The sequence below is a fragment of the Bacillus cereus genome, from assembly GCF_002577405.1.
Classification (GTDB): Bacteria; Bacillota; Bacilli; order Bacillales; family Bacillaceae_G; genus Bacillus_A; species Bacillus_A cereus_AU.
The window spans coordinates 1-108,827 of sequence record NZ_NULR01000018.1; the positions used below are offsets into that span (position 1 = coordinate 1).

Below are 108,827 nucleotides of genomic sequence, written 5' to 3' on the forward strand. Positions count from 1 at the left end.
CCCGGTCGGGACCGCCATTTATGTTGGCTCGGTAGCTCAGTCGGTAGAGCAGAGGACTGAAAATCCTCGTGTCGGCGGTTCGATTCCGTCCCGAGCCACCATTTTTTTTATGCCGGCTTAGCTCAATTGGTAGAGCAACTGACTTGTAATCAGTAGGTTGGGGGTTCAAGTCCTCTAGCCGGCATCCTTTAGGGGCATAGTTTAAAGGTAGAACTGAGGTCTCCAAAACCTCCAGTGTGGGTTCGATTCCTACTGCCCCTGTAAAAGTATATGGGCCTATAGCTCAGCTGGTTAGAGCGCACGCCTGATAAGCGTGAGGTCGATGGTTCGAGTCCATTTAGGCCCACCATATATATTCCGCAGTAGCTCAGTGGTAGAGCTATCGGCTGTTAACCGATCGGTCGTAGGTTCGAGTCCTACCTGCGGAGCCATGGCCCGTTGGTCAAGTGGTTAAGACACCGCCCTTTCACGGCGGTAACACGGGTTCGAATCCCGTACGGGTCATAAAAAAAGAGTCAGCAATATGCTGACTCTTTTTTATTGTGTGTAATCCTCTTTTATCACCTTATTTTTCTGAAATAAATAAAGGGATTTAGGAAAAGCTATGGTATGTATTAAAAGGAGGAGATAAAAAATGACACGAGTTCGAGAACTTATGAGTACTCATATTGTACATTGTACACCATTAGACAATGTATATGAGGCTGCTGTAAAAATGAAGGAAGAATCGATTGGATTGATTCCTGTTGTTGAAAATGAACAAGTTGTTGGGCTTGTTACTGATCGAGATTTAGTTGTTCGAGGGATTGCTGAAAAACATCCTGGATCGAATAAAATTACAAATGTAATGACAACAAACATTGTTTCAGTTTCTCCAGATGATTCTATTGAAAAAGCTACAGAATTAATGGCACAGTATCAAATTAGACGATTGCCAGTAGTTGAGAGTGGTCACCTAGTTGGGATGCTAGCACTAGGTGATTTAGCTATAAGAGAATCAGCAGATGATCAAGCTGGATTTGCTTTAAGCGAAATCTCGGAGCATACGGAATAAATTGAAACTTTAATTAGTGGGAATTTTAATGGCTACTAATAGAGATATAAATTATGTATAAAGTTCAGATACATTACTCTAGTATATATGGATTAAATTGATATGTTAGCGTGATGTATCTAGGGCATTATATAATAAGTATACAGTTAATATTTTCGACAGTTTTTTAACATTTGTCATTCCTAATTTTTATTAAGAGAAAAAATGATATACTGATAGATATAAGTATTATGAAAGTTTTTGAATATAACAATATTTATTATTAATGATGTAATAATGAATTAATATTTCCTATGTAGATAAAGTGAAACTTTAATTAGTGGGAGTTTTGTCGATCCCCAATGATTATTAGTTGAACCAATCGGGCTTTTACGGGCAGTTTTATCTCCGACCTAACTTCCTCGCATTCGCTGAATTTTGAGGTGGGAGTCTTACTGCCCGCAAATAGCGGGATAAAAAGGGAAGGGGAATTATATGAGGGCTGTACAGGGCGATCCAAATTGGAATTTGGTTACAGATACATATATAGAACCAAATAATTTCGCTGCATTATTTTCTTTGCTTGTACCTTGTCACCCGAAAGGTGAAGGGAAAGAGCGAACTATATTAGTGTGGAAAGAAAAAGAATTTTATAAAGAAGAAAATGTAGCGGCATTTATCGTATATGGTATGAATAAAGTAAAGAATTTACCGCAGTTTCATAAAGATGAAATTCCAACTTTAGTACGTATCCTTCGTTTATGCCAAGAGATTGGTTGGTACGAAGAGGCAAATACTTTTATGATAACGCAAGGGCTAGATGAATTTGTCCAAACTTCATTGGAATATGAAAAATGGGATCTTTTGACGCAAGCGGTTGCTTTAAACTACTTAATTATTAAATATCGTATTGGTGAATTAACAGATAAGGATGTAGAAATTTGGGATAGAGTTAAATTTAATGAAAAATGTATAAAAGATTGTAAACATTTATTATCCCATAAAGAAGTATTGGAATTTACATTCTTTTATATGTGTAAGAGAGCAAAGCTACTATCAAAAGAGCAATTAAATAGTGATATGATGAGTCTAGCGATGTATTGTAATACTTTTGTGTATGATTTATATACACATGACTTATTAAGAAAGTATCGTAAGTGTACAGACTTTCTATCATATTATGGACCGAGTCAAGTAGTTTTAGCTTGTCAAAGAGCTGTACTTTCTCAAATTTCAGATCGATTAGACCCATTAAAGACAACGCATGTAGATGATTATTTATATGTAATGAAAGAAATGATGGAACATATGACGATAGGGGTAATGGATCGTTATGGTCATTTTATCGGAAAGTTACTTTCTTATGTACCATTTTTCGAAATGATCCAAGTTCCACAGCATGCATATTATTGTGAAGAATTACTGTATATTTGTAAGGGCATTGAATACAAGGAAGAAATACTACGCAATTATATATTTATACAATTACATGATTGTTTACCATCATTCTTTAAACTATTTCTTAAAAATAAGCGTTATGCAACGATTCATGATATTCTTTTCTATTGGTGCGACGATGAACAAAGAATGAGCTTAGAGAAAAAATATAATCTTAGTTTTATTTATGAAAAATATGCTTGTGGATAAACAGTAATTTTTTATATGAAAAATTAATATAAATTAAAAAGGATCTCAAGTTTATGTGAGATCCTTTTTTGTTAGTAAAACAAGGAGAAAGTAACTAAGATAAGAAATAACATTCCATAAAGGAGAAATTGTGCAGTATAACTTCCTTGTATACCAAAAAAAGTATTCATTTTTTTATATAAATTCAATATATATTTCATTGGATGATCTTTGAAAGATTGGTACACTGTGTCTCCTCTTTCTAAGCTTCTTGTTCATGTTTTTTGTTATTAGGGACATTAATGTATCTAGCTATGAATAATAAAATAGCCATAAAGAATACAGGAAGTACAGTAGATAAATAAAAGCCATTACTAATGACATTTGTTATAAGGGCACTTAATAGAAAAATAGCATTATAAATATGGGCAATTTTTTGTTTTAGTTGCACTTGAAATGATTCCATCATAATTTCTAAAGCAACAAAAGCAATGATAATAGATAAAAATACTGTGTTCGTATTATAAATGATTAAACAACAGATTAAACCTAAAAAGGCTAAGTATTCAATTAAGAGAGGTATATTGCGTGGCATACAATTTACCTAACTAAATATGGCAGTGGATTTACTGCATTGGTTTTTTCAAAATTCCATTCACCATTATGTAATTCGAAATGGAGATGTTGTCCGTATGAATGACCTGTGTTTCCCATATGACCTACTAATTGCCCAGTTTGTACTTGATCCCCAGCTTGTACAGTACGATCTTTCATATGAGCATAAACGGTTGTATATAATTTCCCGTTTATTTGATGGGCGATGAAGACGACATTACCATAACTAGCTGAATAATAAGATTTCACAACTTTACCTGCAGCAGCAGCTTGAATAGAGACGTTACCTTGTGCTGCAATATCTATACCATAATGCATTTGTTCCCAACGCATATCAAAGGTTGAGCTAACTCTTCCTTGAGCAGGGAATTTGAAAACTGCTGGAATTGCTGAAGATTGAGTTGTTTTAGCTTGTGATTGCGGTTGATTTTGATTTTGTACTACATAGTGTTTTGCCACATATCCGTATCCTGTACCAAAACGAATTTTATACCAAGTTCCTACAGTTTCTACTACTTGCACTTGTGTACCATTTTGTAATGAACCAAGTAGAGTACTACTTGTACTAGCATCACTACGTACATTAAGTTTTGGTGTTGCAACTGTGTACTTCGTATTATTTTGAACTGTAATTCCTTTTACTAAAGGCTGTGAGCCATTAGATATGAATGCTTTTTGCACATAACCTGTTTGACCATTATGTAAAATCTTATACCAGTCGCCTTGCTCTCCTTGAATGGTAACAAACTTACCATTTGGTAATACATCTAAAATTGAAGATTCTAAATTAGGTTCAGAGCGAAGGTTTAATGCATTTGCATTGACGATGTATTGATTATTAGATTGAAGTTTGTTTTTTAGTAGAATAGCATCTTTTTGTACGTAACCGACTTTATTATTAACAGATACTTTATACCAATCATTCGTTGTTTCAAGTATATTCACTTTCGTATTAAAGCGGATTGTATCAATAGATGTGCTATTTGTATTGTCTTCTTTATGTAAAGCTGCTTGATCGACTTTGACATATCCAGTTTTAACATTAGATAATTGTTCAGCATTTGCTTTTTGTATAGTTGTTTCTCCCATAGAAGGTAGTAAAGAAGCAATTGCGACAGTAGTTGCTGTTAGAGTAGTAGCTTTCATATTCATATAATAGAGACCTCCTCTAGTTGTATAGTTGTAATTTTATTATAGTATAAATATATAATATAGTGGGTGTATTCACATAAATGTAATATGAAATCAATATAAAAATAAATTTTTTGAGTATAATGATTCCTTTTTATCCAATTAATTAGGATGTTATTTTCTAAAATAGAATATAATTATTGTATAGTTTGGAGATTTTGTTGACAATTGGGAAAATTAAAACAGTTGATGATGTCTTATTACGGTGTTATACTGACAGTGATAATTTTATAGTTTGCTAGGAGAGCTGGTGTTGCCAGCTGAGAGTAGGCCGTAAGCCTTTGATCCTTTTTATTACCTGATCTAGATTATGCTAGCGTAGGGAAGCAATTCGGACACTAACAATGAGTCCCCGTTTCTTTACGTATAGAAACGGGGCTTTTTTATTTAAAAATTTCATATTGAAACCACTAGGGGTGCTTGATGTGCTGAGAGAGGAATAATCCTTAACCCTTACAGACCTGATCTAGGTAATACTAGCGAAGGGAAGTGGAACAACGAATAAATGTATAATTTTATTTGCTGTAACCACTTCTTATATAGAGAAGTGGTTTTTTATTTAGATACACATATTGAAAGGGGAAATAGAAATGAAGTTTTGCGATAGATTATTAGAAACTGTGCAACCTGTTTGGGAGATGAGCCATAATCATCCGTTTGTAGTAGGCATGGGGGATGGTACGTTAGAAAAAGACAAATTCCAGTACTATATTATTCAAGATTATTTATATTTGTTAGATTATGCAAAGCTATATGCAATTGGGGTTGTAAAAGCAACGAATCCACAAGTGATGGGAAAGTTTGCAGAGCAAATTGATGGAATATTAAATGGAGAAATGACAATCCATAAACAATATGCAAAAAGACTTGGTATATCTGCACAAGAGATGGAATCTGCAAAACCATCTGCTAAAAATTTAGCCTATACAAATTACATGATGTCTGTATCTCAAAATGGCACACTTGCAGAATTAATAGCGGCACTTCTTCCGTGTATGTGGAGTTATTGGGAGATTGGAAAGCGTTTAAATGATATTCCTGGAGCGAGAGATCATGAGTTCTTTGGAGAGTGGATTCAAGGATATAGTTCTGAAGAATACGGTAACCTTTGTATTTGGTTAATAGATTTATTAAATGAAATGGCGATTGGAAAATCAGAGAAAGAGCTAGACCGATTAGAGGAGATTTTCTTATATTCCAGCCGATTTGAATATTTATTCTGGGATATGGCTTATCGTAAGGAGATGTGGGGTTTTGAGGAGCAAGAACATACTACAGTTTCATAATGTTTCTTTTCATTATGATGAGAAACCAATCATCAATGAATTACATGCTTCTATACAAGAGAAAGAGTTTGTAAGTATTATCGGACCGAGTGGTTGCGGGAAAAGTACTTTATTTCGCCTCATTACAGGCTTAGAAGAGGCAAGTACTGGACAGATAGAGCTGACAGAAACAAAGAGTCATCCTGTAGGATATATGCCCCAAAAAGATATGCTCTTGCCGTGGAGGACGATTATTGAGAATGCGGCCCTGCCGCTAGAGTGCCAAGGTGTGCAGAAGAAAGAAGCGCAAGCAAAAGCGAAAGAACTGTTACATAAATTTGGTTTACAAGGATACGAGAAAAAATACCCGAAAGATTTATCTGGTGGTATGAGACAACGCGTATCTTTTATCCGAACTTTATTAACAGGCGGGGAGATATTATTGTTAGATGAACCGTTTAGCGCATTGGATGCTTTAACGAAGGCATCTTTGCAAGAATGGTTGTTTGAACAATGGAAAGAGTGGGAAAAAACAATTTTATTTATCACTCATGATGTTGAAGAAGCGCTATTCCTTTCGAATCGAATTTTAGTAGTGGAGAAGCAGCCGATAATGACATTGACTGAGCGGATTGTGCCGCTTGATCATAATCGAACACGAAAGGATTTATATAAACCGGACGTGTTAGCGCTGAAAGATGAGATTCTTGGTATGTTACAAAGGCAGGTACTTGTATGATGAACCGATTGAAAGAATTAGTTCCTGCCATTACCCTTTCTAGTATTTTACTCGTTATGTGGGAAATCGGAGCAAGAATTGTAGATGAGATGTACATTTTACCGTCACCGTCTGCAATTGTAATGAAGATATGGAAACTAAAAGACATATTATTTACGGTTCATTTACCGGCAACGTTATACGTCGTTTTAATAGGTGTTGTTATTTCTATCGTATTAGGTGTGGGGCTAGCGATGTTAATGAATGCGAGTACATGGATGGAAAGAGCATTTTATCCATTATTAGTTGCCTCACAAACGATTCCAATTACTGCGCTTGCCCCGCTCTTCGTTTTATGGTTTGGATACACAATCTGGAGTAAGGTTGTTGTTACAGTTTTAATTACGTTTTTCCCTATTGCGGTCAATACGTATGATGGACTGCGTAGTACGAAAAAAGAATGGGAGGAGCTCTTAGTTACATATGGGGCAACGAAAAAGGATATTTTTCTAAAGTTAAAATTGCCATCCGCTCTTCCTTACTTTTTCTCAGCGTTAAAAATTGCAGTTCCGCTTAGTGTGATTGGGGCAGCAATTGGAGAATGGCTCGGTGCACAAGCTGGGCTTGGATATTTCAGTAAAAGGATGATGACGCAGTTAGATGGTGCGGGTGTATTTGCACCAATTGTATTGCTATCATTATTAGCTATTTTTTTCGTCATACTTATTTCTATGTTAGAAAAGAAATTCATTAGTTGGAGGAAGCATTCATGAAATTTTTAAAACGCATCATTGTGTTTACATTATTAGTTGCAATGATTGCTGGATGTTCAAGTAATTCAGCATCAGACAAGGGGAAAAAAGAGAAAGAAATAACGGTCATGCTTGATTGGTATCCAAATGCGGTGCATAGCTTTATTTATGCAGCCATTGAAAAAGGATACTTTAAAGAAGAAGGAGTAAAGGTAAATATTAAATTCCCTTCTAATCCGACTGATCCATTAACGTTGGCAGCTGCAGGAAAAGTAACAGTGGGCTTATATTATCAGCCAGATGTTGTCATGGCTAGAGCAAATGAACAAATTCCAGTGAAATCAATTGGAGCTGTCGTACGTTCACCGTTAAATCATGTTGTATCGTTGAAATCAGCAGGCATTCAATCACCGAAAGATTTAGAAGGCAAAACAGTAGGTTACTCTGGAACGCCTTTAAGTGAAGCGTATTTAAAAACGATGGTAAAAGAAGATGGGGGTAATCCAGATACAGTGAAAGTAGTTGATGTAGGCTTTGATTTAGTGCCAGCATTAATTACGAAAAAAGTAGATGCTGTAACAGGGGCATACATTAACCATGAAGTACCTGTTATGCGTCATGAAGGTCATGAACCAGCGTACTTTAATCCAGCTGATTATGGCGTACCAAATTATCATGAGCTTGTGTTTGTAACAGGTGATAAAACGTTGAAAAAAGATAAAGAAGCATTGCAAGCCTTTTTACGCGGGGCGAAAAAGGGGTATGACTTTATGAAGAAAAACCCTGATGAAGCATTAAATATTTTATTAGATCATCAAGAAAAAGAAAACTTCCCGCTTGTGCCAGAAGTTGAAAAAGAAAGTATGAAAATTTTATTAGAGAAGATGGAAACGAAAGATGAGCCATTCTTATCAGATTCAAAAGAGTCTTGGGAGAAACAAAGTAAATGGTTGAAAGATAAAGGAATGACGAAAGAAATTGTTCCAGCCGATGAGCTATTCGAAAATATTTTAAAGTAGGCGAATGAATATGAAAAATGAGCTTCACGTAATCTCAAATGGCCATATGCCGTTCGAAGAGTTAGTGAATGTAGCGATGCAAATTGAGAGTGAGATTGATTATTTGCATATTCGTGAGCGTGAGAAAAGTACGAAGGAATTATATGAAGGGGTAGAAAGCCTTTTAAAAAAAGGCTTTCCAGCATCTAAACTTGTTATAAATGACCGAATTGATATTGCTGTTTTATTAAATATCCCGCGTGTACAGCTAGGGTATCGAAGTACAGATGTAAGGTCAGTGAAAGAAAAGTTTTCGTATTTACATGTTGGTTATTCCGTACATTCTTTAGAAGAAGCGATAGAGGCTTTTAAGGATGGGGCTGATTCGCTCGTTTATGGCCATGTATTCCCAACAGATTGCAAAAAAGGTGTGCCAGCGAGAGGGTTAGAGGAAATTTCGGACATTGCAAAGAGCTTATCGATACCGATTATAGCTATTGGAGGAATTACTCCTGAAAATACATGGGATGTTCTTGCAAGTGAAGTAAGTGGAATTGCTGTTATGTCTGGAATTGTAAGTAATAGTAACCCGTATAGCAGAGCGAAATCTTATAAGGAATCAATAAGAAAGTGGGCGGGGAAACATGTGTGAGAAGTATGATGTAGCGATTATTGGTGGTGGTGTAATTGGTAGCTCAGTTGCACATTTTCTAGCAGAAAGAGGACATAAAGTAGCGATTATAGAGAAGCAGAGAATTGCATCGGAAGCTTCGAAAGCTGCTGCTGGTTTACTCGGTGTTCAGGCAGAATGGGATGCGTATGACCCGCTATTTGAACTTGCTAGAGAAAGCCGTGCTATATTCCCACAACTTGCAGCAGTTTTACGTGAAAAGACGGGTATTGATATTGGCTATGAGGAAAAAGGGATATATCGTATCGCTCAAAATGAGGATGAGAAAGAGAGAATTCTTCACATCATGGATTGGCAGCAGAAAACAGGTGAAGATTCCTATTTTCTAACGGGGGACCATTTGCGGGAAAAAGAGCCATTTCTATCCGAATCAATTATCGGAGCGGTATATTATCCGAAAGATGGTCACGTTATTGCGCCAGAGCTTACGAAGGCACTCGCACATTCCGCAGCAATTTCTGGTGCTGATATATATGAGCAGACAGAAGTATTTGATATTCGTATTGAAAATAATAAAGTGACTGGAATTGTGACAAGCGAAGGTGTAATCACATGCGAAAAAGTCGTTATCGCTGGAGGATCATGGAGTACGAAATTGCTACATTATTTTCAGAGTGATTGGGGTACATATCCTGTTAAGGGGGAGGTTGTTGCAGTAAGAAGCAGGAAACCTCTTTTGAAAGCTCCTATTTTCCAAGAACGGTTTTATATTACACCGAAACGTGGTGGTCGTTACGTAATTGGGGCAACGATGAAGCCTCATACGTTTAATAAATCTGTACAACCAGAAAGTATTACTTCCATATTAGAACGTGCTTACACAATATTGCCAGCTTTAAAAGAAGCAGAGTGGGAAAGCACATGGGCAGGATTAAGACCACAATCGAATCATGAAGCTCCTTATATGGGAGAGCATGAAGAAATCAAAGGTTTATATGCGTGTACTGGGCATTATCGAAACGGTATTTTATTAAGTCCTGTTTCTGGTCAGTATATGGCTGATTTAATAGAAGGAAAGCAGGAGAATCACTTGCTAGATTCATTGCTTTCTAAAATGGTTTAGAAAGGGGATGGAAGTTTGAATTTGAAAATTAATGGTAACCAAATGGAAGTGCCAGCGAGTGTGAAAACAGTAGCTGAGTTACTTACACATTTAGAGTTAGATAACAGAATTGTTGTAGTAGAGCGTAATAAAGATATTTTACAAAAAGATGATCATAAAGATACATCTGTTTTTGATGGAGACCAAATTGAGATTGTAACTTTCGTAGGAGGCGGTTGATTATGTTAAACATTGGATCATTTTCATTTCATTCTAGACTTTTATTAGGAACAGGAAAATTTCCAGATTTTGATGTACAGCAAAAGGCAATTGATGTATCTGAGGCTGAGGTTTTAACGTTCGCAGTACGTCGTATGGATATCTTTGATGCGAAGCAACCAAATTTATTAGAGAAACTTGATGTAAAAAAATATACGTTATTACCAAATACAGCTGGAGCAAAAAATGCTGAGGAAGCTGTTCGAATTGCAAAATTAGCAAAAGCTTCAGGACTTTGTGACATGATAAAAGTAGAAGTTATTGGCGATGATAGAACGTTATTACCGGATCCAGTGGAAACGTTAAAAGCATCTGAAATGTTACTGGAAGAAGGATTTATCGTTCTTCCGTACACATCTGATGATGTTGTATTAGCACGTAAATTACAAGAGCTTGGCGTGCATGCGATTATGCCAGGAGCATCACCGATTGGATCAGGACTTGGCATTGTAAATCCATTAAATTTAAGTTTTATCATTGAACAAGCGACAGTACCAGTTATCGTTGATGCAGGTATTGGTAGTCCAGCTGATGCGGCATTTGCAATGGAATTAGGAGCAGATGGCGTGTTATTAAATACGGCTGTATCAGGAGCAAAAGATCCTATTAAAATGGCACAGGCAATGAAATTAAGTATTGAGGCAGGTCGTTTAGGATTTGAAGCAGGTCGTATTGCGCGCAAACGTTGTGCAACTGCAAGTAGTCCTTTAGAAGGAATGAGCGTAGTTGAATAATCGATATTCTCGCCAAGAATTGTTTTCTCCAATTGGAGAAGAAGGGCAGCAAAAGATAAGAGAAAAGCATGTACTTATTATCGGTGCGGGTGCACTAGGTAGTGCAAATGCAGAAATGTTTGTAAGAGCTGGCGTTGGTAAGGTGACAATTGTTGACCGCGATTATGTGGATTGGAGTAATTTACAAAGACAGCAATTGTATGCAGAGAGTGACGTAGAGAATAACCTTCCGAAGGCTGTAGCAGCAAAGAAGCGTCTAGAAGAGATTAACAGTGAAGTAAGAGTAGAAGCTCGCGTTCAGGATGTAACAGCTGAAGAGCTAGAAGAACTCGTTATAAACGTTGATGTAATGATTGATGCAACTGATAATTTTGAAACACGTTTTATTGTGAATGATATAGCGCAAAAATATTCTATTCCATGGATTTACGGAGCATGTGTAGGAAGTTACGGTCTATCGTACACAATTCTTCCTAGTAAAACGCCATGTTTATCTTGTTTATTACAAGCGATTCCGCTTGGCGGAGCGACATGTGATACAGCGGGCATTATATCGCCTGCTGTATCTCTTGTCGTTTCTCATCAAGTAACGGAAGCTCTGAAACTGTTAGTAGAAGACTATGAATCGCTTCGAGATGGACTTGTGTCGTTTGATGTATGGAAAAATGAATATTCATGTATGAATGTGCAAAAGCTCCGTAAGCATAATTGTCCTTCGTGCGGGGAGAATGCACTATATCCGTATTTAAATAAAGAAAACACTTCAAAGACCGCGGTGTTATGCGGGAGAAATACAGTTCAAATTAGACCACCTCATAAAGAGGAAATGGATTTTGAACAATATAAAAAATTGCTAAATGATCGAGTGAATGATTTGAATGTAAATCCATATTTACTATCATTTTCTGTGGAAGAAAAGAGATTAGTTGCTTTTAAGGATGGTCGTGTACTTGTACATGGAACGAAAGATATAAGCGAAGCAAAAACGATTTATCATCGCTATTTTGGATAGAAAAGGATGAGTGGGATGAAAGTAAATAAAGCTTTAACAATTGCAGGATCTGATAGCGGCGGCGGTGCTGGAATTCAAGCAGATTTAAAAACATTCCAAGAGCTTGGTGTGTACGGAATGACGGCTATTACGGCAATTACTGCTCAAAACACGCTTGGTGTGCAAGGGGTATATCCTGTTCCGTTAGAAGGTATTACGGAACAGCTGAATTCAATTGGTACGGATTTAACACCAGATGCTGTGAAACTAGGAATGTTATTTAGCAGTGAAATTATTCAAATTGTGGCAGAGCAGATTAAGAAATTTGGCTGGAATAATATTGTGCTAGACCCTGTTATGATTGCTAAGGGCGGTGCGTCATTATTACAACAAGAAGCAGTGCAAGCATTAAAAGAATACTTATTACCAGTAGCAACGGTTGTAACACCGAATGTTCCGGAAGCAGAAGTGTTAACTGGGATGGAGATTCGTAATATTGAAGATAGTAAGGAAGCTGCAAAAGTATTGCATGAATTAGGTGCTAAATATGTGCTTATGAAGGGCGGACATGCAGAATATCAAGGTAATGAAGTAATTGATTTACTTTTTGATGGAGAAGAGTTTATTGAATTTAGAAGTGAACGAATTCCTTCGAAACAAACGCACGGAAGCGGGTGTACATTTGCTTCAGCAGTTACAGCAGGACTTGCGAAAGGATATTCAATCGAAGAGGCAGTTCAAGAAGCAAAACGATTTATTAGTATAGCAATTGAAGAGCCGTTGAATATTGGCAGTGGTCATGGACCGACGAATCATTTTGCGTATAAGTTGAATAAAACACAAGCATAGTGAAAATTTAACCCGTGGGGCTATATCCCCACGGGTTATTAATGATTTTTAATATATGTTAGCAAATATGATTGGCTTACATGTGTCCTTTAGATGAGTAAAGTATATAAAAGGTGTGATGATATTAATATGAAAAATATAACATAGGGAATCATAGCTTTCTTATTATTACTTAAGTGTTTACTATAAATTAATAACAAACAAGAAATTAAAAAAATGATTTCTAATGTAGTACGGAATTCAGTATAGTTAGGAATAGTAACTAAAATCGCTAAAATTAAAAGTAACGAATTGCTTAGAATATTTATTATTTTAACAAAATTATTCTTTTTATCCTCGGTCATATATCTTCCTCGTTTCACCTTTGATTTTTACTCATTTCTCTACTTAGTATTATTACAATATGACTAATGAGAATTCCTATAGAGTATAAATATTTAACAATAAAAAAATTCCATTTTGAGGGATTTTTTCTGTTTACTTTTTCAAAATTCAAGAGTAATATATCAGCCAGAATACATTTTTTTGTAAACGCTGAGTCCAAATGTATGGAGCGGAGGAACCAATTTGTGCAGTGTCACTTGGGGTGAATCTTTCAGTTTTGAAAGTAGGGCTACTCTCAAAGTCCGAATCCGACAGCTAACTTCGTAAGCGTCTTGAGAGAGGACGGTGCCATGATGGATACATCACTTCATCGGTCCGATTAGTATAGGGGAATATCAATCTACGTTTGAGTTCTTTTATGCTAAGGAGGATGAGGGACATGGAACTAACACTTATTTGTGTTGGAGAAGAAAGCAAGGTAAATAGTTTAATAGATTTAGTAGCCTTTCAACATGAGTTAATTATTTTTACAGCAAATGAAGAGATAGCGGCTGAAGTGAGGAATTGTGGGTTTGACTGGACGTATAGTTGTAGTAAGGAGCAGGATTTTACTAGTATTTGTGAGTGTATTAAGAAGGTGATTTTACTAGGGGATGAGCTTCCAATCATTAGTTTCTTTACAGAACACATTCGCTTTTCTTTCCAAGCACCTATTACTGTTGTTACAAGAAATAAACGATATCCAGCGAGGCTCTATGAAACGATTGGAGCTAAATTCGTCGTGTTTACGAATTGTGATAACATTTCTTTTTTATTTTTTGAATAGGGCGGAGGAGAGTGAATATGAAGGTGTTGTTACTAGGAGATATAGCGAATCGTTGGGCGGTATCGATAGAGAGAGTTGAAAAATTGATCCAGATTGATCCTCTTTTTCCAGGTCCATATATTATATTACCATCAAAAGATGTTTTGTATTTAGAGGCGGATATTACCGAATATGAGCAGTTACATGCCGAATTGGCACAAGTTTATATTCGAGGGAGAAATTTACGTGCTTTTTTACGAGGTGAATAAATTTTGAATGAAATAGAGAGCGAATGTTAAGTGGACCTAAGGTGGGCGCTTATATACATTCGCCCTTCTTTTGCATATTAAAAAGATAATTTCTACGAAAAAGAAAGAAAAGACAAGAAAACAGATGAAAAAATATTAATAACACTCAATGTAAGCGTTTAAACGATAAAATATTTTCTTATTTTAGTTAATTTAGCTCTTTACAAGTGAAATAGAGAGGAGTATATTTACTCTCATAAATCATTCATGAAATTTCCAAAAAAAACCTAAAATCGCTGAGTTCCAGAAATGGAGCGGGGGAACCAATTTTGTGCATCGTCACTTGGGGTGAATCTTTCAATTTTGAAAGTAGGGCTACTCTTTAGGCCCGAATCCGACAGCTAACCTCGTAAGCGTTTAGAGAGGAGGTTTACTTTGTGTTGTTCGTTTAGAACACTAAGTAGAGCTTAGTGTTCTTTTTTTGATAACTAAATGGTAAATTTTAACAAAAATAAAGTGAGGGATAGCTATGTTAGATGTTGTAATGATCGGGACTTTTATTCTATTAGTTGCATCGATGGCGAGTCTTGCAAGTTGGTCAGATAAAGTTGTGAAGGAAGGAAAGCAATCATGATGATTGTCTTATCGGTTATTGTCGCAGCAATTACAGTGTATTTAGTGTATGCATTATTAAATCCAGAGAAGTTTTAATTAGGGGGAATCATTCATTATGATTTGGGTTGCAGTCATTATTACAATGCTCTTGTTTATTTTAGTAGCAAAGCCAACGGGGATTTATTTAGAAAAAGCTTTTCAAGGTAGTAAAACGTTAGATAAAGTATTCGGGCCTTTTGAAAAACTTATTTTTAAAATTACGGGTGTAAAAGCATACAATCAAACGTGGAAACAGTACGCATTATCATTAGTTTTATTAAATGGATTTATGATCGTTGTCGTATACTTCATTTTCAGATTACAAGGTGTGCTGCCACTAAATCCAGCGCATATTGAAGGGATGGAGCCTACGCTCGCTTTTAATACAGCAATTAGTTTTATGGCTGATACAAACTTACAGCATTATAGCGGTGAAAATGGTTTATCTTATTTATCGCAATTAATTGGGATTACGTTTTTAATGTTTGCGGCACCAGCAACGACGTTAGCGCTTGTTATGGCATTTATAAGAGGGCTTGCTGGAAAAGAACTTGGTAACTTTTTCGTAGATTTTACGAGAGCATTAACGAGAGTATTTCTTCCTATCGCATTTGTCGCAGCACTAGTCTTTGTCGCACTTGGTGTACCACAAACGTTAGACGGAGCAGTTACAGCACAAACAATTGAAGGCGCAAAACAAAGTATTTTACGTGGGCCTGTTGCATCATTCGTTTCCATTAAGGAACTTGGAAATAACGGCGGTGGATTTTTCGGGGCAAATTCTACACATCCTTTCGAAAATCCAGGACAAATGAGTAATATTTTGCAAATGATGCTTATGATGTTATTACCAACGGCACTTCCATTTACGTACGGACGAATGGTAGGGAATAAAAAGCAAGGGCGTATCCTTTTCGTATCACTATTTATGGTGTTTTTACTAGGATTTATAACGATTACTACAGCTGAATTAAATGGGAATCCAGCGTTAAATGGAATGGGTATCGAACATGTACAAGGAAGTACAGAAGGAAAAGAAGTACGATTTGGTACAGTATTTTCTTCCCTTTATGCGACAGTTACGACAGCTGCTGAAACAGGGGCCGTTAATACGATGCATGATACGTTAACGCCAATTGGCGGGCTAGTACCACTCGTAAATATGATGTTAAATACAGTATACGGCGGCGTTGGAGCAGGCTTTGTTAACATTATTATGTATGCGATTATTGCGGTCTTTATATCTGGGTTAATGGTAGGGCGGACACCAGAGTTTTTAGGTAAGAAAATTGAAGGTAAGGAAATGAAATTAATTGCGGTAACGATATTATTTCATCCATTGCTTATTTTAGGATTTTCAGCATTAGCTCTTTCAACAAGTTTAGGAACGGATGCCATTTCTCATTCAGGTTTCCACGGTTTAACGCAAGTTGTATATGAATACACATCGTCAGCTGCGAATAACGGATCTGGATTTGAAGGATTAGCAGATAATACACCATTTTGGAATATTACGACTGGTTTAGTTATGTTTTTAGGACGCTATTTCAGTTTAATTACGATGCTAGCTGTGGCATCTTCGCTGAAAGAAAAAACGGTAGTGCCAGAAACAGTTGGAACGTTCCGTACAGATAATGGTTTGTTTGGAGGGATTTTCATCGGAACGATTGTAATTGTTGGAGCGTTAACATTCTTCCCGATGTTAGTACTTGGCCCAATTGCAGAATTTCTTACATTGAAGTAATGGAGGGTAAATGATGAGACCGGTAGTAGTAAAAGAAAAAAGAGTGAACGAACCACAAGTACATGCTGTAGAAGATGAGGTTAGACAAGCGAAAACGATGGATCGTGATATCGTAAAACATGCGATGAAACAATCCTTTGCGAAATTGAATCCGAAAGTCATGATAAAAAATCCGATTATGTTCGTTGTAGAAATTGGATTTATCATTACGTTAATTTTATCCTTTCTTCCAAGCAGTTCTAGTAGTGTACCAGGGTGGTTTAATATAACAGTTTCTCTCATTCTATTATTTACAGTTTTATTTGCGAACTTTGCAGAAGCGTTAGCTGAAGGTCGTGGTAAAGCACAAGCTGATTCTTTAAAACAATCGAAGAAAGATGTGTTTGCAAATGTTGTAAAAGAAAATGGAGACATTGTTCAAGTTTCAGCAACTGATCTAAGAAAAGGTGACGTTGTTATTGTAAAACAAGGAGAAATGATTCCGAATGATGGTGAAGTTATTAAAGGATTAGCGTCTGTTGATGAATCTGCAATTACAGGAGAGTCAGCTCCTGTGATAAAAGAAGCTGGTGGTGATTTTTGTTCCGTAACAGGCGGAACGATGGTCGTAAGTGATGAGATTACGATTGTAATTACGAGTAACCCTGGTGAATCATTTATTGATAAAATGATTTCTTTAGTAGAAGGGGCTGCCCGTCAAAAAACGCCGAATGAAATTGCTTTAAATACAGTATTAACGAGTTTAACGCTTATTTTCTTAATTGTTGTTGTGACGTTGCCGATTTTTACAAATTATTTAGGGTTTCAAATTGATACAGCTGTACTTGTAGCGCTGTTAGTTTGTTTAATTCCAACGACAATTGGTGGTTTATTATCAGCGATTGGTATTGCTGGAATGGACCGTGTGACAAAGTTTAACGTGCTAGCAATGTCAGGTAAAGCAGTAGAAGCTGCTGGTGATATTAATACAATTATTTTAGATAAAACAGGTACTATTACGTTCGGGAACCGGATGGCACATACATTGCTTCCTGTAGGGAATGAAACGATTGAGCAAGTAGGAAAATGGGCTGCTATTAGCTCAGTTTTAGATGAAACGCCAGAAGGTCGATCTGTTATCGAATATGTGCAAGCGAAATCTATATCATATAATAGAGAACTTGCAGAACAAGGTGAATTTGTTCCGTTTAAAGCAGAGACGAGAATGAGTGGTGTTGATTTACAGGACGGAACGAAAGTGAGAAAAGGTGCTGTCGGTGCCGTTATTGAGTGGGTTCGATCACAAGGCGGAGCGATTCCGAAAGATGTAAATCAAAAAGCAGATTTTATTTCAAAAGAGGGCGGGACACCACTTGTAGTTGCAGTAGATGATCGTATTTACGGTTTAATTTATTTAAAGGATACAGTAAAACCTGGTATGCGTGAGCGCTTTGAACAATTGCGCCAAATGGGGATTAAAACAGTTATGTGTACAGGTGATAATCCGTTAACAGCAGCGACAATTGCAAAAGAAGCTGGAGTAGATGAATTCGTTGCTGAGTGTAAACCAGAAGATAAAATTGCGGTTATTAAAGCAGAGCAAGATAAAGGGAAACTTGTAGCAATGACAGGTGATGGTACAAATGATGCTCCGGCTTTAGCGCAAGCGGACGTTGGGTTAGCGATGAATAGTGGGACGACAGCTGCGAAAGAAGCAGCGAATATGATTGATTTAGATTCGAACCCAACAAAAATTATTGAAGTTGTAGGAATCGGTAAGCAATTGTTAATGACACGTGGTGCGTTAACGACGTTTAGTATTGCGAATGATATTGCGAAATATTTTGCAATCATTCCGGCGATGTTTACACTGGCAATTCCGCAAATGGAAGCATTGAACATTATGAAATTAACATCACCACTGTCAGCAATCTTATCAGCATTAATATTTAATGCAGTTATTATTCCATTACTTATTCCACTAGCGATGAAAGGAATCGCATATAAACCGATGAGCTCTAATGCATTGCTTAGCAGAAACTTACTCATTTATGGGCTTGGCGGAGTTATCGTTCCGTTCATTGGAATTAAAGTAATTGATATGATTGTCGGCTTGTTCATATAAGGAAGAGGGGAAAAAGATGGCGAAGAAACAAAGTATACTAGCACCGATTGTCCGTGTTACTTTTACATTTTTAGTGTTGTGCGGTCTTGTATATCCGCTTATTGTAACTGGGATTGCACAAGCGGTAATGAAGGATAATGCGGATGGAAGTCTTATATATAATGATAAAGGTGAAGTAGTTGGTTCAAAATTAATCGGTCAAAATTTCACAGATCCACGTTATTTTCATGGACGTGTCTCTAGTATAGAATATAAAGCAGAAGCATCTGGTTCAAATAACTATGCACCGTCTAATCCAGATTTAGCAAAACGAGTTGAGAAAAGTATTGAAGACTGGAAGAAACAAAATCCAACGGTTCCAGTTACAGAAGTACCGATAGATTTAGTGACGAATTCAGGTTCAGGGCTTGATCCTGATATTAGTCCGAAGGCGGCTTCTGTGCAGGTAGATCGCATCTCGAAAATAACGAATATTCCGAAAGAAAAACTGGATCAGTTGATTAAGGAGCAAACAGAAGGCGCTGCACTCGGTTTATTTGGAGAAGATCGCGTAAACGTCTTAAAGTTAAATTTAGAATTACAGAAATTAATAAAATAGTAACAGTGCTACCTCAATCTAACGGATTGAGGTAGTGTTGTTTCGAAAGAAAGGGTGCGAGTGTTTTGTATGCGGATGACTATAAACCGAAGTTTCAAAGGCGAACGCCAGAGGAATATTTAGAATACATTAGGCAACAAAATCGCGGAAAGTTAAAGCTATACGTAGGGGCTGCCCCAGGAGTAGGGAAAAGTTATAAAATGCTCTTTGATGCAAGAGAGATGAAAAAAGATGGTATGGATATTGTGATTGGTTTAATTGAAACACATGGGAGAATCGAGACAGAAGAAGCAATTGCTGATTTAGAGAAGATTCCTTTAAAAGAAATAGATTATAAAGGGAAAGTATTTTATGAACTTGATGTGGAAGGAATTATAAAGCGTGCGCCGCAAATTGTTGTTGTGGATGAACTTGCGCATAGTAATATTCCCGGATCGAAAAATAAGAAACGTTATATGGATGTGCAGGAATTGTTAGATGCCGGTATATCCGTATTATCAGCGTTTAATATTCAACATTTAGAAAGCGTTCATGACATTGTAGCTCAAATTACAAATGTAAAAGTAAGAGAACGTATTCCAGATTTTATTTTGCAAAAAGCAAACGAAATTCAGCTCGTTGATGCAACGCCTGAGGTACTAAGGAAGAGATTAATAGATGGAAAGATATATAAGGAAGAAAAAATTCAGCAAAGCTTACAAAATTTCTTTACACTTAATAATTTAGGAGCACTTAGGGAATTATCGCTTCGTGAAGTTGCAGATGATATGGATGAGAAAATTAGTCAAACAGTAATAGAGCCAATCGGTGTGAAAGAAAAAATTCTCGTTTGTGTGCAATACAGTTCAACAGCGGAGAAATTAATACGGAGAGGTTGGCGCATGGCTGATCGGTTAAATGCTGAATTGTATGTATTAAACGTTGAAAGAGAAAATATAGATTCTCTTTCAGCAGGAAAAAAGCAAACAATTGAAGAGTGGAAATCGCTGACGAATCAATTTGATGCGAGCTTTGTATTAGAAGAAGCGAAAGGAAGAAAGCCAGCAGATGTTATTATTGAAGTCGCGAAAAGATTACAAGTAACGCAAATTTTACTCGGACAATCGGCAAGAACGCGTTGGGAAGAAATTCGAAAAGGTTCTATTGTAAATGAAATTATGAGAGAAACGAAGTATATCGATATTCATATTGTGGCGGATCAAAGAGCTTAATATAGAGGCTATCTTTTTTGGTAGTCTCTATTTTGCCTTGTGCGTGTTTTTATCATGTATAAGACTGTGGACGAAAAATATTTTTTCAAGCCTTTTGAATATAATTTCTGAAAGAACTCATATATAATAGAAAAAGATACTTAACATAGTGAATAATTAAAGAGTTAATATATAAAGAGGAGAGAGTAGCATGCTTGAAAATACAGGGTTAGTATTAGAAGGCGGCGGTATGCGTGGTGTATATACGGGCGGGATACTAGAATACTTTATGGAACAAGATTTATATTTTCCATATGTAATCGGTGTATCAGCTGGTGCTTGTCATGCAGCGTCGTATCTTTCCAGGCAAAGAAATAGAAATAAGACAGTAAATATTGATTATGCATCACATCCGAAGTATTTATCGTATAAAAACTTGTGGAAAAAGCGTCAGTTATTTGATATGGATTTCATTTTTCATGAAATTCCAGAAAAACATGTCCCATTTGATTTTGACACATATTTTAATAGTCCAGAACGCTTTCTTGTAGGGACGACAGATTGTGAAACAGGAAAGCCTGCTTATTTTGAAAAAGAAGGTACGAATGAAGATACATTGAATTTATTGCAAGCATCTAGTTCATTACCATTCATTGCACCAGTAGTAAACTACCAAGGTAAGCAATTATTAGATGGCGGGATTTCAGATCCAATTCCAGTTCGTAAAGCACAGGAAGATGGATTTGAAAAATCAGTCGTTATTTTAACGAGAAACCATGGTTACGCGAAGAAAAAATCAAAATTTGGCTGGGTTGCTGCGAAAGCTTATAAAAAGTATCCGAACCTTGTAAATACGATGCTAACTCGTTATGAAGTGTATAATGAAACACTTCACTACATTGAAAAAGAAGAGCAAGCTGGTAATTTATTTGTTATTCGTCCAGAATTGCCGCTTCAAGTAGATCGTATGGAAAAAGATAAGGCGAAATTACAAAGTTTATATGAACAAGGTTATGAAGATGCAAAAAGACAATTTGCGGATTTACAGGCGTTTTTGCAAAAATAATAATTAGGCTGTGGAGAAGGAGTTCTCCGCAGTCTTTTTTGTATTGCTACATACGTTACTTTTTAAAAATGTAATGCTTCCACTTATATAGGAGAATTTCTCATAAGAAACGTATGCAAATATTAAAAAGAATGTTTGAGATGGTAGGTTTGGAGAAGCATATAAATAAATATCTTTACGAGTTATCAGGAGGAGAACAACAAAGGACAGCCATAGCGAACTTTTCCTTACTTCTTGCATTGAAAGTAGTTCGTATGATTGTTGCAAAAGGAAAGTAGAGCATCGGAATTTGATGCTCTACTTTTTTATTTATAAAAAAATCCCTCACAAAGAGGGATTTTAATGTGGTAAGAATACCAATTGATAAGCAAACAAAATTCCAAATAAATATATAAGTGGATGAACAGCGCGGAATTGTCCTTTTGCCACTTTCATAAGTGGGTATGAAATAAATCCAAGTGCAATCCCTGTTGAAATACTTGATGTAAGTGGCATGCTTAAGATTACTAAGAATGCTGGGAATGCTTCATCGAATGTGTCCCAATCAATATATCGAACTGAACCCATCATAAGACTACCAACGATAATTAGTGATGGTGCTGTAATAGCTGATACGCCAGAAACAGCGCTCACTAAAGGTCCGAAGAATGCTGCTACTGCAAATAGTACAGCTACTGTAACGGTTGTTAAACCAGTACGTCCACCAGCTGCAACACCAGCAGATGATTCAATGTAAGCTGTTGATGGTGTTGTTCCGAACATAGCTCCAATTGTTGCAGAGAAAGAATCAGCTAAAAGTGCTCGTCCTGATTTAGGAAGTTTTCCATCTTTCATAAATCCACCTTGTTGTGCAACGCCAAGCAGTGTACCTGTTGTATCAAATAGTGTAACAAGGAAGAAGGAGAACACAACGCCGTATAATCCGTAGTTAATTACATCAGATACAGCAGTAATTGGATTTGCAACGATAATTCCTTCTGGTAATCCAGGCATTGAGGTAACGCCATTTGAAAATGTTAATTGACCTGTGAAGTAAGCGATAATCCCAGTTAATAACATTCCGATAAATAGTGCCCCGTTTATATTTAAAGACATAAGGATAATTGTAATTCCAAGACCAGCTAATGCTAGTAAAACAGGAGGGGAATGAAGATCACCAAGTCCAACTAAGTTAGAGTCATGTTGGGTTACAATTCCTGTTAAGCGTAAACCGATAAAAGCGATAAAAAGACCGATACCAGCAGTAAGTGCATGTTTTAAGTTTTCAGGAATTACTTCCATTAATTTTGTACGGAATGATGTAAATGATAACAAAATTAAAATCATACCTGCTACGAATACAGCAGAGAATGCAATTGCGAAAGTCATGCCTTCATGAGCCTTTACAACAGAGTAAGAGAAGTAAGCATTTAATCCCATACCCGGTGCAATTGCGATTGGTAAGTTTGTAAAGAGCGCCATAAATAATGTTCCGACAACAGCAGCGATAATTGTTGCTGTAAATGCTTGTTCGAATGGAACACCTGCATCACCAAGGATGACAGGGTTTACGACAATAATATATGCCATTGTTAAGAAGGTAATAATACCCGCCATAATTTCAGTTTTAATAGAAGTTTTATGTTTTGAAAGGTTAAACATATAAACATCCTTTCTTTTTACGAATAATTTCCACAACAGTTATATATAATATTCGTTTTTTATGTATTTTGCAATAGTTTTGCATAAAAACTTTAGAACAATTCATATTTTATGTCTTAAATTCGAATATTAACCGTATGGTTGCTTATGAATTGCGGTTTTTTAATGTGTAAGTAGTTTTTATAATTGTGCACATTATAAGAGAAAAGGAGTTGAAGGAAGTTATGCCGCAGCAAAAAAACTTTTTAACAATGCCAGCGCAGCATCAAAATAAACAGCCTGGTATTGAATCGTTAATGAATCCTCTTCCAAAGTTTGAAGATCCAAATTATAAAGGAAGCGAAAAGTTAAAAGGAAAGAATATATTAATTACAGGGGGAGATAGCGGAATTGGACGAGCTGTGTCTATCGCTTTTGCAAAAGAGGGAGCAAATATAGCAATTGCTTATTTAGATGAGGAAGAAGATGCAAATGAGACGAAACAACGAGTTGAAAAAGAAGGCGTGAAGTGTCTGTTGTTGCCGGGGGATTTAAGTAATGAACAACATTGTAAAGATATTGTGGAAGAGACTGTTTCAAAGCTAGGCAGTTTAAATATTGTTGTGAATAACGTCGCACAGCAATATCCGCAGCAAGGCTTAGAGTATATTACAGCGGAACAGCTAGAAAAAACGTTTCGGATTAATATTTTTTCTTATTTCCATGTTACGAAAGCAGCACTTTCTCACTTAAAACAAGGAGATGTCATTATAAATACGGCATCTATTGTTGCGTATGAAGGAAATGAAACGTTAATTGATTATTCTGCAACGAAAGGAGCGATTGTAGCTTTTACAAGATCGCTTTCTCAGTCGTTAGTGCAAAAAGGTATTCGTGTAAATGGTGTGGCACCAGGACCAATTTGGACGCCACTTATCCCATCAAGCTTTGATGAGAAGAAAGTATCACAGTTCGGGAGTAATGTTCCGATGCAAAGGCCTGGTCAACCATATGAATTAGCACCTGCGTATGTATATTTAGCGTCTAGTGATTCCACATATGTGACAGGGCAAATGATACATGTAAACGGAGGCGTTATTGTAAATGGATAGTTTTCATTTATAAGAGCAAAGTAAAGCTAATTGCATCTATTATCATACTAGTGCTAGGGAGGATGTAGATGAAGAAAGTATTGTTTATCGTAATCCTATTTTTCTACCTACCAGCTAGCGCTTTTGCTAATACAGATCATTTGATTTTAGTGAATCTTACGACGAATCAGCTATCTTTTTTTGAAGATGGAAACTATACGAGAACATTTCCAATAACGACTGGAAGGGACAGTACCCCGACGCCTGAAGGGAATTTTTGTATTATAACTAAATATAAAAATAAGGACTATCATCGAAAGAAAATAGCTGGGGGTGCACCGAACAATCCTCTCGGTACAAGGTGGCTTGGACTAGATGAAAAAGAGTATGCGATTCACGGGACAAATAGGGAATGGACAATTGGAAGTAGGGAATCAAATGGTTGTATTCGCATGCATGACCGGGATATACAATGGCTATATGACAGAGTACAATTACAGACAAAAGTAATCATTTCTCGTTTTCATACGAGCCCTGAATATGAAGCGAATAAGCTGGGTTACCGCGTTGTGAGCTGGAATGGTCGTAAAGTAGAAGAAGAGAAAATTGGAATGCTTACGTTAGTAGACCGTGTCGATATATATTGGCAAGAACCAAATGGGCAGCTAACAAAAGTGAAAACGGTATTACCGAATGAAAGGTATGCCGTGTATTCTAAACGAAAAGATGGAATATATTATATAGGAAACAATTTGTATATTGTAGATGAAACAGGAGAAAAAATTCGTTATGAGCAAATTCCTTCTTCGATTTTAAGTAATATATATAAGCGGAAATATAATGTACTGTAAGAGCTACCGTGTATAGGCGGTAGCTTATTTGTAATTAAGTGAATGAAGATACATTTTGTCCATACTAGTCGGGATGCTTGCAAGTAGCAGAATGAAAAAATGAAACAGCAACTATTATATTTTGCTGAATATAATACAGTACAGATTGGGGGCAGTTACGTTATGAAAAGTGAATTTGCATTTAAAGTTTTCTTAGTAACGACCTGTTTATTTATCGTGTATTTGTATGCGTTTCTCGTCTTTTCTTTTTATGTTCCATATGTTGATTTAATATTGTTCTTCGGATTTATTTGGGCATTTGTTAAAGCGAGGGAAGGGGAGAAGAGTATATATCGGCGCATTACCCTATGCGGGACGGTAGTTCTCGTTATTTTGTACTTTTTTATGATGCATGATTTTTGGAGAGGAATGTAAAAAGCATACGATTAATCGTATGCTTTTATGTTTAATATTTGGGCTTAAACGTATGACAACAAGTCTCTACACTCGTTGTTACAGAACTTTCAAGCGTCTCGTTTGTTAAAGTAGCACCTGTATACGAACTGTTTTCAATTTGATCTGTTTCTTGTGCATCAGGCTGAACAACGATTGCACTTGCTTGACAAAAGTTACCTTGTCCCCAAAATGAGCAATTGGAAACAGAGCATTTCACTTCTGGCATAAAACCCCCTCCTTATACATTAGTGTGGGATTTTACAAGCATTTCATGTATAGAAGGAGTTTCCTTTTCTCGTTATTTCTTCGTTTGTTCAAGCCATTCTTTTAATTTGTCTTTCGGTTGTTCGCCGCTAATACGGCTCACTTCCTTGCCATCTTTAAAATGAATGATTGTTGGAGTGCCTGTAATTTTATATTCATCCCAAGGAGCATCTAATTTTTCAATATCCATAACTTTCATATCAACATTTAAGTCTTTCGCCATTGGTACTACGATAGGAGATAATTTTTGGCAATGAACGCAAGATGTTTGATAAAAGTATACTGTTTCTTCTTTTTTCTCTTTTAAATTCTTTTGGAGATCTGAAAGAGAAATTTTGTTTGTGTAGTAGTCAGGACCGTCTGCTGGACTACTAGTAGTGTTATTAAGTTTTTGACTTTGACTTGTCGGTGCGTTTTTCTTTTCCATTTGTGTCACAGCAGTCAGTGCTGCGAACAAAGCGATAATAATACCGCCAAATATAAGTATTTTTTTCATTCTTTCATCTCCTTATTTGTTTTTGATTACAATAAAGCTACAAACAGCGATTGTGATAAAGCCGATAAGTGCTAAAAACGGGATTGTCACAAAGCCGAACCAGTTTATGTATTCTCCCGTACAAGGTACACGACCGCAAGCCGCCCCAGCAGCTGAAAATGCTGCGATTTTTTGAATTGCATAGTGATATAAAGAAATACAAGCACCAATACTTGCGATTGGTAAAGAATAACTTGCGATGCGATAGTCTTTTTTTACTACAGCGATACCGAGCCATAAAACGAATGGATACATAAAAATACGTTGATACCAACAAAGGACACAAGGCTCAAATTTCATGATTTCGGAAAAGTATAGACTTCCTAATGTAGCGATAAAAGAAGCTCCCCACGCGGTAAGTAAAGCATATTCTTGCTTTTTTTCTCGTTCCATATTTTATACCTCTCTTATAATAGTTACATACTAAATTATAGTATGAAGTAGTACAGAAAAGAAAGAAAAAATATGTTTATCAATAAAAGTTTTATAAGGAAAAACTTTTATTGATATAAACATTTTAAAAAAGCGCCATTCTCTGCAAGAGAATAGCGCTATATTTTACATTTGAATTTGCTCTACTTCTTCTATATGTGACTTTTGGGATGCGTGGTCAATATATTGAAATAGGAGCTGCAATTGTTTATCAACTTCAGGTAGTTCTTTACTGTATTGATAAGCGTGTAAAAAATGCTCAATACGCTTAGAAAATAATTGATCGTTCGTTTGAACCATAAGAACGAGTAATTTGTCCCAATTACAGCAATACGTGTAATAGAGAGCTTTATCATAGTCGTTATATGTTTGCACTGTGTACCCTCCTTACTTGAGGAGTTATATATAGTGTGTGACAAGTAAGGAGAAATACACTTGAAAGAATTTGTTAAGATAAAATGTGAATGAAAAGAAAAAACGAGGTATGTCCTCGTTTTTGTTAAGCTTTTGGCATTGGTGTAGGCGTTGGTTTGCCATACCCTTCTTTATATTTATTATCGATATAGTTGCGAATTTCTAGCGTTGATTTTCCTTTTTGTTTCATCGAGGCAGATTCAACCGCGATTTCTAAGCAATTAACGCAAGTCGTTGCATGGGAATCCCAAACAACTTCACCATTCTTTTTAATTTCACGAATAAAGCAGTTCTTATTATTTTTATGTCCTACACTTTCACCGCAACCACAGTAACATGGAATCCAATCTAATAGTTCTGCATTTTGTCCAGCGACAGTATAGATTTCTTTCATTTGTGGATCAAGCTTGTCTAGGAAGGCCGGAAGTGTGTCGATTCCTTTTGTTTTTTCTTGAATGTCAGCTTGCTGAGTGTGCGTGGCATGATCATGCTCTTCTTTTGATTCAGAAGATTTTTTGTCATTTGTACTAGTACTCCCGCATCCAGCAAGAATTAGGCTCAGTACTGCAAGTAAAGAAAATACATACTTTTTCATTCGCTTGTCCCCTTTACAAATGTATTAACCAAATTGTATCAAATATCATGGTGCGTTGGGGGAAGATTTTTTCGACTGATTTTTGAAGCGCCATCGTAGTGAATGAAATAGAAATAAAATCGGAATATAAGCGTATACAATATATAAGCCCGCCTGAGAGAGTACTGTATTTAATATATGGATGCTTTCACGGTTTGTGAAAAATAAGGACGAAATAAATATGGCTACGATAAAAAATGGCAGTGTGATTTTAAAAGGGATGTGAAAAGATCTTTTACTAATGCAACAAGAAGACCAAATTGTTAAACAAAGATTAGGTAAAATAATTAGATACCATAAGAAAATAATGACGTACTCAAATCTTTGGATAAAAGGAATCTTAATGATTTTTAGCATCGTTAATGTTGGCCAAATTGTATGATGTAGTTGTCCTTGGCTATAGTACATGAGGGACACGATTGCTAGTACTACATATAAAATAGTTGTAAAGGCAATACCACCATGTGCCCATTTATTTAACGATTTTCCTTTTTTAATAAATGGATAAAAAATAAGGATTGCTTCAAATCCGAGAAATTCTAATGCAGATGCTTTCGTTGCAGTTAAAATTTCTAAAGGTGAATGAGTTAGAATTGGGAAAATGTTGCGGACATGTGCATATTTCATTGGGAAAGCTAAGAAAAATAGGACGAAAATCGGTATTATGACGCCCCAAAAACACATTCCTGTTACAGAGCGAAAACCACCTTTAATTACGTAGTAAACCACCAGTAAAAATAATAAAGTTAATTTCCACGGTTTAATTGTAGGGAAGACCCAAACTTGAATAACTTCAATATATGTACGAAGAACAGTAAGGCAAAATAATAGAAGGTATACAGCAAAGCATACGGAAAAAAAAGTTCCAAGCCACTTTCCGAAACATGTCGTATGAATATTCATTAAATCATTATCTTTTTCTAACATTTTCAGCATGCAAAATAATACGATATGAGTTACAATGCCGGCAACAATAAGAGAAATCCAAGAATCATAACCGGCATATTGCGCAATAATTCTTTGGTATCCTAATACACCCACTCCGATTTGAAGGGAGTGTAATAGAAGGAATGTGAAATAAGGGGAAACAGTATGTGTTTTATCTTGTTCAGTCATGATAGCACCTCACTATTCTCCGATACCAGATTGTACGACATTAATCTCCACATTAACAGCAATGTCTACGTTAGGATACATGTCTTGAATTTGTTTCATGCTCCATTTTCTTGAGTGACTACGAATTTCTTCACGTATACCTATTGGATCGATTTCTTTTTCTTGGAATTGTTTTATTAATTCGTCCAAATGTTCCTCAAGCGTGGTTTCAACATGTTTTTTTACGTAAGTTACATTTTTATTCTTTGTTAAATCAAGCCAGTCGGGAGCGTTTTTTATGAGTCCATTTAATTTTAGGCGAATGCGAACTTTCGGAATATCGCCAGCATCGGAAAGAGAACAAACACTCTTTCCGGATAGGTTTTGAGTTGCGATTAAGCCTTTACGTTTACCTTGACGTATCGGAACCTCGTAGCGTCCATTTTTAGTTGGATTAATGAGTAGTTTGAATAAAAAAGATCCTTTTTTATCTGTGTACATAACTACTTTATCTTTTTTTAAAAAAGCGAGTCCTATAATGGAAGCAGATTTATCTTCATCCGCTTTAATATAAGGAAGAAATGGATCGCTTCCGGATGAATAAAAATTATATAAAAAAACATTTAAAGGCGTCCGAGGAATTGTCTCGGTTTCTATATTTTGCTCCAGTAAATCAGACAGATATAGCGATCCATTTGTTTTAATATGCTTGAGTAATTCTTCTGTTGAACCGTCTACAAGCGCTAACTGTACATCCCGCCCTATGTTAGGATCACGTTGTAAGTTGTTAATAACATCCCCAATTCCACGTTCGCCAAATGATTTTCCAAATAGGACAACACGCATTTGACCTATAGCGATTGTATGTGGCGATTTTGCATTTAGAAGTGAAGAGATTGTTTCGAGGGTACCAGCAGTAGTGGATTGTGTTTCTGGTTTTGATTGTACGCCTCTTGTGTAATCAGGGTAGAGAATTGTCCCACGAAATTTTTTATCCTTCATTATATCGAATCCACTGACATGAATAATTCGCTGTGTGTCTACTATATTCGGTTGTGTACAGCCAGATTGAAAAATTAAAATGACAATGAAAAAGCATAATAAAATATTTTTCATTTCTCCTCACCATCACGTTTTTCTTTCGCTTTGTTTGGATCATAGCGCCATTTCTTTTTGGGTCTTAGAAAAGAGGCACGTCCCGCAGTTTGACTAAATGGTAAGCGAAGGAGTCCTTCTGCTGTCCCTAATCCGCGGAATGGGTATAAAGGTAATAAATAAGGTGATCCAAGTGATTTTAAGCGAATTAAATGAGCTAATATAAATACGAATCCGACGATAAGACCTACGCCGCCAAATGCTCCAGCTAAAATGATGAGAGGGAATCGTAATAACCGGATAGTAGAAGACATTTTTACTGTTGGTGTTGTAAAAGATGCAAGCGCCGATAACGCAACCGCAATTAATAAAATAGTACTCGTTAAAGCAGCCTCAACAGATGCTTGCCCAATTACAATCCCGCCAACAATACCAATCGTTTGGCCGACTTTAGTCGGTAAGCGTGCTCCAGCCTCGCGCAGTAATTCAATTGTAATTTCTAAAAAAAGTGCTTCTAACATAGGTGGAAATGGTACGTTAGCTCTAGAATAAATAATTGGCCCAAGTAAATCAGCTGGAATCATTTGATAGTGATACGTTAATACAGCTGTATAAATAGCTGAAGAGAATAGAGAGAATGCAGCTCCGAAAAAACGAACCATTCTAAGAAATGAGCCTGCTATCCATGGTAAATAATAATCTTCTGGCGAGACGAAGAAATCGAGCAATGTCGCTGGTCCAGCTAATGCGTATGGTGAACCGTCTGTTAAAATGACAACTCCTCCGTTCAGTAACGCATAAACGGAGCGATCTAAACGCTCTGTAGGTAGTAAAACAGGGAAGGGGGAGTTGCTATTATCACTAATAAACTGTTCGATCATAGTTGCATCGAAAGGAACATCAAAGTCAATGTCTTGTAGGCGCTGCATGGCAGTATTGATGTGTTGTTCATTTGTAATGCCTTCGATGTAGGCAACTACGACCTTTGTTTTTGATATAGAGCCAACTGCAATTTCTTTGAAAACTAATTGCTCCGTTACAATATTTCGGCGAAGTAAGTGTGTATTTGTATCAAGATTTTCAACAAATCCGACTTTTGGCCCGATTACACTATATTCATTTTCGGTATCGTTATATAGTCGTGTACCTACAACTGAACTTTCAGCACGAATAAGTGCATATTCCGCTGAGTGAGAATCTTTTTTTAGCTGTATGAGTACATACCCACCTAATAATTTTTCACGAATATCATTAATAGAAGGGTTGGTGATAATCTCTTCGAGTGTGACGATATTTGTTATATCACTTATATTTTCAATGTGATCTAACTCTTTTTTTATAGGTGTTAAAATGAATCGATTAATGAGGAGTGATTCAGCTGTAGATTTATAATAAAACAAACATAACGTCCCATCTTCTACGATGTTATAAGAAACAAAATCACTAGATTCTTTCATAGTATGGATAAACTCTGGAATAGAACAGACTGTTTTTTTCTTCTTTTTAGATGATAAACGAAACATTTCCTCACCCCTGACATACATCATTTACTTGTGTTAGTTTTTGGGAAAGACGGGAATTTATACTTCAAATTTGAAAGTTCATAAAGAAAAGGAAGAGTAGTGAATACCTCTTCCTTTTTGGCATGTTAATTTGTTTTCTTTTCTTTAATAGACTTCACTAATTTAATCATTTCCGCTCTTATATCTTCTTTTTTTACATTTAATTTTTCTGCAATTTGTTTAATGTCCATTCCATCTTTTTTCATTTTTAGTACATCATCAAGAGGTGTATTACTTTTTTGAGAAATGATTGTTAATACCGTGAGCTGACGCAAGCCGATATTATATTCTTTCATTTTTTGTTTTAGTCCGTCTGGTGTAGATTTTTGCATAGTTGCTAACTGTTGCAGCAGTGCTTTTTTCGTTTCTTTATTCATATGATGCTTTTTCAATTTACTTGGATCCACACCAAAATGCTGTGCCGTTTTCTCCCAAGATTTATTTTGTTTATAGTAAGCTAAAACGTCTTTAATTTCTGTTTTACTGATTCTCGCAATGTGGGCAGCTTTCCAAATTTCATGTTTGTTATAACCGAGTTTTTCGAGCGACTGCATTTCTTCTTCTGAAATTGGTTTATGGTGGTGCATTGTTACTTCTTTTGGCGTAGCAGCGGAAGCAGGGAATATAGATATCCCGCATAATAATGCTGCCATCGTCATACTTACTGCGATTTTTTTGTACATATAAACTCCTCCTAGATGGATAATGTGGAAACTGTACACATATCATTTCCATAAAATGTGAAATACTTGTGAACAAGTTAAGTTTTTTTATTCACAGTATGAAATAACCTTTTTGGGAGTTTTCCAACATAAAACATTGATTAATAGTAAAAAACTAGGGTATAATCGAAATTGAAAATCAATATCAATAACAAAGGTATACATATAGATAAAAATAAGGGAGAGAAAAATATGACTACATATACTTCCATCGCAAATGTGATTAAAGAAAGACGATCTGTTCGTACATTCACAGACAAAGCAGTAGATAAAGAGTTATTAATTGAACTATTAAACGACGCAACGTGGGCACCAAATCATAAACACCGTGAACCATGGAATTGTAAGCTATACATTGGAGAAGGTCGCAAGCAATTAGTAGACGCAGTATTAAACTCTTTCACAGAAGAAGAAAGAGCGAAACGCGGCAAAGTTTTATCAAATCGTTTCTTAAGCACACCTGCACAAATCGTTGTTTACATTAATGAAGATCCACGTCAAATTCAACGTGACGAAGATTACGCTGCAACATGTGCATTTATGCAAAACTTCCAACTTCTTGCTTGGGAACGCGGCTTAGGCTGTGTTTGGAAATCAGGCGGATTAAACTACAATCCATTATTTATAGAAGGAATCGGTTTAACAAGAGGCCAACGCATCGTTGGAATTCTTCACCTAGGCTATTTCGATAAAGCACCAGAGGGAAAAGCTCGTACACCGATTACGGAGAAGATGGAGATTATTGAAGGTTAATAGATGAGACATTCTCGTTTTTATGAGGATGTCTTTTTATTATGCAATCAATCCTCATGAAAGCTTGTTTCCAATCATACACTTTCTTAAGGGAAAGTGTAAGGAGGGAAAATAATGAGAGCAAGTGACGATAAAGCGCTACAATATGCGATTGCGGAAATTACGGAAATTGCGACTGGATTTGGGCTTGATTTTTATCCGATGCGTTATGAAATATGTCCAGCGGAAATTATTTATACATTTGGTGCATATGGGATGCCGACGAGGTTTTCACATTGGAGTTTTGGAAAGCAATTTTTCAGAATGAAATTACAATACGATTTAGGACTTAGTAAAATATACGAACTCGTTATTAACTCTGATCCATGTTACGCCTTTTTATTAGATACGAACTCTTTAATTCAAAATAAACTCATTGTAGCGCACGTTTTAGCACACTGTGACTTCTTTAAAAATAACGTTCGTTTTTCAAATACGAAGCGAGATATGGTAGAGAGCATGGCGGCAACCGCAGACCGTGTGAAAGCATATGAGCATAAGTACGGAAAAGCAGAGGTGGAAACATTTTTAGATGCAGTGCTCGCTATTCAAGAGCATATTGATCCGTCACTTATGCGTCCGAAACTTGCGTGGAGTATTGATGATTTAGAAGAGGAAGAAGTAGAAAAGAAAAAGGCATCACAATACGATGATTTATGGAATTTAGATGATCGAAATAAAAAGAGGGAACGATCCAATATACGAAAAAAGAAGAAGATTCCACCACAGCCAGAGAAAGATTTACTCCTCTTTATTGAAGAATATAGCCGTGAATTAGAAGATTGGCAGCGCGACATATTAACGATGATGCGCGAGGAAATGTTATATTTCTGGCCACAGCTGGAAACGAAGATCATGAATGAAGGCTGGGCGTCCTATTGGCACCAACGTATACTCCGTGAAATGGATTTAACATCTTCTGAATCGATTGAATTCGCAAAGCTTAATGCGGGTGTAGTTCAGCCGTCAAAAACAAGTATTAACCCATACTACCTCGGTATTAAAATGTTTGAAGATATTGAAGAACGCTACAACAACCCGACAGAAGAGATGAAACGACGCGGCGTAAAACCAGGATCTGGTCGTGACAAAATCTTTGAAGTACGCGAAATTGAATGGGACGTATCGTTCCTCAGAAACTACTTAAATAAAGACCTCGTCATGCGAGAAGATATGTACTTATTCCAGCGCCAAGGAAAAGAATATAAAGTAATAGATAAAGAGTGGGAAAATGTGCGTGATCAACTCGTAAATATGCGGACAAATGGAGGTTTTCCATACTTAGTAGTAGAAGATGGAGACTACTTAAAGAACGGAGAATTGTACATTAAACATAGTTACGAAGGAATCGAGCTTGATTTAAAATACTTAGAAAAAGTATTGCCATACATTCATCAGTTATGGGGAAGAACAGTGCATATGGAGTCGATTGTGGAGAGTAAGGGTGTTGTGTTTTCGTATGATGGGAAGATGGTGCACCGGAAGTATGTGTGATAAGGAAAGCCACTATGTATGTAGTGGCTTTTTGATTTTTAGGATTTGTTGTACATTATTTTTGTGATTTCTTCCATATATGACAACGCCTGGAACGTTAGTGACAGGTGTTAGTAAATCTATAAATACAAAAATCCTTACTCATATTCAAGCGTTTTTGTACGCATTTAGATAAGCAAAATTGTGCATTTAAAACACTCATTTACTATAAAGAATTCGAGATTTCGTTTTTAGAAACAGTTTCTACATAACCAGTATGTTCATTATTATGATCATCTGTGTATTGAATACCGATAAAATAAAAAGAATCCATGTTCCTAACTACTTTTGTATAGCTAATCTTTTCAGGACGTTCTTTAAAGAGTTTGAATTCTTTTGTTTGTACGTTGTAAGTGTATAAATCGCCACCGTGGTTAGAATTTCCTGCAGCTCCACCTATTACAAGCAATAATTGATTATCATCAATCCATGTAACGCTCTTACAAGTCTGTGTGTTAGATATTCCGATTTTTTTTATGGAATCTACTTCCACTATTGTGCGTTTGTCTGTCTTAAAATCATACAAGGATAACTCACCTGGCTCATCAGCCAATACTTGGCTATTCAAAATTATCTTATCTCCGCTAGGCGAAATTTCGTAGTCAAGTGCTGTGCCTGAATCAGATTTCCAAAGTGGTGTAGCTTCTCCTTTTGTATTCTTAGCTAGTAAAGAAACCTCTGTTTCATCTATATCCAACTCATTGTTTTTTTTGTATTCTTGCTTTTCCTTGTTGGAATTTTGTTGATTCGTTTCGTTTGTTGTATCAATTTGTTTTGTAATAACAGACTTCTTTTGGGGTAAAGAAATGATATTAAAATAGCCTAAAACAAATATCGCGATGAGTACAGCAATAATCCCCAATAATAAAGTATTTAGATAGCGACTTTTCATAGTATCCTCCCGTTAATTTCAATATTATGGATTCATAATATCACAATGAAAATGCTTTCTCTATCGAAAATTGTAATATTTTGATGTTAAGTAAAATAAAAAGCTACATTTTAAAGCAGTACATTTAGTGCAATCGTAAGACTATAAGTTTTTACAGTATATATTTAACGTGAGTTATAGGTTTGTTATATATTTGGCAGAATTGAATATATAGCTGATTAACGGTGCCTTCCTATTAACATTATAGACCGTAGGGAAGACCGGACATAGAATACAGTGTCCGGTCTTTTTCATCTGGTTAAATATGGTATTATTAAAGAAAGGGAGTTACATATAGAAATGGAGCCATTCAAATGAGCAAAATAGGGGTATGTAAGGTTGATATTACGCCGCCGTTAGGTATTGATTTTATCGGATATCATAGAGATACAGGAATTAATAATATTGAAGAGCGCATTTACGGGACGATCTTTGTATTTGAAAAAGATGAAATAAAAACGGTGTTTATAAGTATTGATAATATCGGGATGTTAGTAGAAGATACGAATATTATTCGTGAGCGAGTAGCTAGTGAGCTTCATTTGCCATTTGAGCGAATAACGGTTGTGTATACGCATACACACTCTGGTCCGGAAACAGTCGGTGATGATCCACTAGTACAGTCGTATAAAACAATTTTAGTAAATAATGTAGTCCACGGTGCTATTGCTGCGAATAACAATTTGAAGCTATGTGAAGTTGGATGGGGTGTTACGAAAAGTGATATTGGAGTAAACCGAAGAGAGAGAACATCTGATGGAAAAGCGAAGATGGGAACAAATATAGAGGGTGTTGTAGATAACCGAATTGGTATGTTAGCAATAAGAGATGCTGAAACGAAGGAGTTATCTGGGATTGTAGTATTTTGTACGGCTCATCCGAATGTTTTAAAAGGTGATAGTGATGTATTATCAGCAGATTATCCTGGAATGACGAGAGAGATTCTTGAGAAGATAGTAAGCTGTCCTGTTATTATTGTTCAAGGTGCTGCTGGAAATGTGAATGCGAAGTATCGGGGTTCAAGGGAAGCATTAAAACAAATGGCTTACATACTTAGCGGACATGTATTAACGATGTTACCAACAGTTACATATAGCCCAATTGTAAAGTTAAGAACAATTTCGAGTACGGTGCAAATGCAGTTGAAGGATATTCCTGAAAAAGATGAGATACGAAGAATGGCCCAATTTACTGAGCGGCATTGGGGTGTGAATACTGATGAATGGCTTACTATCGTTTTAGAGAAACATAAGCAAAATATTCGGCAGCTAAGTATCGATTTAGAAGTTCAACTGTTTCAAATTAATGATGGTATGTTCTCTGGAATACCGATGGAACCTTTTTCGGAAACTGCGTTAGAAATGAAAGAGAGTCTTCAAAATGAACGAGCTTTCTTTGGTGGGTATATGAACGGATATATTGGGTATTTACCAAGCAAAGAGGAGTATGCATATGGTGGATATGAAGTTGAATTAAACCCTGTCGTGTATGGTCCGGTTACAAACTTGTTGATGCCACCGGAGGAGAATACGGCGGAGCTGGTTGTGAAGAGAGTTATGAAATTATATAACGTGTAAAAAATATATTTAGTAGAACAAAATTTAAAGAAATTAATGATTTTTAATACATCTGTAGAAAACGAATCCATTAAATGTATATGCACCTCCTGTGGATTATGTATTAAATGTCTGTGTGAAAAAGGATGGTAGTATTGATATTCAAGGAGAGCATGATGGATTCCCTTGTTTTGAATTTTATAAGCAAGTAGATTTCGGTTCATTTGAAAAAATATATACACATGATTTTAGAGAAACTGGTGATACAGCGGCAGCGCTAGGCGGGAACATGGATTATAGTTTTACAAAGAGATTATAGGAAGTATGACAATGGAACGATGATTTGCTTCATTCGTAAAGAACTTGGAGATGTCTAAGTTCTTTTTTATTTGTTTCAAATTTGTGAAAGAAAGACATATATATTGAAAATGCTTTTTGTATATTTTATTATATACCCATACGGGTATGAGTTTTCGTTTTTGATACATTGAGAAAATAAATAACACGGAGGTTTGAAATATGTCTAGAAAAATAGTTGTAGTAGGCGGAGTTGCCGGCGGCGCATCAGTAGCTGCAAGGCTTCGTCGTTTAAGTGAAGAAGATGAAATTATTATGGTTGAGCGCGGTGAATATATTTCATTTGCAAATTGTGGATTACCATACTATATTGGCGGTGTCATTACAGAGAGACAAAAATTATTAGTACAAACTGTTGAAAGAATGTCGAAGCGCTTTAATTTAGATATACGTGTATTGAGTGAAGTAGTAAAGATTAATAAAGAAGAGAAAACAATTACTATAAAGAATGTAACGACAAATGAAACATATAACGAGGAATATGATATTTTAATTCTTTCACCAGGAGCGAAACCAATTGTTCCACCTATTCCAGGTATTGAAGAAGCGAAGGCGTTGTTTACGTTACGGAATGTACCTGATACAGATCGTATTAAAGCGTATATTGATGAGAAGAAACCACGTCATGCGACGGTTATTGGTGGCGGATTTATTGGAGTGGAAATGGTTGAAAACTTAAGAGAATGTGGAATTGATGTTACTCTCGTAGAGATGGCAAATCAAGTGATGCCACCAATCGATTATGAAATGGCAGCATATGTGCATGAGCATATGAAAAATCACAATGTTGAGCTTGTTTTTGAAGATGGTGTAGATGAATTAGAAGAGAGCGGGACTGTTGTACGTTTAAAAAGTGGTTCAATTATAGAGACAGATATGATTATTTTAGCAATTGGTGTACAACCAGAGAGTAGTTTAGCAAAGGATGCAGGATTAGTTCTAGGAGTTAGAGAAACGATAAAGGTAAATGAGAGATTTCAAACATCGGATCCACATATATATGCAATTGGTGATGCGATTGAAGTGAAAGATTTTGTTACAGAAACAGAAACGATGATTCCTTTAGCATGGCCAGCTAATCGTCAAGGTCGCATGTTAGCAGATATTATTCATGGTCATACTGATTCTTTATATAAAGGTACGTTGGGAACTTCTGTAGCTAAAGTTTTTGATTTAACAGTTGCTTCGACGGGAGTAAATGAGAAAATATTAAAACGATTAAATATACCCTATGAGGTAGTGCATGTACAGGCGAATTCGCATGCGGGATACTATCCGAATGCTACGCCAGTGCTAATAAAATTAATTTTTAATAAAGAAAGCGGAAAAATTTACGGGGCACAGGCGTTAGGACGTGACGGTGTTGATAAGCGTATCGATGTTATTGCAACGGCAATAAAAGCAAATTTAACTGTAATTGATTTACCGGATTTAGAATTATCATACGCACCGCCTTATTCTTCTGCAAAAGATCCAGTAAACATGGTGGGGTATGCCGCAAGTAATATAGTAGATGGTTTTGTGGAAACAGTCCAATGGCATGAGATAGATCGTATTGTTGAAAATGGTGGATACCTTATTGATGTTCGAGAGCCTAATGAATTAAAACAGGGAATGATTAAAGGTTCTATTAATATTCCTTTAGATGAATTACGTGATCGTTTGGATGAAGTGCCAGTGGATAAAGAAATATATATTACTTGCCAACTTGGTATGAGAGGGTATGTTGCAGCACGCATGTTAATGGAAAAAGGATATAAGGTAAAGAATGTAGATGGTGGTTTTAAATTGTACGGTACAGTATTACCAGACCGTATTGTATATTGATATTTTTTCATCTTCCACTTCAAAATTTGGTGGAAGATGAAAGCCTATAGATTAAGGTTTCACTTTATGTTTTGCGAATATATAAGGTGAAAATTAAAAATAGGGGTTTACAAAATACCCTATAGGGTATAATATATTGTCATAAGTTATAAATGGTGACATAATGGTAATGAGGTGATTATAGAATGGAATATAATCAAGATATGAAAAATAGATTGAAACGTATTGAAGGGCAAGTTCGTGGTGTGCTTCGTATGATGGAAGAAGGAAAAGATTGCCGAGAGGTTATTACACAGTTAACGGCATCTCGTTCTGCACTTGATCGTACAATTGGACTTGTTGTTGGAACGAATTTAGAGCAATGTTTGCGTGAACAGTTTGAAAGTGGTAATGGTTCAAATGAAGAGTTAATTAAAGAAGCTGTTCAACTACTTGTGAAAAGCCGATAATCTGTCAAACGTAAGTGTTGACAGATTTTCAAAAACATTTTAATATACCCCTGCAGGTATATGTATATAAATTGTGGAGGAATCGACTATGAGTATAAAAGTGGATATGAGTTTAGATTGTAAAGGGTTGGCTTGTCCGATGCCGATTGTGAAGACGAAGAAGGCGATAGAGAGTCTCGCATCAGGGCAAGTAATTGAAATTAAAGCAACTGATAAAGGGTCTACTGTAGATATAAAAAGTTGGGCGAGTAAAATAGGTCATCAATATATCGGGACGAAACACGAAGGAGATCTATTGATGCATTACGTTAGAAAAGCACATGAGCAAGAAATGAATGAGGTGGTGAAATATCCTCATACGATTACGAATGCAGAATTGGAAGAGATATTATTAAGCGATGAAGAGTGCATTGTATTAGACGTTCGTGAAGCGGCAGAATTCGCCTTTGGTCATATTCCATCTGCCATTTCGGTGCCGTTAGGGGAACTAGACAGTATAGGATTAGATCAGAAGAAGCAGATTTATGTTGTTTGCCGAACTGGTAACCGTAGTGATGTAGCTTGCCAAATGTTAAAAGAGAAAGGATATTCAAATGTGAAAAATGTCATTCCAGGTATGTTAGAGTGGCAAGGGAATATAGAGAAATAAATTTTTTTGAATGAAAATATACCTATGGGGGTAATTGGATGAGTGTTAAATCGTTACAAGCAAAAGATGTGGCAAAGAAAGTTTTATTCGGAGAGTTATTCATTTTAGATGTTCGTAATGAGACGGATTATGAAGATTGGAAAATTGAAGGGAAACAAGTTTCTTCTATTAATAAACCTTATTTTGACTTGTTAGACGGTGTAGATCATATTGTAAGTGAATTACCTAAAGATAAAGATGTTTTAGTAGTATGTGCAAAAGAAGGGTCTTCTATATTTGTGGCAGAGCAGTTAACAGAGGCTGGATTAGAAAATATTTATTATTTAGCTGGTGGTATGAAGGCTTGGAGTGAATATGTAAAGCCTATAAAAGTTGGAGATTTAAAAAATGGCGGAAGTATGTATCAGTTTAACCGCCTTGGAAAAGGTTGTTTATCTTATATGGTCGTTTCAAACGGTGAAGCGGTAGTTATTGATGCGGTAAGAACGATTGAAGCATATGAGGAGTTTGCGAAAGAGCAGGGCGTTAAGATTACGAATGTAATGGATACACATTTACATGCAGACCATATTTCAGGTGGCCGTAAGTTAGCTGAAAAAGTAGGTGGTACGTATTGGTTACCTCCAAAAGATGCCGAGGAAGTCGTTTTCTCATACAAACCGCTTGTAGAAGGATCTGTTATTACGGTGGGGGGTACCAAAATTGGAATTGATGCGTTATACTCACCGGGGCATACGATTGGCAGTACATCATTTATTGTAGATGATTCCTATTTATTATCAGGCGATATTTTATTTGTAGATTCGATTGGGCGTCCAGACCTTGCTGGTAAGGCTGAAGATTGGGTGAGTGATTTACGAAATACGTTATATAAGCGCTATAAGGAACTGTCTCCAGAGTTAATAGTTTTACCAGCTCATTATTCAAAAATAAGTGAAATGGATGAAAGAGGTATTGTAAGTGCGAATTTACAAGATCTATTTAAGGAGAATGTAGGATTAAATATTACCAATGAGGCAGAGTTTCGTAAAATCGTGACAGAGAACTTACCACCTCAGCCAAATGCGTATGAAGAAATTCGTCAAACGAATATGGGGAAAATTCATCCGAGTATGGAAGAAGCACGTGAAATGGAGATCGGTCCAAATCGTTGTGCAGTTCATGATGCATTATAAAATAATAAACTGGAGGAATAGATGATGAATGTAAAACAAGTATTAGATGCGAAAGATTTAGCATGTCCAATGCCGATTGTAAGAACGAAGAGAGCGATGGATACTTTACAAACTGGAGAAGTGTTAGAAGTACATGTAACGGATAAAGGATCAGTTAAGGATATTCCAGCGTGGGCGAATAAAGGTGGCCATGACATCGTAAAGAGTGCAGAAGAAGGCGATGTGCTAAAGTTTTGGATTAAGAAGGCGTAGTGAAGAACTAGTTTTGTAAATACGGAGAGGGTGTTTATATGAATACAATATTAAGTACGCTTTTCATTGTACTTGCTGCATGGTTTGTTATTTCGCGTTTTTTACCGGTAAAAGGTGTTCAAAATATAAGTGGAAAAGAATTAAAGAGTATAGCGGGAAAAAAGGGGAAACAATTTATCGATGTTCGTACATTAGGTGAATATAGAGGAAATCATATGAAAGGATTTCAGAATATCCCACTAAATGAGTTAGCTAGTAAAGTAAATCATTTAGATAAAAATAAGGAAGTAATTGTTATTTGTCAGAGCGGAATGAGAAGTAAGCGAGCAGCAAAAGTATTAAAGAAATTAGGGTTTCAGCACGTTATCAATGTTTCAGGCGGTATGAACGCTTTGTAAGGAAGGAATATCAAAATGAAAGAAATAACAGCGAAAGAAGTAGAGGAAAGATTGTTACGAAATGAAGAGTTATATGTAATTGATGTTCGTGAAGTAGAAGAAGTGGCGGAAGGGAAAATTCCCGGCGTGCTTCCTATTAGGTTAGGTTTACTAGAGTTTCGAATGCATGAGTTGGATAAAAATAAAGAATATATTATCGTTTGTCGATCAGGAGGAAGAAGTGCAAGGGCTGTTCAGTTTTTAGAGAGCTACGGTTTTCAAGCAATCAATATGGCAGGTGGTATGTTAGCGTGGGAAGGTAAAGTCGTATAGTACAGAGATAAATGATTTGAGCTTTTTCACAAATAATAAAATACCCCTATAGGTAATTTGGAGGAGGAACAACATGGAACAACAGAAGAAAACAACAATCGTTTTATTTAGTGGAGATTATGATAAAGCGATGGCTGCTTATATTATTGCAAATGGCGCAGCCGCGTATGATCAAGAGGTGACTATTTTTCATACTTTCTGGGGATTAAATGCCTTAAGGAAAGATGAACATGTGGAAGTAAAGAAAACTTTCATAGAGAAAGTTTTTGGAAAAATGATGCCGCGCGGTGCTGATAAGATGGGATTATCTAAAATGAATTTTGCTGGTATGGGACCAAAGATGATAAAAGGTATTATGAAAAAACATAACGCCATGCCTTTGCCGGATTTAATTGATTTGGCGAAAGAACAGGGTATTAAACTTGTAGCTTGTCAAATGACAGTAGATTTATTAGGGTTAAAGGAGGAAGAGATTATGGAAGGGATAGAGTTTGCTGGGGTAGGAGCATATTTAGCAGATGCTTCGGATGGGAATGTAAACTTATTCATTTAAATAACCTTCTTTTTAGAAGGCGGGGGATATAAGGTGAGTTTAGTTGTATTACTTTTTATAATTGGGTTTATAGGATCGTTTATATCAGGAATGGTTGGGATTGGCGGTGCAATTATTAATTATCCGATGATCTTATACATTCCAGTACTGTTAGGATTTACTGGCTATACGTCACATGAAGTGAGCGGTATTACAGCGGTTCAAGTATTCTTTGCAACTTTAGCAGGTGCATGGGCATACCGGAAAAGTAATGATATGGATAAAACGTTAGTTGTGTATATGGGCGCTAGTATATTAGTAGGAAGTTTCATAGGGAGTTTCGGTGCTAACGTATTAGATGAACATACAGTCAATGTTGTTTATACAATGTTAGCCACGATTGCTGCTATGATGATGTTTGTGCCGAAAAAAAACAACAGTGGAGAAGTGAAGTATAATAAATGGTTGGCAAGCTTGTTAGCGTTTATTGTAGGAGGAGCGTCAGGCATTATAGGAGCTGGAGGTTCGTTCCTTTTAGTGCCGATTATGCTAGTTATTTTAAAATTACCACTACGCATGACGATAGCAACATCAATTGCAGTCACATTTATTTCTTCAATAGGAATTACTACAGGGAAAGTAATCACTGGACAAGTAGTTATAATTCCAGCTCTTATTATTGCGATTGCCAGCATCTTTGCTGCGCCGCTTGGAGCACGAGTCGGGAAGAGGATGAATCAAAAAGTACTGCAATATATGTTATCGATTTTAATTGTAGGTACTGCTGTTAAGATGTGGATTGATATGATATCGAAATAAAAGGATGGTGCTGCTTGCAGCCCATCCTTTTGTTTATGCCCAAATAACTTTCATTAAGTTTTTATATTCGTCGTTCGCTAATTTATATAGCATTCTCGTATGTTCAAAGACAAGTGCTGGATTAAAGTTTGGTTCTGAGAATGCAAGAGATGTTGAAATATCAATTGCATTTTGCTTATTTAGCGTGAATTTTGCAAATCGATAAGATGTGTTTAATTCATTGATGACATGTAAAATATCATTTGTTGATGTTTCATCAGGTACATGAGCAACATTGAAGCAGTATATATCCACAGTAGGATTTTCGTTTTCGAAAGCAGCGATAAGTTGAATCTTTGCGCCGGCTTCTGTTTCTAATCCTACTGAAAAATGTACAGAACCATCATTTTCATCTATATTTTCTTCCATGTATATATCGTTTGATTTTAAGTAGTCTTTAAAATCTGAAATGTTATGTTTTACTGCAGCTTTCATATGTATGAGCCCCCTGGTAATTGGAATAGATTACTATCATTTATTATAATTTAAAAATATTAAAAAAGATAGTTAGAAAGTTCTGATTTTTAATTTTGAAGGAATAAAAAGAAGCAGTGCTCTACCTCCATAGAGCACTGCTTCTATATTATTCATTGTCATTAGACGATGTTTCTGTATCTTCACTACTATTATTATTTTCTACGTCATTGTTACTCGATTCGCGTTCACTCGTATTTTCGGACTTAGATTCTTTTGTCTTCTCTGAATTTGTTTTTTTCGAATCAGAGTCAGTTTTTGTATAGGCAGGTAGTCCAAGGTGAGCACGAAGTTCGTTTGTAACTTTTGCTAATTCTTTTTTATCTGGGTTGTAGTAATATGTTCGGCCACCACCAGCAGATTTGCTACATGTATCATCACCTTTTTCCATATAGCAGTCTTCACCTTGAATTTGTAATTTCTCAATGGAAGAATCCACTCCATATTTATAGAATGAAAGCATATCATCGAATGTTAAGTTTGTAACGAATTGGCCGTTAATATCATCAATGATGTTACCAACTTTTGTTACAGATCCAACGTCTGTTAGTTTCTTTAAAATAGCTTCGATAACGAGTTGTTGACGTTGTCCACGCATCGCGTCACTATCGATGTGTCGTGTTCTGGCAAGAGCAAGAGCCTCTTCGCCATTTAACGTTTGAACACCTTTTTTCAGGTGAATTGCCTCAGCATTATCATTGCTATCTTGCTCAGTAAATTCAACTGGTACATCAACTTCAATACCGCCTAAGTCATCGACAATTTTTATAAATGATTTAAAGTTAAATTTTACAAAGTAATCGACAGGAACATTCATTAATTTTTCAACTGCATCAATGCTTGCTTGTGGTCCACCGTTTTTGCCGTTTTTAGCAGAACCGTATGCATGAGCGTGTGTTATTTTATCTTTTTTCTTTTCAACTGGAATATAAGTATATGTGTCTCGTGGAATACTTAATAGCTTCACAGATTTGCTATCTTTATTAAACGTTGCAAGTAATAGTGCATCTGTTCTTATAGCTTCACCATAATCTTTTCCTCGGACATCGCTTTCATCAACACCCATTATTAAGACAGAGACATTGTTCGTAATAGGTTTTACAGCTTTGTCACGTAAATCAGATTTATCACCGCGCGCTAAATCGTGTGCGGCATTTCGAACAGCAGAAGATGCTTTATTTACTAAAAACCAAGTATAACCGCCACCTACTATTAAAAAGAATAGAATGACGCTTATAATGATTTTTGTTTTTTTCTTACTTTTTTTCGGTTTATTGCGTGTATTTTCTTGCAAAGATGGGTTTTGCTCCATTTCTTGTACTCCTTCATTTGGATTGAAATACGACACTCATATCCACTTATTATAATGAAATTTGACGAAAAAAAACATTACAAATCATTTACATTTCGTAAAAATTCAATTTATTTATAAAAAGTTAGATTTTCTATATGTTATTTTTCAGATGTAGAATAAGTATATGTTTTTTTATTAGAAATGAAAATATGTATTGTGAGAAAGTGATAGAGAAGTAAGATTTGTTGAAATATAGCCAATAAAATGTGATTAGCTGTATGTGTACTTCTTATATAATAAAGAAAGATCTTACGGATGAAGGAGAGAGCATAATGAAGCATACATCATTCCGAGCAATTGTTGTGAACGAAAAAGAAAATAATCAATTTGAAAGAAAACTTGTTGAGAGAGAAATCAATAGTTTACCTGAAGGAGATGTACTAATACGGGTTCATTATTCTTCATTAAATTATAAAGATGCCCTTTCAGCTACTGGAAATAAAGGTGTTACGAGAACATATCCTCATACGCCAGGAATTGATGCAGCGGGAGAGGTAGTTAGTAGTGCAAATAACGCCTTTCAGGAAGGCGATCAAGTTGTTGTAACTGGATATGATTTAGGTATGAATACTTCGGGTGGTTTCGGTGAATATATTCGCGTACCATCATCTTGGGTCATTCCTTTACCAGAAGGAATGTCTTTCAAGGAAAGTATGATGTATGGGACGGCAGGTTTTACAGCTGCTTTATCGGTATATAAGCTTATTGGAGCAGGAATAAAGCCTAGTACGGGAGATGTTTTAGTAACGGGTGCTACAGGCGGTGTAGGGAGTGTAGCGGTTAGTATTTTAAGTAAGTTAGGATTTAACGTAGTAGGAGCAACAGGGAAATTGGAAGAAGAAGAGATGCTACTGCGTCTAGGGGCGAAAAAGGTGATTCGCCGCGCGGAATTGAGTGATGAATCAGGAAGACCGATGCTTAAAGGGATATACGCTGGGGTTATCGATACTGTAGGCGGAATTATGTTAGAAACAGCTTTAAAATCATTACGGTATGACGGTTGTGTCACGACGTGTGGTAACGTAGCGGGGCATGAGTTAAATACAACGGTATATCCATTCATATTACGAGGGATTAGCCTTTTAGGAATAGATTCAGTTCAATGTCCGGTAGACATGAGAAGAGAAGTGTGGGCATTGTTAGCTGATGAGTGGAAGAATACAGAGCTATTATCTTATACAGAAGAATGTACATTAGAAGAATTAGATGAGAAGTTTACACTTATACTGCAAGGAAAGTTAAAAGGAAGAACGGTTGTAAAAATGAAATAAGAAAAGAGACGCGTAATGTAGCGTCTCTTTTCTTCATTATAATGATTGTTTTAAATTGATTTTTCCTTGTTCGCCTAAAACACCGTCAGCGATATTTACAGCGTGATCACCGATACGCTCTAAGTTACTTACCATATCAACGAAAATGATGCTTGCATCACCTGAACAGCTACGTTCGTTTAGACGTAATACGTGACGTTTACGAAGAACACGTTCCATTTGGTCGATTTTACGTTCTTTTGCAATAACTGTTTGTGCTAGTTCAGTGTCAAAGTTTGTTAAAGCATCGATTGCATCTTGTAATGTTGAAATTGTTAATTCAAGCATTTCATTTAATTCAGCTAGTGCTTCATCTGATAGTGAAACGCGGTTTGAAATTTGGAAATCTACAAGTTCTACAAGGTTTTCTACATGATCACCGACACGTTCAATATCTCCAACAACACCTGCTAAAACTGAATGTTTTTCAGAGTCTGTAGGTGAAAGTGGTTTTTCTGATAGTAAAACTAAATACTCGGTAATTTTTTTATCTAAATTGTTAATAGCTCCTTCTAATTGAGTAGCCATGTTAGCGTGTTTTTTGTCTTGTGTATTTAAAAATTGGTTTGCCTCTTTTAATCCGTGTAATGAAAACTCAGCCATACGAACAATTTCTTTTTGCGCTTCTGTTAGTGCGATAACAGGAGATTGTTCAATAAAGATTGGATTTAAATGTTGCGGTTTGAAATCAATAGATGCATCTTCACCACGAATAAGTTTTGTTACGATCCATGCTAATGCTGCAATGAATGGGAATTGAATAATTGTATTCGTTACGTTAAATGTTCCGTGGGCAAATGCGATTGTCATTTCTGGATTTAAGTTTAATGACGTTTGGAAATATTGAATTAAATTTGTAAATGGTACTAATAAAATCGTAAAGATAATTGTACCGATAATATTAAAGATAACGTGAACTAATGCTGCACGTCTTGCTGCAATAGAAGTACCGATTGCTGCTAATACCGCTGTAATTGTTGTACCGATGTTATCACCGAATAATACAGGAAGAGCAGCTTGTAAGTCGATTGCACCTTGACCGAATAATTCTTGTAAAATACCGATTGTTGCACTTGAGCTTTGTACAATTAAAGTGAAGACTGTACCGACAAAAATTCCTAAAATTGGATTATCACTCATGCTAACCATTAATTCTTGGAATGACTCTAAAGAGCGAAGAGGTTTCATACCTGCGCTCATTAATTCTAAACCGAAGAATAACATACCAAAACCGAACACAACTTGACCTACAGAATGTACTTTTTTATTTTTAAAGAAGAATAGTAAGATAGCTCCAACTGCCATAATTGGAAGAGCGTATTCTCCGATTTTAATTCCGATAATAAATGCGGTAACTGTCGTTCCGATGTTTGCACCCATAATAACACCGATTGCTTGTCTTAATGTCATAAATCCTGCACTTACAAGTCCGACTGTTAAAGCAGTTGTTCCTGAACTTGATTGGATTAATACAGTAACTAACATACCTGCTAGTACACCCATAAGTGGGTTTGTTGTAAAGCGATCTAGAATATCGCGAAGACGATCTCCAGCTGCTTGTTGCAGTCCATCGCCCATGTATTTAATCCCGAATAAGAAAATACCTAATCCACCAATGAACTGGAAGATCATATCTTGAATATTATATTCCACGCACTCCACTCCTTAAATTTCATGTACGATGTAATTATTAACTAAACCTTGAGACACTGTAAACGGTTTATCAGTAAAATTTACACTAAATTTACAAAGAGGTGAAAAGTTTACAATTCTTTAAAGAAACAGCTGGATTTAATTGGTTTTTCGGCTGATGTATCTGATTGATTTGTAAAGAAGTCACATTTATCACACTATTTGTAGATAGTAAAAATAGGAGAGGAAAACTATCCAAATTGGATGCGCTAAGTAAAATTTCACCTTATTTATAATAATGATTCTTTGCATATTTTTTGATTAAAGTTAGAAAAATGTGTAGGGGGAAATGGGGAGGTTTGAAATGAATGTATAATGAAAGTGAAACAAGATTGAATTACTTACAACAATAAAAAAGAGCAATTCGCATATGAATTTGCCCTGGTTTTTTATATTGAAAAGTCTGAGTACGTCGTATTGTAAAAACTATGTGAGGCGTTTTTCTTTTAGTAGAAATGTCCGTTATCTTGCACATTAATGATGACATTTCCCTTCTTGTGTCCTTCTTCAACATATATGTGAGCTTCAACAATTTCTTCAAAAGTATATTGTCTATCAATGACCACTTTTACCTGACCGTTCTCAACAAGTTCTTTAAGGAAGTCTAGTGCTTCGGAAGTTTCTGGTGCGTTTTGACTTAATATTAGTTTCTTACGACTTGTCAATTTCGCCCATAGCATTTGGGCGCTTGGTAACGGTTCGACTATGTTTATATAAGTACCATCTTCTTTTAACAATTTTATACAATCTGAAAACGTACTCTTATTTACAGCTTCAAAGATAATATCATAGGCTCCGTCTATAGTAGAAAAATCGCTTGCGGTGTAATCAATTACTTCGTCAGCTCCTAGAGATTTTACTAATTCTAAATTTGAGTTACTGCACACCCCTGTAACTTTTGCGCCGAAATACTTGGAAATTTGTACTGCATAACTTCCGACACTTCCAGAAGCTCCGTAAATAAGAACGTTTTGGCCGCTTCGAACATTAGCTTTCTTTAGGAAAAATAAGGCTGTACGTGCTCCGATTGGGATGGCTGCAGCTTCTTCATAGGTTATATTGGAGGGTTTCGTGCATACTGGTCCATCTTCAGATATACAAATATACTCAGCATAAGAACCGAAATTTGCTTGGGTAGCAGCAAAAACTTGGTCTCCTGCTTTAAAACGCGTAACGTTTTTTCCCACTGATTCAACTTCACCAGCTAACTCCATTCCTAGTATTTGTTTTTTCGGTTGTTTGAAACCAAGTGCGATTCGAGCAGGTAGCCAAACAGAAGAGGGAACCGTAAAACTTCTTGAACGAATATCTCCTGCTGTTACGGTTGTCGCTTTTATTTTTACTAGTATTTCATTTTCTTTAGGAGTAGGTTTGTCTACCTCTTTCAGTTGGAGAACGTCAGGGGGACCGTATTTTGTGTACATTATTGCTTTCATTAAGTTTCCTCCAATTCGTTCTATATATTAATATCATACGACCGGCATGAATAAATAGAACAGCGGTTCACCTTTCAATATAATGAAAAAAGCAGTGTGATTTTTTTAGGAATCCACCGCTTTTTTTATTTGTGTATATATGATTTTTTTAGTTTAAGTAATTTGAAAAAGAACGAATTAACATTACCCAACGGCTTTTTCGTTTGTTTTATCCCCCTGTTTTTGCTTCCGTAAGCTTGTGATGTAAATGAAAAGAAAAGCGATAAGTAAAAGAGAGGAATAGCGATATACAGTTGCATAGTTTGTAAAATGTGCAATGAATCCAAATATAATCGCTCCAGCACCAATTCCAAGGTCAAATGCTGAGAAGAATGTAGCTGTTGCGACTCCTCGTCGGTGTGGTGCTACGCGATCAATCATCCATGCTTGTAGTGCCGGTTGAATCGCTCCAAAACCACTTCCATAACATGCTGCGGCAATAATTAAGCTTGGAATTGTGGTCGTATAGGACAATAAAATAATACCTGTAAACGTTATAATAACTCCTGGAATGATGACAAATGTATGGCCTTTCGCATCATATAGTCTTCCAGAAAACGGGCGAGTTACAGCGATTGCAAGTGCATTAAATAAAAAGAAGAGACTAATATCAGCAATGCCGACCTCGGTAGCAAATAATGTAATAAAGCTCCCAATTCCCCCGTACATTAATGTAATACATAATATTAATAATGAAGGAAGTAAAGCTTTACGCTCAATAAATCCATCGAGAAAGGTACCAGATGTTTGCTGTGGTGGTTGTGGCGATTTTTTAATTTGAAGTAGTTTCGTTAATATTAATGAAACTATTGTGCATGAAAGTGCACATAAAAAAAGAATCGTGAAGTTATATGTTTGCATAAGCCAAAGTCCGATAAGCGGACCGAGCGCCATGGCAATAGTTCCAGAAAGACCGAAATATCCCATGCCTTCACCGCGGCGAGCTTGCGGAATTAAATCTGAAACGACAGTTCCATATGTAGTCGTTGTAATACCAAAACCAGCTCCGTGTAAAATTCGAACGGCAAGCAATAGGAAAACGGTTGAAGCGAAAAGATAGCTACCCATAGCGAGTAAACAAATAGCGGTACCGATCATTAAAATGATCTTTTTGTTGAATTTTTGCAAGGCGTTTCCAGTTAGCGGTCTAACAAAAAGTGCAGCAACGGTAAACATACCGACAACGAACCCGATATTTGAACTTGTGCCCCCAATTTCTTTCACATAAACAGGTAAAGTTGGAATTAACATTTGAAATCCTAAAAACATGCATAAGTTTGCTAGAATTAGCGCAATAAACTCTTTTGTCCATAACGGTTCTCGCTTTACGAGTATTGCCTCTCCCATATATTCATCCCCTATATAAAAGTTTTCTCTGTTCTTTCGAGTATATGTATTGGTCAATGTAACAGTCAAGGAAGGTGTCTTGAAAACGTATAACAATTTTCGAGGTAAAAAACTGACAAATTTGTGGAAAGACTACACAACTATGAAAAAAAGATGTAAAGTATAGATGTATAGACTAGTAGTTGTTATGAATGATAGAAATTGTTTTTTCTTTAACGAAAGCGGATTCAAAAGGTAGTGGACGAGAAGGGGATATATGCTTTTTCACTACATATATTTGAAAAGGTCTACAATATGATGAAGAAAGAGGCGTGTACATATGAGACGATTAGGTATTTCTATTTATCCAGAACATTCGACAGTAGAGAAAGATAAGGGGTATTTAACATTAGCGAGTCAATACGGGTTTACGCGTGTATTCACATGTTTATTATCTGTAGATGGCGAAAAAGAGAAAATTATAGAAGAGTTCAAGGAAACGATTTCTCATGCAAATACGTTAGGGTTCCAAGTATTAGTTGATATTAGTCCAGCTGTTTTTGAACAACTAGGTATTTCGTATAATGATTTATCGTTCTTCCATGAACTAGGTGCCTACGGTATTCGTTTAGATGTTGGATTCTCGGGTTTAGAAGAATCGATTATGACGTACAATCCATATGGCTTAAAAATTGAGATTAATATGAGTAATGGTACGAAATATGTAGATAACATTATGAGTCATAGACCAAATCGTGAAAATTTAATTGGTTGTCATAATTTTTATCCGCACCGCTATTCAGGATTATCATATGATCATTTCATTAAATGCTCAAAACAATTTAAAGATTACGGTATGAGAACTGCTGCTTTTATTTCATCATTTGATGCAACATATGGACCTTGGCCAGTAACAGAAGGATTATGTACGTTGGAGCAGCATCGTGAATTACCGATGACAACACAGGCGAAGCATCTATTTGCGACAGAATTAATTGATGATGTCATTATTGCGAATGCGTATGCTTCAGAAGAAGAACTACAAGCACTAGGTGCATTAAATAAAGAGAAACAAACATTTGATATAGGACTATATGATACAACGACAGAATTAGAAAGAATTATTGTGTTAGATGAACCGCATTTTTATCGCGGAGATGTGTCTGAATATATGATTCGCTCTACACAAAGTCGTGTGAAATATAAAAAAGAAGAGTTTAAACCTCATAATACGCGTGAAATTAAGCGTGGCGATCTTTTAATTGATAATGAGCAATATGGTCAATATAAAGGTGAATTACAAATCGCATTAAAAGATATGATGAATACAGGGAAAACAAATGTAGTTGGTCGAATTGTAGAGGAAGAGGTTTTCTTATTAGATTATTTACAAGCATGGGATAAATTCGGATTTACATTAAAGAAATAGAGAAAATATAAAGGGGGATTGCAAATTATCTTGAAAGAGATGCCGATAGATAAACAGAAAAATATTGTCGGCAAAATTGCTGAAGAAGAGTTGTTCTTACTAGATTATGTAGGAGCTTGGATACAATTTACTTGTGTGGAATAGGGAAGATAGGAGGGGATGCTATGGCATCCTCTTTTTTCTGTTGAAATGGATTTAAAGGGATAAATTTAACTTGGACGGGAGAGAAGGAGATGGAAGATTCATAAAACAAGAGTCAGCCTCAACGTTGAGACTGACTCTTTTATATAGCAATTAGTTTAAAATTTTCACTGTAACTGTTTTACGTCCCCAGTTACTTGATGTGCTTTTATCTGGCATTAAAACATCAATTTTATTTCCTTTAATAGCTCCACCAGTATCACCAGCGATTGCTACTCCGTAACCTTCAACCCATACTTTTGAACCTAATGGAATTACACTTGGATCAACTGCAATTAGTTTCATGTTTGGATTAGCTGTTAAGTTATGACCCATAGCTGATTTTACTTGGTCTCCTGCTTTATAACCATTTTCAAGTGGATCTGCTGTGTAAGCTGTTGCTACAACTTGTAATTCACGAGAAGATGATGGTGCACTTGTTTCAGTTTCTTTTGCAACAGGTTGTTGTGTAGCTGGTTTTTGAGCTTTAGCCGCCTCACGAGCTTTAGCTGCTTCTTGCGCTTCAGCCGCTGCTTGAGCTTCAGCTTCTGCCTGAGCTTTAGCTTCTTCACGNNGCTTCTGCTTGAGCTTTAGCCTCTTCTTGAGCTTTAGCTACTTCTTGAGCTTTAGCTGCCTCTTGAGCTTTAACTGCTGCTTGGGCTTCAGCCGCTTCGCGAGCTTTAGTTGCTTCCCCGGCCTTAGCTTTTGCTTGAGTTTCAGCTACTTCTTGAGCTTTAGCTGTATCTTGAACTTTAGTTACTTTTTCAGCTTTAACTGCTGGTTGAACTTTAACTGGAGCTTTGCCTGTTAAGTAAGGAACATGAACATAAGCTGTTTTTCCGTTATATTCAAATTGGATCCAATCATTTTGTACTTGGTGTGTTGTTTCAATAACATCATCTTTTTTCAACTTACCAATAATCTCTGAATCTGTATTTGCTCCAGCACGTACGTTTAATACGTTTGCTGTTACGTAGTAAGTATCTTTTGTGTAGTCAGCGCTTATGAAAGCTTCTTTACCACTATTTAATTTAACTTTTGACCATCCGTTTTCTGTATGTAAAACGTTAACTTTATATCCATCTAATAACTTTCCGACAACTTTTGATTCAGTAGTTGGGTTTTCTCGTACATTTAGTACATCAGTTGTTACAATCGTCTCTGCTTTAGCAGATGTTGTGAAAATCCCAAGACCAAAAACCGCTGCTGTTGCTATGCCCATAAATTTTTTCATAATAGCCTCCATTGCATTTGTTTTCGTTGACCTCATTATAGCAACCATTATTTTCTTATTTGCGGAAAACACAAAACTACAAAGCATTCGTAACGAGGCATTAATATGTTGTAATAATTCCATTAATATCCTGATAGCGTTTTCTTTGCGATTTTTGGGGGATTATAACATATGATTCATAAAATCAACACTTTTTTAATTACTAATAGATTAACAATATAACAGTGATATTTCGAAAGCGTATCGATAGTGTTACGAAAAGGGGGTGTTTAACTGTTTAAATCGTAATGTAGTTATAAAAATATAATATTTTTTGTGTATGAAGTCATATGTATAGGGTTAATTTTAATGAAATAGAGCTACAATTGTTACAAAATAAGTTGCAGTATGGAAAAAATTACGCCTTGAATTTTCTTTATTACATATTATTTTTGCAATAATATGATTGCATAATAGCTTTCATAAGAAATGAAAGTTTAAATGATAAAAAGATTTAGAAAGATATTCGTAACTTAAAACATATATAATAGAAGAAACACAATTCGAAGGGAAAATATCGTTATTAATTGAGTCACGAATTGCTGTATATTTATCACGCATTAACTGCCCGTAGACGCCCGATTGGTGAAGGCTAATAATCAGTGGGGGATGAACAAAACCCCCACTGATTATAGTTTCACTTTATATAATAGAAGTTAGAGGTTCTTATTTTGTCAAAACGTTGATGGAATTACATTTGCCTTCAATAAAAAACGTAGGAGTGCAAACTCCTACGTTTTTTACTTACTCATATCGTAAACATTCAATTGGATCAAGTTTTGCAGCTTTGTTAGCTGGTAGTAAGCCGAATGCGATACCGATTAGCATTGAGATACCTACTGAAAGAAGTCCAAGTTCTTTTGAGATAACAAGTGGCCATCCGGCAAAGATTGAGACGATCCAAGCGAAGAAGATGCCGAGCATGAATCCGATGAAACCACCGAGCCCTGTTAAAATACAAGATTCAATTAAGAATTGCATTAATACTTTACCACGTGTTGCACCAAGTGCTTTACGAATACCGATCTCACGTGTACGTTCTGTTACAGACACAAGCATGATGTTCATTACACCGATACCACCAACAAGTAAGGAAATAGCAGCGATACCACCGAATACCATTTTCATCATACCGATTGATTCATCTAGTTGCTTCGTAAAGTCACCCATATCTTGCGCTTCAAATTTATGCTCAAATTTAGGAGCTTTCATTTCATTTAAAACGGAAACGGCTTGTTTTTCTACACTTTTACGTTCTGCTGGAGAAACTAGTGTTAGTTTTACAGTTTCATATTCAGTTACTCCAGAAATGACAGGAGCGTTTTCGATAGATGTATAACCTTCAGCCATAGCCATTCCGAAATCATTTTTTGTTTCATACACACCGACTATTTTATACGGTTTTCCTTTTATATCGGCGTATAAATTTGATTCCCAACTATTAAATAATTTATTGAAAGCTTCTTCATTTAATATAACTGCAGGAATTGCTTGGTTTAATTCACTATCGTTTAATTCACGACCATGAACTAATTTTAGCTTTTCATCTGTCATAAAGCTACCGGTTCCACCTTTTAAGTTGAGAGAGGTAGTTTTTGATCCAGCTGAAGCGTTGATTTGCATATTCACATCTGGATAAACATCTTTAACGCCTGGCACAGTTTGAAGACGTTTCAGCATATCAGCAGTAATTTTAGCATTATCTGTTCCAAAGTCGGGATTGTTGTAGTAAATCGTTACTTCATTATCTTTTCCTTGGCCTAATTCTTTTTTAAACTTTGCGTTTGTACCATCACCCATTGAAATGATAGTAATAATGGCACTAATACCGATGATAATACCTAACATCGTTAAGATAGAACGCATTTTATGGGCAAAGATAGAGGAAAGGGCCATGCGTATATTTTCACTTGTGTTCAAAATTAACCTCTCCAATCTTGGACGATATTTCCGTCACGAATTACAATTTGACGTGCTGCAGCTTCACCGATTTCACGATCATGGGTAATCATAATGATTGTAGATCCTTGTTTGTTTAATTCGTAAAAGAGGTCCATAATTTGTTTACTTGTTTTCGTATCAAGTGCTCCCGTTGGTTCATCGGCTAAAATAAATTTTGGATTATTTACGATTGCACGTGCGACTGCGACACGCTGCTTTTGTCCACCGGATAATTCGTTCGGTAAGTGAGTAGCACGATCAGCTAAACCAACTTTTGTTAAAGCAGCTAATGAGCGTTCACGTCTTTCTTTTTTATCGACTCCAGCGTAAATAAGAGGTAGTTCTACATTTTGAAGTGCTGTAAGTCTTGGTAGTAACATAAAGTTTTGGAATACAAATCCGATCTCTTTATTACGAACACGTGCAAGTTCTGTTTCAGACATGTTTGAAATGTTTTGACCAGCTAGTTCGTACGTACCTGTTGTTGGTTTATCTAAGCAACCGATAATGTTCATTAATGTTGATTTACCAGAACCAGACGGTCCCATAATAGAAGTGAATTCCCCTTGGTTTAGTGTTACGTCAATTCCGTGTAAAATTTGAACGGACTCTGCACCGTTTTGGAAGGATTTCGTGATGCTTTTTAAGTTAATCATTCCACGACAACCTCCATACCATCTTTTAAGTCTTTTTCAGGTTTAGAGATAATTTGCTCTCCTTTTTTCACTCCAGAAACTTTTGCTTCGCTATCTGTCTCGAACTCAACAGTAACCGCTTGTTCTTTCGCTTTACCATCTTTTACAACGAAGACAACATTTTTGTCTCCTTTTTTCACAATACTGCTTTTCGGAACAATTGTACCAGTTGCTTCGCCGGATTTACTTGTTACGTAAACGTGGAAGCCGTTTTGTAATTCTTCACTGTTATCTAATGTGACAGTAAATTGATAGTTAGAAACAGTTTTATTTTCGTCCATACTCTTTAATGGTGTAGAACCGATTTCTGTTACTTTTCCTGTCCAAGTTTTACCAGCGATAGTTTTTGATGAAACAGTTACTTCTTGCCCAACTTTCATACTAGCAAGCTCATATTCAGAAAGTTGACCTTTTACTTTAAATGGACCAGCGTGACGAAGTGTAATGCCGCTCATACCTGTTTTTTCATCAGCAGTTTTCACGATATCATCAATTACGCCATCAGCGGGGCTTGTTACAGTAAGAGTATTTACTTTCTCTTTTGCTGCTTTAATCATTTCATCAGATTTTTCAACTTCAAACTTTTTCATTTCAAGTTGTGATTCTAATTGCTGCACTTCGACTTCCGATGCTTTTAATGCTTCCTGAGGAAGACCAGCATTTTTATCTTTTTGTAATTTTTGCTTCGCTGCATCAATTTGTTTTTGATACAATGTTACTTCTTTTTGTGCGATTTTCTTTTGCATTTCTGCTTCCGTTACACCTTGTTTAGCTGTAGGATCATTATATTTAAACAGGAGCTGACCTTTTTTCACTTCATCCCCTTTTTTAACAGCTAATTCGTACGTACCTTTTGTTGGATCGAATGAAATGGTTTCAATTCCGTTTGGAATAACTTCGCCGCCAAATTTTTGTGCATTTTCAATTTGTTTTTCTGTAACTTTATAACCGCTATATGCCATCGCTACTTCTGAACCGCCGCCAGCAAATGCAAAATATGATCCAGCTGCAATTCCGATTGCTACTACACTAGTAATTAACACTTTATTTTTCTTCTTCATCTATTTATCACCTTTTCGTTCGTTTTAGTATCTACATTAAGTATAGAAGAGGGATGGAATCTGACAAATCGTTTTAGCTTACAATAACCTTACAGTTTTGTAAGGTATGAATATGTAGATGTAAGGTAGAGGTTGTCCTAGTTTAAGCAAATGAATTGACTCATTGTTTCTTTCTTACAATAATATTGTATGAAGGAGAGGGTGAAGGAAGATGGAAGTTTATTTTAGTGCGCATCCATTAAAACCATTTATTCCATACTCAAGGCAACATGCCATTATATTATTTATTATGTTGGTGGGGATATTTTTTCTATATCAATACCAAGATGTATTACGTCAAAGTGAGTGGAATATAACGGTTCGGTATGCGATTGCATTTCTATTTATAGGGAGTGAGATTGGACTTCATATGTGGGAATGGAAAGCGGAGATTTTTGAACTAGGCACTTCATTACCATTTGAGTTATGTACGATTAGTTTATTGTTAGCGTCGATTATGATTGTAACGAAAAGTTATCGAATATATGAGATTGTCTTTTTTACAGGAATTATCGGTGCATCACAAGCTATTTTAACGCCAAACTTGCAGTATGCTTTTCCGCATTTTCGCTTTATAGAATTCTTCATTGCACATGTATTACTCATTTGGGCACCGCTCTTTATGACTTGGGTAGAAGGATATAGACCGACCTTGCAATCTATTAAGCGTACGATGATATTTTTAAACATCATAATTCCAATCGTTTCATTTGTGAATTATAAAACAGGCGGTAATTATATGTTTTTAGCTCATAAGCCAGAAACGGCTTCATTACTCGATATGTTAGGGCCACATCCTTACTATATTATTTCGTTAGAAATTGTAGCGCTTATTGGATGTTTCATTTTGTATATGCCGTTTTCAAAAAGTGAAAAACATGTGCATAAAGAATCACTAGGATCATAACCTGGTGATTTTTTTATTGTAAATATTTACAATTCAGAAAATTAAGAATAAAATTAAAGAGTAAATTATATAGAGAGAAGGGGGAAAATGGTAAAGAAAGTTTTTTTGAATGGGATGGAAATGACAATTCAATTTATCATTTCAATTTTGGGTATTATTTTTTTAGGGGCACTGCCGAAATTATTTTATGGATTTGAGCTGAATGTATCAGCGTACATAAAGAGTCTAAAAGAAGTATTTGCGAAATTAATGGATATTTCCAATATGCAATATGCAAGTGATAAATTTTTATTTCCACAGTTGTTTGTTCATTATAAAGAAACAATGGTTATTTTCTTGTCTGCATTTTGCGTTTCACTATTGGTAGCATTTTGTATCGTTTATATGATTATGAGTAGTTCACCGCGTATACAACATCGAATTAAATCGTTTCTCATCTTTCTAGAATCCATTCCAGACATTCTTCTTATTTTAGGATCACAAATTTTAGTTATATGGTTTTTTAAACAAACAGGTTTTTTACCTTTTAAAATTGCGGCAATTGGAGGCGAGTCCATTAGAGGATTGCCAATATTTTGTTTGAGTATCCCGACTACGATTGTGTTTGTAAAACTGTTAGTGCTTCGTTTTGAAAATGAGCTAGAAAAAGATTATGTATTATTTGCTAAGGCAAAGGGGTTGGATCGTTTTCATATTTTAAATCGTCATATTTTGCGAAATGTGTTTCTTAGTACACTTTTCTTTGCAAAAACGAATATTTGGTTTATGTTATCAAATTTATATATTATAGAATGGATTTTTAATACGGGTGGTATTTTTATGTTTTTGAAATCGTATCCGGATATTAGGATTGAGGTTTTCATCGTTAGTGTACTGCTTATTTATATTCCGATTTTTATTTTATTTAAACTGTTTCATTATCTCGTTCCAGCTGCGATGAAGGAGAGATTATAATATGTGGACGTATATAAAACGCGATAAAAGATTTTGGATAAGCATTGGGTTTCTTCTCATATTAGTTCTTTTGAGCATCGGAAATACGATATGGAATGATGGGCAAATCAGAAAAGTTACACTGCAATATGATGCGGCTGGAAACCCAGAAGTGCCCCCGTTTTCACCTTCATTACAATTTTTACTCGGGACAGACTGGAAAGGATATGACCTTTTACATTTAGTAATTGAGGGAGCAAAGTGGACGATTGGTATATCTCTTTTAATTGCGGCACTTAGAATGGTAATAGGTGTGTTTTTCGGTGTTGTACTCGGAACATATATAAAAAGAGGCTTTTCGAAGATTGAGGCTTTTTTTGATAGTTTCACAGTTATTCCGACAGTTATGATTGCGTATTTCTTTCTTCAATCTGTGAATAGCTTTGGAAGTGGAGAGGAAACAACAACTTTTTTTGAAAGGGCTTTGTTTCAAGTTGTATTACTTGTAATGCTTGCGATGCCAGTTATTGCACTGTATGTTGCGAAGGAAGTTCGTAAATTACAAACGGAAGAATTTATTGATGCCGCACGCATATTAGGTGGATCGAGAAGACATATTGTTATAAAGCATCTTTTTCCGCATCTCTATATGACGTTTATACTTGTATTTCTTCAACAGTTTACGCAGACTCTTACTATTTTACTGCACTTAGGGTTACTGGAAGTGTTCTTTGGCGGAACTGTTAAATTTTTAGGACCGGTAGAAGAAATAGACTCTTACACACATGAATGGTCAGGTTTAATAGGAGTCTATTTTAGATCCTTAACAGTGCATCCATGGATTCCTCTTGTCCCAATTACATTTTTCGGACTTACTATTTTTTCAGGGAATATGATTGTGAAAAGTATAGAAGAAGCGATGATGAAAGTAAGGTTAGGTGGAGAGATAAAGAAGACAAATGTAGAAGAGGAACAATCTGCTGTGCAGTCAAAAGAAGAGTTGTTTACGTTTAAACATACGATGTGAAAATAGAAAAGAAGCAAGCATAATCAATGCTTGCTTCTTCTTTATTTCGTAGAAACTTCACCTTCAACTTCTGTTTGTGGAATATAGTATCCGATTATGCCGCCGATGATGGCTGGAATGATCCAACCAATTCCTAAGTTATAAAAAGGAATTGTGTGTACGATATTAGCAATAAAACTTGGTATCATTCCCACATTATCAAGTGCGTGAATACAGCTAATAAGGAATGCGGCAATCATCGCTCCGATGTAGACAGAAGGTTTACGTTTCGTATATTTATCAATAAATGATACGACAATTAAAATGATTGTAATTGGATACAAAATGATTAATACAGGTAATGTAATTTTGATTAATAAACTTAAACCTAAGTTTGAGATAACGAAGCTAAAGAGACAAACGTATAGTACAAGTTTCTTGTATGAAACGTTTGTTAATACTGTTGTGAAGTAGTTGGCGAATGCACTTACAACACCGATTGCAGTCGTTAAACAAGCAGCTATAATCGCGATACTTAATAAAACATTACCGCTTGTCCCAAAGAATTGATACATGACAGTAGCTAATAGCTGACCACCGTTTTCGAATTGTCCTAAGTTTCCGTTTGAAGCACCGATATAACCGAGTAAGAAATAAACAATCGTTAAGAAAAGGGCTGCAATGCTTCCGCAAATAATTGTATATTTCGCAATGGACTTTTTATCTTGTATACCGTTTTGGCGAATGGCATTTACAACAATCGTTGATAATACGAGAGCACCGATTGCATCTAATGTTAAAAAGCCTTCTAGAAACCCTTTGAAAAATGGGATTTCTTTATAGTCACCAACAGGTTCTGCGAACGATACTGGTGAAAGAATTGCTTTTGTTGCCATAATTGCAATAATTCCAAGCAAAATTGGTGTTAATATTTTACCGATATGATCTACTAATTTGGATGGATTTAATGATAGGAAGTAAACGACTGTAAAGAAAATAGCGCTAAAAACTAACATAGAATACCATTGATCTGGGAAAAGTGGTGCGATCCCAATTTCGTAAGATACAGATCCAGTTCGTGGAATAACAAATAGTGGGCCGATTGAAAGATAAATAATGATAGCGAATACTGCTGCGAATTTTGGATGAACACGGCTCGCTAAAGTGTTGAAACTACCACCGGCAAGGGCAACAGCGACGATAGCCAGTAAAGATAAACCGACGTCTGTAATAATAAACCCTGTAATGGAAACCCACATGTTTTCTCCAGAAGAAAGTCCGAGAAGAGGCGGGAAAATCATATTACCAGCACCAAAGAAGACTGCGAATAGCAATAGACTAATCGAAAGAATTTGCGCTGGTTTTAAAGTTGTACGCATATAAAGAAAATCCTCCTAATGAGTGTTTTTGTCGAAAATTCAAATAATTTGTCGAGTAACTGTTATTATTTTAAAGGTCTGATGACTAGAAAGCAATAGGGGATTTTGAAAATATTTTAAAATAATGCGTAAAACTGAATAAATATACTATTTATATGTTAATAAGGAAGGATTTAACTTTTAACATAAAAAAACACATACCACGAAGATATGTGTGTTAAAAGTAAATCTTTTTATCGCGTTCTTCTTTTAAAATTTCAACAGCTTCCCGGAAACGTTGTGAATGGACAATTTCTCGTTCGCGTAAAAAGCGTAAGCTGTCATTTATGTCGGGATCATCTGATAAATCAATTAGCCATTGATAAGTTGCCCGTGCTTTTTCTTCAGCGGCAATATCTTCATATAAATCTGCGATAGGGTCTCCTTTTGCTTGAATATAAGTAGCAGTAAAGGGAACACCGCCGGCATTATGATAAAACAAGGCACTATCGTGATTAGCGTACTGTGCGTCTAATCCGGCAGCTTTCATTTGTTCTGGTGTCGCATCTTTTGTTAATTTATAAATCATTGTGGCTATCATTTCTAGGTGTGCGAACTCTTCGGTGCCAATATCGGTCAGCAAGCCAACGACTTTGTCAGGAATAGTATAACGCTGATTTAAGTAGCGCAGAGCAGCAGCCAATTCACCGTCTGCACCACCGTACTGTTCAACTAATAATTTTGCGAGTGCTGGATTACAGGTGCTTACTTTAACAGGATATTGTAATTTTTTTTCATAAATCCACATATTTTCTCTCCTTTATATTTGCCATGGCCAAGGTCCTTTGCTCCATTCCCATGGAGCGTTAGAATAACTATTTCCAAACTGCTGAAGTGGCCCGTATTTTTCTTCAATTTTTTGCTGTAATACTCTTCGTTTATAGGAGAAATCATTGAATTGATTTATAGCCGCAGTATCATCGGGATGCGTATCTAAATAGAGGGTAAGCTCCACTAATACGAAGTCTAGCTCTTGTAGTTCTTCAATCCATTTGTAATATTCATCCGGCAATGTTTGTGTCACGTTTTTATTCACCGTCCTTTTTTGTAAGGATTTTCATAATAATCATAAAAAGCAGGCCATAGAGTTCCTTTTCTTAAAGCTTCTTTTGGTGGAAATTGTGGTAAGTTAGGTGGTTGAAAGCCCATAAATAGGTGTGGGGGAGTTGAGTAATATTTTTTTCCAATTGGAGGGCAAGGATCGTTTGGTCCATGAAAAGGTATGTAGGATTTCATGTATTTATCCATGTTACACTCCTCCTTTATTAATGAAATATTGATCACTATGTATTGTATTCGTACATAATTGTAAATTATGACTCATATAGAAAACTAATAGAGACAGGAGGAGTGCGGATGGAAAGGATTACAACAAGTGTTGTATTAGAATCTAAAAACTTAAAGGAAACATTATATTTTTATGAAGGGATTCTAGGTTTTAAACCGAGTAAGGAGAGACCACAATTACGTGTAACAGGTGTTTGGTATGATATTGGTTCAACGAGAATTTGTTTTGTTGTAAACAGGGGACTGGGAGTGTATAGAGAGACTGTCACATCATCAGTGAAGGAACTATTTTTAAAAACTACAAATATCGAGCGGATAAAGAAAAAATTAGAATTTTATCGTATATCATTTGTGGAGGAATACGATGGTGAAGAAGTAAGAATAACCTTCTATGATCCCGATCGTTTAAAGCTCCAAATTGTTTCGGAAAAGAATGGGGAATAGAGTCTTTTATCATGTAATGGTATTAATACAAATAAAAAAATATTGACAAGCCTCTCTAAATATTTTAATGTGATTGTATAAAATTGTGTATCTAAAGGGGAGTAACTTATTACAGTAAAGTCGTCATTACAGGGAGAAACCCTCGGCTTTATTGGCAACGTTTCGTTGTTAGTGAGACCTTTACCAGCAATGGTAGAGGCCCCTTTCTGTCTTTTTTAGGACCCTTACCATATTTGGTAGGGTCCTTTTTGTATACAAAGAGAGGAGATATAAAAATGAAAAAACTTATTAGTAGATTAAGAGTTGTATTTCATGTTCGCCGATTTGTTCCATTCCTATTTGACTTTTTCACTTCAAAAGAGGTTTCCATAAAGAAGAAAATCTTATCCATTGCTTTTTTAGTAGGGTATGTTGCGATGCCGCTCGATTTCATTCCAGATTTCTTACCATTTATCGGTATTCTAGATGATATTGGAATTGTGTTATTCATTTTGAACCGAATTGTAAAAATGGCACCAGTGCAATTGCAAGAGAAGCATAATATGAATGTAGGATAGGAGTTAAAAGTATGGAGCAAATTATTTTAGATATAATTGAGTATTTAAAGCAGTTTTCTTATTTTGGAGTTATGCTAGCGTTAACGTTTGAGTTTATTCCAGCAGAGGTAGTTTTGCCTATGGTTGGATATTGGGTATATGAAGGTGATATGAATTTTTGGCTTGCTGTATTAGCTGGAACACTTGGTGGAACGACAGGACCATTAACTTTATACGCGCTCGGTTATTACGGAGGGCGTCCTATATTAGTGAAGTACGGGAAATATTTCTTTATTAAAGAAGAACAAATTCAAAAAGCAGATGATTTCTTTGAGAAGTATGGACCGGTTGTAGCGTTTGTTGGACGCTTCGTTCCAGGAGTGCGAACGCTTATTTCTGTACCATGTGGTATGGCAAAAATGAACATATGGAAATTTAGTATATATACATTTGTAGCAATGTTCCCATTAACGGCTTTGTATATTTATGTTGGCATGAAGTTAGGTCCTCATTGGGGGAAAGCGGCGGATATTGTTGGACAATATATGCTACCGATATTACTAGTTGTGGTTATTGTTGTAGGTAGTATATTAATCTATAAATTTATGAAAAAACGAAACAAAACTGAATCTATTTAGTTTATTTCGCTATTTGTGGGCAGTAAGATTCCCACCTTAAAACTTAGCTGTAAAGCAAAGTTTTGAGGTGGGAGTTTTACTTTAAATTACGATGTGATTATTTTTGAAAATAGATGAATAGTACAGGCAAAAGACTCTGAAGGACATACACATATAAGGAATAAAAAAGAAAGAAGGGAAAGACTATGTCTTGTGAGTGCTCAGGAACAGTTTTAACGTGTTGTCCGGATGATAGTAATAATTTTGTCCAAGATAAAGTTTGTAATCCGTGGTCTAGTGCTGCTGCTAGTACGTTTACTGTTTATACAAATAATGTGAACCAAAATATTGTTGGAACAGGTTATTTAACTTACGATGTCGGGCCGGGAGTTAGTCCTGCAAACCAAATTACAGTAGCAGTACTAGGCCCTGGCGGAGGAACTATTCAAACATTCACCGTTTCTGAAGGAACAAGTATTTCGTTTACGTTCCGCCGTTTTGATATTATTCAAATTACGACACCAGCTCCGATAGGAACGTATCAAGGAGAATTTTGTATTACGACAAGATATTTAATTTCATAGAGAGGGGAATTAAAATGGGAAATTGTAGTACAAATCTTTCATGTTGTGCAAATTCACAAAAAACGATTGTGCAAGATAAAGTGTGTATTGACTGGACTGCATCAGCAGCAGCAGAAATTATTTATGCGGATAATATTTCTCAAGATATTTACGCATCTGGGTATTTGAAAGTAACGACTGGAACAGGGCCTGTTACGATTGTTTTTTATAGTGGCGGGATAGCAGGGACTCCGGTGGAAACAATTGTTGTTGCATCTGGAAGTAGCGCATCCTTTACAGTGCGTCGTTTTGATACGGTTACAATCCTTGGAACAGCGGCGGCAGAAACAGGAGAATTTTGTATGACGATTCGTTATACTTTATCATAGAATATCGCAATATTTTAATAAAAACCGTACAAACTATGCATTAGTTTGTACGGTTTTTTGTGGACTTTTGGCCTTTCTCAAAAGTAATAGTTGTTTGTAAATAGATTGCACTTATAAGCAGTCTCGCCTTGATTTACAATAAGTGAGCTGAAAACAGTAGCGACCTTCAATATAAGTAGAAGGATCTGTTGGAATATCTATTATAGAAACAGATTGTAAGTTTGATCCTGTGTATGAAATGGTATTACCGGGTAGAACAGTGAAAGTACTAGAACTATTACTTACTATTTGTACAGTTAAAGCATCGGTACTGTTTTTGTTGTTGTATACAGAGATAGTTCCAGATAATGAAATACTTCCATCATCTTTCCAAATAGTTAATGTTGGATAGATTTGTTTTGATTGTCTTTGAGCAACAGAAATAAAATCATTTGAAATGAAAATATTACCCGCAAACTCATTTGTGATGAGTTCAGCACCGCATTGTTCAGGCGGGGGGATAGGAGGAGGACATGGACAAATAGGTTGACAAATGATAGATAACGGAGCAAAACATCCGATGTTTTTATGGGGTTTCAATGGAATCCCTCCTTTTTCATAAGATTGTTTACTATTATTAAATGTAACAACATGAAGGATGTTGTTAATAAATGGACAAAAAAATGAAAAATTTAAATAGTTTACTCGGCTTATAAAATTGCGTTACTTGTTGGGATAGAGTAGTGATAGGTGTCTATTAGACAAAGTGGGTTTGTTTCATATAAAGTGAAACTTTAATCAGTGAGGGAGGCATCCCCACTGATTATCAGCCCGCACCAATCGGGGGGAATGTGGGATTTCACATTAAAATAACTGTATATTTACAAAAATGAAATATTTTTTATTTTCACTTTAAACGAAGTTAATATACGTTCAGTACAATAATCATTGTAATTAATTCATTATATGAGGAGGATTCGCGTGGAAAGAACTGCTTTACGAAAAGTAAAAGGCCTTATTGGATTATTAATGGTTTTTGTATTAGCGTTTGTATCAATTCCGTGGAGTACATCAGTCAAGGCGGAAGAGAAAAAGCAAGAAAAGGCAGCGAGTGAGAAGAAGTTAGTTTTTCCGGTTGTAAGTGATGTACATATTAAAAATAGTGGAACTGATGATACGTTTCGCTGGAAAAGAGCGATTGAACAGTTCAATACACTAGCACCGAAGCAGGATGCATTTGTGATTGTAGGTGATTTTACCGATTCAGGATCTGTGCAGCAGTATGATCGCTTCATGCAAGTGTATAATGAAAATGCCAATAAAGATGCGGTACGAATGAATTCTCTCGGTAATCATGATTATTGGAACGGTTTATCTGTAGAGGGAGCACAGAAGCGTTTCTTAGAAAAGACAGGAATGGAATCGATTTATTATCATAACGTGGTAAAAGGTTATCATTTTATCGTGATGTCACCAGAGGATGGGACAACGCATGGTTATTATTCGGATAAGCAAATTAATTGGTTAAAAGAAGAAATGGCAAAGGCACAAACAGATGATCCAGAAAAACCGATTTTCGTATTTTTACATCAACATATTAAAGATACAGTATACGGTAGTCAAGAGTGGGGAACAAAAGATAGTGCGAAAATTAATGAAGTATTAAAAGAATATCCGCAAGTGATTACATTCTCAGGTCATTCACATTATCCGTTAGATGATCCGAGATCGATTCATCAAAAAGACTTTACATCAGTTGGTACATCTTCAGTAAGTTATATGGAAGTTGAAGGCGGTAAAGTGCAAGGAAATATCCCGCCAGGAGCTAGTACATTAAGCCAAGGTTTATTAGTAGAAGTAGATGATGAAGAAGTAACGATTAATCGCCGTGATTTCCATACAAATTCTTGGACAGGCGAGCCTTGGAAAATTAAATTACCAGCAAAGAAAGACACATTTACACATGTAGAAGATCGTGATAAAGAAAAGCCATACTTTGCTAAGGATGCAAAGCTTGCTGTATCAAATGTAACAGAAAATGCGGCAACAGTAACATTCCCACAAGCGTTGGATAACCTTCTTGTTCATTCTTATCGCGTACAAGCAAAGGATAAACAAACAGGCGAGATTAAAAACAAATTGTTAGCATTCTCAGAGTTTTACCGTGACCCAGTGCCAAAAGATCTTACGTTTACGCTTGCAGGGTTAGATGGCGGGAAAACATATTTACTTGAAGTCGTGGCAGTTGATTCATTTGGCAATGAAAGTGTGCAGCCGTTAACGGCTGAAATTACTACGAAAAAAGATGATATTGACCCGAATGTAAAAGTGCCACAGGCTGATGTTTTCGATGTGAATTTCTTAGATGGTACATTTAAAGATAATTCACCATTTGGTACAAAAGGTGATGTGAAAGGGAATGTATCGATTGCATATGATAAAGCTTTAAAAACAAATGTAATGAAATTGAATGGACAAGCTAATACATTTGGGTATCTTCCATTTTCAGCAGCGCAAAAAGAAAAAGTAGCAAATTCGTTTACGTTAGAAACTGTATTTTCAATGAATGAAATTCGTGGGCAAGGTATTTTGCAAAATACAGAGGGCGGCGGAATTGGTTTTGAATCTACAGGCGATGGAAATGTAGAATTATGGGCTCATATTGGTGGTAGTTATAAACGTGTTGGAACGAAATTAGAAGCTAATAAAACGTATCACTTAACAGGAACGTATAACGGAAGTGAAGTAGCAATTTACGTAGATGGTAAAAAAGTAAATAGTCTACCAGCTCAAGGAAAAGTGTATCATCCGAACGTACCATTTGCATTTGGAGCTGATCCTGATAGCAATGGAAATGGTGGTATTCCGTTAAATGGACAAATTGCGTTAGCGAAATTATATAGTAAAGCATTAAGTTCCTCAGAAGTATTAGCAGCGTACAATCAGTTTTCTAATCGTACGCAGTTAGAGCAAGTAAATGCGTTATTCGAAGAGCTTGGAAAAGTAAAAGAAGTGTTAGCTGGTACGTATGAATTTGGTGATAAGCCAGGTCAATATTCAAAAGAGGCATTTCAAGAATTAGAGAAAAGCTATAATAATGCAAAGCAAGTGTTTGAAAATGTAGCAAGTGCTGGGGAACAATTTGTTCAAACGTATAATGAATTAAAAACTGCACATCAAACATTTGTACAATCTAAAGTAGTAGAACAACCGAAAACACCGAAAGAAAAATTACAAGCGAACATTGAATCTGCCAAAGCTGTCGTAAAGAAAGCACAAGATGCGAATGTAACGGATGGTGCAGTGAAATCATTACAGCAAAAAATTACAGTTGCAGAGGCTGTATTAAAAGATGCGAAAGTAAAAGATGCACAGGTAGAAATGATGAATCGTACATTAGAGCATGCGATTTCACTCGTTGAAAAAAGTATCAACAAGTAAGGTATAAGAAAAAGAAGCTTATCATGATAGGCTTCTTTTTTGTTATACTAAAAATAGTATAGAAAAAGGGAGCGAATAATTTGGAACAGAAAAAGCTAAAAAGAATTCTTGAATATGTATGGATCGCGGTTGTGCTCCTTGTAGGATATTATTTCTTAGAAGATAAAAGTAATTGGATTCTATTTTTAATGACTTTCTTATTAGCGGGTTTAGGCACGTTATTTATTAACTTTTTCTTTGATAGTGTGAATGCATGGAAGAAGAAAAAGAAGGGGACGAAGTAAAGGAGATATGTATGCAAAAGTGGAACCCGTGTATGACCGAAATAGGCATTCTGAAGTGTTCCACACCAATAAGAAATTGGGCATATGTTTCATTTTACAATCGTTAACGAAAAGCATAAGAATAGCTCGCCAATTTATAGGCGAGCTATTTTATTATGCTTTTTTCTTTTCATCATTTGTTTTTTCAGTAGCTAAATGACTATGTTTTCTAGAGTAGAAGAAATAGAAGCATAAGCCGGCTATAAGCCAAGCTATAAAGCTAATCCATGTCGTTTTAGACAAATTAATCATTAAATATAAACAGCAAAGAATCGCAACAATTGGTAATACGGGTACGAAAGGTGTACGGAATCCTCGTTTTAAGTCAGGATGTGTTTTTCGTAAAATAAGGACAGCGCAGCAGACGAACGTGAATGCTGTTAACGTACCGATGTTTACTAAGTTTGCTAGTAAGTGTAAGTCTAAAAATCCTGACAATAAAGCGGCAACAACGCCAGTGATCCAAGTATTTAATAAAGGGATTTTTACTCTTTTATTTACACGCGCTAATGCTTTTGGAAGTAAACCGTCGCGGCTCATCGCATACGAAACGCGAACTTGTCCATACATAACGACTAAAAGAACGGTTGTCATTCCTGTCATTGCTCCAACAGCGAGCAGTCCTGCAATTGTATCTTCACCAACGAAATGCAGTGCAAATGCAACTGGGTCCGAAACGTCTAATTGCGTATAAGGAACCATGCCTGTTAAAACGAAAGATACAATCATGTATAAAACGGTACAAATAAGAAGGGAACCGATAATGCCAATTGGTAAATCACGTTGTGGCTTTTTCGTTTCTTCTGCAGCAGTTGCGATTGCATCAAACCCTAAAAAGGCAAAGAATACAGTGGCAGCTCCAGTAATAATACCGTCGTATCCGAATGGAATGAACGGCGTCCAATTTTCAGGCTTTACATATTTTGCGCCTGCTACAATAAAGGCGATAATAACAGCTAACTTTATAAGAACCATAATATTATTAATGCGCGCGCTTTCGCGTATACCAAAACTTAATAGACCAGTAATGAGTAGTAAAATACAAACAGCTGGTAAATCGATAAGACCACCTTTTCCTACACCAGGGGCCGAGGCGATCATGGCGGGAAGGTGTATGTTAAACCCTTGAAGTAATGATTGCAAATAACCAGACCATCCAACAGCTACCGCTGCGACGGCAAGTAAATACTCGAGCATTAAACACCAACCAACGATGAAGGCGACGATTTCTCCGACTGTCATATATGCGTAAGTGTACACACTTCCTGAGACAGGAATAGATGAAGCAAATTCGGCATAACAAAAGGCTACACAAGCACAAGTAAAGGCAGCAATAAGGAATGATAGCATAATACCAGGACCAGAATGTTTTGCTGCGACAATACCTGTTAATACAAAGATCCCTGTCCCAATTACGGCGCCAATTCCTAAAAACGTTAAATCGAGTGCAGTTAATGTTCTTTCTAGCTGCCTTGGTGATTCAGTACTAAGCGCTTTTTTTCGTAATAATGACTTCACTTTGGACTCTCCCCCCGTTTTTTCATTTCCATAACTGCGAATGTAGTATGAGCCCACTAAAAAAGAGTACGTAAGTATTTGGAGGTACAGTTATGGTACGTAGTTTTTAAAATTACTGGATTAATTTTATTATAATTCAGAATATTTTGTCAAATAAAAATATGAAAAATAAAATGCGGATGAATAGGGGAAACTACTTGCAGAAATGGACGGGGGTTACCGATTCGCTTCGGATAAAGAAAACCCACTCATTAAAGTTTCACTTTATAAAGTAGGAGAAGATGTTATGTTATTTTATTTTGAACTTGTCGTCATTTTACTTTGTACGAAATTAGCTGGTGATATTAGCGTTAGATTTGGTCAGCCTTCTGTACTTGGTAAATTAATTATTGGTATTATTATTGGTCCTGCTGTACTCGGTATTATTAATAGTTCGGAACTTATCGATGAACTGAGTGAAATTGGTGTTTTGTTACTCATGTTTATGGCTGGACTTGAAACAGATTTAGAAGAGTTAAATCGGAATTTGAAATCATCATTTGCAGTAGCTGCTGGTGGAATTATTCTTCCTTTCATCGGTGGTTATGTAACAGGATTGCTGTTTGGATTAATACAATCTCATGCAATTTTTTTAGGTTTATTACTTTGCGCAACGTCAGTTAGTATTACAGTACAAACGCTAAGAGATTTAGGGAAAATGAATACGAGAGAAAGTACAACGATTTTAGGTGCTGCTGTATTTGATGATGTCATTGTCGTTATTTTATTAGCGTTTGTTATGAGCTTTTTAGGAACGCAAGATGTGAATATAACACTTGTTATCGCAAAGAAACTTATTTTCTTTGTAAGTATTGTTTTTATCGCATGGAAAGTTGTTCCGTGGATTATGAAAATGCTTGTCCCACTTCGTGTATCGGAAGCGTTAATTAGTGCAGCTCTTATTATTTGTTTCTCTTTTTCGTATTACAGTGAAATGATGGGAATTGCAGGCATTATTGGAGCGTTTGCAGCAGGGATTGCTATTTCTCAAACAGAGTATAAGCATGAAGTAGAACATAAAATTGAACCAATTGCTTATGCGATATTCGTGCCGGTGTTCTTCGTAAGTATTGGAATGGAAATTACATTTCAAGGTATTGGAAGTCAACTTTGGTTCATTATCATCATGACGCTTATTGCGATTTTCACAAAGTTAATCGGATCAGGTTTAGGAGCAAGATTAACAGGATTCAACCTTCAATCTTCTATTAGTATCGGTGCGGGGATGGTATCACGCGGAGAAGTAGCGCTTATCATCGCGGCGAATGGACTTACGGCGAATTTATTAGCGAAAGAAAATTTCACAGCGATTGTCATTGTTGTTATATTAACGACAATTATTACGCCGCCGCTTTTGAAGAAATATTTCGTATAGAAGGAAAGAGCTTATCTGATGTAGGTAAGCTCTTTTTTTATTGTAAAAAGCAATGGTCATATGGCATGGAGGGTTTGTAATTATGGTAAAATCTATGTATATGATGTAGGCATGGAGAGGAATGCGTGAAGATTACTAAGGAGAAGATTATAGGTGTAATTATACTCCTTTTATTGTGCATACCATTTACTGCATGGAAAGAATCAAAAGTAAAAGAATTTCCGGTTTCTATTTTCTCGGAAGAAGCAGATGGTGAGTACGATCAGAAGCTTAAATATACTGCTTTTTTACCTAATGTTGCGATTTGGATGAACGGTTGGGAAAAGAAGTGGACAGAAGGGAAAAGAACTGTTTATCAAAAAGGAAATCGCATTGTAAATGTGTTTCATCCTCCTGGCGATGATGGTTTTTACCTTCATGAAGCAAGAGAAAATAAGTGAACGCAACCGTAAGAAGTGGAGGTTAAATAGTGAAAGCTTCAACATTACTATTTAAAATTGAAAGTAATATGGATCAATTTTCACCAGCTGAAAAGAAGGTTGCCATGTACATAATGGAAAATGCAGAGATTGTTCCGAACTTAACGACGAAAGAAGTGTCAACGAATGCAGGTGCAAGTGAGGCGAGTGTTGTTCGCTTTTGTAAGTCGATTGGGATTGGGAGCTTTAAAGCATTTAAAATAGCACTCGTTCGTGAATTAACGATTGCTGATTATAATATTAATGATTTTTCAGTGATGAATACGGAAGATGGACCGTATGATTTGTTTAATAAAGTTACATATGTGAATAAGGCTGCAATTGAGGCGAGTGTTACTGCTATAGATAAGAAGGAACTTGAGAAAGCAGCAGATCTTATTGTAAATGCGGATAAAATCATATTTTACGGAGTAGGCGGATCAGCTACTCCGGCGATGGACGGTGCTTATAAATTTACGCGGCTCGGATTTACGGCGATGATGCTATCAGATTTTCATATGATGTTGCCACTCGTCACAAATTTGAAAGAAGGCGATATTTTTGTTGCGATTTCAACATCTGGTCGTACGAAAGATGTGCTTGAAATGGCGCAATATGCGAAGAGACAAGGGGCAACGGTTATCGGAATTACGAAGCTTGATCAATCATCACCTTTATATAAAGAGGCAGACATTCGTCTTTGTATGCCGGATGTAGAGCAAGATCATCGCATTGCGAGTATTGCTTCAAGAATGACGCAACTGAATATGATTGATGCTTTATATGTGATTACTTTCAACCGAATTGGTAATAACGTATTGGATCAATTTATGGAGACAAGAGAAGAAGCTCTGCGGTTACGGAAGTTAAAATGAAAAGATGGGGAAACCCATCTTTTTTTGCATATTGACATAAATTCGTCATGAAGAGAAATAAAATTTCATAAAATAAGAAAGTAATATTGATTTTAAATTTCTTAAAGTTATAATAAAAGTATGAAATTAAATTTCAGAGAAGGTGACAACATGTTAGAAAATTTATCTACAGAACATCGCAATGAGAAGACGATGAAACTAGATGAGATGAGCATAAAAGAAGTGTTACAAAGTATGAATGAAGAAGATCGAACGGTTGCGTTAGCAGTTGAAAAAGAGATAGAACAAATTGAAAAAGTTGTCCAAACTGTCATTAAATCTTTTGAAGAAGAGGGCCGATTAATTTATATTGGGGCTGGTACGAGTGGGCGTTTAGGTATTTTAGATGCAGTGGAATGCCCGCCGACATTTGGTACAGATGATAAAATGGTGCAAGGATTTATAGCAGGTGGATTGAAAGCGTTTACTAAAGCGGTGGAAGGTGCTGAAGACCGCGAAGAGTTAGCAGAAGAAGATTTAAAAAGTATCGGATTAAACGAGAAAGATACTGTGATTGGAATTGCAGCAAGTGGTCGAACTCCTTATGTAATTGGCGGCTTGAAATACGCGACTAGCGTGGGAGCGAGTACAGCTAGTATTTCTTGTAATAAACATGCTGAAATAAGTAAATATGCAAAACAAAATGTGGAAGTAGAAACAGGTGCAGAAATATTAACAGGATCAACGCGCTTAAAAGCTGGTACAGCACAAAAATTAGTGCTGAATATGATTTCAACAGCTTCAATGATTGGCGTGGGGAAAGTATATAAAAATTTAATGGTAGATGTTCAGTCTACAAATGAGAAGTTAGTAGAACGTTCAAAACGAATTATTGTGGAAGCAACAGGTGCTAGTTATGAAGTAGCGGCAGAGTATTACGAAAAGGCAGAACGTAACGTGAAAGCTGCGATTGTTATGGTGTTATTACAGTGTGATTATGGGGAAGCGTTAGAGAAATTAAAATACGCGAAAGGTTTTGTGAAGAAGGCATTATAAATAATAGGGAGGGGGATTCTATTATGAAGAAAGAAGAGAGAATGGCCAAAGAAATTTCGGAGCAACTTGGGGGAATAAAAAATATTCGTGGTATAGCTCATTGTATGACGAGACTGCGATTAACGCTTCATGATGAAAGTAAAGTGAATATGGACCTTTTGAAAAAGGTTGAAGGCGTTATGGGGGTCATTGAAGATGAGACGCTTCAAGTTGTCGTTGGTCCAGGAACGGTAAATAAAGTAGCAGCTGAAATGGAAGGTTTAACAGGACTCAGAATTGGTGAAGTGGCAGATCATCATCTTGAGGATATTGGGCAAGAGATGAAGTCAGAGATTAAGAAGAAAAATAATACACCAGTGAAAAACTTTTTACGAAAAATAGGAAGTATTTTCATTCCGTTAATTCCTGGTCTTGTTGCATCAGGAATTATAAACGGGGTCGCTAACTTTGCGAAAAATGCTGGTGCTGACCCAAATGCTACATGGCTACAAATGTTACTACTTATTGGCGGCGGTATCTTTACATTCTTAGGAATTTTAGTCGGCTGGAATACAGCGAAAGAATTTGGCGGGACACCGGTTCTTGGGGCAATTGCTGGTATTTTAATTTTCAACCCGGCGATGGCGAACGTAAAATTATTTGGTGAAGCGCTCGTACCCGGACGGGGCGGATTGTTTGCAGTTATTTTTGCAGCGTGGCTTATGGTTGTAGTGGAAAGACAAGTTCGAAAAGCTGTGCCAAATGCAGTTGATATTATCGTGACACCACTCATTACTGTATTAGTAGTAAGTATCGTAACGATGTTAGCAATTCAGCCAGTTGCAGGTTTCTTATCTGAAGGAATTACAAGCGGGATTAATGCTATTTTAAATATTGGTGGAGCGTTTGCTGGAGCAGTGCTGGCCGGAACATTTTTACCTCTCGTTATGGTCGGATTGCATCACGGTTTAACACCAATTCATATGGAATTTATTAATCAAACGCAAGTAACGCCTTTATTACCAGTACTTGCAATGGCAGGCGCTGGGCAAGTAGGAGCAGCGATTGCGATTTATGTAAAAACAAAAAATAAACGACTTCGTAACGTAATTAAAGGTGCATTGCCAGTTGGATTTTTAGGAATTGGTGAGCCGTTATTATACGGGGTTACATTACCACTTGGGAAACCGTTTCTTACTGCTTGTTTAGGTGCAGCAGTTGGTGGTGCATTCCAAGCAGTTATGCACACAGCTGCACTCGGAATTGGCGTATCAGGATTATCTTTAATCCCATTAATTGCTGATAATAAATATTTATTATATTTCCTTGGATTAGTAGTTGCATATACTTTCGGATTCATCTTTACGTACTTCTTCGGCTTTAAAGAAGAAATGGCAGAAAATATATAGAAAAAGAGAAAGGGATTTCCTTTCTCTTTTTCTATTAATAGAGAGGAAGATTTATATGATAGGAGTTTCAATTTATCTTTCAAAAAAGAGAGTAGAGAAACAAGAAGAGTGGTTGAAAGTAGCGAAGGAAAACGGATTTTCATCTATTTTCACATCACTTCATATTCCAGAAGATGATCCAAATACGTATAAAGAGTTAATTCAAATACTTGGGAAACAAGCTCTCGAAAATGAAATGGAGTTAATGGTTGATGTCTCTCCGAAATCGTTACATCATTTAGGAATATCGTATGAAAATGTGGAAGAGTTATTGGAGTGGGGCATTACGGGTTTACGAATGGATTACGGCATCACGCCGAAAGAAATTGCGAGTGTATCTCATAAGATGCAAGTAGCGTTAAACGCAAGTACGATTACAGAACCATTTTGGAAAGAGCTACTTGCGGAAAATATAAGAGTAGATCGTGTAGAAGCGTGGCATAACTTTTATCCGCGTCCAGAAACAGGACTAGCAAAGTCGTTTTTACAAAAGCAAAATCAATATTTACATGAGTGCGGAATAAAAACGATGGCATTCATTCCGGGAGATCGGGAAAAACGCGGTCCGTTATATGAAGGTTTACCGACGTTAGAAAAACACCGCAATATGCGCCCGCTTGAAGCGTATTTAGAACTTGTTCAAGAGTGTAACGTCGATAAAGTGCTAATTGGAGATATAAGCGGGAGCCTAGAAAGTGTACAAGAAATTGCGATTGCAAGTAATGGAATTATTCCGGTGCGGTATCAATCATTTATAAATGATAGTGAAGTATTAAAAGTGGTAGAGCAAGTGCATACAAATCGATTAGATCCAGCTCGTGATGTCATTCGTTCTGTAGAATCAAGAGAAGGAAATAAAGTTGTGTTACAACCGATGCATACAATTGCAAGAAAAAGAGGCAGCATTACAATTGATAATGAATTGTACGGCAGATATGCTGGGGAGATGCAAGTTGTTGTACATGATTTACCTGTAGATGAGAAAGTGAACGTTGTTGGAATGGTTGTGGAAGAAGATGTATCGCTATTGTCTTATATAGGCGCTGGGAAAAATTTTCAACTTTTTTTAAGTAATAGAATGAAAGCTTGAATGAACGCTTTTTTTGTTTTCCTAGTATTATATAAATCGAAGTCTAATTTCTATTCCAACATTTTTGAAATTAAAAGATAAAAGTATATCTTAATATAATTTATTCGCTCGGAATTTTGCATTACATAGCGAATTAAAGGAGTGAAAACAAGTCCATTTTAATTTTAATATAATAAAAGTGAATATTTTTAGAACATTATTCTATGTCGTTGACAATGAATTTTTAATTCACTATAATGACTGTAATTTAACATAAAAAATACATTGAAAGAGCCCAGTAGCAGTTTGTCACTGTTATCGAGAAAGCTAGGGGTTGATGGAACCTAGCACAAACAAACTTGTGAATTACACTCTGGAGTATCTTGGGTTATGCCAAGCGGAGTAGCAATCGATATCATTGCTAAGAGTGGTATGAATAGAAGAATGAATACTATTTGTACAATCTGGGTGGTACCACGGTTAAAATCGTCCCTATGTCTATAGACATAGGGGCTTTTTTATATTCTTTACTGCTTTAAAGTGAAGAAAACTTATAATTTGAGGGAGCTGGAAAGACATGAACATTATTGATGAATTAGCATGGCGTGACGCAATTAATCAACAAACGGATGAAGTAGGATTACGTGAACTAGTAGAAAAGAAAAAGATTTCCTTGTACTGTGGTGTAGATCCAACTGGTGACAGTATGCATATTGGACATCTAATTCCATTTATGATGATGAAACGCTTTCAATTAGCGGGGCATCATCCAGTCATTTTAATTGGGGGAGCAACAGGAACAATTGGAGATCCAAGTGGACGACAAACGGAACGCAATTTACAAACGTTTGAACAGGTACAACATAATGTTGACGCATTAACAGCACAAATGAAAAAATTATTTGACTTTGGTAGCAATAATGAAGTGAAAATGGTAAATAACTACGATTGGATAAGTCAAGTAAACATTATCGAATTTTTACGTGACTACGGCAAAAATTTTAGTATAAATAGTATGTTGGCAAAAGATATTGTAGCAAGCCGTTTAGGTACAGGGATTTCATTTACAGAATTCACATACCAAATATTACAATCCCTAGATTTCCATCATTTATACAAAGAAGAAGGCGTTCAACTGCAAATCGGTGGTGGTGATCAATGGGGAAATATTACGAGTGGATTAGAGTTAATTCGTAAATTAGAAGGACATGAAGCAAAGGTATTTGGGTTGACAATTCCGTTACTATTAAAATCAGATGGAACGAAGTTTGGAAAAACAGCAGGTGGAGCGATTTGGTTAGACCCTGAAAAGACAACTCCATTTGAATTCTACCAGTTCTGGGTAAATACAGATGATCGCGATGTAATTAAATACTTAAAGTTCTTCACATTCTTAACAAAAGATAGAATTGGTGAATTAGCAGTTAAAGTTCAAACAGAGCCTCATAAACGTGAAGCACAAAAAGTGCTAGCAGAAGAGATGACAAAGTTTGTTCATGGTGAGAACGCATTTTTACAAGCGGTTAAGATTACAGCAGCTTTATTTAGTGGAGATATAAAATCGTTAAATGCAGATGAAATTGAGCAAGGATTTAAAGATATGCCGACATTACAGGCTTCTAAAGAAACAAAAAATATTGTGGAGTGGCTAGTGGACTTAGGAATTGAGCCTTCTAGACGTCAAGCAAGGGAAGATATTAATAATGGAGCTATTTTAATGAATGGGGACAAAGTGACGGATGTGAATGCAGACGTTAAAGTGAGTAATTCAATTGATGGCAAATTTATTATCATCCGTAAAGGTAAAAAGAATTACACATTGGTGAAACTAGGAGAGTAAAGCTATAGAGTGAAAGCGAGGAGATTAATTATGCTGCCATCTTGGGAACGAACACTAGAATTAGCATATTTTAATCACCATGTTATAACAGAAATAAATAATAAACAGCAAGTAAATTGGTTATTATTAGATTTGGGATTAGATAATATAAGTGAAGAACAAATAAATAATGCATTAGATAGGATGTTAATAGGTTTTAATCGGCTATTTAAGTATAAAGCTATACAACAAGTAAATTTAGGGTATTTTAGAATGCTGGATATTATAAAAAAAGGTGATACCTATCATCTAAGAATCCACATTTTACTTCCAGTGATAAAAAGTTATTTTCAGGGAAGGTACTACATTAAGCATGATAGCTGGACCTCATTATGGAGTAGAGCAGTGGGATTAGAAAATGGTTTATATGTAAGTGTGAAAGTAATGAATGGAAAAGAAGACAGGCATGAAATTCTCCAAGAAAAAATATTAAAATTTCGTGAACAAAATAGCGAAATAACGCTTAGGAAAAATAATATTATTATATCTAGACGCTTAGTTGGCTATAGTAGATTATTAAAAAATATAGCAGATCAATTTCTAAATGGAAATAGTTTTCATTTAGGGGTGAATAAATTATGCATAGACGATCCAATTGCAAATCAGGTGTTTGTGAATATGCTAGAATGGCACCCTGGTTTAAGAGAAGTAAGCGAAAAATATTTTTTAGAATAGTAATTATATAAAGCGTAGTCGTTGAGAAAAGAAGGGTGAAGGAAGTTCACTCTTCTTTTTGTTATCAATATAATGAATTTTAATAACTTAATTTGAGTATTTATACATCGTCTTTTTGTAAATAAAAGGTTTAACGTTTTAATGGATAAAAGCATTAAATCTTTAATGCTTTAAATAAAAAGTTTTTTATTTTGTTAGAAATATGTTGTTATATAAGGGTTTGTTTAGGTGTTGACAAAACAAAAACACAGGAGTAAACTGACGTCGTAAGTTGATTTGTGAATCATTGCACAAATTTAAACTTGAGTTTTATGAAAGATTTTAGTGAGGAAAAATATGATTTAAGATGAATATTATTCAGTGTGGTTTAAGAATAAGCGAAAAAGTATTCTAAAAAATCATATTTAAAATAGCGGAAAGGATGGATGCTAAAGATTTTATGAAAGACTTTGTTTTAATACCCTAGTTTTTAAAAGTTTATTTTAGATAATACAAGTTCTTTAAAAATTAGCGTATTAGTTCATCGTAAGGATCAGTAAAAATAGATTCCGTAAAAATTTTATAAAGGAAAGAAGGACAAAATTATGGCCAAGACTAAAAAGTTAACGCTATTTGGGTTAATTGGTATTACGATGGCATTCTTTGGCACAGTACGTAGTGTACCAACACTTTCCATTACAGGATGGACGCAAATTTTCTACATGTTAGTTGCTGCACTTGTGTTCGCCCTTCCAATTGCCTTGATGTCGGCAGAGCTTTCAACAGGATTTCCTGAAGAAGGTGGGCCTCAAGTTTGGGTGAGAAATGCATTAGGCGAAAAGTGGGGATTTGTCACCTCATGGTTATTATGGGTTCAAATGTTTTTTGGGATGGTAATGGTTTCATCAACAGTAGGTGTTTTACTAGGCTATGTTATTGATAAACCGGAGCTATCTTCAAACAATTATTTTATCTTTGCTGTAATCTTAATTTCATACTGGGGCGTAACTTTATTAAACCTTAAGTTTGATATGGTTAAAGTTGCAGGTAACTGGGGCGCAGTTATTGGTGTATATATTCCATTCGTTATTCTCGTTGTTCTAGGTGTTATTTATATGATCAAAAATGGAATTCAACCAAACGGTTACTTAGGAGATTTTAAACCAAGTGATTTAATTCCTAATTTCAAAGATTTAGGCAGCTTAACGTATTTATCAGGTATCATCTTTATTTTTGCAGGGGTAGAAATTTCATCTGTACATGCAAATAATATTGAAAATCCTAAACGTAACTATCCGGTTGCTGTTATTGCGTCTGTTGTTTTATTAGTAATCTTTAATATTATTGCTGGTTTAACAGTTTCTAATGCAGTGCCACGCGGTGAGTTAGAATTAGCGAACATTACACAACCGTATTTAATTTTCTGTGAAGATTTAGGAATTCCATCCATCTTTGTTAACCTTATTTCTTTAATGATTTTAATTGGTGTTTTAGTACAGCTAAGTGCATGGGTACTTGGACCAAGTAAATCAATGATTAAAGTGGCGGAGGAAGGGAATTTACCTAAGTTCTTCCAAAAGAGAACGAAGAAAGATATTCCGATCACGTTCGTAATGATTCAAGCGATTGTTATTTCGTTAGTATCTTTCTTATATGTAGTCGTTCCGGATGTTAATAGCGCGTTCTTAATTATTACAATTACAACAACGATTTTATATTGTATCGTATATGCTTTAATTGCTATTTCAGCAATCCGTTTACGTTATAACATGCCTAATGTGAAGAGACCTTTTAGATTAGGAAGTAAAGGAAATGGATTAATGTGGTTTGTATCTATTTTTTCAATGATAGGTATTGTACTTACGATTATTGTAAGTTTGATTCCGCCATCCATTCTAAAGCCAAGTCAGTATACTGGTTACATAATTTATCAAGTGGTGGCTACAGTCGTGATGATTGGGATCGCTCTTATCATTAATAAATGTAAGAAGCCAGAATGGAAGAAAGAAGAGAATAGAGAAGAAAATTTAAAACAAGCAAATTAAAACTAAAACTTAATGAAGTTAAATAAAAAAATTATTTAATAAGACAATGGAGGAAATAAAAATGAAATACGAAATGCCAGAAATTAATTTAAAAGCATTATTCTTAGGAGATAAAGGAGAAAATGTAGATCTACTTAAAGAATTATTAGTAAAAATGGTAGATGAGCATGTTGGTTGGAGACAAAACTATATGCCGCAAGACTTACCTGTTATCACACCTCAAGATAGAAGTTCTAAAAACTTCCAAGAAACTGCAGATCATATGCGCAGTGTGTTCAATGTATTATCTTCTAAATTACGTACAAACTCTTTACCTTGGCACTCTGCTGGCCGTTTCTGGGGACATATGAACTCTGAAACATTAATGCCTGCTGTCATCGCTTATACAGCAGCAATGTTATGGAACGGTAACAACGTAGCATATGAATCTTCACCAGGTACTTCTCAAATGGAAGAAGAAGTAGGACATGAATTCGCTGCACTTATGAGCTATAAAAAGAATGAAAGCTGGGGACATATTTGCGCCGATGGTTCTATCGCTAACCTAGAGGGCTTATGGTATGCACGTAATATGAAATCCTTACCGTTAGCAATTAAAGAAGTGGCTCCTGAATTTGTTGAAGGTAAATCTGAATGGGAATTACTTAACATGTCTACAGAAGAAATTCTAGATATTTTAGATCAAATTCCTGAACAAATTGATGAAATTAAAGCTCACTCTGCACGCAGTGGTAAAAATCTACAAAAATTAGGTAAGTGGTTAATTCCACAAACAAAACACTATTCTTGGTTAAAAGCTGCTGATATTATCGGTGTTGGTCTTGATTGTGTAGAACAAGTTGATGTGGATAACAACTATCGTATGGATATTGATAAATTAGAAGAAAAAATTCGCGAACTAGCAGCACAGCAAATTCCTGTTCTAGGTGTTGTTGGGGTTATCGGTACAACAGAAGAAGGACAAGTAGACCGTATTGATAAAATGGTAGAACTTCGTGAAAAATTAGCAGAAGAAGGCATCTATTTCTATATTCACGTAGACGCTGCTTATGGTGGTTATGCTCGTTCTATTTTCTTAGATGAAAATAATGAATTTATCGAATGGGATCAAATCGAAGAAGTGTACGCAAAACACAACATCTTCACTGAAAAATGTGAATGGTTAACGAAAGAAGTATATCATTCATTTAAAGCGATGAACCAAGCTGAAACAATTACAATTGATCCACACAAAATGGGGTATATTCCTTACTCTGCGGGCGGTATTGTTATTAAAGATATTAGAATGCGCGATGTAATTTCTTACTTTGCAACTTATGTATTCGAAAAAGGTGCGGATATTCCAGCATTATTAGGTGCATATATTTTAGAAGGTTCTAAAGCAGGTGCAACTGCAGCGGCGGTTTGGACAGCTCACAAAGTATTGCCACTAAATGTAACTGGTTTCGGGAAATTAATTGGTGCAAGTATCGAAGGAGCTTATCGTTTCTATGACTTCTTAAGTGATAAAGAATTCAAAGTTGGCGATAAAACAATTCGTGTGTATCCATTAACAAAACCAGACTTTAATATGGTTGACTACGTATTTAATGAAGAAGGTAACACAGACTTAGAAAAAATGAACAAATTAAACCATGACTTCTTTGATTATGCTTCTTATGTTAAAGGCGGATTATATGATAATGAGTTTATTACATCTCATACTGATTTTGCTACTCCTGACTACGGTAACAGCCCACTTCCATTTGTGAAGAGCCTTGGATTTAGTGAAGCAGAATGGGATCGTGAAGGTAAAGTAACAGTTCTTCGTGCGAGTGCATTATCTCCATATGCTCATGATAAAGAAGTATTTGAAGAATACGCTGTGAAGATGGAAAAAGCAATTCAAGAGAAACTTGAACAAATCTACAATGTAGCGGAATAAGTTTAGTAGAAAATTATTTTTATAGAATGAATGCATAACGTTAGGAAGTTGTTATGCATTCATCTTTATATAATTGTTTTTGTTTATCCTGTTATTCGCGGACAGTAGATATTCCTATTAAAAGTCGGTGTAAATAAAGAAGTTAGATGGGGACTGAAGGGAAAGCACACTAAGAAAAGTTTCACTTTAGAAGAACAATTAAGGAGTGAAAATAAGATGGTGAAAAAAGTATTAACGATTGCGGGTTCTGATTCAAGTGGAGGTGCAGGATTACAGGCTGATCTAAAAACATTTGAAGAGTATGGTACTTTTGGATTAAGTGCCATTACGACAATTGTTACAATGGATCCTAATCATAACTGGCATCATCATGTTCATCCAATTGATAAAGAACTTGTACAAAAGCAATTAAAAACAATTTTTTCTGGTGGAAAATTAGATGCAATGAAAACAGGAATGCTTGGATCTATAGATATTATTAAGCTCGTGAGTGAGGTAATTGAAACATATAAAATGCAAAATGTTGTTATTGATCCAGTCATGGTTTGTAAAGGAGAAAATGAACCTCTTCATCCTGAAAACGGAAAAGCAATTCGTGATTTTCTTTTACCGAAGGCAACAATTGTAACACCAAACTTATTCGAAGCAGGTCAGTTATCTGGAGTGCAAGAGATAAAAACAGTAAATGATATGAAGGAAGCTGCAAAACGAATTAAAGATTTGGGGGCTGAAAACGTTGTGATTAAGGGTGGTACAGCCCTAACGAACTATAGTGCAATTGATTTGCTTTATGATGGTGTAGAGTTTGTTACTTATGAAGCAGAGCAAATTCAAACGAATTGTAACCATGGTGCAGGTTGTACCTTTGCAGCAGCTATTACAGCTGGACTTGCTAGAGGACTTTCAATACAAGCAGCTGTGGAAAAGGCAAAAGATTTTACAACAGAAGGAATTAAATCTGGTTTTGTTTTTAATGATTTTGTTGGTCCAGTATGGCATGGTGCCTATCATAAAGCTGATTTACGTTAACAGTTTAATATTTTAGGTGAATAGAGAAGGCATAAACATTTTTAGGTAGGATTTAATTAGTATATTATACTTATCGAACATTTTGTTTATGCCCTTTTATGGTTAGATATGGATTCAATATAAAACTTAGGCATTAAATGAGAAATTATTCACGAAATATGAGGGTAAATGGAAAGAATTAGGTGCCCATTTAACTGATAAGGAGTTTATTGAAATGAAAAGAGATGTAACTATTAAAGAAAGTACTTTTCTTTTAGTTGTTTTATTAGCAATTATAGGAACTTGTATTATTGGCTTCAGTTTACCTCCTCAAGTACCAATTCTAATTGCGATAGGTATTGTTATTTTATTTGCTCGAGTGAAAGGTTTTTCTTGGGATAAAATCCATCAAGGAATCCAAAATGGAATTTTACCAGGCTTAATACCAATCATTATATTTATGCTAATTGGAATATTGGTTAGCGTTTGGATCGCAGCAGGAACAATTCCTACTATCATGATTTATGGCTTCAAAATTTTATCACCAAAATTCTTTTTACCTTCCGTTTTTACTGTTTGTGCCCTTGTTGGAATAATGGTGGGAAGCTCTTTCACAACGATTTCAACTGTTGGTATTGCATTTTTAGGAATGGGACAAATGATGGGACTAAATTCAGCGATAGTTGCAGGGGCTATTATATCAGGTGCATTTTTAGGTAATAATATTTCACCGTTATCTGATACAACAAATTTAGCAGCAGCCATTGCAGAAGTGGATTTATTTGAACACATTCGTAGTATGATGCGAACAATTATTCCAGCATTTTTTATAACTCTAATCTTTTATATATTTTTAGGAAATGGCACTTCAGTATCAGGGGGAGATAAAATTGAAGAACTCATCCAAACACTTCATTCATCTTTTTCAATCTCAGTATTTACATTAATTCCGGTATTTGTATTATTTTGGTGTGCTAGAAAAAAAGTACCTGCTATCCCTACATTATTACTTAGTATCACTATTTCAGTATTTATACGTTATATGTATCACCCAAGTACTAGTTTTAAGCAAATCGCTAGTTTTATGCAAGATGGATTTGTTTCTCAAACAGGTGTAAAGGATGTAGATTTACTACTGACTCGCGGCGGAATGCAAAGTATGATGTGGTCAGTTTCGCTTATTCTTCTCGCTCTTGCATTAGGTGGATTGTTAGTAGAATTGAAAGTTATTGAAAAACTAATTTCTAAAATATCCAATATGGTTAGTAAGAAGGGAAATCTAATGCTAATGACTGCTTTAAGTTCGATCGGAGTGAATATTCTACTAGGGGAACAGTATTTATCAGTCATTTTACCAGGTGAAGCATTTAAATCACAATTTGATAAAATTCATGTGGATTCAAAAAACCTTTCAGGAATTTTAGCGAATGCAGGGGCGGCAGTTAATCCATTGATTCCTTGGGGGGTAAGTGGTGTATTTATTACTGGTACACTTGGTGTGTCTACTTTGGAGTACCTTCCATACACTGTATTTTGTTTTATAGTTCCTGTTATTCATATTATTTTGGGTTTTATTGGGAAATCGAAAATTCAATCAAAAGAGATAAAAAAAGTTGGTTAAATCTTACTAAGTTTTGTATCTTATAATAACTATTATTTAATATTGTCCTCTTTAAGTAGTAATTCAAAAGAACTCCATCGTAAATTGGAGGGAAGGATTAGGCTTAGAGGGGATTTTCTTTTATTAGGAGGAGAAATATCTTCACTATAATGTTAAATGTATTTTAGAAAAAAGAAGTATGATTATTGTATTAATATCAATAATCAGTTTATAAAAAAACGTCACAAATATGTAAGAAAGAGACGCAGTTCAAAAATAAAAAATAGTGATATAATGCTGTATACTCCTTAAAGTATTAAAAGTGAAATATACAATCTGCATTGTTAAGGTGAACTATATTAATTTGCGAATGTATTGCATATGGAAAAAATAAGAGTGTACATCACAGTAGTAAAAATGCAAATTGTACAGAAAAAGTAAATTAAATATAAAGCAAGACCCTTGTAGTGTAGTGTCTGCTCTAATGAAGATGGAGGTAAGTATATGCTAATAGATAAATTACGTGGGAAAGATTTAGATGAATTTTTTGAGGCGATTTTAGCATTAGAAACGGTTGAGGAGTGTCATAGCTTTTTTGATGATTTATGCACAGTGAATGAAATGAAGACAATATTTCAAAGGTTTAAAGTAGCTAAAATGTTATATAAAGATAATACTTATCAAAAGATTGAAGAGGAGACAGGTGCTAGTACAGCAACAATTTCTCGCGTGAAGCGATCTTTAAATTATGGGAATGATATGTATGATGTTATTTTTACTCGCATGAAAGATAAATGATTTTTTAAAACAAATAGTTAATCAGGTGAAGTATTTGCGGGAGTATGAAGTGAAACCTGAAAACGGGACACATCTCAAAACACCTAAACCACCTGTTCCCTATATATTCTTTAGGGAACAGATGGTTTGATTTTTCTTGAATTCGCACAGTTGTGTTGGATACTTTTGTTTTTAAGTGTTTATTTTCTAATCGTAGCTCTTCCAATTTAATTAGCTCTTTTGGCCCTTTTTCACCTTGTTTTTTCTGGGTAATGGACCTTTTTCATGTACCACTATTCGGGTTCACTTCACGGATGACGATGTTTTTTATTAAGAATGTTTCCGCACGAAAGCTCTAGTTGGCTGAACAGTAACAGTTTTGAAATGAGAAAATAAATAACACCCTGTAACGACGATAATTGTCCCGAAAATTTGAATCCACGTTAATTCTTCTCCTAGAAATAGGAATGCTAAGATTGCTGTGAAAATCGGATTGAAGTTTAGAAAAATCCCTGACGTTGTAGCTCCTAATTTTTGTACACCGATATTCCAAAACACCATACAAAGAACTGTGGAAATAAGCCCTGTATATAAAAGTGATGTTATGAAAGACGTATTTATATTTGAAACAGTGAAGCTACCTATGTTAAATGGCAGTAATAAAATAACGCCGAAAATACCAGAATATAACGTCGCCATAAGCGGTGAAGTCGTTTTTGTTGCCCATTTACTGCAAACAGAATAGATTCCCCAAATACAAACTGCCGCCATCATCCATAAATCTCCGCTATTAAAATGTAGTGAAAATAATAGTGAGAAATCGCCTTTTAAAAGGACGAGAATAACGCCAAAGAATGAAAGAGTCATAGATAGAATTTGAAGTGTATTTACTTTTTCTTTTAGAAATAATACTGAAAATAGTGCAATTGAAATTGCATTTAATGTAGAAATAAGTCCTACATTCGTTGCGGATGTTTTTTCTAATGCTAAAAATTGAAAGATGTTGAAAAGAGCGACCCCTGAAATTCCCATCAGTATTAACGGAAGTATTGCAGCACGTGGTGGAATGATTTTCTTTTCTTTAAACCATACCATCGGTAATAAACAAATGATCGCAATCATCCATCTTAAACTTGTCAGTGTCATCGGTGATGCATGATTGACGAGTGATTTCCCAACGACAAAATTTCCTCCCCATAATAAGCTCGTTAATAATAGTAAAAAGACATAAAAATAAGGCATGCTAAAATCCCCTTTGTTGTAATCAATGTGAATTGTAAATAATTTTAGCATTTTTCTTTATTGTGTAATATATTCTTTTGTATAATGGTAAAAACTCGATAAAATGTTTTGTTTTTGGTATTGTTTGTAGAAAAAAATTCAGTTTTATATAAGTTATGAAGTGTTTTTTCGAATAATCATCGGTAAGAAAAAAGGGGGAAATTGTAATGGAGTCGTCTGTTATTAAAGTGTTGGATGATTTGGATGTACAAATTTTAGATATATTGCAGAAGGAGTCACAAGTAAGTAATGCAGAGTTAGCACGCCGCGTTAATTTATCACCAGCTGCGATGCATGCAAGAATAAAAAGATTAGATGGAGAAGGTTTCATTGATAAGCAAGTTGCGATTTTAAATCAAGAAAAGCTTGGGTTTGATTTACTATGTTTTATTTTTATGAGTACGAATATTCATCAATCGGATAAGCTGGAAGTGTTGGAGAAAGAATTAGAATCGATGCCGGAAGTGTTAGAATGTCACTGTTTAACAGGAGAGTATGATTATTTATTAAAGGTGGCGAATCGCGATCGTAAAGAGCTGGAGCAGTTTATTAGAAAGTTAAATAAGTTAGGAATTACACGGATACAGACGAGTTTAGCACTGCGTGAAATTAAATATTCGACGGTATTGCCGATACGAAATGAGGGACCAAGCATCGATTAGATTGCTTGGTTTTTTGTTTGTGTAATATTCAGAAAAGTGATTGACTGGGAGAAAAGAGAGATGTATTATTATATAAAATTATGAATTAAAATTCATTAAAAGTTATAAATATTAATACCAGAGGCAAGGGGATATAATATGAAAATCTTTAATGCAGTCACAAGTGATGTGAAAGAAATTTATAATCTCATTGAAATTTACGCAAAAGAGGGAGTTGTTTTACCGCGTTCTCTTTTGTCTCTCTATCAATATTTGCAATGTTTATATGTTATGAAAGAAGATGGGGAAATTGTTGGAGTTGCTGGATTGCATGTATTAGGGGAAGACCTTGCAGAAGTACGATCGTTAGTCGTTTCGCATACATATGCAGGGAAAGGGATAGGGCGTATGCTCGTAAATCATGTGATGGAGGAAGCTACGAAAATAAATGTAAAAAGAGTGATTTCCTTAACGTATGAAACAGTATTTTTTCAAAAGTGTGGATTTGATTTTGTAAATAAAGAAGAATTGCCGGAGAAAGTATGGATTGATTGCAGACATTGTCCAAAGGTTGATTATTGTGATGAGGTGGCGATGGTTCGGTATGTTGGGTGAAAATTTTATAGAGAAAAAGAGCCCACTATTATGTAAATAATAGTGGGCATCTATATTTTAATAAGAAATGAGAGTGTTATTAAGAATTTGAATTCGTTTGTCTCACGGCAAAATTATAAAGTGGGTCTTTAAGTTCATAGTTATACGTATAACCGTCGACAATTCCTACAACTTTATCGCTATCATAAAGGTCGAGCATAAATTGTGCCATTTGTTTTGCGGTGTGGAATTTCGGTACAACATTATCGTATTGGAACTCATCAATATCAAATGAGCGTTTCGCAAATTCTGTTTCAGTTGCAGCAGGAGCTAAAACTTTTGCTTGCATTTTTGCGCCTTGTTCTTTTAGTTCGTGAGATAGCCCTTCTGTAAATGCACTTACATAAAACTTCGTAGCACAGTACGTAACAGCATCAGCAACAATCGTGTATCCACCGCCCGATGAAACGTTAATAAGTTGTGTTCCATCAACCATTGAATAATCTCGAACGAAAAGAGAAGAGAGTATAGTTAGTGCTTCTATATTTAGATGCAACATCGTTTCTATCTTGTTTAAATTTTGTTCAGCAATTGAGGCGAAATTACCAAAACCTGCGTTGTTAATCCACGTTTCAATTTGAAAACTTTGTAGACTTTCATACAGTTTATAAACTTCTTCAGTGACGGATAAATCAGTTTTTCGAATGACAACATCCAACTCCGGATGCATTTCGTTAATTTTCAATTTTAATCCGTTTAATTCTTCTTGTCTTCGAGCTACAAGTACTAAATTTTTTCCGCGTGATGCAAAGGCTAAAGCTGATTCATAGCCGATTCCTGAACTAGCACCAGTAATAACAGTATATTTCATATAAAATCCTCCTAAATTCAACTTAATTATTATGGTTAGATTTTATTTGTTAGAGTATACTCTAAGTCAAATGTTTTTTAGAAATTTGATAAAGCAGTAAAATATATGAGAATAAATGGCATGCGGAGGGAGTATGAGTATGTACACAATTAGTGAGGTAGCTAAATTATTAGGAATGAGCACACATACATTACGTTATTATGAAAAGGAAAATATATTAATTGCAAATCGCGATACAAATGGGAATCGAATTTATGAAGAGTCACATATAAAGTGGTTGCAGTTTGTAATGAAATTAAAACAAACACAAATGCCGATAGCAAAAATAAGAGAATACGCTAGATTATATACAGAAGGGGAGCATACAACCGGGGATCGTTTGCAATTGTTAGAAGATCATAAAAAATCTATTCAAACTCAAAGAGAAAACTTAGTAATTACAGAGAAGATGCTTGAAAATAAAATTATTGCATATAAAGCTGCTTTGGAAAATAAATAGATTAAAAAATCATCCGTTCCTTGTTACGTAATGAAAAATGAATTTGATTTATGAGTAGTGTATGGACAAATTAAAAAGAGCGATTAGCAAAAGCTAACTGCTCTTTTTAAGGGATCTCTCCAAGGGGGAATGGAGAAAATATTATGTTACTAGCATTATTGACAGATTATTAGGGAATATACAATCAGATAAAAAAATTTAAAATAATCTTTTGGCGTTGACAGTACAATCGATTATCTTATAAAATGAATGACAGTCATTCAATACGTGTGTGAAAGGGTTTAGATGATGAATAAAAAAGAGAAGATTGTCTATGCGGCTATTGAAGTGTTTCAGGAAAAGGGCGTTGAAAAAACGAAGATTTCTGATATCGTGAAATTGGCTGGCATTGCACAAGGAACTTTCTATTTATATTTTCCTTCTAAGTTATCTGTTATGCCTGCAATAGCAGAAGTGATGGTTGAAAAGATGATACTTGCAGTGAAAGAAAAAGTACAGAACGATGCACCTTTTTTAAGTAAAGTTGCGCAAGTAATAGATGCAGTGTTTAACTTTATAGCGGAATATCGTGAAATACAAGCTTTAATGTATGCGGGTCTTGCATCTACTGAACATATAAAAGAATGGGAAGCTGTGTATGAGCCTCTTTATATGTGGCTAAGCGAATTTTTAAGCGAGGCGAAAGAAGCTGGTGAAATTCGTGATTCGGTTCACGCAGAGCGAACAGCGAAGTTATTTATCGCTCTTGTTGAATCAGCAGCGGAACAAGTTTATTTATATGATCATAAAGATGATGAGCAAGTCGAGTTACAAAAGGCAGAAGTACTAGATTTTTTAACACATGCACTACATATAAAGAAGTAGTAAGATGAACCTGTCTGAAAAGGTAGGTTCATTTTCGAGGAAAACTGAATGATAGTCATTCATCTAATACTTATGTATGTGTTGAAGGAGAGAGTGAAACTTTAATAAGTGAGAGCCATCTCCACTTAGTATGAGCCCACGAATAACAGGATAAAGAAAAAACTTCTTGGGCATTATTTTTGAGAGGAACTTACGGGAAGAGGTGCTAAAAATTGCAAAAACCGATAAAAGAACAAAAGATGGTATTGATCATTCTTTTGAGTAATATATTTATTGCCTTTTTAGGGATTGGATTAATCATTCCGGTTATGCCGTCCTTTATGAATGATATGAATTTAACAGGGAAGACGATGGGATATCTCGTTGCAGTCTTTGCAATGGCTCAGCTTATTACGTCACCTATTACAGGTCGGTGGGTTGACCTTTACGGTAGGAAAAAAATAATCATCATTGGATTATTTATTTTTGGTGTTTCAGAGCTTCTTTTTGGATCAGGAAAAGATGTGTGGATGCTTTATATGGCACGGGTGTTAGGCGGGATTAGTGCTGCGTTTATTATGCCTGGCGTTACAGCATATGTTGCTGATATTACATCTATTAAAGAACGTCCAAAGGCGATGGGATATTTATCTGCGGCTATTAGTACCGGATTTATTATAGGCCCTGGAATCGGTGGGTTTATTGCAGAATATGGAATACGTGTGCCGTTCTTCGTTGCAGCAGCAATTGCCTTTGTAGCATGTGTGATTTCTATCTTTATTTTGAAAGAACCGCTAACGAAAGAACAAATTGCAGAGATTTCTGCTAATACGAAGGAATCGAGTTTTATGGGGGATTTAAAGAAATCATTAAATCCAATGTATGCAATCGCATTTGTTATTGTATTTGTACTCGCATTCGGTTTATCAGCGTATGAAACTGTTTTTAGTCTGTTTTCTGATCATAAGTTTGGTTTCACACCGAAAGATATTGCGGCAATTATTACGATTAGCTCAATTTTTGGGGTAGTTGTACAAGTATTTATGTTTGGGAAATTGGTAGACATGCTTGGTGAGAAAGTGCTAATTCAATTATGTTTAATTGTAGGAGCAGTGTTAGCATTCGTTTCAACTATAGTTTCTAATTATTGGATTGTACTGCTTGTTACTTGCTTCATTTTCTTAGCATTTGATTTACTTCGTCCCGCTTTAACGACGTTTTTATCAAAAGCAGCTGGAAAAGAGCAAGGATTCGTTGCTGGTATGAACTCAACGTATACGAGTTTAGGAAATATCGCAGGACCAGCGATGGGCGGAATATTATTTGATGTAAATATTAATTACCCATATGCTTTCTCAGGCGTTGTTTTAATAGTTGGTCTCGGCATTACATTTATGTGGAGAGAGAAGCAACTAGCTGGAAGTTTAGCGAAGTAGTGAGATGAGAGTAAATAATTAGCGAAAAGCCCCTTTTTGTAAGGGGCTTTTTTGTATGTTATTACAGGGATGGCTGTATCCATAACTTCGCAAAATTCGCCCAACCGAATGAATCAATTGTTACGTTTTTCAAAGAAGAAGGATATGTTTTTCTTTTTAAAACGTGATAGTTAAATAAAATGATGTGTTCTCCTTGTAAAAACTCTTCAATCTCATACATGAGTTCATAACGCTTTTCTTTATTTTTTTCTAATAAAAATGTATCTAGCAAACAGTTAATTTGTTTTTCATAGTGCGGGTCCATGAACCGGCTTACGAAGCAGCTTTTATTTTTAAATACATTTAAGAATGCAATTTCATGATCGATAGCAAACACTTCTCCCATTAAAATAATATCGGCATGTTGGTCGATAGAACGATTCGTATAATCGGAAACGAGAAATGGATGAAGTTCTACTTGTATACCTAAACTTTCGCACTGTTCTTTTAGGAATTCTGCATCATTTTCACTATCTTTAAATGCGAAGAAATAAATATGTATCGTCTCTCCGTTATAGGTGCTCTTTTTCAAATACTCTTTCGCTTTTTCTAAAGAATAGGACCTTTTAGGAGTTTGGCGGCTTCTTTCAGGGAAAAAGCTCGAAGCAGCAATTGTTCGTCTGCCTTCTATGTTACGAAGTATCGTTTCAACATCATATATTTCTCTCCAAGCTTTACGGAAGTAAATGTCGTGATGCGGACCAGGTTTTGTAAAGTTGAAGCCAGCATAAACGCAGCCTATTTCTTCTATTTGTATGTCGTGTCTGTCATCTTCCTCTTCATTTGGCAGCTCATAATCAGCATCTACTTGCACGTGATCAGGAATACCCCAAAATTCAATACGGTCTAATAATGCACGCTCTTTAAAATAATGGGTGAATGCTTCGAGTACGATATTATCTTCAGAGTAATGAGCAAGTTTGAAAGGACCAGTACCTATGTAGTGGTGACTTTGAATACTAGCATCAAGCGGTAAAATTGCGAGTTGCATGGAACTCACGTAATGTAAGAAAAAAAGGTTGGGTTTTGCTAAATGGAATCGAATTTGCAATCGTGATGGTGTTTCAATTTGAACAATTTCTGCTGTTAACCATTCGAAAGGAGAGTGAACTTGCTTTAATCTTTCAAATGAAAATTGAACATCTTTAGAAGTTAAAACTGTTTCGTTATGAAAATGTATATCTTTTCGTAAATAAAACGTCCATGTAAGCCCGTCTGCACTTAATTCCCACGTATGTGCAATATGCGGTTCCATTTTTTCGGTAATATCGTTATAAACGACTAATGTATCAAAAATTTGACTCGTAAGATGGCTCTCTGTTGTAACAGCCGCAAAAGCGGGATCCAGCGGCATTACTTTTCTTGATATTGGAATTTTTAAAATGTCGTACATATCATTTGAAGGTTCATAGCCAAAATGATGATGGAGTTTACCTTCAATGTTCTTATGAAGTGTAGGAGGCAGGGGCTCCTTTAAAAGAAGAAAGACATCTTTTAATTTTTCTTGTGCCAATAGTTCATCTGTATAGGATTCAACTGCTTCTATGAAACTATGTATAAATATAATTTCTGTTTTATTCCCACGACCTCGCCCTGGAGTCCAGCGAATTAATTGTTCTTCACTCATTTTCCTTAATACAATTTTTACGTTTTTCGTACTGCAATATAAAATATCCGCTAATTCTTGTAAGCTAATTCGTATATGTTGTTGATCTTGTGCATGTAATCGTAAACGAATGTAATAGTCCATAATCTTCATGTGTATACACTTCCTTCTTTTATAAAAGGGGAAACTCTTTTGAATATTCTAACCTTTTTCTTCCTCTTTTTCAAAGTAAAATAAGTAAGCATAAGGAGGGGGAAACAATGGGGTTTTGGAGTATGCATCGAAATATAAAAATTAGAATTATAACTTCATTTTTAACACGTACTGTGTCCACAATGATTTTTCCATTTATGGCGATTTATTTTTCAATCAAGTTAGGTAGTGCGATTGCTGGTGCTTTATTGCTAATCAATGTGTTAGCTTCATTAATTATCGGCTTATATGGTGGGTATGTTGGGGATCGGCTCGGTCGTAAAAAAGTAATGATTATCGGCCAAAGTATACAAGTCGTTTCCATTGCTTGTATGGGGATTGCAAACTCAGATTATGTAGATTCCCCGTGGTTAACATTTGTGTTTATGTTAGTGAATAGTTTAGGATCTGGACTTATGAATCCAGCAACGGAAGCGATGTTAATCGATGTAAGTACACCTGAAAATCGAAAAGTGATGTACAGCATAAACTATTGGGCGATTAATTTATCAATTGCGATTGGAGCAATATTTGGTGGACTACTATTTGAGAATTATAGATTACAATTGTTTATCGTATTAACGGCTGTTGCAGTTATTACCTTATATGTAATGGCTGTATATATGGAAGAAGTGTATATAGCACGAAAAACAGTAGAGAAGAAAAATGTATTAAAAGATATGGCAGATAGTTATAAGGTTGTGATGAAAGACAGGGCGTTTTTAATTTTTTGTGCAGCGAGTATATGTACATTATCGTTAGAGTTTCAAATTAATAATTATTTAGGCGTTCGCTTGCAGAAGGAATTTGAAACGGTTCACTTTTTCTTCGGTAATGGTTTCACGTTTGATTTAACAGGTATTCGCATGCTGAGCTGGATTTCTGCAGAGAATACAATTTTAGTTGTGTTATGTTCAGCGCTTCTTATTAAAATGCTGAAACGCTTCAATGATTTGAAAATTTTATATGTAGGCTTATTCATTTATACAATTGGATTTACAATACTCGGAACGAGCAATAGTTTATGGATCTTATTAGTCGCAGGGCTTTTCCAAACGGTAGGCGAGATGATGTATGTACCAGTACGTCAATCTATTATGGCAGATATGGTGCCAAACGAGGCGCGAGGTTCTTATATGGCGATTAATGGGATGGTCTTTCAAGTGGCAAAAATGAACGGTGCATTAGGTGTTATGATTGGCTCGTTTCTTGCATCTTGGGGCATGAGTGCTCTGTACTTTATCGTTGGTATGAGCAGTATTGCATTATTTATGAAGGCGATAGGGAAAGAGAAGTATGAGGGGGAGATTTCTCAGATTGGATAAAACTATATGGAAAGCGAACCGGTGATAATGGGGCTCGCTTTTTATATGATTTTTAAAAGGGATCAACTTCAACTAAATTTTGGGACGAAAAAAGGAGGCTGCTATGTACAGCCTCCTTTTCGTTAAAACGAGGAAATTCGTTTCTTCGTTTTTGGTACAATAATAAATTTGATCCAGAGTAATCCGGCAATCATAATGATAACACTATGTAGAACTTGTCCTGTAGCAACGAGTACAACAGCTGAAAAAACAATTAATTGAATGCTTATTAATATGAAAATTAAGCTGAGAAATTGGTTCGTTTTTTCTTCAGTAGTAATCGGATACAATGCTACAATAATATTTCCCGAAAAATATTTCCACAGAGAACGAAGCTGCATAGAAATCATATATAGGACGACGTAAGCGATAGCGCCTTTTACGTATATGTTTGGAACAAAATATAGGGTGAAAGCACCGATTAACCCTAATCGAATATATATACCAAAATAATCATTGCCACGTAAAAATGATAGTGTATGTAAATAGAAGAAAGTAGCTTGTTTTTTATGTAGTAAAGGTTCGATCCAATTTGTAAGCCATGTTCTGCTGTTTACTTGTTTTTTTAGTTGCGGCACATCGGTGAAGATGCTAGCGAATTGATAAAAACGTATGTCCAATTTTTCTTCTTGCTCGATTATGTATTCCCACGGTATTCGTTTTGTCGGTTGTTTTTTCGTGTATAGAAGTAGGAAAGCGAGAAGTAAGAGTAGTCCGCCTAATACGATCACATTTGCTGTATAAAACAGCATGTAAATGATAAGTGCGTTACAAGCAATACGAATGATAAACCATATGCTTTTTTCATCACTATCACGCCACATCCAATGTATGTACATATTCCAGGCCTTCGTAATCATTAAAACGATAAAGATTGTACATAAAAAAGGTACCGTTAATTGTAATGATTGTATGGCAAGTGGAACGAGAATAAGGAACATAAATAATAATGGGAAAAGCTGAATGATGTAATTATATAGAAGAGATTTTTTAAAATAAGATGTTAATTTCTCTTCTAGTGCGAGTAAATAGACAGCATCAGGTTTTTGAATAAATGTACGTATTGGGCATCTCGATATAACCCCGGTTAGGACGATTGTAATGAGTAATAAGGATACTCCTGTAGAAGGAGCTGTTTTAAGAAACTTTGCGTAATAGTAAGCACCTATACAGGAGACAAAGATGAAGCTATATAGTAAACCGTTAATCATACGTGCAAAGTATGTAATGATATTTTGAATATGTTGTTGGAAGCGACTGCTCCATAATGATTCGATTGACATGTTTTTCACCTCTTTGTTCTATTATATATGTTTTATAAAAGAAAAAACGAGCAAATTGCGTTATGCAACTTGCTCGTTTTTCTTTTCGTTATTTTTTTTCTGATCACGATTCATTAATGGATAGAAGGCAAAGCCGATTACGAATAAACCAATTCCGAGAAGGAATGTTTTTATATCGGATGCGCCGGTTTTAATAACCCATAGTGCATAGCAAAGTGCGATCACTGCGACTATGCCATCCATAATTCTTGAACCCATTTCATTTTTATACGTTTCACCAGTTGCGACTAGTTTTAACTGGAAGATTGGTGAGACGAGATACGGAATGAGATAGGCCAGTGTTGATACGGTAATAACGAATGTATAAGCTTCTGCAATTGTTCCTGATAATGTTGAGAATAAGAACACTTGCGACATAATGTTTGTTAATCGTAGTGAATGAATTGGACTTCCTTTTTTATTTGTTTTTGCGAAGAAGGAAGGGAAGAAACCTTCTTTTGCTGCTTGATAAGGTACTTCTGAGCTTAATAAAATCCAGCCTAAGATGGAACCGAATAGGGAAGTAAGAGCAAGTAATGCCATAAGTTTCCCGCCGCCATGACCCATTGCAGCGTTTAATGCATCTGCTAATGGACGTTCCGAAGCTTGTAATTTATCAACGTGAAGTACACCCATTGTTAAAATTGTAATTCCTAAGTAAATTGCAACTGTAATTAATAATCCTGCAACTGTTGCGCGTTTTACTGTTTTGGGAGAGGTAGCTCGGTTTGATAAAAGAACCGCTGATTCAATCCCTATAAATGCCCAAAGCGTTGTAAGAGCAGCTAAATTTACTTGTGAAAGGAGACCGTGTGATACGCCTTCTTTATCGATCATCGGTGTGTACCATTGTCCAAACTTTGAAGCTTCGAATGCAAATAAAGTAACGACGATGAATAAAAGGAATCCAGTTATTTTCGTTGTAGTTGCTATGAAGTTTAGTTTTCCAGCTCCGCTTACACCGTTTGTTAAAATTAAATGAGTTCCCCATAGTAAGGCGGAACAAATAGTAAATGTAATAAGTTTTCCAACTTCTACATTGAAAGAGCCGATTGAAAATAGTAGTCGTGTATCTTTCATAATTGGGAAGAAGAGTGATAAGTATCCCGCAAATGATGTAATGATGGCAACGTTACTTGCCCAGTTTGCAACCCAATATCCCCATACCATACTGAAACCAGCCATTTTTTTCTTTTTTGGTGATGAGAATAAAGCATATGCATGACTTTGTGGTCCTGTCGTTAAATCAGGACGACGAATTGCTAAATTACCGAAAACAAGAGCTAGCATTAAAACACCAAACCCTGTTGTTAACCAAGCTAAAGTGACACCGAGAGGGCTTGCTGTTTGTGCCAACGTACTTGGCACCATGAAAATCCCAGCGCCAACCATGTTACCGACAACGAAAGCTGTTAGTACCCAAAAGCCCCATTTTTTTTGCTGCATAGAAAATACCTCCAAAGTTAGTATAACCAAGTCAAGCGAGGAGATATGTATGTCTTCCGAAGTCAGGAAGAGAAGTCCCAAACAAAACAAAAAAAGCACGTAATTTGCCGCTACATGCTTTCTATCTTATAAGAAACCCACGACATACCTCTCGATAGCTCTCCACAAACGGAAACGTTTGTGACAGTTCTGCACTTATTAAATACAGACCCAGCAAGCATGTATGGTGGACACGACTTACTTCGGCAACCATTCCTTTCTCATTCATTCATCAATGCCACTACATCTCCTGAAATGATACTCTTAATGATTGCAACCTCTACCTCACCGAGATACGAATGAGGATTTAAATATTAAATTAACGTATTTAAGAGTAACAAATGAATTTTTATACGTCAATGGATATAGTAATAATCAGATTATAGAGAAGAGTTTGTGATTAAAAGGGAAAGGGATTATTATGTAATATCGAACTTTCATAATATAATAAATATTATGAGAGCTAGAAGATTGAGAAGGGGATGAAGTATATGTCTACAGGTCATAAAAATTCCGTAATAGGTGTGCTAGATTCGGGAGTTGGGGGATTAACAGTTGCGAGTGAAATTATAAGACAATTGCCTAAAGAGAGCATTTATTATATTGGTGATAATAAGCGTTGTCCGTATGGACCAAGAAGTGTAGAGGAGGTACAATCTTTCATATTTGAAATGGTTGAATTCCTCAAACAGTTTCCGTTAAAAGCTCTAGTTGTAGCATGTAATACTGGTGCAGCAGCTGCATTGACTGCGCTGCAAGAAGCACTGTCCATTCCGGTTATTGGCGTTATACATCCAGGAGCAAGAGCGGCAATTAAAGTGACAAAGAAAGGGGAAATCGGAGTAATTGGAACTGTAGGTACGATCCAGTCTAATATGTATGAAAAAGCATTACACGAGCTTGATACATATTTGGAAGTGCATAGTCACGCGTGTCCGACTTTAGCTACAGTTGTAGAAAATCAATTAGAAGATATAGCATATGTAGCGCAGCAAGTGAAACAAGCGTTACTGCCATTAACGAAAGAAGATATAGATACGTTAATTCTCGGATGTACGCATTATCCACTTTTAGAGTCTTATATTAAAGAGGAACTAGGAGAGGATGTAACGATTATTAGTTCTGCAGAAGAAACAGCGATAGAGTTAAGCACAATTTTACAGCACAAAGGAATCCTGTCTGACAATTTGAATCCGAAGCATCGGTTTTTTACAACAGGCTCTGTTTCTTCATTTGAACATATTGCTGAGAGATGGCTAGGGTATCAAATTTCTGTAGAATGTGTGGATTTACCCGTAAAGAATGCTCGCATCTGTAATTAGACTGTATTAAAGTACTTTTTGTTCAATAAATTAGGTTAGTTGCATAAGAAGGAAAAAATGCAATTTTAATTGAAAGGATTAAGGTCATTTCAATTAAAGGGGAGATTTGATTATGGAATTATCAAGGTCTCAATTATTTGCTTTAGAGTATATTTCAAAATATGCAGAGAACGAAAAGTATGTATTACTAGTTGTCATGATTAGTCCTCCTAAAATAGCAACTTGTAAGAGTGAGTATAAGGTGATTGTAGGGGGATAATATTTTTCAAATGAATTCATTATGTATTTTATTTTATATGTAAAAAAACAATTGACAGAATACTCAATAAAGTTGTAAGATTATAAATGGAAAATAAATGAAAGGGGTGTGTGTAATGATTGTAATCGTAAATGTAATGGGCTTAGCTCTGTTAAGTGGCAGAAAACATTTATATCATTACGCAACCCGTGCGGACATATAAGGCATCAGTGTCTTATAAAAAGCGTACGTTGCGTATATCGTAACGTACGCTTTTATGCATTTTTGTGCATATCGTCAAGCGACGGTATGCTTTTTTTTGTCCAATTTGCTTGTTTCCATACTTTGTATGGTTACTATAAAACAACTTTTAGAAGGTGGAAAAATGTGATGAGATTGTATGGGTTGCGAAATGTAAATGTGATGGATTTGGATAGTGGATAACGAAATGAGAGTGAAACGAGAACGAGAAGGGAGAGATTACATTGTTTTCAGTATTACTAAAGTTAAAATGGTTTTTTAAAGAACATTGGAAGAGATATAGTATCGCAATTGGTGCACTTTTAATTGTGAATATAGTTGAAGTCATTCCCCCGAAAGTGTTAGGGGTTACGATTGATAATATAAAAACAGGAACGTTAACGAATGCAGCAATTATAGAGTCTATTCTTATTTTAATAGGAGTTACAGTAGTTGGATATGGTCTTACTTTTGTTTGGCAACATCAATTGTTTGGAGGTGCATTCGTGCTTGAGAAAACGATGCGCTCTAAATTTATGGGGCATTTACTTAAGATGACACCGACGTTTTATCAAAAAAATCGTACTGGTGATTTAATGGCGAGAGCAACGAACGATTTAAAAGCAATCGCTATGACAGCTGGTTTCGGTATATTAACGCTCGTTGATTCTAGTTTATATATGCTTACAATCGTCTTTATGATGGGGTTTACAATCAGTTGGGAGCTTACATTAGCAGCACTTATACCGCTTCCGATTATGGCATATGCGATGAATATATATGGAAAGAAATTGCATGAACGATTTACAGTTGCGCAAGATGCGTTTGGCGATATGAACGATAAAGTACTGGAGTCGATCGCTGGTGTGCGCGTTATTCGTGCGTATGTACAAGAGAATGCAGATGAGGGAAGATTTCATCATTTAGGAGATGACGTCTACGAAAAAAATATGAAGGTAGCAAGGATCGATGCATTATTCCAGCCAACGGTAAAAATGCTCGTTGGTCTTAGTTATTTAATCGGTTTAGTGTATGGTGCGTATCTTGTATTTCAATCAAAGGTAACACTGGGTGAACTTGTTTCATTCAATGTGTATTTAGGGATGATGATTTGGCCGATGTTTGCAATTGGTGAATTAATCAATGTTATGCAAAGAGGAAATGCTTCGCTCGACCGTGTGAATGAAACGTTAGCTTATGAACCAGATGTAAAGGATCCGAAAAATCCAAAGCTTGTACAAGAGCCGGACTATATTCAGTTTGAGGAAGTTTCCTTTTCATATCCGTCATCAACTGAAATGAATTTAAAAAAGGTTTCTTTTACATTAAAACAAGGAGAAACACTTGGGGTTGTCGGGAAAACAGGAAGCGGGAAAACAACGCTTGTACGTCAGCTTCTTCGTCAATATCCACTTGGAGATGGGGATATTGCAGTCTCTGATGTGACATTAGATAAAATGACGAATGAAAATGTACTCGGATGGATTGGATATGTACCTCAGGAACACATTTTATTTTCTAAAACAGCGAGAGAAAATATTTTATTTGGAAACAGGGAAGCGACGGAAGAAGAACTCCAGAAGGCCATTGAAATTGCCGCGTTTAAAAAGGACTTAGAGTTTTTACCAGAAGGGTTAGAAACGCTAGTTGGAGAGAAAGGTGTTTCGTTATCAGGTGGACAAAAGCAAAGGATTTCAATTGCGCGAGCTGTGATTCAAAATCCAGAAATTTTAATTTTGGACGATTCACTATCAGCTGTTGATGCTCGTACGGAAGCGGCGATCATTGAAAACATAAGAACAGAGAGAAGCGGAAAGACGACGATTATTACGACGCACCGTTTATCAGCAGTACAACATGCAGATTGGATTCTCGTTATGGATGACGGTGGAGTGATTGAAGAAGGTACGCATGATCAACTCGTTCGAAATGGTGGCTGGTATGCTGAGCAGTTTGAAAGACAACAAGGTGAAAGTGAAAGTGCGGATAGTGGGGTGAAAATATGAGTGTTTCAAAACGACTATTTCAATATGCGATGAAAGTAAAAGGCCCGATTTTTGCAGCGATGGCAATGTTATTTGTTTTCGTCATTGCAGAGCTGGCCGGTCCTTTCGTTGCAAAAACGATGATTGATGATCATATCGTTGGTATAGAGAAACCTTGGTATGAAACGGAAAAGAGTGAGGATGCTGTTTCGTATAATGGCACCTTTTATAAGCGAAGTGATCGCTTTGAACAAGGTGAGAAAAAAGGAAAAGAAGTGCGCGTGATGCAAGTTGGTTTTCAGTATTACTTTGTACCGAATAAGGTAAGTGTTGAAGGGTCACGTTCTGTAAAAGGTGATATGATTACCGTTCAAAATGGTAAGGCAGTGCAAGTGTACAAAGCGAAAGCATTAACGAAGGAAGAAGTATTTGCGTTTTATAAGCCAGAAATAAACCGTCTATTATTACTTGGTGGAGGATATTTCGCTTTATTAGTAATCGTATCATTGTTTGCATATGGAAAGCAGTTCTTCTTGCAGAAGGCGGCGAACAAAATTATTCAAATTATGAGGGAAGACGTCTTCTCTCATATTCAAACGTTGCCGATCAGGTACTTTGACCATTTACCAGCAGGGAAAATCGTTTCGCGTGTAACGAATGATACAGAGGCGATTCGTGATTTGTATGTAACGGTGCTGGCGACATTCGTTTCTAGTATCATCTATATTATCGGGATTTTCGCTGCACTATTTTTACTCGATGTAAAATTGGCGGCACTATGTTTACTCATCATCCCGATTTTAATTATTTGGGCGATTCTTTATAGAAAGTATGCGTCTGTATACAATCATAAAATGCGTTCCCGTTTATCTGATATTAACGGAACAGTGAATGAATCGATTCAAGGTATGCCAATTATTCAAACGTTCCGCCAAGAGCGCGAAACGAAAAAAGAGTTTGAAGAATTAAATGGCGATTATTTTAAATATCAAAATAAAATTTTAAATTTAAATGCAGCAACTTCGCATAACTTAGTAGCTGTATTAAGAAACATCGCTTTCACAGGTGTGATTTGGTATTTCGGCGGTGCGTCATTAAGTGCTACAGGTATTGTTTCACTAGGAGTACTGTATGCGTTCGTTGATTATTTAACACGATTGTTCTCGCCAATTACGAATATGGTGAATCAGCTTGCGAACTTAGAGCAAGCGCGCGTTGCATCAGAGCGTGTTTTTGAATTGTTAGACGAAAAAGGGGAAGCAGTTCAAGATGAACACATCCCCCGTTTAAACGGAAATGTGAAATTCGATAATGTTTCGTTTTCTTATAACGGAAAAGATGAAGTGTTAAAAAATATTTCTTTTGAAGCAAAACAAGGGGAGACAGTGGCACTTGTTGGTCATACTGGTTCAGGAAAAAGTTCCATTATGAATGTGCTCTTTCAGTTTTATGAGTTTCAAAAAGGGAAGCTTACGATTGATGGCCATGATGTGAAAGAGCTGCCGAAACAAGCAACTCGTGAACATATGGGAATTGTATTGCAAGATCCGTTTTTATTTAGCGGGACAGTTGCGTCTAATGTTAGCTTAGAAAATGAAAAAATTTCAAAAGAGCGTATTGTAAAGGCGTTACGTGATGTTGGTGCTGAAAGGTTTGCGAACAATATAAATGAAGAAATTACAGAAAAGGGAAGTACGCTTTCTACAGGAGAGCGTCAGCTTATTTCGTTTGCAAGGGCGCTTGCTTTTGATCCGGCGATTTTAATTTTAGATGAAGCGACTTCCAGTATTGATACAGAAACAGAAGCAATGATTCAACAAGCACTAGAAGTTGTGAAAAAAGGGAGAACAACGTTTATTATTGCTCACCGTCTTTCAACAATTAAAAGTGCGGATCAAATTATTGTGCTTGATAGAGGAACGATTTTGGAAAAAGGCTCTCATGATGAACTCATGAAAAAGCGCGGGCGTTATTACGATATGTATAAAACGCAAATGGAAGGCAATCAAAGTGCTTAATAGGGGAGAACTTGCGATTTTCGCAAGTTCTTTTTGTATTGGTGAACATATCGGTTTTTCGATAAATCACAATGGTGAAATAAGAAGTATTGTTTTACCTTTTTCTCTATAAATGCTATATTAAAAAATGTTACTTATTTTTTGTATGTGACGTTATTTTTCCATTTTGTTTGATTATGAAGAAAAAGGATAAACTAAATAAGAACATTTTCATTGAAAAATTGTTCAAGATTGCATACAATCAATATAGTTTTTAAATTCCTATCAGAATACTTGGAGGATTACCATCATGAAAAAATTATTTTCAGTGCTTGCAGTAACTACATTAGCAATCGGGATTGTAGCGGGCTGCGGTAAAGAAGAGAAAAAAGATACAGCTAATCAAGACGCATTACAAAAGATAAAACAAAGTGGTGAACTTGTAATTGGAACAGAAGGTACATACCCACCGTTCACATTCCACGATTCAAGCAATAAATTAACTGGATTTGACGTTGAATTAGCAGAAGAAGTTGCAAAACGTTTAGGTGTGAAACCTGTATTTAAAGAAACGCAATGGGATAGCTTACTTGCAGGAGTAGATGCGAAGCGTTTCGATATGGTTGCGAACGAAGTTGGTATTCGTGAAGATCGTCAAAAGAAATATGACTTCTCTAGTCCATACATTTCTTCTTCAGCAGCATTAGTTATCGCAAAAGATAAAGATAAGCCTGCTACATTTGCTGATGTAAAAGGATTAAAAGGAGCGCAATCTTTAACGAGTAACTATGCAGATATTGCTAAGAAAAATGGTGCGGAAATCGAGGGTGTAGAAGGATTTAGCCAAGCGGCAGAATTATTAAACACTGGCCGCGTTGATTTCACAATTAATGATAAATTATCGGTGTTAAACTATTTAGAAACGAAAAAAGATGCGAAAATTAAAATTGTAGATACAGAAAAAGAAGCGTCACAAAGTGGGTTCTTATTCCGTAAAGGTAGCGATAAACTTGTACAAGAAGTAAATAAAGCGTTAGAAGATATGAAAAAAGATGGTACGTACGATAAAATAACGAAAAAATGGTTCGGTGAAAATGTATCTAAGTAGTGCATTGGTTTCAGATCGCCTGTCTACATGGATAGATATTATGCAGACTTCCTTCGCGCCTATGCTGAAGGAAGCTGTCTTTACAACAATTCCATTATCGCTTATTACGTTTATTATCGGTATTATACTTGCGACGTTAACAGCACTTGCACGTATTTCAGGTAGTCGTATTTTACAATGGATTGCTCGTATCTATGTATCTATCATTCGCGGAACACCACTTCTTGTACAATTATTTATTATTTTCTATGGTCTTCCAACTCTTAATATTGAAGTTGAGCCATATACAGCAGCAATTGTTGGTTTTTCATTAAATGTTGGTGCATATGCATCTGAAATTATTCGTGCTTCTATCCTTTCCATTCCGAAAGGACAGTGGGAAGCAGCGTATACAATTGGGATGACATATCCACAAGCGTTAAAACGTGTTATTTTACCGCAAGCAACGCGCGTATCCATTCCGCCACTTTCGAATACATTTATTAGCTTAGTGAAGGATACTTCATTAGCGTCGTTAATTTTAGTAACAGAAATGTTCCGAAAAGCGCAGGAAATTGCGGCAATGAACTATGAGTTTTTAATTGTTTATTTTGAAGCAGGTCTAATTTATTGGGTAATTTGCTTCTTATTATCTATCGTGCAACAAATATTAGAAAAACGTTCAGAACGTTACACTCTAAAATAATCCTTTCATAAAAGGAGTTTTTGTTTTTATGATTTCAATTCAACATTTACAAAAAAGTTTCAGAGATAATACCGTACTAAAACATATAGATTTAACAGTTGAGAAGGGCGAAGTGGTTGTTATTATCGGGCCATCTGGATCTGGTAAAACAACATTTCTACGTTGCCTCAATGTGTTAGAAATGCCGAACGCTGGTAGCATTCGCATCGGTAATAAAGAGCTCGATTTCTCTCAAAAAGTATCGAAGAAAGATATTGTAGATCTTCGTACGCAAACAGGTATGGTATTCCAACACCATAACCTATTCCCGCATTTAACAGCACTTCAAAATGTAATGGAAGGGCTCGTTACAGTGAAAAAGATGGGGAAAGAAGAAGCGAAGAAAAAAGCAAACTACTTCCTTGAAAAAGTTGGTTTAGCAGATAAAGTGGACTTATATCCGTTCCAATTATCAGGTGGACAACAACAGCGCGTCGGAATTGCTCGCGCGCTTGCGATGGAACCGGAAGTGTTACTATTTGATGAACCGACGTCAGCACTTGATCCTGAACTAGTTCAAGAAGTTCTGAAAGTAATGAAAGAACTTGCTAAAGAAGGAATGACGATGGTCATTGTAACGCATGAAATGCGTTTTGCCCATCAAATTGCGAACCGTGTTATTTTCATGGATGGCGGTGTCGTTGTCGAACAAGGTACACCGGAAGATGTATTTACAAATCCAAAAGAAGAACGTACGAAAAGGTTCTTACAAATGTTGCAGTAAATAAGGAAGGTCTCAAGGCATATGCCTTGAGACCTTTTTGCCATATATATTTATTTTTGGAATCCGCCAAGGCTTTGCTCAGCCATTGCAACTAGACGTTTTGTAATTTCTCCACCAACAGAACCGTTAGCGCGAGCCGTAGAATCTGCTCCTAATTGTACACCAAATTCTTGAGCGATTTCGTACTTCATTTGGTCGATTGCAGCTGTTGCTCCTGGTACTACTAATTGATTGTAAGAACTTTGGTTTGCCATAGGAATATATCCTCCTTAGAGTTATAAAAGTTTTTTTGGTTGGACTAGCTGGATTTGAACCAGATTATCGCCCCGGTTGGCGCTAATCCATCGGTAATTAAGTTTGTACTCATAGTATGGATGTTACCTAGAAAGATATACGAAATAATAATTTGTAAATTTTGTAAAAAATATTAGTGATTTCGTAATTTATGAAATAAGAGTAATCGTTGTATTTTTAAAAAAGAAGGCTAAACTAAGAGCGATATTAATTATGGTTTTCTTTATGTACTCCGCTATTTTGGGTTAATAATTAGCTTCTTATTTATGATTTATTAAAGTGAAACAAATTGTAGCTTAGTAAAATAAAAAGTAAATCGGCATCAACTTCTTATTTCTAGTTTAACTAGGGATGGGGCA

At 35.8% G+C, this 108,827-nt stretch carries 106 protein-coding genes, 6 tRNA genes, 4 pseudogenes, 5 riboswitches and 1 other annotated feature; of the genes and pseudogenes, 82 read left to right on the top strand and 34 right to left on the bottom strand.

Features of this window, described 5'->3' with window-relative positions; all coding sequences use genetic code 11:
- Positions 1–25: 25 nt before the first annotated feature.
- The 8 genes from COC96_RS21215 to COC96_RS21255 all read left to right on the top strand — a co-directional run bounded on the left by COC96_RS21215 (position 26) and on the right by COC96_RS21255 (position 2,680).
- A tRNA-Phe gene (locus COC96_RS21215) sits at positions 26–101 on the top strand.
- Positions 102–111: 10 nt separating this feature from the next.
- Positions 112–184, top strand: a tRNA-Thr gene (locus COC96_RS21220).
- A 6-nt stretch (positions 185–190) separates the two neighbouring features.
- A tRNA-Trp gene (locus COC96_RS21225) sits at positions 191–261 on the top strand.
- Between the two features lie 11 nt (positions 262–272).
- Positions 273–349, top strand: a tRNA-Ile gene (locus tag COC96_RS21230).
- A 7-nt stretch (positions 350–356) separates the two neighbouring features.
- Positions 357–431, top strand: a tRNA-Asn gene (locus COC96_RS21235).
- 1 nt (position 432) lies between these two features.
- Positions 433–504: transfer RNA gene (locus COC96_RS21240), tRNA-Glu, on the top strand.
- A gap of 130 nt (positions 505–634) precedes the next feature.
- Positions 635–1,054: a CBS domain-containing protein gene (locus tag COC96_RS21245; protein WP_098268666.1), complete on the top strand. Its 420-nt coding sequence runs from the start codon at positions 635–637 to the stop codon at positions 1,052–1,054.
- A gap of 474 nt (positions 1,055–1,528) precedes the next feature.
- Positions 1,529–2,680: a DUF3965 domain-containing protein gene (locus COC96_RS21255; RefSeq protein WP_098268667.1), complete on the top strand. Its 1,152-nt coding sequence runs from the start codon at positions 1,529–1,531 to the stop codon at positions 2,678–2,680.
- A gap of 241 nt (positions 2,681–2,921) precedes the next feature.
- Here the strand turns inward: COC96_RS21255 and COC96_RS21265 are convergent, their stop codons facing one another.
- Together COC96_RS21265 and COC96_RS21270 are read right to left on the bottom strand one after the other, a co-directional pair.
- Complete coding sequence (locus COC96_RS21265; protein ID WP_098268668.1) at positions 2,922–3,254, bottom strand: hypothetical protein; 333 nt, start codon at positions 3,252–3,254, stop codon at positions 2,922–2,924.
- Between the two features lie 5 nt (positions 3,255–3,259).
- Positions 3,260–4,426: an SH3 domain-containing protein gene (locus COC96_RS21270; protein WP_098268669.1), complete on the bottom strand. Its 1,167-nt coding sequence runs from the start codon at positions 4,424–4,426 to the stop codon at positions 3,260–3,262.
- Positions 4,427–4,695: 269 nt separating this feature from the next.
- Positions 4,696–4,807, top strand: a riboswitch (TPP riboswitch).
- 60 nt (positions 4,808–4,867) lie between these two features.
- Positions 4,868–4,970, top strand: a riboswitch (TPP riboswitch).
- A gap of 85 nt (positions 4,971–5,055) precedes the next feature.
- Between COC96_RS21270 and tenA the strand changes: the two genes are divergently transcribed.
- From tenA to COC96_RS21380, 20 genes and pseudogenes are all read left to right on the top strand, one after another.
- Positions 5,056–5,751, top strand: a complete 696-nt coding sequence (gene tenA, locus COC96_RS21275) for a thiaminase II (protein WP_098268670.1) — start codon at positions 5,056–5,058, stop codon at positions 5,749–5,751.
- A complete protein-coding gene (locus COC96_RS21280; protein WP_098268671.1) occupies positions 5,720–6,469 on the top strand; it encodes an ABC transporter ATP-binding protein in 750 nt (249 codons plus the stop codon). Before tenA ends, COC96_RS21280 begins: the two co-directional genes overlap by 32 nt.
- Positions 6,469–7,221 (top strand): ABC transporter permease, encoded by a 753-nt coding sequence (locus tag COC96_RS21285; protein WP_097905570.1) that lies wholly within the window; start codon positions 6,469–6,471, stop codon positions 7,219–7,221. Before COC96_RS21280 ends, COC96_RS21285 begins: the two co-directional genes overlap by 1 nt.
- Complete coding sequence (locus COC96_RS21290; protein WP_098268672.1) at positions 7,218–8,219, top strand: ABC transporter substrate-binding protein; 1,002 nt, start codon at positions 7,218–7,220, stop codon at positions 8,217–8,219. The genes COC96_RS21285 and COC96_RS21290 overlap by 4 nt, the downstream gene beginning before the upstream one ends.
- Positions 8,220–8,229: 10 nt before the next feature.
- Positions 8,230–8,850: a thiazole tautomerase TenI gene (gene tenI / locus COC96_RS21295; protein WP_098268673.1), complete on the top strand. Its 621-nt coding sequence runs from the start codon at positions 8,230–8,232 to the stop codon at positions 8,848–8,850.
- Positions 8,843–9,952 carry a glycine oxidase ThiO gene (gene thiO / locus COC96_RS21300; protein ID WP_098769300.1) on the top strand — a complete coding sequence of 370 codons (1,110 nt, stop codon included), beginning with the start codon at positions 8,843–8,845 and terminating at the stop codon, positions 9,950–9,952. The genes tenI and thiO overlap by 8 nt, the downstream gene beginning before the upstream one ends.
- A gap of 15 nt (positions 9,953–9,967) precedes the next feature.
- Positions 9,968–10,171: a sulfur carrier protein ThiS gene (gene thiS / locus COC96_RS21305; RefSeq protein ID WP_088232358.1), complete on the top strand. Its 204-nt coding sequence runs from the start codon at positions 9,968–9,970 to the stop codon at positions 10,169–10,171.
- Between the two features lie 2 nt (positions 10,172–10,173).
- Complete coding sequence (gene thiG / locus COC96_RS21310) at positions 10,174–10,944, top strand: thiazole synthase (protein ID WP_088107446.1); 771 nt, start codon at positions 10,174–10,176, stop codon at positions 10,942–10,944.
- Positions 10,937–11,956: a thiazole biosynthesis adenylyltransferase ThiF gene (gene thiF, locus COC96_RS21315; protein ID WP_098769301.1), complete on the top strand. Its 1,020-nt coding sequence runs from the start codon at positions 10,937–10,939 to the stop codon at positions 11,954–11,956. Before thiG ends, thiF begins: the two co-directional genes overlap by 8 nt.
- 6 nt (positions 11,957–11,962) lie before the next feature.
- Positions 11,963–12,784, top strand: a complete 822-nt coding sequence (thiD, locus tag COC96_RS21320; RefSeq protein ID WP_098252364.1) for a bifunctional hydroxymethylpyrimidine kinase/phosphomethylpyrimidine kinase — start codon at positions 11,963–11,965, stop codon at positions 12,782–12,784.
- A gap of 522 nt (positions 12,785–13,306) precedes the next feature.
- Positions 13,307–13,454, top strand: a riboswitch (cyclic di-AMP (ydaO/yuaA leader).
- A gap of 93 nt (positions 13,455–13,547) precedes the next feature.
- Entirely contained in the window at positions 13,548–13,934 is a 387-nt protein-coding gene (locus COC96_RS21330; RefSeq protein ID WP_141536032.1) for a hypothetical protein, read from the top strand.
- 17 nt (positions 13,935–13,951) lie between these two features.
- Positions 13,952–14,182 (top strand): hypothetical protein, encoded by a 231-nt coding sequence (locus COC96_RS21335; RefSeq protein ID WP_088232363.1) that lies wholly within the window; start codon positions 13,952–13,954, stop codon positions 14,180–14,182.
- Positions 14,183–14,445: 263 nt separating this feature from the next.
- Positions 14,446–14,591, top strand: a riboswitch (cyclic di-AMP (ydaO/yuaA leader).
- A 99-nt stretch (positions 14,592–14,690) separates the two neighbouring features.
- Complete coding sequence (locus COC96_RS21345; RefSeq protein ID WP_098252362.1) at positions 14,691–14,795, top strand: SipW-dependent-type signal peptide-containing protein; 105 nt, start codon at positions 14,691–14,693, stop codon at positions 14,793–14,795.
- Positions 14,795–14,872, top strand: a complete 78-nt coding sequence (kdpF, locus tag COC96_RS21350) for a K(+)-transporting ATPase subunit F (protein ID WP_223153441.1) — start codon at positions 14,795–14,797, stop codon at positions 14,870–14,872. The genes COC96_RS21345 and kdpF overlap by 1 nt, the downstream gene beginning before the upstream one ends.
- Positions 14,873–14,891: 19 nt before the next feature.
- Entirely contained in the window at positions 14,892–16,559 is a 1,668-nt protein-coding gene (gene kdpA / locus COC96_RS21355) for a potassium-transporting ATPase subunit KdpA (protein WP_098769302.1), read from the top strand.
- A 13-nt stretch (positions 16,560–16,572) separates the two neighbouring features.
- Positions 16,573–18,663: a potassium-transporting ATPase subunit KdpB gene (gene kdpB / locus COC96_RS21360; RefSeq protein ID WP_142340027.1), complete on the top strand. Its 2,091-nt coding sequence runs from the start codon at positions 16,573–16,575 to the stop codon at positions 18,661–18,663.
- Between the two features lie 16 nt (positions 18,664–18,679).
- The gene (gene kdpC, locus COC96_RS21365; RefSeq protein WP_098268680.1) at positions 18,680–19,261 is read left to right on the top strand and encodes a K(+)-transporting ATPase subunit C; all 582 of its coding nucleotides are present in this window, start codon (positions 18,680–18,682) and stop codon (positions 19,259–19,261) included.
- Positions 19,262–19,326: 65 nt separating this feature from the next.
- Positions 19,327–20,472 carry a KdpD-like non-kinase potassium sensor gene (gene kdpDN / locus COC96_RS21370; RefSeq protein ID WP_098268681.1) on the top strand — a complete coding sequence of 382 codons (1,146 nt, stop codon included), beginning with the start codon at positions 19,327–19,329 and terminating at the stop codon, positions 20,470–20,472.
- 190 nt (positions 20,473–20,662) lie between these two features.
- Positions 20,663–21,517 carry a patatin-like phospholipase family protein gene (locus COC96_RS21375; protein WP_098769304.1) on the top strand — a complete coding sequence of 285 codons (855 nt, stop codon included), beginning with the start codon at positions 20,663–20,665 and terminating at the stop codon, positions 21,515–21,517.
- A gap of 64 nt (positions 21,518–21,581) precedes the next feature.
- Positions 21,582–21,735 (top strand): annotated as a pseudogene (locus COC96_RS21380) (ABC transporter ATP-binding protein); the annotation flags it as partial.
- Between the two features lie 121 nt (positions 21,736–21,856).
- On the opposite strand, the gene COC96_RS21385 reads toward COC96_RS21380, so the two are convergent.
- Positions 21,857–23,158 carry an NCS2 family permease gene (locus tag COC96_RS21385; RefSeq protein WP_098268683.1) on the bottom strand — a complete coding sequence of 434 codons (1,302 nt, stop codon included), beginning with the start codon at positions 23,156–23,158 and terminating at the stop codon, positions 21,857–21,859.
- Between the two features lie 224 nt (positions 23,159–23,382).
- Here COC96_RS21385 and COC96_RS21390 point away from each other — a divergent pair, with 224 nt between their 5' ends.
- The 3 genes from COC96_RS21390 to COC96_RS21400 all read left to right on the top strand — a co-directional run bounded on the left by COC96_RS21390 (position 23,383) and on the right by COC96_RS21400 (position 25,493).
- Positions 23,383–24,249, top strand: a complete 867-nt coding sequence (locus COC96_RS21390) for an SDR family oxidoreductase (protein ID WP_098769305.1) — start codon at positions 23,383–23,385, stop codon at positions 24,247–24,249.
- Positions 24,250–24,317: 68 nt separating this feature from the next.
- Positions 24,318–25,079, top strand: coding sequence for a L,D-transpeptidase (locus COC96_RS21395; RefSeq protein WP_098268685.1), 762 nt, complete (start codon positions 24,318–24,320; stop codon positions 25,077–25,079).
- A 162-nt stretch (positions 25,080–25,241) separates the two neighbouring features.
- Positions 25,242–25,493, top strand: coding sequence for a hypothetical protein (locus COC96_RS21400; protein WP_000834197.1), 252 nt, complete (start codon positions 25,242–25,244; stop codon positions 25,491–25,493).
- 31 nt (positions 25,494–25,524) lie between these two features.
- Here COC96_RS21400 and COC96_RS21405 read toward each other — a convergent pair whose 3' ends face one another.
- The 9 genes from COC96_RS21405 to COC96_RS21445 all read right to left on the bottom strand — a co-directional run bounded on the left by COC96_RS21405 (position 25,525) and on the right by COC96_RS21445 (position 32,228).
- The gene (locus tag COC96_RS21405) at positions 25,525–25,740 is read right to left on the bottom strand and encodes a DUF1540 domain-containing protein (protein ID WP_098268686.1); all 216 of its coding nucleotides are present in this window, start codon (positions 25,738–25,740) and stop codon (positions 25,525–25,527) included.
- A 72-nt stretch (positions 25,741–25,812) separates the two neighbouring features.
- Complete coding sequence (locus COC96_RS21410; protein WP_098769306.1) at positions 25,813–26,274, bottom strand: thioredoxin family protein; 462 nt, start codon at positions 26,272–26,274, stop codon at positions 25,813–25,815.
- Positions 26,275–26,286: 12 nt separating this feature from the next.
- The gene (locus tag COC96_RS21415) at positions 26,287–26,706 is read right to left on the bottom strand and encodes a disulfide formation protein C (RefSeq protein WP_087971093.1); all 420 of its coding nucleotides are present in this window, start codon (positions 26,704–26,706) and stop codon (positions 26,287–26,289) included.
- A 165-nt stretch (positions 26,707–26,871) separates the two neighbouring features.
- Entirely contained in the window at positions 26,872–27,120 is a 249-nt protein-coding gene (locus COC96_RS21420) for a YhdB family protein (protein ID WP_001195458.1), read from the bottom strand.
- A gap of 124 nt (positions 27,121–27,244) precedes the next feature.
- Positions 27,245–27,754: a PCYCGC domain-containing protein gene (locus COC96_RS21425; protein WP_071711548.1), complete on the bottom strand. Its 510-nt coding sequence runs from the start codon at positions 27,752–27,754 to the stop codon at positions 27,245–27,247.
- A 45-nt stretch (positions 27,755–27,799) separates the two neighbouring features.
- Complete coding sequence (locus tag COC96_RS21430; RefSeq protein WP_098769307.1) at positions 27,800–28,909, bottom strand: GerAB/ArcD/ProY family transporter; 1,110 nt, start codon at positions 28,907–28,909, stop codon at positions 27,800–27,802.
- Positions 28,910–28,921: 12 nt separating this feature from the next.
- The gene (gene gerYC / locus COC96_RS21435; protein ID WP_098268688.1) at positions 28,922–30,004 is read right to left on the bottom strand and encodes a spore germination protein GerYC; all 1,083 of its coding nucleotides are present in this window, start codon (positions 30,002–30,004) and stop codon (positions 28,922–28,924) included.
- Positions 30,001–31,506, bottom strand: coding sequence for a spore germination protein (locus tag COC96_RS21440; RefSeq protein WP_098268689.1), 1,506 nt, complete (start codon positions 31,504–31,506; stop codon positions 30,001–30,003). Before COC96_RS21440 ends, gerYC begins: the two co-directional genes overlap by 4 nt.
- Positions 31,507–31,631: 125 nt before the next feature.
- Entirely contained in the window at positions 31,632–32,228 is a 597-nt protein-coding gene (locus COC96_RS21445; RefSeq protein ID WP_098769308.1) for a hypothetical protein, read from the bottom strand.
- Between the two features lie 231 nt (positions 32,229–32,459).
- On the opposite strand from COC96_RS21445, the gene COC96_RS21450 reads away from it, so the two are divergent.
- The gene (locus COC96_RS21450; RefSeq protein WP_098769309.1) at positions 32,460–33,020 is read left to right on the top strand and encodes a nitroreductase family protein; all 561 of its coding nucleotides are present in this window, start codon (positions 32,460–32,462) and stop codon (positions 33,018–33,020) included.
- A gap of 114 nt (positions 33,021–33,134) precedes the next feature.
- Entirely contained in the window at positions 33,135–34,553 is a 1,419-nt protein-coding gene (gene spoVR, locus COC96_RS21455) for a stage V sporulation protein SpoVR (protein ID WP_098268692.1), read from the top strand.
- Positions 34,554–34,758: 205 nt separating this feature from the next.
- Here the strand turns inward: spoVR and COC96_RS21460 are convergent, their stop codons facing one another.
- Positions 34,759–35,484 carry a DUF4652 domain-containing protein gene (locus COC96_RS21460; RefSeq protein ID WP_098769310.1) on the bottom strand — a complete coding sequence of 242 codons (726 nt, stop codon included), beginning with the start codon at positions 35,482–35,484 and terminating at the stop codon, positions 34,759–34,761.
- Positions 35,485–35,837: 353 nt separating this feature from the next.
- Here COC96_RS21460 and COC96_RS21465 point away from each other — a divergent pair, with 353 nt between their 5' ends.
- The 11 genes and pseudogenes from COC96_RS21465 (at position 35,838) to COC96_RS21520 (ending at position 43,849) form a co-directional block, all read left to right on the top strand.
- On the top strand, positions 35,838–37,100 hold the full coding sequence (locus COC96_RS21465; RefSeq protein ID WP_098769311.1) for a neutral/alkaline non-lysosomal ceramidase N-terminal domain-containing protein: 1,263 nt from the start codon (positions 35,838–35,840) through the stop codon (positions 37,098–37,100).
- 61 nt (positions 37,101–37,161) lie between these two features.
- Positions 37,162–37,398 (top strand): annotated as a pseudogene (locus COC96_RS21470) (DUF3238 domain-containing protein); the annotation flags it as partial.
- Between the two features lie 200 nt (positions 37,399–37,598).
- Positions 37,599–39,263, top strand: a complete 1,665-nt coding sequence (gene cdr, locus COC96_RS21480; protein WP_098769312.1) for a CoA-disulfide reductase — start codon at positions 37,599–37,601, stop codon at positions 39,261–39,263.
- Positions 39,264–39,448: 185 nt separating this feature from the next.
- Entirely contained in the window at positions 39,449–39,712 is a 264-nt protein-coding gene (locus COC96_RS21485; RefSeq protein ID WP_000456206.1) for a metal-sensitive transcriptional regulator, read from the top strand.
- A gap of 88 nt (positions 39,713–39,800) precedes the next feature.
- Positions 39,801–40,361, top strand: coding sequence for a sulfurtransferase TusA family protein (locus COC96_RS21490; RefSeq protein ID WP_098769313.1), 561 nt, complete (start codon positions 39,801–39,803; stop codon positions 40,359–40,361).
- A gap of 38 nt (positions 40,362–40,399) precedes the next feature.
- A complete protein-coding gene (locus COC96_RS21495) occupies positions 40,400–41,536 on the top strand; it encodes an MBL fold metallo-hydrolase (RefSeq protein WP_098769314.1) in 1,137 nt (378 codons plus the stop codon).
- Between the two features lie 21 nt (positions 41,537–41,557).
- Entirely contained in the window at positions 41,558–41,788 is a 231-nt protein-coding gene (locus COC96_RS21500; protein ID WP_098268698.1) for a sulfurtransferase TusA family protein, read from the top strand.
- A 38-nt stretch (positions 41,789–41,826) separates the two neighbouring features.
- A complete protein-coding gene (locus COC96_RS21505; protein ID WP_098769315.1) occupies positions 41,827–42,186 on the top strand; it encodes a rhodanese-like domain-containing protein in 360 nt (119 codons plus the stop codon).
- Positions 42,187–42,201: 15 nt separating this feature from the next.
- On the top strand, positions 42,202–42,498 hold the full coding sequence (locus COC96_RS21510; protein WP_098268700.1) for a rhodanese-like domain-containing protein: 297 nt from the start codon (positions 42,202–42,204) through the stop codon (positions 42,496–42,498).
- A 73-nt stretch (positions 42,499–42,571) separates the two neighbouring features.
- On the top strand, positions 42,572–43,051 hold the full coding sequence (locus COC96_RS21515; RefSeq protein WP_098268701.1) for a DsrE/DsrF/DrsH-like family protein: 480 nt from the start codon (positions 42,572–42,574) through the stop codon (positions 43,049–43,051).
- Between the two features lie 33 nt (positions 43,052–43,084).
- Entirely contained in the window at positions 43,085–43,849 is a 765-nt protein-coding gene (locus COC96_RS21520) for a sulfite exporter TauE/SafE family protein (RefSeq protein WP_098769316.1), read from the top strand.
- Between the two features lie 33 nt (positions 43,850–43,882).
- On the opposite strand, the gene COC96_RS21525 is transcribed toward COC96_RS21520, so the two are convergent.
- Complete coding sequence (locus COC96_RS21525; RefSeq protein ID WP_000642358.1) at positions 43,883–44,323, bottom strand: hypothetical protein; 441 nt, start codon at positions 44,321–44,323, stop codon at positions 43,883–43,885.
- A gap of 148 nt (positions 44,324–44,471) precedes the next feature.
- The gene (locus COC96_RS21530; RefSeq protein ID WP_141536030.1) at positions 44,472–45,674 is read right to left on the bottom strand and encodes an LCP family protein; all 1,203 of its coding nucleotides are present in this window, start codon (positions 45,672–45,674) and stop codon (positions 44,472–44,474) included.
- Between the two features lie 314 nt (positions 45,675–45,988).
- Here COC96_RS21530 and COC96_RS21535 point away from each other — a divergent pair, with 314 nt between their 5' ends.
- On the top strand, positions 45,989–46,987 hold the full coding sequence (locus COC96_RS21535; protein WP_098769317.1) for a YhdH/YhfP family quinone oxidoreductase: 999 nt from the start codon (positions 45,989–45,991) through the stop codon (positions 46,985–46,987).
- A 36-nt stretch (positions 46,988–47,023) separates the two neighbouring features.
- Here COC96_RS21535 and COC96_RS21540 read toward each other — a convergent pair whose 3' ends face one another.
- From COC96_RS21540 to COC96_RS21550, 3 genes are all read right to left on the bottom strand, one after another.
- Positions 47,024–48,679 (bottom strand): Na/Pi cotransporter family protein, encoded by a 1,656-nt coding sequence (locus COC96_RS21540; RefSeq protein ID WP_098268704.1) that lies wholly within the window; start codon positions 48,677–48,679, stop codon positions 47,024–47,026.
- 485 nt (positions 48,680–49,164) lie between these two features.
- Positions 49,165–50,154, bottom strand: a complete 990-nt coding sequence (locus COC96_RS21545) for an NAD(P)-dependent alcohol dehydrogenase (protein WP_098769318.1) — start codon at positions 50,152–50,154, stop codon at positions 49,165–49,167.
- A 183-nt stretch (positions 50,155–50,337) separates the two neighbouring features.
- Entirely contained in the window at positions 50,338–51,540 is a 1,203-nt protein-coding gene (locus tag COC96_RS21550; RefSeq protein WP_098268705.1) for an MFS transporter, read from the bottom strand.
- Positions 51,541–51,859: 319 nt separating this feature from the next.
- Here COC96_RS21550 and COC96_RS21560 point away from each other — a divergent pair.
- Positions 51,860–53,092, top strand: a pseudogene (locus COC96_RS21560) (DUF871 domain-containing protein).
- Positions 53,093–53,242: 150 nt separating this feature from the next.
- On the opposite strand, the pseudogene entC reads toward COC96_RS21560, so the two are convergent.
- The 4 genes and pseudogenes from entC to COC96_RS21585 form a co-directional block, all read right to left on the bottom strand.
- Positions 53,243–54,485: pseudogene (gene entC, locus COC96_RS21570) on the bottom strand (cell wall-binding protein EntC).
- A 660-nt stretch (positions 54,486–55,145) separates the two neighbouring features.
- Positions 55,146–56,297: an ABC transporter permease gene (locus COC96_RS21575; RefSeq protein WP_425290663.1), complete on the bottom strand. Its 1,152-nt coding sequence runs from the start codon at positions 56,295–56,297 to the stop codon at positions 55,146–55,148.
- Positions 56,298–56,323: 26 nt separating this feature from the next.
- Complete coding sequence (locus COC96_RS21580; RefSeq protein WP_098769320.1) at positions 56,324–56,998, bottom strand: ABC transporter ATP-binding protein; 675 nt, start codon at positions 56,996–56,998, stop codon at positions 56,324–56,326.
- Positions 56,995–58,098, bottom strand: coding sequence for an efflux RND transporter periplasmic adaptor subunit (locus COC96_RS21585; RefSeq protein WP_098268711.1), 1,104 nt, complete (start codon positions 58,096–58,098; stop codon positions 56,995–56,997). The genes COC96_RS21580 and COC96_RS21585 overlap by 4 nt, the downstream gene beginning before the upstream one ends.
- A 211-nt stretch (positions 58,099–58,309) precedes the next feature.
- On the opposite strand from COC96_RS21585, the gene COC96_RS21590 reads away from it, so the two are divergent.
- The 3 genes from COC96_RS21590 (at position 58,310) to COC96_RS21600 (ending at position 61,004) form a co-directional block, all read left to right on the top strand.
- Positions 58,310–59,044 (top strand): YwaF family protein, encoded by a 735-nt coding sequence (locus COC96_RS21590; RefSeq protein ID WP_098769321.1) that lies wholly within the window; start codon positions 58,310–58,312, stop codon positions 59,042–59,044.
- Between the two features lie 87 nt (positions 59,045–59,131).
- Positions 59,132–59,998 (top strand): ABC transporter permease subunit, encoded by an 867-nt coding sequence (locus tag COC96_RS21595; RefSeq protein WP_098268713.1) that lies wholly within the window; start codon positions 59,132–59,134, stop codon positions 59,996–59,998.
- A 1-nt stretch (position 59,999) separates the two neighbouring features.
- Positions 60,000–61,004, top strand: a complete 1,005-nt coding sequence (locus tag COC96_RS21600; RefSeq protein ID WP_098769322.1) for an ABC transporter permease — start codon at positions 60,000–60,002, stop codon at positions 61,002–61,004.
- Between the two features lie 41 nt (positions 61,005–61,045).
- Here COC96_RS21600 and brnQ2 read toward each other — a convergent pair whose 3' ends face one another.
- The 4 genes from brnQ2 to COC96_RS21620 all read right to left on the bottom strand — a co-directional run bounded on the left by brnQ2 (position 61,046) and on the right by COC96_RS21620 (position 63,649).
- The gene (gene brnQ2 / locus COC96_RS21605; protein WP_098769323.1) at positions 61,046–62,362 is read right to left on the bottom strand and encodes a branched-chain amino acid transport system II carrier protein BrnQ2; all 1,317 of its coding nucleotides are present in this window, start codon (positions 62,360–62,362) and stop codon (positions 61,046–61,048) included.
- A 217-nt stretch (positions 62,363–62,579) separates the two neighbouring features.
- A complete protein-coding gene (gene cotJC, locus COC96_RS21610; RefSeq protein ID WP_000265284.1) occupies positions 62,580–63,149 on the bottom strand; it encodes a spore coat protein CotJC in 570 nt (189 codons plus the stop codon).
- 12 nt (positions 63,150–63,161) lie between these two features.
- The gene (locus COC96_RS21615; protein WP_136699588.1) at positions 63,162–63,425 is read right to left on the bottom strand and encodes a spore coat protein CotJB; all 264 of its coding nucleotides are present in this window, start codon (positions 63,423–63,425) and stop codon (positions 63,162–63,164) included.
- Between the two features lie 8 nt (positions 63,426–63,433).
- On the bottom strand, positions 63,434–63,649 hold the full coding sequence (locus COC96_RS21620) for a spore coat associated protein CotJA (protein WP_098268716.1): 216 nt from the start codon (positions 63,647–63,649) through the stop codon (positions 63,434–63,436).
- A gap of 108 nt (positions 63,650–63,757) precedes the next feature.
- Here COC96_RS21620 and COC96_RS21625 point away from each other — a divergent pair, with 108 nt between their 5' ends.
- The 5 genes from COC96_RS21625 to COC96_RS21645 all read left to right on the top strand — a co-directional run bounded on the left by COC96_RS21625 (position 63,758) and on the right by COC96_RS21645 (position 66,237).
- Complete coding sequence (locus tag COC96_RS21625; protein ID WP_098769324.1) at positions 63,758–64,132, top strand: VOC family protein; 375 nt, start codon at positions 63,758–63,760, stop codon at positions 64,130–64,132.
- Between the two features lie 275 nt (positions 64,133–64,407).
- Positions 64,408–64,689 carry a YkvA family protein gene (locus COC96_RS21630; RefSeq protein ID WP_098268718.1) on the top strand — a complete coding sequence of 94 codons (282 nt, stop codon included), beginning with the start codon at positions 64,408–64,410 and terminating at the stop codon, positions 64,687–64,689.
- Positions 64,690–64,700: 11 nt separating this feature from the next.
- A complete protein-coding gene (locus tag COC96_RS21635; RefSeq protein WP_097904019.1) occupies positions 64,701–65,306 on the top strand; it encodes a DedA family protein in 606 nt (201 codons plus the stop codon).
- Between the two features lie 185 nt (positions 65,307–65,491).
- On the top strand, positions 65,492–65,869 hold the full coding sequence (locus COC96_RS21640; protein ID WP_098268719.1) for a DUF3992 domain-containing protein: 378 nt from the start codon (positions 65,492–65,494) through the stop codon (positions 65,867–65,869).
- 14 nt (positions 65,870–65,883) lie between these two features.
- Entirely contained in the window at positions 65,884–66,237 is a 354-nt protein-coding gene (locus COC96_RS21645) for a DUF3992 domain-containing protein (RefSeq protein ID WP_098769325.1), read from the top strand.
- Positions 66,238–66,348: 111 nt separating this feature from the next.
- Here COC96_RS21645 and COC96_RS21650 read toward each other — a convergent pair whose 3' ends face one another.
- Complete coding sequence (locus COC96_RS21650) at positions 66,349–66,816, bottom strand: S-Ena type endospore appendage (protein ID WP_098268721.1); 468 nt, start codon at positions 66,814–66,816, stop codon at positions 66,349–66,351.
- Positions 66,817–67,197: 381 nt separating this feature from the next.
- Between COC96_RS21650 and COC96_RS21655 the strand changes: the two genes are divergently transcribed.
- Both COC96_RS21655 and COC96_RS21660 read left to right on the top strand, forming a co-directional pair.
- Positions 67,198–69,657, top strand: a complete 2,460-nt coding sequence (locus COC96_RS21655) for a LamG-like jellyroll fold domain-containing protein (RefSeq protein ID WP_141536029.1) — start codon at positions 67,198–67,200, stop codon at positions 69,655–69,657.
- Positions 69,658–69,737: 80 nt separating this feature from the next.
- Positions 69,738–69,941 carry a hypothetical protein gene (locus tag COC96_RS21660; RefSeq protein WP_098268723.1) on the top strand — a complete coding sequence of 68 codons (204 nt, stop codon included), beginning with the start codon at positions 69,738–69,740 and terminating at the stop codon, positions 69,939–69,941.
- Positions 69,942–70,094: 153 nt separating this feature from the next.
- Here the strand turns inward: COC96_RS21660 and COC96_RS21665 are convergent, their stop codons facing one another.
- Positions 70,095–71,498: an amino acid permease gene (locus COC96_RS21665; RefSeq protein WP_098268724.1), complete on the bottom strand. Its 1,404-nt coding sequence runs from the start codon at positions 71,496–71,498 to the stop codon at positions 70,095–70,097.
- 205 nt (positions 71,499–71,703) lie between these two features.
- Here COC96_RS21665 and COC96_RS21675 point away from each other — a divergent pair, with 205 nt between their 5' ends.
- The 13 genes from COC96_RS21675 (at position 71,704) to COC96_RS21735 (ending at position 87,684) form a co-directional block, all read left to right on the top strand.
- On the top strand, positions 71,704–72,912 hold the full coding sequence (locus COC96_RS21675) for a cation:proton antiporter (RefSeq protein WP_098769326.1): 1,209 nt from the start codon (positions 71,704–71,706) through the stop codon (positions 72,910–72,912).
- 125 nt (positions 72,913–73,037) lie between these two features.
- Complete coding sequence (locus tag COC96_RS21680; protein WP_098769327.1) at positions 73,038–73,352, top strand: outer surface protein; 315 nt, start codon at positions 73,038–73,040, stop codon at positions 73,350–73,352.
- Positions 73,353–73,381: 29 nt separating this feature from the next.
- Complete coding sequence (locus tag COC96_RS21685) at positions 73,382–74,245, top strand: MurR/RpiR family transcriptional regulator (RefSeq protein WP_098268727.1); 864 nt, start codon at positions 73,382–73,384, stop codon at positions 74,243–74,245.
- Positions 74,246–74,395: 150 nt separating this feature from the next.
- Entirely contained in the window at positions 74,396–75,280 is an 885-nt protein-coding gene (murQ, locus tag COC96_RS21690) for an N-acetylmuramic acid 6-phosphate etherase (RefSeq protein ID WP_098769328.1), read from the top strand.
- A 23-nt stretch (positions 75,281–75,303) separates the two neighbouring features.
- A complete protein-coding gene (locus tag COC96_RS21695; RefSeq protein ID WP_097904028.1) occupies positions 75,304–76,668 on the top strand; it encodes a PTS transporter subunit EIIC in 1,365 nt (454 codons plus the stop codon).
- A gap of 55 nt (positions 76,669–76,723) precedes the next feature.
- Positions 76,724–77,797, top strand: coding sequence for a DUF871 domain-containing protein (locus COC96_RS21700; RefSeq protein WP_098268729.1), 1,074 nt, complete (start codon positions 76,724–76,726; stop codon positions 77,795–77,797).
- Positions 77,798–78,052: 255 nt separating this feature from the next.
- Positions 78,053–78,273, top strand: a binding site (T-box leader).
- Positions 78,274–78,353: 80 nt separating this feature from the next.
- Entirely contained in the window at positions 78,354–79,616 is a 1,263-nt protein-coding gene (gene tyrS / locus COC96_RS21705; RefSeq protein WP_001021069.1) for a tyrosine--tRNA ligase, read from the top strand.
- Positions 79,617–79,646: 30 nt separating this feature from the next.
- A complete protein-coding gene (locus COC96_RS21710; RefSeq protein ID WP_098769329.1) occupies positions 79,647–80,330 on the top strand; it encodes a protein rep in 684 nt (227 codons plus the stop codon).
- Between the two features lie 584 nt (positions 80,331–80,914).
- Positions 80,915–82,354, top strand: coding sequence for a tyrosine-tyramine antiporter (gene tyrP, locus COC96_RS21715; RefSeq protein WP_098268731.1), 1,440 nt, complete (start codon positions 80,915–80,917; stop codon positions 82,352–82,354).
- Positions 82,355–82,415: 61 nt separating this feature from the next.
- Complete coding sequence (tdc, locus tag COC96_RS21720; protein WP_097904032.1) at positions 82,416–84,278, top strand: tyrosine decarboxylase; 1,863 nt, start codon at positions 82,416–82,418, stop codon at positions 84,276–84,278.
- Between the two features lie 216 nt (positions 84,279–84,494).
- Positions 84,495–85,307, top strand: coding sequence for a pyridoxine/pyridoxal/pyridoxamine kinase (gene pdxK, locus COC96_RS21725; protein ID WP_098769330.1), 813 nt, complete (start codon positions 84,495–84,497; stop codon positions 85,305–85,307).
- Positions 85,308–85,521: 214 nt separating this feature from the next.
- Positions 85,522–86,907 carry a Na+/H+ antiporter NhaC gene (gene nhaC / locus COC96_RS21730; RefSeq protein ID WP_098769331.1) on the top strand — a complete coding sequence of 462 codons (1,386 nt, stop codon included), beginning with the start codon at positions 85,522–85,524 and terminating at the stop codon, positions 86,905–86,907.
- A 483-nt stretch (positions 86,908–87,390) separates the two neighbouring features.
- The gene (locus tag COC96_RS21735; RefSeq protein WP_097904035.1) at positions 87,391–87,684 is read left to right on the top strand and encodes a YerC/YecD family TrpR-related protein; all 294 of its coding nucleotides are present in this window, start codon (positions 87,391–87,393) and stop codon (positions 87,682–87,684) included.
- A 309-nt stretch (positions 87,685–87,993) separates the two neighbouring features.
- Here the strand turns inward: COC96_RS21735 and COC96_RS21745 are convergent, their stop codons facing one another.
- Positions 87,994–88,905: a DMT family transporter gene (locus COC96_RS21745; protein ID WP_098769333.1), complete on the bottom strand. Its 912-nt coding sequence runs from the start codon at positions 88,903–88,905 to the stop codon at positions 87,994–87,996.
- 206 nt (positions 88,906–89,111) lie between these two features.
- Here COC96_RS21745 and COC96_RS21750 point away from each other — a divergent pair, with 206 nt between their 5' ends.
- Both COC96_RS21750 and COC96_RS21755 read left to right on the top strand, forming a co-directional pair.
- Entirely contained in the window at positions 89,112–89,606 is a 495-nt protein-coding gene (locus COC96_RS21750) for an Lrp/AsnC family transcriptional regulator (RefSeq protein WP_098268736.1), read from the top strand.
- 138 nt (positions 89,607–89,744) lie between these two features.
- Positions 89,745–90,200 carry an N-acetyltransferase gene (locus COC96_RS21755; RefSeq protein WP_098769334.1) on the top strand — a complete coding sequence of 152 codons (456 nt, stop codon included), beginning with the start codon at positions 89,745–89,747 and terminating at the stop codon, positions 90,198–90,200.
- 79 nt (positions 90,201–90,279) lie between these two features.
- Here the strand turns inward: COC96_RS21755 and COC96_RS21760 are convergent, their stop codons facing one another.
- The gene (locus COC96_RS21760) at positions 90,280–91,050 is read right to left on the bottom strand and encodes an SDR family NAD(P)-dependent oxidoreductase (RefSeq protein WP_098769335.1); all 771 of its coding nucleotides are present in this window, start codon (positions 91,048–91,050) and stop codon (positions 90,280–90,282) included.
- Positions 91,051–91,189: 139 nt separating this feature from the next.
- On the opposite strand from COC96_RS21760, the gene COC96_RS21765 reads away from it, so the two are divergent.
- From COC96_RS21765 to COC96_RS21775, 3 genes are all read left to right on the top strand, one after another.
- Positions 91,190–91,549, top strand: a complete 360-nt coding sequence (locus COC96_RS21765; RefSeq protein WP_098268739.1) for a MerR family transcriptional regulator — start codon at positions 91,190–91,192, stop codon at positions 91,547–91,549.
- A gap of 285 nt (positions 91,550–91,834) precedes the next feature.
- Positions 91,835–92,413 (top strand): TetR family transcriptional regulator, encoded by a 579-nt coding sequence (locus tag COC96_RS21770; protein WP_098769336.1) that lies wholly within the window; start codon positions 91,835–91,837, stop codon positions 92,411–92,413.
- Between the two features lie 212 nt (positions 92,414–92,625).
- Positions 92,626–93,828: an MFS transporter gene (locus COC96_RS21775; RefSeq protein WP_098769337.1), complete on the top strand. Its 1,203-nt coding sequence runs from the start codon at positions 92,626–92,628 to the stop codon at positions 93,826–93,828.
- A 61-nt stretch (positions 93,829–93,889) separates the two neighbouring features.
- Here COC96_RS21775 and COC96_RS21780 read toward each other — a convergent pair whose 3' ends face one another.
- Positions 93,890–95,626, bottom strand: coding sequence for an SgrR family transcriptional regulator (locus COC96_RS21780; protein WP_098769338.1), 1,737 nt, complete (start codon positions 95,624–95,626; stop codon positions 93,890–93,892).
- A 107-nt stretch (positions 95,627–95,733) separates the two neighbouring features.
- Here COC96_RS21780 and COC96_RS21785 point away from each other — a divergent pair, with 107 nt between their 5' ends.
- On the top strand, positions 95,734–96,990 hold the full coding sequence (locus tag COC96_RS21785; protein ID WP_098769339.1) for an MDR family MFS transporter: 1,257 nt from the start codon (positions 95,734–95,736) through the stop codon (positions 96,988–96,990).
- Between the two features lie 122 nt (positions 96,991–97,112).
- Here the strand turns inward: COC96_RS21785 and COC96_RS21790 are convergent, their stop codons facing one another.
- Entirely contained in the window at positions 97,113–98,312 is a 1,200-nt protein-coding gene (locus tag COC96_RS21790; protein ID WP_098769340.1) for an ABC transporter permease, read from the bottom strand.
- A gap of 60 nt (positions 98,313–98,372) precedes the next feature.
- A complete protein-coding gene (locus COC96_RS21795) occupies positions 98,373–99,797 on the bottom strand; it encodes an amino acid permease (protein WP_098769341.1) in 1,425 nt (474 codons plus the stop codon).
- A gap of 147 nt (positions 99,798–99,944) precedes the next feature.
- Positions 99,945–100,127: riboswitch (Lysine riboswitch) on the bottom strand.
- Positions 100,128–100,327: 200 nt separating this feature from the next.
- On the opposite strand from COC96_RS21795, the gene racE reads away from it, so the two are divergent.
- The 7 genes from racE (at position 100,328) to COC96_RS21835 (ending at position 108,174) form a co-directional block, all read left to right on the top strand.
- On the top strand, positions 100,328–101,158 hold the full coding sequence (gene racE, locus COC96_RS21800; protein WP_098769342.1) for a glutamate racemase: 831 nt from the start codon (positions 100,328–100,330) through the stop codon (positions 101,156–101,158).
- A 112-nt stretch (positions 101,159–101,270) separates the two neighbouring features.
- On the top strand, positions 101,271–101,417 hold the full coding sequence (locus COC96_RS27640) for a hypothetical protein (RefSeq protein WP_176538800.1): 147 nt from the start codon (positions 101,271–101,273) through the stop codon (positions 101,415–101,417).
- A 464-nt stretch (positions 101,418–101,881) separates the two neighbouring features.
- On the top strand, positions 101,882–103,642 hold the full coding sequence (locus COC96_RS21815; protein WP_097904051.1) for an ABC transporter ATP-binding protein: 1,761 nt from the start codon (positions 101,882–101,884) through the stop codon (positions 103,640–103,642).
- On the top strand, positions 103,639–105,639 hold the full coding sequence (locus COC96_RS21820; RefSeq protein ID WP_098769345.1) for an ABC transporter ATP-binding protein: 2,001 nt from the start codon (positions 103,639–103,641) through the stop codon (positions 105,637–105,639). The genes COC96_RS21815 and COC96_RS21820 overlap by 4 nt, the downstream gene beginning before the upstream one ends.
- A 289-nt stretch (positions 105,640–105,928) precedes the next feature.
- Positions 105,929–106,726 (top strand): amino acid ABC transporter substrate-binding protein, encoded by a 798-nt coding sequence (locus tag COC96_RS21825; RefSeq protein ID WP_097904053.1) that lies wholly within the window; start codon positions 105,929–105,931, stop codon positions 106,724–106,726.
- A complete protein-coding gene (locus tag COC96_RS21830; protein ID WP_098769347.1) occupies positions 106,713–107,411 on the top strand; it encodes an amino acid ABC transporter permease in 699 nt (232 codons plus the stop codon). Before COC96_RS21825 ends, COC96_RS21830 begins: the two co-directional genes overlap by 14 nt.
- A gap of 28 nt (positions 107,412–107,439) precedes the next feature.
- Positions 107,440–108,174, top strand: coding sequence for an amino acid ABC transporter ATP-binding protein (locus tag COC96_RS21835; RefSeq protein WP_098268748.1), 735 nt, complete (start codon positions 107,440–107,442; stop codon positions 108,172–108,174).
- Between the two features lie 50 nt (positions 108,175–108,224).
- On the opposite strand, the gene sasP is transcribed toward COC96_RS21835, so the two are convergent.
- Positions 108,225–108,428 (bottom strand): small acid-soluble spore protein, SasP family, encoded by a 204-nt coding sequence (gene sasP / locus COC96_RS21840; RefSeq protein WP_000013349.1) that lies wholly within the window; start codon positions 108,426–108,428, stop codon positions 108,225–108,227.
- Between the last annotated feature and the right edge of the window lie 399 nt (positions 108,429–108,827).

Excerpts from the sequence above, each read along its gene's own strand:
- COC96_RS21245 (WP_098268666.1), top strand. The coding sequence starts at position 635 with ATGACACGAGTTCGAGAACTTATGAGTACTCATATTGTACATTGTACA.
- COC96_RS21255 (WP_098268667.1), top strand. The coding sequence starts at position 1,529 with ATGAGGGCTGTACAGGGCGATCCAAATTGGAATTTGGTTACAGATACA.
- COC96_RS21265 (WP_098268668.1), bottom strand. The coding sequence starts at position 3,254 with ATGCCACGCAATATACCTCTCTTAATTGAATACTTAGCCTTTTTAGGT.
- COC96_RS21270 (WP_098268669.1), bottom strand. The coding sequence starts at position 4,426 with ATGAATATGAAAGCTACTACTCTAACAGCAACTACTGTCGCAATTGCT.
- tenA (WP_098268670.1), top strand. The coding sequence starts at position 5,056 with ATGAAGTTTTGCGATAGATTATTAGAAACTGTGCAACCTGTTTGGGAG.
- COC96_RS21285 (WP_097905570.1), top strand. The coding sequence starts at position 6,469 with ATGAACCGATTGAAAGAATTAGTTCCTGCCATTACCCTTTCTAGTATT.
- COC96_RS21290 (WP_098268672.1), top strand. The coding sequence starts at position 7,218 with ATGAAATTTTTAAAACGCATCATTGTGTTTACATTATTAGTTGCAATG.
- tenI (WP_098268673.1), top strand. The coding sequence starts at position 8,230 with ATGAAAAATGAGCTTCACGTAATCTCAAATGGCCATATGCCGTTCGAA.
- thiO (WP_098769300.1), top strand. The coding sequence starts at position 8,843 with ATGTGTGAGAAGTATGATGTAGCGATTATTGGTGGTGGTGTAATTGGT.
- thiG (WP_088107446.1), top strand. The coding sequence starts at position 10,174 with ATGTTAAACATTGGATCATTTTCATTTCATTCTAGACTTTTATTAGGA.
- thiD (WP_098252364.1), top strand. The coding sequence starts at position 11,963 with ATGAGTGGGATGAAAGTAAATAAAGCTTTAACAATTGCAGGATCTGAT.
- COC96_RS21330 (WP_141536032.1), top strand. The coding sequence starts at position 13,548 with ATGGAACTAACACTTATTTGTGTTGGAGAAGAAAGCAAGGTAAATAGT.
- COC96_RS21335 (WP_088232363.1), top strand. The coding sequence starts at position 13,952 with ATGAAGGTGTTGTTACTAGGAGATATAGCGAATCGTTGGGCGGTATCG.
- COC96_RS21345 (WP_098252362.1), top strand. The coding sequence starts at position 14,691 with ATGTTAGATGTTGTAATGATCGGGACTTTTATTCTATTAGTTGCATCG.
- kdpF (WP_223153441.1), top strand. The coding sequence starts at position 14,795 with ATGATTGTCTTATCGGTTATTGTCGCAGCAATTACAGTGTATTTAGTG.
- kdpA (WP_098769302.1), top strand. The coding sequence starts at position 14,892 with ATGATTTGGGTTGCAGTCATTATTACAATGCTCTTGTTTATTTTAGTA.
- kdpB (WP_142340027.1), top strand. The coding sequence starts at position 16,573 with ATGAGACCGGTAGTAGTAAAAGAAAAAAGAGTGAACGAACCACAAGTA.
- kdpC (WP_098268680.1), top strand. The coding sequence starts at position 18,680 with ATGGCGAAGAAACAAAGTATACTAGCACCGATTGTCCGTGTTACTTTT.
- COC96_RS21375 (WP_098769304.1), top strand. The coding sequence starts at position 20,663 with ATGCTTGAAAATACAGGGTTAGTATTAGAAGGCGGCGGTATGCGTGGT.
- COC96_RS21385 (WP_098268683.1), bottom strand. The coding sequence starts at position 23,158 with ATGTTTAACCTTTCAAAACATAAAACTTCTATTAAAACTGAAATTATG.
- COC96_RS21390 (WP_098769305.1), top strand. The coding sequence starts at position 23,383 with ATGCCGCAGCAAAAAAACTTTTTAACAATGCCAGCGCAGCATCAAAAT.
- COC96_RS21395 (WP_098268685.1), top strand. The coding sequence starts at position 24,318 with ATGAAGAAAGTATTGTTTATCGTAATCCTATTTTTCTACCTACCAGCT.
- COC96_RS21400 (WP_000834197.1), top strand. The coding sequence starts at position 25,242 with ATGAAAAGTGAATTTGCATTTAAAGTTTTCTTAGTAACGACCTGTTTA.
- COC96_RS21405 (WP_098268686.1), bottom strand. The coding sequence starts at position 25,740 with ATGCCAGAAGTGAAATGCTCTGTTTCCAATTGCTCATTTTGGGGACAA.
- COC96_RS21410 (WP_098769306.1), bottom strand. The coding sequence starts at position 26,274 with ATGAAAAAAATACTTATATTTGGCGGTATTATTATCGCTTTGTTCGCA.
- COC96_RS21415 (WP_087971093.1), bottom strand. The coding sequence starts at position 26,706 with ATGGAACGAGAAAAAAAGCAAGAATATGCTTTACTTACCGCGTGGGGA.
- COC96_RS21425 (WP_071711548.1), bottom strand. The coding sequence starts at position 27,754 with ATGAAAAAGTATGTATTTTCTTTACTTGCAGTACTGAGCCTAATTCTT.
- COC96_RS21430 (WP_098769307.1), bottom strand. The coding sequence starts at position 28,909 with ATGACTGAACAAGATAAAACACATACTGTTTCCCCTTATTTCACATTC.
- gerYC (WP_098268688.1), bottom strand. The coding sequence starts at position 30,004 with ATGAAAAATATTTTATTATGCTTTTTCATTGTCATTTTAATTTTTCAA.
- COC96_RS21440 (WP_098268689.1), bottom strand. The coding sequence starts at position 31,506 with ATGTTTCGTTTATCATCTAAAAAGAAGAAAAAAACAGTCTGTTCTATT.
- COC96_RS21445 (WP_098769308.1), bottom strand. The coding sequence starts at position 32,228 with ATGTACAAAAAAATCGCAGTAAGTATGACGATGGCAGCATTATTATGC.
- COC96_RS21450 (WP_098769309.1), top strand. The coding sequence starts at position 32,460 with ATGACTACATATACTTCCATCGCAAATGTGATTAAAGAAAGACGATCT.
- spoVR (WP_098268692.1), top strand. The coding sequence starts at position 33,135 with ATGAGAGCAAGTGACGATAAAGCGCTACAATATGCGATTGCGGAAATT.
- COC96_RS21460 (WP_098769310.1), bottom strand. The coding sequence starts at position 35,484 with ATGAAAAGTCGCTATCTAAATACTTTATTATTGGGGATTATTGCTGTA.
- COC96_RS21465 (WP_098769311.1), top strand. The coding sequence starts at position 35,838 with ATGAGCAAAATAGGGGTATGTAAGGTTGATATTACGCCGCCGTTAGGT.
- cdr (WP_098769312.1), top strand. The coding sequence starts at position 37,599 with ATGTCTAGAAAAATAGTTGTAGTAGGCGGAGTTGCCGGCGGCGCATCA.
- COC96_RS21485 (WP_000456206.1), top strand. The coding sequence starts at position 39,449 with ATGGAATATAATCAAGATATGAAAAATAGATTGAAACGTATTGAAGGG.
- COC96_RS21490 (WP_098769313.1), top strand. The coding sequence starts at position 39,801 with ATGAGTATAAAAGTGGATATGAGTTTAGATTGTAAAGGGTTGGCTTGT.
- COC96_RS21495 (WP_098769314.1), top strand. The coding sequence starts at position 40,400 with ATGAGTGTTAAATCGTTACAAGCAAAAGATGTGGCAAAGAAAGTTTTA.
- COC96_RS21500 (WP_098268698.1), top strand. The coding sequence starts at position 41,558 with ATGATGAATGTAAAACAAGTATTAGATGCGAAAGATTTAGCATGTCCA.
- COC96_RS21505 (WP_098769315.1), top strand. The coding sequence starts at position 41,827 with ATGAATACAATATTAAGTACGCTTTTCATTGTACTTGCTGCATGGTTT.
- COC96_RS21510 (WP_098268700.1), top strand. The coding sequence starts at position 42,202 with ATGAAAGAAATAACAGCGAAAGAAGTAGAGGAAAGATTGTTACGAAAT.
- COC96_RS21515 (WP_098268701.1), top strand. The coding sequence starts at position 42,572 with ATGGAACAACAGAAGAAAACAACAATCGTTTTATTTAGTGGAGATTAT.
- COC96_RS21525 (WP_000642358.1), bottom strand. The coding sequence starts at position 44,323 with ATGAAAGCTGCAGTAAAACATAACATTTCAGATTTTAAAGACTACTTA.
- COC96_RS21530 (WP_141536030.1), bottom strand. The coding sequence starts at position 45,674 with ATGGAGCAAAACCCATCTTTGCAAGAAAATACACGCAATAAACCGAAA.
- COC96_RS21535 (WP_098769317.1), top strand. The coding sequence starts at position 45,989 with ATGAAGCATACATCATTCCGAGCAATTGTTGTGAACGAAAAAGAAAAT.
- COC96_RS21545 (WP_098769318.1), bottom strand. The coding sequence starts at position 50,154 with ATGAAAGCAATAATGTACACAAAATACGGTCCCCCTGACGTTCTCCAA.
- COC96_RS21550 (WP_098268705.1), bottom strand. The coding sequence starts at position 51,540 with ATGGGAGAGGCAATACTCGTAAAGCGAGAACCGTTATGGACAAAAGAG.
- COC96_RS21575 (WP_425290663.1), bottom strand. The coding sequence starts at position 56,297 with ATGGCCCTTTCCTCTATCTTTGCCCATAAAATGCGTTCTATCTTAACG.
- COC96_RS21580 (WP_098769320.1), bottom strand. The coding sequence starts at position 56,998 with ATGATTAACTTAAAAAGCATCACGAAATCCTTCCAAAACGGTGCAGAG.
- COC96_RS21585 (WP_098268711.1), bottom strand. The coding sequence starts at position 58,098 with ATGAAGAAGAAAAATAAAGTGTTAATTACTAGTGTAGTAGCAATCGGA.
- COC96_RS21590 (WP_098769321.1), top strand. The coding sequence starts at position 58,310 with ATGGAAGTTTATTTTAGTGCGCATCCATTAAAACCATTTATTCCATAC.
- COC96_RS21595 (WP_098268713.1), top strand. The coding sequence starts at position 59,132 with ATGGTAAAGAAAGTTTTTTTGAATGGGATGGAAATGACAATTCAATTT.
- COC96_RS21600 (WP_098769322.1), top strand. The coding sequence starts at position 60,000 with ATGTGGACGTATATAAAACGCGATAAAAGATTTTGGATAAGCATTGGG.
- brnQ2 (WP_098769323.1), bottom strand. The coding sequence starts at position 62,362 with ATGCGTACAACTTTAAAACCAGCGCAAATTCTTTCGATTAGTCTATTG.
- cotJC (WP_000265284.1), bottom strand. The coding sequence starts at position 63,149 with ATGTGGATTTATGAAAAAAAATTACAATATCCTGTTAAAGTAAGCACC.
- COC96_RS21620 (WP_098268716.1), bottom strand. The coding sequence starts at position 63,649 with ATGGATAAATACATGAAATCCTACATACCTTTTCATGGACCAAACGAT.
- COC96_RS21625 (WP_098769324.1), top strand. The coding sequence starts at position 63,758 with ATGGAAAGGATTACAACAAGTGTTGTATTAGAATCTAAAAACTTAAAG.
- COC96_RS21630 (WP_098268718.1), top strand. The coding sequence starts at position 64,408 with ATGAAAAAACTTATTAGTAGATTAAGAGTTGTATTTCATGTTCGCCGA.
- COC96_RS21635 (WP_097904019.1), top strand. The coding sequence starts at position 64,701 with ATGGAGCAAATTATTTTAGATATAATTGAGTATTTAAAGCAGTTTTCT.
- COC96_RS21640 (WP_098268719.1), top strand. The coding sequence starts at position 65,492 with ATGTCTTGTGAGTGCTCAGGAACAGTTTTAACGTGTTGTCCGGATGAT.
- COC96_RS21645 (WP_098769325.1), top strand. The coding sequence starts at position 65,884 with ATGGGAAATTGTAGTACAAATCTTTCATGTTGTGCAAATTCACAAAAA.
- COC96_RS21675 (WP_098769326.1), top strand. The coding sequence starts at position 71,704 with ATGGACGGGGGTTACCGATTCGCTTCGGATAAAGAAAACCCACTCATT.
- murQ (WP_098769328.1), top strand. The coding sequence starts at position 74,396 with ATGTTAGAAAATTTATCTACAGAACATCGCAATGAGAAGACGATGAAA.
- COC96_RS21695 (WP_097904028.1), top strand. The coding sequence starts at position 75,304 with ATGAAGAAAGAAGAGAGAATGGCCAAAGAAATTTCGGAGCAACTTGGG.
- COC96_RS21700 (WP_098268729.1), top strand. The coding sequence starts at position 76,724 with ATGATAGGAGTTTCAATTTATCTTTCAAAAAAGAGAGTAGAGAAACAA.
- tyrS (WP_001021069.1), top strand. The coding sequence starts at position 78,354 with ATGAACATTATTGATGAATTAGCATGGCGTGACGCAATTAATCAACAA.
- COC96_RS21710 (WP_098769329.1), top strand. The coding sequence starts at position 79,647 with ATGCTGCCATCTTGGGAACGAACACTAGAATTAGCATATTTTAATCAC.
- tyrP (WP_098268731.1), top strand. The coding sequence starts at position 80,915 with ATGGCCAAGACTAAAAAGTTAACGCTATTTGGGTTAATTGGTATTACG.
- tdc (WP_097904032.1), top strand. The coding sequence starts at position 82,416 with ATGAAATACGAAATGCCAGAAATTAATTTAAAAGCATTATTCTTAGGA.
- pdxK (WP_098769330.1), top strand. The coding sequence starts at position 84,495 with ATGGTGAAAAAAGTATTAACGATTGCGGGTTCTGATTCAAGTGGAGGT.
- nhaC (WP_098769331.1), top strand. The coding sequence starts at position 85,522 with ATGAAAAGAGATGTAACTATTAAAGAAAGTACTTTTCTTTTAGTTGTT.
- COC96_RS21735 (WP_097904035.1), top strand. The coding sequence starts at position 87,391 with ATGCTAATAGATAAATTACGTGGGAAAGATTTAGATGAATTTTTTGAG.
- COC96_RS21745 (WP_098769333.1), bottom strand. The coding sequence starts at position 88,905 with ATGCCTTATTTTTATGTCTTTTTACTATTATTAACGAGCTTATTATGG.
- COC96_RS21750 (WP_098268736.1), top strand. The coding sequence starts at position 89,112 with ATGGAGTCGTCTGTTATTAAAGTGTTGGATGATTTGGATGTACAAATT.
- COC96_RS21755 (WP_098769334.1), top strand. The coding sequence starts at position 89,745 with ATGAAAATCTTTAATGCAGTCACAAGTGATGTGAAAGAAATTTATAAT.
- COC96_RS21760 (WP_098769335.1), bottom strand. The coding sequence starts at position 91,050 with ATGAAATATACTGTTATTACTGGTGCTAGTTCAGGAATCGGCTATGAA.
- COC96_RS21765 (WP_098268739.1), top strand. The coding sequence starts at position 91,190 with ATGTACACAATTAGTGAGGTAGCTAAATTATTAGGAATGAGCACACAT.
- COC96_RS21770 (WP_098769336.1), top strand. The coding sequence starts at position 91,835 with ATGATGAATAAAAAAGAGAAGATTGTCTATGCGGCTATTGAAGTGTTT.
- COC96_RS21780 (WP_098769338.1), bottom strand. The coding sequence starts at position 95,626 with ATGAAGATTATGGACTATTACATTCGTTTACGATTACATGCACAAGAT.
- COC96_RS21785 (WP_098769339.1), top strand. The coding sequence starts at position 95,734 with ATGGGGTTTTGGAGTATGCATCGAAATATAAAAATTAGAATTATAACT.
- COC96_RS21790 (WP_098769340.1), bottom strand. The coding sequence starts at position 98,312 with ATGTCAATCGAATCATTATGGAGCAGTCGCTTCCAACAACATATTCAA.
- COC96_RS21795 (WP_098769341.1), bottom strand. The coding sequence starts at position 99,797 with ATGCAGCAAAAAAAATGGGGCTTTTGGGTACTAACAGCTTTCGTTGTC.
- racE (WP_098769342.1), top strand. The coding sequence starts at position 100,328 with ATGTCTACAGGTCATAAAAATTCCGTAATAGGTGTGCTAGATTCGGGA.
- COC96_RS27640 (WP_176538800.1), top strand. The coding sequence starts at position 101,271 with ATGGAATTATCAAGGTCTCAATTATTTGCTTTAGAGTATATTTCAAAA.
- COC96_RS21820 (WP_098769345.1), top strand. The coding sequence starts at position 103,639 with ATGAGTGTTTCAAAACGACTATTTCAATATGCGATGAAAGTAAAAGGC.
- COC96_RS21825 (WP_097904053.1), top strand. The coding sequence starts at position 105,929 with ATGAAAAAATTATTTTCAGTGCTTGCAGTAACTACATTAGCAATCGGG.
- COC96_RS21830 (WP_098769347.1), top strand. The coding sequence starts at position 106,713 with ATGTATCTAAGTAGTGCATTGGTTTCAGATCGCCTGTCTACATGGATA.
- COC96_RS21835 (WP_098268748.1), top strand. The coding sequence starts at position 107,440 with ATGATTTCAATTCAACATTTACAAAAAAGTTTCAGAGATAATACCGTA.
- sasP (WP_000013349.1), bottom strand. The coding sequence starts at position 108,428 with ATGGCAAACCAAAGTTCTTACAATCAATTAGTAGTACCAGGAGCAACA.